131 protein-coding genes, 1 other RNA gene, 1 pseudogene and 1 riboswitch (2 of these 134 cut by a window edge) are annotated in these 114,498 nt (G+C 41.1%); of the genes and pseudogenes, 22 read left to right on the forward strand and 111 right to left on the reverse strand.

Going from position 1 to position 114,498, the window contains the following annotated elements; all coding sequences use genetic code 11:
* On the reverse strand, window positions 1–233 hold the 5' end (the start) of the coding sequence (locus QR42_RS09630; RefSeq protein WP_039179349.1) for a glycosyltransferase family 2 protein. It extends 1,063 nt beyond the left edge of the window; 233 of the gene's 1,296 nt are visible here — the first part of the coding sequence; it begins with the start codon at window positions 231–233; its stop codon lies off the left edge, out of view.
* Between the two features lie 17 nt (window positions 234–250).
* Complete coding sequence (cgeC, locus tag QR42_RS09635) at window positions 251–571, reverse strand: spore maturation protein CgeC (protein WP_039179351.1); 321 nt, start codon at window positions 569–571, stop codon at window positions 251–253.
* Window positions 572–778: 207 nt separating this feature from the next.
* Between cgeC and QR42_RS09640 the strand changes: the two genes are divergently transcribed.
* Together QR42_RS09640 and QR42_RS09645 are read left to right on the forward strand one after the other, a co-directional pair.
* A complete protein-coding gene (locus tag QR42_RS09640; protein ID WP_039179354.1) occupies window positions 779–1,180 on the forward strand; it encodes a hypothetical protein in 402 nt (133 codons plus the stop codon).
* Window positions 1,181–1,195: 15 nt separating this feature from the next.
* On the forward strand, window positions 1,196–2,158 hold the full coding sequence (locus tag QR42_RS09645) for a CgeB family protein (protein ID WP_039179357.1): 963 nt from the start codon (window positions 1,196–1,198) through the stop codon (window positions 2,156–2,158).
* Window positions 2,159–2,187: 29 nt separating this feature from the next.
* On the opposite strand, the gene QR42_RS09650 is transcribed toward QR42_RS09645, so the two are convergent.
* Window positions 2,188–2,910: an acylneuraminate cytidylyltransferase family protein gene (locus tag QR42_RS09650; RefSeq protein WP_039179360.1), complete on the reverse strand. Its 723-nt coding sequence runs from the start codon at window positions 2,908–2,910 to the stop codon at window positions 2,188–2,190.
* A gap of 251 nt (window positions 2,911–3,161) precedes the next feature.
* On the opposite strand from QR42_RS09650, the gene QR42_RS09655 reads away from it, so the two are divergent.
* Window positions 3,162–4,190, forward strand: a complete 1,029-nt coding sequence (locus QR42_RS09655; RefSeq protein ID WP_039179363.1) for an SDR family NAD(P)-dependent oxidoreductase — start codon at window positions 3,162–3,164, stop codon at window positions 4,188–4,190.
* 51 nt (window positions 4,191–4,241) lie between these two features.
* Here the strand turns inward: QR42_RS09655 and msrB are convergent, their stop codons facing one another.
* On the reverse strand, window positions 4,242–4,673 hold the full coding sequence (msrB, locus tag QR42_RS09660; RefSeq protein ID WP_024422719.1) for a peptide-methionine (R)-S-oxide reductase MsrB: 432 nt from the start codon (window positions 4,671–4,673) through the stop codon (window positions 4,242–4,244).
* Window positions 4,673–5,206: a peptide-methionine (S)-S-oxide reductase MsrA gene (msrA, locus tag QR42_RS09665; protein WP_024422720.1), complete on the reverse strand. Its 534-nt coding sequence runs from the start codon at window positions 5,204–5,206 to the stop codon at window positions 4,673–4,675. The genes msrB and msrA overlap by 1 nt, the downstream gene beginning before the upstream one ends.
* A gap of 137 nt (window positions 5,207–5,343) precedes the next feature.
* Between msrA and QR42_RS09670 the strand changes: the two genes are divergently transcribed.
* From QR42_RS09670 to QR42_RS09680, 3 genes are all read left to right on the forward strand, one after another.
* On the forward strand, window positions 5,344–5,775 hold the full coding sequence (locus QR42_RS09670; RefSeq protein ID WP_007500780.1) for a MarR family transcriptional regulator: 432 nt from the start codon (window positions 5,344–5,346) through the stop codon (window positions 5,773–5,775).
* A 54-nt stretch (window positions 5,776–5,829) separates the two neighbouring features.
* Window positions 5,830–6,090 carry a hypothetical protein gene (locus tag QR42_RS09675; protein ID WP_024422721.1) on the forward strand — a complete coding sequence of 87 codons (261 nt, stop codon included), beginning with the start codon at window positions 5,830–5,832 and terminating at the stop codon, window positions 6,088–6,090.
* A 120-nt stretch (window positions 6,091–6,210) separates the two neighbouring features.
* Window positions 6,211–6,876, forward strand: coding sequence for a DUF4397 domain-containing protein (locus QR42_RS09680; RefSeq protein ID WP_039183163.1), 666 nt, complete (start codon window positions 6,211–6,213; stop codon window positions 6,874–6,876).
* 32 nt (window positions 6,877–6,908) lie between these two features.
* On the opposite strand, the gene ypmT is transcribed toward QR42_RS09680, so the two are convergent.
* The 7 genes from ypmT to ilvA all read right to left on the reverse strand — a co-directional run bounded on the left by ypmT (window position 6,909) and on the right by ilvA (window position 11,739).
* Window positions 6,909–7,106, reverse strand: a complete 198-nt coding sequence (gene ypmT, locus QR42_RS09685) for a protein YpmT (RefSeq protein ID WP_024422723.1) — start codon at window positions 7,104–7,106, stop codon at window positions 6,909–6,911.
* A gap of 24 nt (window positions 7,107–7,130) precedes the next feature.
* Entirely contained in the window at window positions 7,131–7,697 is a 567-nt protein-coding gene (locus QR42_RS09690; protein ID WP_024422724.1) for a YpmS family protein, read from the reverse strand.
* Window positions 7,698–7,707: 10 nt separating this feature from the next.
* Complete coding sequence (locus QR42_RS09695) at window positions 7,708–8,469, reverse strand: SGNH/GDSL hydrolase family protein (RefSeq protein ID WP_039183166.1); 762 nt, start codon at window positions 8,467–8,469, stop codon at window positions 7,708–7,710.
* A 69-nt stretch (window positions 8,470–8,538) separates the two neighbouring features.
* Window positions 8,539–9,129: an SCO family protein gene (locus tag QR42_RS09700; RefSeq protein ID WP_039179366.1), complete on the reverse strand. Its 591-nt coding sequence runs from the start codon at window positions 9,127–9,129 to the stop codon at window positions 8,539–8,541.
* A 23-nt stretch (window positions 9,130–9,152) separates the two neighbouring features.
* Window positions 9,153–9,995 carry a DegV family protein gene (locus QR42_RS09705; RefSeq protein WP_039179369.1) on the reverse strand — a complete coding sequence of 281 codons (843 nt, stop codon included), beginning with the start codon at window positions 9,993–9,995 and terminating at the stop codon, window positions 9,153–9,155.
* 187 nt (window positions 9,996–10,182) lie between these two features.
* Window positions 10,183–10,434: a YpmP family protein gene (locus QR42_RS09710; RefSeq protein ID WP_024422728.1), complete on the reverse strand. Its 252-nt coding sequence runs from the start codon at window positions 10,432–10,434 to the stop codon at window positions 10,183–10,185.
* A 36-nt stretch (window positions 10,435–10,470) separates the two neighbouring features.
* Window positions 10,471–11,739, reverse strand: a complete 1,269-nt coding sequence (ilvA, locus tag QR42_RS09715) for a threonine ammonia-lyase IlvA (RefSeq protein ID WP_025093104.1) — start codon at window positions 11,737–11,739, stop codon at window positions 10,471–10,473.
* A gap of 181 nt (window positions 11,740–11,920) precedes the next feature.
* Here ilvA and QR42_RS09720 point away from each other — a divergent pair, with 181 nt between their 5' ends.
* Both QR42_RS09720 and trhA read left to right on the forward strand, forming a co-directional pair.
* Window positions 11,921–12,889, forward strand: coding sequence for a sigma 54-interacting transcriptional regulator (locus tag QR42_RS09720; protein WP_039179371.1), 969 nt, complete (start codon window positions 11,921–11,923; stop codon window positions 12,887–12,889).
* A gap of 14 nt (window positions 12,890–12,903) precedes the next feature.
* Entirely contained in the window at window positions 12,904–13,542 is a 639-nt protein-coding gene (trhA, locus tag QR42_RS09725; RefSeq protein WP_034623514.1) for a PAQR family membrane homeostasis protein TrhA, read from the forward strand.
* A 38-nt stretch (window positions 13,543–13,580) separates the two neighbouring features.
* Here the strand turns inward: trhA and QR42_RS09730 are convergent, their stop codons facing one another.
* The 12 genes from QR42_RS09730 to QR42_RS09785 form a co-directional block, all read right to left on the reverse strand.
* Window positions 13,581–14,204 carry a lysophospholipid acyltransferase family protein gene (locus QR42_RS09730; protein ID WP_039179374.1) on the reverse strand — a complete coding sequence of 208 codons (624 nt, stop codon included), beginning with the start codon at window positions 14,202–14,204 and terminating at the stop codon, window positions 13,581–13,583.
* Between the two features lie 19 nt (window positions 14,205–14,223).
* On the reverse strand, window positions 14,224–14,709 hold the full coding sequence (locus tag QR42_RS09735) for a dihydrofolate reductase (RefSeq protein ID WP_034623511.1): 486 nt from the start codon (window positions 14,707–14,709) through the stop codon (window positions 14,224–14,226).
* Complete coding sequence (locus QR42_RS09740) at window positions 14,706–15,500, reverse strand: thymidylate synthase (RefSeq protein ID WP_024422734.1); 795 nt, start codon at window positions 15,498–15,500, stop codon at window positions 14,706–14,708. The genes QR42_RS09735 and QR42_RS09740 overlap by 4 nt, the downstream gene beginning before the upstream one ends.
* Window positions 15,501–15,603: 103 nt before the next feature.
* Window positions 15,604–16,131, reverse strand: a complete 528-nt coding sequence (locus QR42_RS09745) for a phosphatidylglycerophosphatase A family protein (RefSeq protein ID WP_024422735.1) — start codon at window positions 16,129–16,131, stop codon at window positions 15,604–15,606.
* 18 nt (window positions 16,132–16,149) lie between these two features.
* Window positions 16,150–16,767: a YpjP family protein gene (locus QR42_RS09750; protein ID WP_025093100.1), complete on the reverse strand. Its 618-nt coding sequence runs from the start codon at window positions 16,765–16,767 to the stop codon at window positions 16,150–16,152.
* A 298-nt stretch (window positions 16,768–17,065) separates the two neighbouring features.
* Window positions 17,066–17,854 carry a class I SAM-dependent methyltransferase gene (locus QR42_RS09755; RefSeq protein WP_039179379.1) on the reverse strand — a complete coding sequence of 263 codons (789 nt, stop codon included), beginning with the start codon at window positions 17,852–17,854 and terminating at the stop codon, window positions 17,066–17,068.
* 66 nt (window positions 17,855–17,920) lie between these two features.
* The gene (locus QR42_RS09760) at window positions 17,921–18,355 is read right to left on the reverse strand and encodes a BrxA/BrxB family bacilliredoxin (RefSeq protein WP_039179382.1); all 435 of its coding nucleotides are present in this window, start codon (window positions 18,353–18,355) and stop codon (window positions 17,921–17,923) included.
* 81 nt (window positions 18,356–18,436) lie between these two features.
* Window positions 18,437–20,113 carry a dihydroxy-acid dehydratase gene (ilvD, locus tag QR42_RS09765; protein WP_024422739.1) on the reverse strand — a complete coding sequence of 559 codons (1,677 nt, stop codon included), beginning with the start codon at window positions 20,111–20,113 and terminating at the stop codon, window positions 18,437–18,439.
* Between the two features lie 307 nt (window positions 20,114–20,420).
* Window positions 20,421–21,557: a conserved virulence factor C family protein gene (locus QR42_RS09770; protein ID WP_039179385.1), complete on the reverse strand. Its 1,137-nt coding sequence runs from the start codon at window positions 21,555–21,557 to the stop codon at window positions 20,421–20,423.
* 30 nt (window positions 21,558–21,587) lie between these two features.
* Complete coding sequence (locus QR42_RS09775) at window positions 21,588–22,211, reverse strand: HD domain-containing protein (RefSeq protein WP_039179389.1); 624 nt, start codon at window positions 22,209–22,211, stop codon at window positions 21,588–21,590.
* Window position 22,212: 1 nt separating this feature from the next.
* Complete coding sequence (locus QR42_RS09780) at window positions 22,213–22,695, reverse strand: glutathione peroxidase (RefSeq protein WP_039179391.1); 483 nt, start codon at window positions 22,693–22,695, stop codon at window positions 22,213–22,215.
* Window positions 22,696–22,769: 74 nt separating this feature from the next.
* Window positions 22,770–24,452 carry a formate--tetrahydrofolate ligase gene (locus QR42_RS09785; protein WP_039179394.1) on the reverse strand — a complete coding sequence of 561 codons (1,683 nt, stop codon included), beginning with the start codon at window positions 24,450–24,452 and terminating at the stop codon, window positions 22,770–22,772.
* A gap of 139 nt (window positions 24,453–24,591) precedes the next feature.
* Here QR42_RS09785 and metA point away from each other — a divergent pair, with 139 nt between their 5' ends.
* The gene (gene metA, locus QR42_RS09790) at window positions 24,592–25,500 is read left to right on the forward strand and encodes a homoserine O-acetyltransferase MetA (protein ID WP_039179396.1); all 909 of its coding nucleotides are present in this window, start codon (window positions 24,592–24,594) and stop codon (window positions 25,498–25,500) included.
* A gap of 227 nt (window positions 25,501–25,727) precedes the next feature.
* Entirely contained in the window at window positions 25,728–26,879 is a 1,152-nt protein-coding gene (locus QR42_RS09795; protein WP_024422744.1) for a diglucosyl diacylglycerol synthase, read from the forward strand.
* A 33-nt stretch (window positions 26,880–26,912) separates the two neighbouring features.
* Here the strand turns inward: QR42_RS09795 and QR42_RS09800 are convergent, their stop codons facing one another.
* On the reverse strand, window positions 26,913–27,614 hold the full coding sequence (locus QR42_RS09800; RefSeq protein ID WP_039179399.1) for an AIM24 family protein: 702 nt from the start codon (window positions 27,612–27,614) through the stop codon (window positions 26,913–26,915).
* Window positions 27,615–27,877: 263 nt separating this feature from the next.
* On the opposite strand from QR42_RS09800, the gene cspD reads away from it, so the two are divergent.
* Window positions 27,878–28,078: a cold-shock protein CspD gene (gene cspD / locus QR42_RS09805; RefSeq protein WP_024422747.1), complete on the forward strand. Its 201-nt coding sequence runs from the start codon at window positions 27,878–27,880 to the stop codon at window positions 28,076–28,078.
* A 51-nt stretch (window positions 28,079–28,129) separates the two neighbouring features.
* Here the strand turns inward: cspD and QR42_RS09810 are convergent, their stop codons facing one another.
* The 3 genes from QR42_RS09810 to QR42_RS09820 form a co-directional block, all read right to left on the reverse strand.
* A complete protein-coding gene (locus QR42_RS09810) occupies window positions 28,130–28,312 on the reverse strand; it encodes a hypothetical protein (RefSeq protein WP_039179402.1) in 183 nt (60 codons plus the stop codon).
* Between the two features lie 169 nt (window positions 28,313–28,481).
* Entirely contained in the window at window positions 28,482–28,664 is a 183-nt protein-coding gene (locus QR42_RS09815; RefSeq protein WP_024422748.1) for a zinc-finger domain-containing protein, read from the reverse strand.
* Window position 28,665: 1 nt separating this feature from the next.
* Window positions 28,666–29,337: a ribonuclease H family protein gene (locus tag QR42_RS09820; protein ID WP_039179405.1), complete on the reverse strand. Its 672-nt coding sequence runs from the start codon at window positions 29,335–29,337 to the stop codon at window positions 28,666–28,668.
* 94 nt (window positions 29,338–29,431) lie between these two features.
* On the opposite strand from QR42_RS09820, the gene QR42_RS09825 reads away from it, so the two are divergent.
* Genes QR42_RS09825 through QR42_RS09835 form a run of 3 tightly spaced genes read left to right on the forward strand, consistent with a single transcriptional unit; the run spans window position 29,432 to window position 30,686 of the window.
* A complete protein-coding gene (locus tag QR42_RS09825; protein WP_039179408.1) occupies window positions 29,432–30,121 on the forward strand; it encodes a queuosine precursor transporter in 690 nt (229 codons plus the stop codon).
* Window position 30,122: 1 nt separating this feature from the next.
* The gene (locus QR42_RS09830) at window positions 30,123–30,518 is read left to right on the forward strand and encodes a reverse transcriptase-like protein (protein ID WP_039179411.1); all 396 of its coding nucleotides are present in this window, start codon (window positions 30,123–30,125) and stop codon (window positions 30,516–30,518) included.
* Window positions 30,519–30,560: 42 nt separating this feature from the next.
* Window positions 30,561–30,686, forward strand: a complete 126-nt coding sequence (locus QR42_RS09835) for a hypothetical protein (RefSeq protein ID WP_003215584.1) — start codon at window positions 30,561–30,563, stop codon at window positions 30,684–30,686.
* A gap of 199 nt (window positions 30,687–30,885) precedes the next feature.
* Here QR42_RS09835 and QR42_RS09840 read toward each other — a convergent pair whose 3' ends face one another.
* The 7 genes and pseudogenes from QR42_RS09840 to QR42_RS19270 form a co-directional block, all read right to left on the reverse strand.
* A complete protein-coding gene (locus QR42_RS09840; RefSeq protein ID WP_039179414.1) occupies window positions 30,886–31,773 on the reverse strand; it encodes a 5'-3' exonuclease in 888 nt (295 codons plus the stop codon).
* Window positions 31,774–32,050: 277 nt separating this feature from the next.
* Window positions 32,051–32,314, reverse strand: a complete 264-nt coding sequence (locus QR42_RS09845) for a YpbS family protein (protein ID WP_039179417.1) — start codon at window positions 32,312–32,314, stop codon at window positions 32,051–32,053.
* Between the two features lie 41 nt (window positions 32,315–32,355).
* Entirely contained in the window at window positions 32,356–35,952 is a 3,597-nt protein-coding gene (locus QR42_RS09850) for a dynamin GTPase (protein WP_039179420.1), read from the reverse strand.
* A gap of 133 nt (window positions 35,953–36,085) precedes the next feature.
* The gene (gene fbpC, locus QR42_RS19725; RefSeq protein ID WP_306299200.1) at window positions 36,086–36,193 is read right to left on the reverse strand and encodes a Fur-regulated basic protein FbpC; all 108 of its coding nucleotides are present in this window, start codon (window positions 36,191–36,193) and stop codon (window positions 36,086–36,088) included.
* A gap of 64 nt (window positions 36,194–36,257) precedes the next feature.
* Window positions 36,258–36,767, reverse strand: a complete 510-nt coding sequence (locus QR42_RS09855; protein WP_039179422.1) for an isoprenylcysteine carboxyl methyltransferase family protein — start codon at window positions 36,765–36,767, stop codon at window positions 36,258–36,260.
* Window positions 36,764–37,864 carry a type III polyketide synthase gene (locus tag QR42_RS09860; RefSeq protein ID WP_039179425.1) on the reverse strand — a complete coding sequence of 367 codons (1,101 nt, stop codon included), beginning with the start codon at window positions 37,862–37,864 and terminating at the stop codon, window positions 36,764–36,766. Before QR42_RS09860 ends, QR42_RS09855 begins: the two co-directional genes overlap by 4 nt.
* Window positions 37,865–38,151: 287 nt before the next feature.
* Window positions 38,152–38,480 (reverse strand): annotated as a pseudogene (locus QR42_RS19270) (transposase); the annotation flags it as partial.
* Window positions 38,481–38,909: 429 nt separating this feature from the next.
* Between QR42_RS19270 and QR42_RS09865 the strand changes: the two are divergent.
* The gene (locus QR42_RS09865; RefSeq protein WP_039179428.1) at window positions 38,910–39,761 is read left to right on the forward strand and encodes a polysaccharide deacetylase family protein; all 852 of its coding nucleotides are present in this window, start codon (window positions 38,910–38,912) and stop codon (window positions 39,759–39,761) included.
* Window positions 39,762–39,950: 189 nt separating this feature from the next.
* Here the strand turns inward: QR42_RS09865 and pbuX are convergent, their stop codons facing one another.
* From pbuX to QR42_RS09915, 12 genes are all read right to left on the reverse strand, one after another.
* Entirely contained in the window at window positions 39,951–41,270 is a 1,320-nt protein-coding gene (pbuX, locus tag QR42_RS09870) for a xanthine permease PbuX (RefSeq protein WP_039179431.1), read from the reverse strand.
* Window positions 41,267–41,851 (reverse strand): xanthine phosphoribosyltransferase, encoded by a 585-nt coding sequence (gene xpt, locus QR42_RS09875; protein ID WP_024422759.1) that lies wholly within the window; start codon window positions 41,849–41,851, stop codon window positions 41,267–41,269. The genes pbuX and xpt overlap by 4 nt, the downstream gene beginning before the upstream one ends.
* A 117-nt stretch (window positions 41,852–41,968) precedes the next feature.
* A riboswitch (purine riboswitch) is annotated at window positions 41,969–42,068 on the reverse strand.
* Between the two features lie 136 nt (window positions 42,069–42,204).
* Window positions 42,205–43,710 carry a carboxypeptidase M32 gene (locus QR42_RS09880; RefSeq protein ID WP_039179434.1) on the reverse strand — a complete coding sequence of 502 codons (1,506 nt, stop codon included), beginning with the start codon at window positions 43,708–43,710 and terminating at the stop codon, window positions 42,205–42,207.
* 123 nt (window positions 43,711–43,833) lie between these two features.
* On the reverse strand, window positions 43,834–45,771 hold the full coding sequence (locus tag QR42_RS09885; RefSeq protein WP_039179437.1) for an ATP-dependent DNA helicase: 1,938 nt from the start codon (window positions 45,769–45,771) through the stop codon (window positions 43,834–43,836).
* A 75-nt stretch (window positions 45,772–45,846) separates the two neighbouring features.
* Window positions 45,847–46,044, reverse strand: coding sequence for a hypothetical protein (locus QR42_RS09890; protein WP_039179441.1), 198 nt, complete (start codon window positions 46,042–46,044; stop codon window positions 45,847–45,849).
* 105 nt (window positions 46,045–46,149) lie between these two features.
* Entirely contained in the window at window positions 46,150–47,304 is a 1,155-nt protein-coding gene (locus QR42_RS09895) for a THUMP domain-containing class I SAM-dependent RNA methyltransferase (protein ID WP_039179443.1), read from the reverse strand.
* A 108-nt stretch (window positions 47,305–47,412) separates the two neighbouring features.
* Window positions 47,413–47,799: RNase P RNA component class B (gene rnpB / locus QR42_RS19010), an RNA gene on the reverse strand.
* Window positions 47,800–47,859: 60 nt separating this feature from the next.
* Entirely contained in the window at window positions 47,860–48,165 is a 306-nt protein-coding gene (gpsB, locus tag QR42_RS09900) for a cell division regulator GpsB (protein ID WP_012010336.1), read from the reverse strand.
* Window positions 48,166–48,240: 75 nt separating this feature from the next.
* On the reverse strand, window positions 48,241–48,783 hold the full coding sequence (locus tag QR42_RS09905; RefSeq protein ID WP_039179448.1) for an SLOG family protein: 543 nt from the start codon (window positions 48,781–48,783) through the stop codon (window positions 48,241–48,243).
* Window positions 48,784–48,831: 48 nt separating this feature from the next.
* Complete coding sequence (locus QR42_RS19015; RefSeq protein ID WP_073206049.1) at window positions 48,832–49,071, reverse strand: CotD family spore coat protein; 240 nt, start codon at window positions 49,069–49,071, stop codon at window positions 48,832–48,834.
* 316 nt (window positions 49,072–49,387) lie between these two features.
* Window positions 49,388–50,635, reverse strand: a complete 1,248-nt coding sequence (locus QR42_RS09910; protein WP_039179451.1) for a ribonuclease H-like domain-containing protein — start codon at window positions 50,633–50,635, stop codon at window positions 49,388–49,390.
* Window positions 50,636–50,659: 24 nt separating this feature from the next.
* Window positions 50,660–52,906 (reverse strand): DEAD/DEAH box helicase, encoded by a 2,247-nt coding sequence (locus tag QR42_RS09915; protein ID WP_039179453.1) that lies wholly within the window; start codon window positions 52,904–52,906, stop codon window positions 50,660–50,662.
* A 160-nt stretch (window positions 52,907–53,066) separates the two neighbouring features.
* On the opposite strand from QR42_RS09915, the gene QR42_RS09920 reads away from it, so the two are divergent.
* Window positions 53,067–54,185, forward strand: a complete 1,119-nt coding sequence (locus tag QR42_RS09920) for an NADH-dependent flavin oxidoreductase (RefSeq protein ID WP_235354763.1) — start codon at window positions 53,067–53,069, stop codon at window positions 54,183–54,185.
* A gap of 53 nt (window positions 54,186–54,238) precedes the next feature.
* On the opposite strand, the gene QR42_RS09925 is transcribed toward QR42_RS09920, so the two are convergent.
* The gene (locus tag QR42_RS09925) at window positions 54,239–54,745 is read right to left on the reverse strand and encodes a PTS sugar transporter subunit IIA (RefSeq protein WP_039183169.1); all 507 of its coding nucleotides are present in this window, start codon (window positions 54,743–54,745) and stop codon (window positions 54,239–54,241) included.
* 169 nt (window positions 54,746–54,914) lie between these two features.
* On the opposite strand from QR42_RS09925, the gene QR42_RS09930 reads away from it, so the two are divergent.
* Window positions 54,915–55,334 (forward strand): Hsp20/alpha crystallin family protein, encoded by a 420-nt coding sequence (locus QR42_RS09930; protein ID WP_039179459.1) that lies wholly within the window; start codon window positions 54,915–54,917, stop codon window positions 55,332–55,334.
* A gap of 20 nt (window positions 55,335–55,354) precedes the next feature.
* Here the strand turns inward: QR42_RS09930 and QR42_RS09935 are convergent, their stop codons facing one another.
* The 3 genes from QR42_RS09935 to QR42_RS09945 form a co-directional block, all read right to left on the reverse strand.
* Complete coding sequence (locus tag QR42_RS09935) at window positions 55,355–55,807, reverse strand: YppG family protein (RefSeq protein WP_039179462.1); 453 nt, start codon at window positions 55,805–55,807, stop codon at window positions 55,355–55,357.
* A gap of 108 nt (window positions 55,808–55,915) precedes the next feature.
* A complete protein-coding gene (locus tag QR42_RS09940; RefSeq protein ID WP_235354764.1) occupies window positions 55,916–56,296 on the reverse strand; it encodes a YppE family protein in 381 nt (126 codons plus the stop codon).
* A gap of 49 nt (window positions 56,297–56,345) precedes the next feature.
* Window positions 56,346–56,579, reverse strand: a complete 234-nt coding sequence (locus QR42_RS09945; protein WP_224928722.1) for a DUF5446 family protein — start codon at window positions 56,577–56,579, stop codon at window positions 56,346–56,348.
* A gap of 197 nt (window positions 56,580–56,776) precedes the next feature.
* Here QR42_RS09945 and sspM point away from each other — a divergent pair, with 197 nt between their 5' ends.
* Entirely contained in the window at window positions 56,777–56,881 is a 105-nt protein-coding gene (gene sspM, locus QR42_RS09950; RefSeq protein ID WP_039179471.1) for an acid-soluble spore protein SspM, read from the forward strand.
* Between the two features lie 24 nt (window positions 56,882–56,905).
* Here the strand turns inward: sspM and QR42_RS09955 are convergent, their stop codons facing one another.
* The gene (locus QR42_RS09955) at window positions 56,906–57,862 is read right to left on the reverse strand and encodes a DUF2515 domain-containing protein (protein WP_039179474.1); all 957 of its coding nucleotides are present in this window, start codon (window positions 57,860–57,862) and stop codon (window positions 56,906–56,908) included.
* 46 nt (window positions 57,863–57,908) lie between these two features.
* Between QR42_RS09955 and recU the strand changes: the two genes are divergently transcribed.
* Both recU and QR42_RS09965 read left to right on the forward strand, forming a co-directional pair.
* On the forward strand, window positions 57,909–58,544 hold the full coding sequence (gene recU / locus QR42_RS09960; RefSeq protein ID WP_034280474.1) for a Holliday junction resolvase RecU: 636 nt from the start codon (window positions 57,909–57,911) through the stop codon (window positions 58,542–58,544).
* 19 nt (window positions 58,545–58,563) lie between these two features.
* Window positions 58,564–61,266: a PBP1A family penicillin-binding protein gene (locus QR42_RS09965; RefSeq protein ID WP_039179479.1), complete on the forward strand. Its 2,703-nt coding sequence runs from the start codon at window positions 58,564–58,566 to the stop codon at window positions 61,264–61,266.
* A gap of 36 nt (window positions 61,267–61,302) precedes the next feature.
* On the opposite strand, the gene QR42_RS09970 is transcribed toward QR42_RS09965, so the two are convergent.
* The 17 genes from QR42_RS09970 to QR42_RS10045 all read right to left on the reverse strand — a co-directional run bounded on the left by QR42_RS09970 (window position 61,303) and on the right by QR42_RS10045 (window position 76,255).
* Window positions 61,303–61,812, reverse strand: coding sequence for a YpoC family protein (locus QR42_RS09970; RefSeq protein ID WP_039179482.1), 510 nt, complete (start codon window positions 61,810–61,812; stop codon window positions 61,303–61,305).
* Entirely contained in the window at window positions 61,809–62,471 is a 663-nt protein-coding gene (nth, locus tag QR42_RS09975) for an endonuclease III (protein ID WP_024422776.1), read from the reverse strand. Before nth ends, QR42_RS09970 begins: the two co-directional genes overlap by 4 nt.
* 17 nt (window positions 62,472–62,488) lie before the next feature.
* Window positions 62,489–63,193, reverse strand: a complete 705-nt coding sequence (locus QR42_RS09980; protein ID WP_039179485.1) for a DnaD domain-containing protein — start codon at window positions 63,191–63,193, stop codon at window positions 62,489–62,491.
* Window positions 63,194–63,292: 99 nt separating this feature from the next.
* A complete protein-coding gene (gene asnS, locus QR42_RS09985; RefSeq protein WP_087975939.1) occupies window positions 63,293–64,585 on the reverse strand; it encodes an asparagine--tRNA ligase in 1,293 nt (430 codons plus the stop codon).
* Between the two features lie 115 nt (window positions 64,586–64,700).
* Entirely contained in the window at window positions 64,701–65,186 is a 486-nt protein-coding gene (gene tseB, locus QR42_RS09990; RefSeq protein WP_039179489.1) for a cell wall elongation/penicillin-binding protein regulator TseB, read from the reverse strand.
* 12 nt (window positions 65,187–65,198) lie between these two features.
* The gene (locus QR42_RS19020; RefSeq protein ID WP_064497519.1) at window positions 65,199–65,369 is read right to left on the reverse strand and encodes a YpmA family protein; all 171 of its coding nucleotides are present in this window, start codon (window positions 65,367–65,369) and stop codon (window positions 65,199–65,201) included.
* A 131-nt stretch (window positions 65,370–65,500) separates the two neighbouring features.
* Window positions 65,501–68,293, reverse strand: a complete 2,793-nt coding sequence (dinG, locus tag QR42_RS09995) for an ATP-dependent DNA helicase DinG (protein ID WP_039179494.1) — start codon at window positions 68,291–68,293, stop codon at window positions 65,501–65,503.
* A 114-nt stretch (window positions 68,294–68,407) separates the two neighbouring features.
* Window positions 68,408–68,791 carry an aspartate 1-decarboxylase gene (panD, locus tag QR42_RS10000; protein WP_024422780.1) on the reverse strand — a complete coding sequence of 128 codons (384 nt, stop codon included), beginning with the start codon at window positions 68,789–68,791 and terminating at the stop codon, window positions 68,408–68,410.
* The gene (panC, locus tag QR42_RS10005; RefSeq protein ID WP_039179497.1) at window positions 68,784–69,650 is read right to left on the reverse strand and encodes a pantoate--beta-alanine ligase; all 867 of its coding nucleotides are present in this window, start codon (window positions 69,648–69,650) and stop codon (window positions 68,784–68,786) included. Before panC ends, panD begins: the two co-directional genes overlap by 8 nt.
* Window positions 69,647–70,486: a 3-methyl-2-oxobutanoate hydroxymethyltransferase gene (panB, locus tag QR42_RS10010; protein WP_039179500.1), complete on the reverse strand. Its 840-nt coding sequence runs from the start codon at window positions 70,484–70,486 to the stop codon at window positions 69,647–69,649. The genes panC and panB overlap by 4 nt, the downstream gene beginning before the upstream one ends.
* A 197-nt stretch (window positions 70,487–70,683) precedes the next feature.
* A complete protein-coding gene (locus tag QR42_RS10015) occupies window positions 70,684–71,667 on the reverse strand; it encodes a biotin--[acetyl-CoA-carboxylase] ligase (protein ID WP_039179501.1) in 984 nt (327 codons plus the stop codon).
* The gene (locus QR42_RS10020; protein ID WP_039179504.1) at window positions 71,640–72,842 is read right to left on the reverse strand and encodes a CCA tRNA nucleotidyltransferase; all 1,203 of its coding nucleotides are present in this window, start codon (window positions 72,840–72,842) and stop codon (window positions 71,640–71,642) included. Before QR42_RS10020 ends, QR42_RS10015 begins: the two co-directional genes overlap by 28 nt.
* Complete coding sequence (bshA, locus tag QR42_RS10025; RefSeq protein ID WP_039179506.1) at window positions 72,835–73,980, reverse strand: N-acetyl-alpha-D-glucosaminyl L-malate synthase BshA; 1,146 nt, start codon at window positions 73,978–73,980, stop codon at window positions 72,835–72,837. Before bshA ends, QR42_RS10020 begins: the two co-directional genes overlap by 8 nt.
* Before the next feature lie 2 nt (window positions 73,981–73,982).
* Window positions 73,983–74,687, reverse strand: coding sequence for a bacillithiol biosynthesis deacetylase BshB1 (gene bshB1 / locus QR42_RS10030; RefSeq protein ID WP_039179509.1), 705 nt, complete (start codon window positions 74,685–74,687; stop codon window positions 73,983–73,985).
* Window positions 74,674–75,093, reverse strand: a complete 420-nt coding sequence (gene mgsA / locus QR42_RS10035) for a methylglyoxal synthase (protein ID WP_034280445.1) — start codon at window positions 75,091–75,093, stop codon at window positions 74,674–74,676. Before mgsA ends, bshB1 begins: the two co-directional genes overlap by 14 nt.
* Before the next feature lie 17 nt (window positions 75,094–75,110).
* Window positions 75,111–75,914: a 4-hydroxy-tetrahydrodipicolinate reductase gene (dapB, locus tag QR42_RS10040; RefSeq protein WP_039179514.1), complete on the reverse strand. Its 804-nt coding sequence runs from the start codon at window positions 75,912–75,914 to the stop codon at window positions 75,111–75,113.
* A 5-nt stretch (window positions 75,915–75,919) separates the two neighbouring features.
* Window positions 75,920–76,255, reverse strand: coding sequence for a nucleotide pyrophosphohydrolase (locus QR42_RS10045; protein ID WP_024422788.1), 336 nt, complete (start codon window positions 76,253–76,255; stop codon window positions 75,920–75,922).
* A gap of 137 nt (window positions 76,256–76,392) precedes the next feature.
* Between QR42_RS10045 and QR42_RS10050 the strand changes: the two genes are divergently transcribed.
* Window positions 76,393–77,265, forward strand: coding sequence for a YitT family protein (locus QR42_RS10050; RefSeq protein WP_024422789.1), 873 nt, complete (start codon window positions 76,393–76,395; stop codon window positions 77,263–77,265).
* Window positions 77,266–77,295: 30 nt separating this feature from the next.
* Here the strand turns inward: QR42_RS10050 and ypjB are convergent, their stop codons facing one another.
* From ypjB to QR42_RS10230, 36 genes are all read right to left on the reverse strand, one after another.
* Window positions 77,296–78,099 carry a sporulation protein YpjB gene (gene ypjB / locus QR42_RS10055; RefSeq protein WP_039179517.1) on the reverse strand — a complete coding sequence of 268 codons (804 nt, stop codon included), beginning with the start codon at window positions 78,097–78,099 and terminating at the stop codon, window positions 77,296–77,298.
* A 65-nt stretch (window positions 78,100–78,164) separates the two neighbouring features.
* Window positions 78,165–78,758: a lipoprotein heptaprenylglyceryl N-acetyltransferase LhaT gene (locus QR42_RS10060; protein WP_039179519.1), complete on the reverse strand. Its 594-nt coding sequence runs from the start codon at window positions 78,756–78,758 to the stop codon at window positions 78,165–78,167.
* 100 nt (window positions 78,759–78,858) lie between these two features.
* Window positions 78,859–79,626: a menaquinol-cytochrome c reductase cytochrome b/c subunit gene (locus tag QR42_RS10065; protein ID WP_039179522.1), complete on the reverse strand. Its 768-nt coding sequence runs from the start codon at window positions 79,624–79,626 to the stop codon at window positions 78,859–78,861.
* A 41-nt stretch (window positions 79,627–79,667) separates the two neighbouring features.
* Complete coding sequence (gene qcrB, locus QR42_RS10070; RefSeq protein ID WP_003215804.1) at window positions 79,668–80,342, reverse strand: menaquinol-cytochrome c reductase cytochrome b subunit; 675 nt, start codon at window positions 80,340–80,342, stop codon at window positions 79,668–79,670.
* 2 nt (window positions 80,343–80,344) lie between these two features.
* Window positions 80,345–80,851, reverse strand: coding sequence for a ubiquinol-cytochrome c reductase iron-sulfur subunit (locus QR42_RS10075; protein ID WP_007500911.1), 507 nt, complete (start codon window positions 80,849–80,851; stop codon window positions 80,345–80,347).
* A gap of 144 nt (window positions 80,852–80,995) precedes the next feature.
* Window positions 80,996–81,442: a YpiF family protein gene (locus QR42_RS10080; protein WP_039179524.1), complete on the reverse strand. Its 447-nt coding sequence runs from the start codon at window positions 81,440–81,442 to the stop codon at window positions 80,996–80,998.
* A 61-nt stretch (window positions 81,443–81,503) separates the two neighbouring features.
* Window positions 81,504–82,043 (reverse strand): ReoY family proteolytic degradation factor, encoded by a 540-nt coding sequence (locus tag QR42_RS10085; protein WP_008344562.1) that lies wholly within the window; start codon window positions 82,041–82,043, stop codon window positions 81,504–81,506.
* 75 nt (window positions 82,044–82,118) lie between these two features.
* Window positions 82,119–83,390, reverse strand: a complete 1,272-nt coding sequence (locus QR42_RS10090; protein WP_039179527.1) for a tetratricopeptide repeat protein — start codon at window positions 83,388–83,390, stop codon at window positions 82,119–82,121.
* Between the two features lie 280 nt (window positions 83,391–83,670).
* Window positions 83,671–84,957 carry a 3-phosphoshikimate 1-carboxyvinyltransferase gene (aroA, locus tag QR42_RS10095; protein WP_039179532.1) on the reverse strand — a complete coding sequence of 429 codons (1,287 nt, stop codon included), beginning with the start codon at window positions 84,955–84,957 and terminating at the stop codon, window positions 83,671–83,673.
* A 10-nt stretch (window positions 84,958–84,967) separates the two neighbouring features.
* Entirely contained in the window at window positions 84,968–86,083 is a 1,116-nt protein-coding gene (locus QR42_RS10100) for a prephenate dehydrogenase (RefSeq protein WP_039179536.1), read from the reverse strand.
* Between the two features lie 115 nt (window positions 86,084–86,198).
* Complete coding sequence (hisC, locus tag QR42_RS10105; protein ID WP_039179539.1) at window positions 86,199–87,296, reverse strand: histidinol-phosphate transaminase; 1,098 nt, start codon at window positions 87,294–87,296, stop codon at window positions 86,199–86,201.
* Between the two features lie 11 nt (window positions 87,297–87,307).
* The gene (trpA, locus tag QR42_RS10110) at window positions 87,308–88,111 is read right to left on the reverse strand and encodes a tryptophan synthase subunit alpha (RefSeq protein ID WP_039179541.1); all 804 of its coding nucleotides are present in this window, start codon (window positions 88,109–88,111) and stop codon (window positions 87,308–87,310) included.
* Window positions 88,104–89,306, reverse strand: a complete 1,203-nt coding sequence (gene trpB / locus QR42_RS10115; RefSeq protein WP_039179544.1) for a tryptophan synthase subunit beta — start codon at window positions 89,304–89,306, stop codon at window positions 88,104–88,106. Before trpB ends, trpA begins: the two co-directional genes overlap by 8 nt.
* Window positions 89,287–89,955, reverse strand: a complete 669-nt coding sequence (locus QR42_RS10120) for a phosphoribosylanthranilate isomerase (protein WP_039179545.1) — start codon at window positions 89,953–89,955, stop codon at window positions 89,287–89,289. The genes trpB and QR42_RS10120 overlap by 20 nt, the downstream gene beginning before the upstream one ends.
* Window positions 89,952–90,704 (reverse strand): indole-3-glycerol phosphate synthase TrpC, encoded by a 753-nt coding sequence (gene trpC, locus QR42_RS10125; RefSeq protein ID WP_039179548.1) that lies wholly within the window; start codon window positions 90,702–90,704, stop codon window positions 89,952–89,954. Before trpC ends, QR42_RS10120 begins: the two co-directional genes overlap by 4 nt.
* Window positions 90,697–91,719 carry an anthranilate phosphoribosyltransferase gene (gene trpD, locus QR42_RS10130; protein ID WP_039179552.1) on the reverse strand — a complete coding sequence of 341 codons (1,023 nt, stop codon included), beginning with the start codon at window positions 91,717–91,719 and terminating at the stop codon, window positions 90,697–90,699. Before trpD ends, trpC begins: the two co-directional genes overlap by 8 nt.
* Complete coding sequence (gene trpE / locus QR42_RS10135; protein WP_039179554.1) at window positions 91,691–93,238, reverse strand: anthranilate synthase component I; 1,548 nt, start codon at window positions 93,236–93,238, stop codon at window positions 91,691–91,693. The genes trpD and trpE overlap by 29 nt, the downstream gene beginning before the upstream one ends.
* A 231-nt stretch (window positions 93,239–93,469) precedes the next feature.
* Window positions 93,470–93,853, reverse strand: coding sequence for a chorismate mutase (gene aroH / locus QR42_RS10140; RefSeq protein WP_024422804.1), 384 nt, complete (start codon window positions 93,851–93,853; stop codon window positions 93,470–93,472).
* Complete coding sequence (gene aroB / locus QR42_RS10145) at window positions 93,850–94,941, reverse strand: 3-dehydroquinate synthase (RefSeq protein ID WP_039179557.1); 1,092 nt, start codon at window positions 94,939–94,941, stop codon at window positions 93,850–93,852. The genes aroH and aroB overlap by 4 nt, the downstream gene beginning before the upstream one ends.
* The gene (aroC, locus tag QR42_RS10150) at window positions 94,941–96,113 is read right to left on the reverse strand and encodes a chorismate synthase (protein WP_039179560.1); all 1,173 of its coding nucleotides are present in this window, start codon (window positions 96,111–96,113) and stop codon (window positions 94,941–94,943) included. Before aroC ends, aroB begins: the two co-directional genes overlap by 1 nt.
* Window positions 96,114–96,187: 74 nt before the next feature.
* Window positions 96,188–96,967, reverse strand: coding sequence for a CheR family methyltransferase (locus QR42_RS10155; RefSeq protein ID WP_039179563.1), 780 nt, complete (start codon window positions 96,965–96,967; stop codon window positions 96,188–96,190).
* Window positions 96,968–97,112: 145 nt separating this feature from the next.
* Window positions 97,113–97,559: a nucleoside-diphosphate kinase gene (ndk, locus tag QR42_RS10160; protein ID WP_024422808.1), complete on the reverse strand. Its 447-nt coding sequence runs from the start codon at window positions 97,557–97,559 to the stop codon at window positions 97,113–97,115.
* Window positions 97,560–97,688: 129 nt separating this feature from the next.
* The gene (gene hepT, locus QR42_RS10165) at window positions 97,689–98,651 is read right to left on the reverse strand and encodes a heptaprenyl diphosphate synthase component II (protein WP_039179566.1); all 963 of its coding nucleotides are present in this window, start codon (window positions 98,649–98,651) and stop codon (window positions 97,689–97,691) included.
* Between the two features lie 24 nt (window positions 98,652–98,675).
* Complete coding sequence (locus QR42_RS10170) at window positions 98,676–99,380, reverse strand: demethylmenaquinone methyltransferase (protein ID WP_024422810.1); 705 nt, start codon at window positions 99,378–99,380, stop codon at window positions 98,676–98,678.
* 3 nt (window positions 99,381–99,383) lie between these two features.
* A complete protein-coding gene (locus tag QR42_RS10175; protein ID WP_039179567.1) occupies window positions 99,384–100,151 on the reverse strand; it encodes a heptaprenyl diphosphate synthase component 1 in 768 nt (255 codons plus the stop codon).
* A 115-nt stretch (window positions 100,152–100,266) separates the two neighbouring features.
* On the reverse strand, window positions 100,267–100,497 hold the full coding sequence (mtrB, locus tag QR42_RS10180; RefSeq protein WP_008344541.1) for a trp RNA-binding attenuation protein MtrB: 231 nt from the start codon (window positions 100,495–100,497) through the stop codon (window positions 100,267–100,269).
* Window positions 100,498–100,521: 24 nt separating this feature from the next.
* On the reverse strand, window positions 100,522–101,091 hold the full coding sequence (folE, locus tag QR42_RS10185) for a GTP cyclohydrolase I FolE (RefSeq protein WP_003215789.1): 570 nt from the start codon (window positions 101,089–101,091) through the stop codon (window positions 100,522–100,524).
* A 190-nt stretch (window positions 101,092–101,281) separates the two neighbouring features.
* A complete protein-coding gene (gene hbs, locus QR42_RS10190; protein ID WP_003215863.1) occupies window positions 101,282–101,560 on the reverse strand; it encodes a non-specific DNA-binding protein Hbs in 279 nt (92 codons plus the stop codon).
* A gap of 375 nt (window positions 101,561–101,935) precedes the next feature.
* Entirely contained in the window at window positions 101,936–103,414 is a 1,479-nt protein-coding gene (spoIVA, locus tag QR42_RS10195) for a stage IV sporulation protein A (protein WP_008344534.1), read from the reverse strand.
* Between the two features lie 205 nt (window positions 103,415–103,619).
* Entirely contained in the window at window positions 103,620–104,345 is a 726-nt protein-coding gene (locus QR42_RS10200) for a hypothetical protein (protein WP_039179571.1), read from the reverse strand.
* An 18-nt stretch (window positions 104,346–104,363) separates the two neighbouring features.
* Window positions 104,364–104,567 carry a DUF2768 domain-containing protein gene (locus QR42_RS10205; RefSeq protein ID WP_034280421.1) on the reverse strand — a complete coding sequence of 68 codons (204 nt, stop codon included), beginning with the start codon at window positions 104,565–104,567 and terminating at the stop codon, window positions 104,364–104,366.
* A 265-nt stretch (window positions 104,568–104,832) separates the two neighbouring features.
* On the reverse strand, window positions 104,833–105,870 hold the full coding sequence (locus QR42_RS10210) for an NAD(P)H-dependent glycerol-3-phosphate dehydrogenase (RefSeq protein WP_039179572.1): 1,038 nt from the start codon (window positions 105,868–105,870) through the stop codon (window positions 104,833–104,835).
* Between the two features lie 14 nt (window positions 105,871–105,884).
* The gene (gene der, locus QR42_RS10215) at window positions 105,885–107,195 is read right to left on the reverse strand and encodes a ribosome biogenesis GTPase Der (RefSeq protein ID WP_039179573.1); all 1,311 of its coding nucleotides are present in this window, start codon (window positions 107,193–107,195) and stop codon (window positions 105,885–105,887) included.
* A gap of 159 nt (window positions 107,196–107,354) precedes the next feature.
* Entirely contained in the window at window positions 107,355–107,549 is a 195-nt protein-coding gene (locus QR42_RS10220) for a capping complex subunit for YIEGIA (protein ID WP_008344527.1), read from the reverse strand.
* Window positions 107,550–107,555: 6 nt separating this feature from the next.
* Window positions 107,556–108,440: a YIEGIA family protein gene (locus QR42_RS10225; protein ID WP_039179575.1), complete on the reverse strand. Its 885-nt coding sequence runs from the start codon at window positions 108,438–108,440 to the stop codon at window positions 107,556–107,558.
* Window positions 108,437–109,039, reverse strand: a complete 603-nt coding sequence (locus QR42_RS10230) for a YphA family membrane protein (RefSeq protein ID WP_421727355.1) — start codon at window positions 109,037–109,039, stop codon at window positions 108,437–108,439. Before QR42_RS10230 ends, QR42_RS10225 begins: the two co-directional genes overlap by 4 nt.
* Window positions 109,040–109,159: 120 nt before the next feature.
* On the opposite strand from QR42_RS10230, the gene QR42_RS19025 reads away from it, so the two are divergent.
* A complete protein-coding gene (locus tag QR42_RS19025; RefSeq protein ID WP_075611569.1) occupies window positions 109,160–109,291 on the forward strand; it encodes a YpzI family protein in 132 nt (43 codons plus the stop codon).
* Window positions 109,292–109,508: 217 nt separating this feature from the next.
* On the opposite strand, the gene fni is transcribed toward QR42_RS19025, so the two are convergent.
* The 6 genes from fni to ypeB all read right to left on the reverse strand — a co-directional run.
* Window positions 109,509–110,564 (reverse strand): type 2 isopentenyl-diphosphate Delta-isomerase, encoded by a 1,056-nt coding sequence (fni, locus tag QR42_RS10235; RefSeq protein WP_024428084.1) that lies wholly within the window; start codon window positions 110,562–110,564, stop codon window positions 109,509–109,511.
* Window positions 110,565–110,578: 14 nt separating this feature from the next.
* Entirely contained in the window at window positions 110,579–111,730 is a 1,152-nt protein-coding gene (rpsA, locus tag QR42_RS10240) for a 30S ribosomal protein S1 (protein ID WP_024422818.1), read from the reverse strand.
* Between the two features lie 223 nt (window positions 111,731–111,953).
* The gene (cmk, locus tag QR42_RS10245) at window positions 111,954–112,631 is read right to left on the reverse strand and encodes a (d)CMP kinase (protein ID WP_039179588.1); all 678 of its coding nucleotides are present in this window, start codon (window positions 112,629–112,631) and stop codon (window positions 111,954–111,956) included.
* 71 nt (window positions 112,632–112,702) lie between these two features.
* Entirely contained in the window at window positions 112,703–112,885 is a 183-nt protein-coding gene (locus QR42_RS10250; protein WP_024422820.1) for a DUF5359 family protein, read from the reverse strand.
* A 63-nt stretch (window positions 112,886–112,948) separates the two neighbouring features.
* A complete protein-coding gene (locus tag QR42_RS10255) occupies window positions 112,949–113,596 on the reverse strand; it encodes a flagellar brake protein (RefSeq protein WP_039179594.1) in 648 nt (215 codons plus the stop codon).
* Between the two features lie 102 nt (window positions 113,597–113,698).
* Window positions 113,699–114,498: the 3' portion of a germination protein YpeB gene (gene ypeB / locus QR42_RS10260; RefSeq protein ID WP_039179595.1), read on the reverse strand. Its footprint extends 550 nt past the window's final position; the window shows 800 of its 1,350 coding nt (coding positions 551–1,350); its start codon lies beyond the right edge, outside the window; the stop codon is at window positions 113,699–113,701.

Below are 114,498 nucleotides of genomic sequence, written 5' to 3' on the forward strand. Positions count from 1 at the left end.
GCATATCGTGCGGTTAACAGCCGTTTTGCCGGATGAACCGTGTGCGAATACAGCTGAATGCGCTCATCACTTAAATAGGGCTGGATCTTTTGAATGGTGCCCTGTTCTGAGCCATCATCCATAATCAAAAGCTCCCAATGCGGATACGTTTGTTCTACCATACTCTTTAGCACACGATCAATGAAATCTGGTTTATTGTAGCTTGTTAAAATCACCGATACTTTCATGATCATTATCCTTTTTGATTAGTTTAAAATGCCCCCCAGCTGACAATGTTCACAAAAGGAACACTCACTCTTAGCTGATTTGTCGCGTTTTTAAAGACCGCGACCGTATCAAACAATTGCACGACAACCACGTTTTGAAGTACATCTCCATTGACCAAATGAACACGCGGCACTGGAATGCCAAGCTCAAGCCATGGACGAAGTAATTCTTTGATGTCTGACACATTCTCTTCCTCACTATCTTCTAAAAGGCGAAGAAGAAGTAAAATCAAGATGACTTCAAGCACTCCTTCCGACTCTAGTAATTCTTCGTTCCAACCATCTAATAATTGTTCAAATTCCATTCATAATCCCTCTCTCTTCACATTTAATCTTTACTAGAGTATGAGCGCCACTTCATTTAGCCTCAGCATTTGAAAACATTTTTAAAAATGTGTGAAGTGATTAATTGAAAAAAAGAATCAGGAATCAGCGTTCTGCTTATGCCAAAAAAAATGAACGGCATATACATAGGGGTGAGTTTGAATTGATGAAGAAAGGATGGGGAAAAAATGAGCGAAAAGCGTGCTGAATTAAAAAAAGAACTATTGAAAGTGTTTTTCAAACCAATTACTCATGCATTAACAGCTAATCTCGAAGAAGGAGGAGTTCAAGTGGAAGAGAAATTGAACGATTTATTAAGTGAAGTGGCAGCTGAGGCATCACCTTCAGATTCTGCTACAACACTCGATGTATCTCAGCCAGCAAGATGGATCTTTGCAAGACTCGCACCAGGAACAGTCATTAGTATTGTCACTGACTCAGGAGATTTAATTGGGCCAGTTCAATTTGTATCATTCGATGCTTCAACAGGTGTTGTATTTGTTACACAAGAAAGCTCTGTCACACCTACCGGCTCAGCAACGACTCTTTTAGATGTAGATAAAGTTGAAAGTGTTACATTCACATCTTAATGTGAGAGGGTCATCATGAAGCTTCTTTATATCAGTTCTGGCTACGGCGGAATCTATCACATGTTTGATCAATGGGTAGAAGAAAGCTTCATTGATTCCCCCTTTTCATGTGTAAAGATTGATAGAGAATCTCTACCCACTAACATGCACAAAATCCGGACATTTTCTCCGGATTTTGTTTTGATGATGATCGGTGATCATGTTCCAAAAGATGTACTTCATCAATTCAAACAAGAAAAAATTCCGATTGTTCTTTGGATGACAGAAGATCCTTTTTATACTGATATATCAGCTGCTTGCGCACGTGATGCTCAGCTTATCTTAACGATTGATGAAGGGATTTTGCCATTTTACAAACAATTAGGCGCCGAAAATACACACTACTTTCCCATTCCGACAAATACACGTGTCTTTCAGAAAAATGAATCGCCAGATGAGATGTGCACGTTTGACATTGCACTCATTGGCTACCCTTATCCCAACCGAATCAAAGCCATCGATACACTCTTAAAGCAAAACAAATGGCGTATTCTCGTTGCAGGTAAGGAATGGCACCGTCACTTAAATAAATCACGCAGACATTATCGTGATTTCACCCTTATAACGAATTGGCTGAGTCCTCAGCAAATGGCGGACATCTATCAGCAGACAGTGATTGTCCTGAATCCGCATAGGCCGTCTCAATTTGTATATAACAAAAATAAAGCCATGATTCAAAATATGAGCCTCAATAACAGAGCATTTGACATTGCTGCAACTGGAAGTTTTCAATTGACGGATCTACATCCGCCGCCTGCTTTTTCAAGCTTTGCTTTTTACAAAGATGAGGACGATTTGATCAAACAGGTGGAATACTATGGATCAAATGCAGGTGAAAGAAAGGCAGCCGCACTGAACAACTACGAGCAAGCCGTTCGCTGGAATACATTTGATACGATGCCGCAAAGGCTTTATGAAATCGTAAAAAGCGCCCTATAACTGGGCGCTTTTTCTTATTGAATGCCAGCTTATGCGTGATCTTCCGCATCTCGGCGAGCCAATAAGACGTTCTCGGCCTTTTTCCGGTCCGCCTCCTGTTTCACCACAAGCGACCTCGTGTGATCCATCATATATGCTCCGACAGATCCTTCTAAAAAGGAATGAATGCATTCTTTGGCATAATGAGCATGAAAAGCATATACCGCACCATTTAGCCGGCCATACGTATATGGCTGCTCATGCTTTGGCATGAAAAAGTAATGATTGTCCTTATATAAAGTAGCTTCATTGTTTTCATGCAGTGTCCAAGTTTCATTTGGGTTTTCTAACGCCTCTGTAAAAGATGCGGTGCAATCATATCCTCCCTCCACTAAAAGCTGCAAGCACTTCTCGATATCTGCCGACTGTCTTAGAGGAGACGATGGCTGCAGAAATAGCACAATATCAAAGGTTTTCCCCTCCCGCTCTAAATAAGCAAGCGCATGCTTCACAGCTAACAGCGACGGCGTTTGTTCTGTTACATGTGTACTTGGCAGTTCAATCACATTTGCTCCGTAGTGAGATGAAATGATTTGCGTATTGACATCCTCTGAGGAGACGATGACTTCATCTAACTCAATCATTTGCAAAAGCGGCTGAATGGTCCAATAGATAAGCGGCCGCTCTGCCAATATGCGTATATGTTCATCATGCTGGCCGTCGGTACTTCTAAATGCAGGTATCATGGCTAAAATACGATTTCCCCTATACATGTCTTCTCTTCTCCCCTCGCGCACAGCTCCCTTACCATTTTCTTCTCTGACCGAGCTGATCGCAGTACTGAAGTATTCAGGTCTCTCGTTTTTCTAGTTAATCTCTTATCTCTCCATATTCTATTAAGACGGCAAGCATATGGTTATAATTTGTTCACCTAATTTATACATGAAGTGGTTCTTTTCCTCAAACGAATGCCGCTCTTTCACATATGATGCAAAGTAGAGAAATGAGAGTTGGGGGATTAGATATGTCCAATCAGATAGAAACGACTTTGAAGACCTTTTTTCGTGACAAAACGATATTAGTTACAGGCGGTACAGGATCCATCGGCCGGCAAATCGTGAATAAATTAACAAGCTGCTCTCCAAAAAAGGTAATCGTCTTCAGTAAAGATGATAGCAAACAATACATGATGAAAAATGAGTACGCAGATCATCCAGAGGTCGTATTCGCTTTAGGAGATGTCCGTGATGCAAGCCGCGTGAGACAGCTCGTCAAAGGTGTGGATATCATTTTTCATGCAGCGGCCTTAAAACAAGTACCCACTTGTGAAGATAATCCGTTCGAAGCTGTTCAAACGAATATCATCGGCGGGCAGCACGTCATTGAAGCCGCTCTCGAACATGAAGTGAGTCATGTCGTCAACATTTCAACTGACAAAGCGGTTTCTCCAACAAATGCCATGGGTGCAACAAAATTGATTTCAGAAAAACTATTTTTCCAAGCAAACGAAAGTATTCCGAATCAAAAAACGAGGTTTTGCTCTGTACGCTTTGGCAATGTGCTTGGATCTAGAGGTTCCGTTATTCCGATCATGCTCCAGCAGCTATTAAATGAAAAACCTTTGACCGTGACTGATCCTCATATGACACGTTTTTTTATGTCCATTGAAGAGGCTGTTTCCCTCACACTTCAAGCAGCAATCATGATGAAAGGCGGCGAAACCTTCATTCTCAAGATGGAGTCCTTACAGCTTGCCGATCTCCTAAAAGCGTTTCATGAATATGCCGCTCAAATCAATGCTAAATCTCCGGATATTCTTGTAGTCGGAAAAAGACCTGGCGAAAAGCTTCACGAGGAGCTCACATTTCCGCACGAAGCAGATGCACTGTTTGAACATGAACAATTTTATGCCATTTTACCGAGACCACATTTGCACCCTGCCTTTCAAAAAGTCGACTTAACGAATTACACCTCAAAAGAAGCACCGCTCATTACAAAAGAAAAGCTGTTCCACATCATCGAACAATTACATCATACACATCATAAAAAATAAAAAATCGTCACACGGAAGCAGCTGCTTTCCATGTGACGATTTTTAAATGGATCAATCAAATAGATGTTTCAAATCCCCGTAGCCTTCTTTTTCAAGATCATCCTTTGGGATAAACTTTAAAGCGGCTGAGTTAATACAATACCGAAGACCGTTTGGCCCTGGTCCATCAGGAAAAACATGACCTAGATGAGAATCAGCTGTTTTACTGCGAACCTCTGTCCGCACCATTCCATGACTCGTATCAACCTTCTCTGCTACTTCTTCCTCTTCAAGCGGTTTTGTAAAACTTGGCCATCCGCAGTGGGCATCAAACTTATCTAAAGAAGAAAAAAGCGGCTTTCCTGAAATGATATCCACATAGATACCTTCTTCTTTATGATCCCAAAATTCATTTTGAAATGGCGGCTCTGTGCCATTATTTTGCGTGACTTCGTACTGCATGCGATTTAATTCTTTTATACGCTTTTCTTTTTCATTTGCCATTATTTATCACTCCAATGGGACTCAATAAAACCGGCTCTGCCCGAACCGACATGATATCGTTCGTAGTGCATTTTGTTTTTCTTATAATAATGCTGATGATATTCCTCTGCTGGATAAAAAGGACCTGCGTCTAAAATTTCTGTAACGATTGGCTTTTTGAAAATCCCGCTTTGGCTCAGCTGCTCTTTCGATGCTTCAGCTAGCTTTCGCTGCTCGTCATGATGAACATAAATACCTGTACGGTAAGATTCCCCTCTATCGCCAAATTGCCCGCCATCGTCTGTTGGGTCTATTTGCTGCCAATACAGCTCTAGCAGCTTCTCATATGGGAACACGTCAGGATCAAACGTAATTTGAACCGCTTCTCTATGTCCCGTTGTATTTGTACATACTTCCTCATAGGTCGGATTCACTGTATGTCCGCCAGTATACCCTGATTCAACTTTGATAATGCCCGGCTGTTCATCAAAAGGTTTAACCATACACCAGAAGCAGCCTCCTGCAAATGTGGCTAATTCTTGTTTTTCAGACATATTAGTGCCCCCTTCATTTAAAAAATGGTATCATCATATTATAACATGATAAAAAATAATGAAAATGATACGACTTGTATACCAAAATAAAAGAAAGCATGACGTCGTATCTTTAAAATATAATGGGGGTTTAATGATTGGAACAAAGAAAACAAATGATGTACGAAATGGACACTTTACTGAGAACCGTATTTAAGCAGATCCGTTATGAAATTAACAGCCTGCTCGAAAACGAATTATCTCGGAATGAATTTCTTATTTTAAATCTGCTGCGTGAGCAAGGTGCAAAAAAAGTAACGGAATTCGCTTCCATTCTCGGAGTGTCAGCAAGTCATATTACCGCTGTGACTGACACACTCGTAGAAAAAGGCTGGATCACCCGTATCCGCTCAAAAGAGGACCGCCGCATCATCAAAATCCACTTAACCGATAAGGGTAAGGAAATTACTGAGCATTTTGAGAAAAAGAAAACGGAATACTTTATGGAGCGATTTGAATCATTTGATGACGAAGAACTAAAAACAATGATCAAATTATTTAAAAAGCTGGATAAAAGTCAAAAGGATTAAGCATAGATTTTAGCGTTCAGGACATGCTACGGATAAAAAGAGGTGGAATGAACCATGACAAGCCCTTATCTTTGTCCAAACTGTAAAACAAACAGAACGCGCTTTAATCTCATTGAGCAGCTTTCAGAACCTGTCAAGCTAGATCCAGCAACAGGAGCAGTTGTCGAAAGATACGAAGGAGAACAGTTGTCTCCTTTTCACTTGAGTTATCAAGGTCCTCAAATGAAAGTCCAGTGCGGCGTTTGTGGTTTAATTGAGGATGAAAAAACGTTCATTAAACTAGCTGAATATCATCAATATTCTTCTCCTTCTTAACATGCCGGTCTGACGGAATACGTCAGGCTTTTTTCTATGCTTCTTTTGCCTATACAGATCGCCTTTTTCATGCATACGCTACAAAAAACACCATTGTATGAGAAAGAAGGGATTGATGACATGCAGCAGCTCTTTTATCATGACTTTCCAAATCGGCCATTCGCTGACACCTACGAGCATCTTCAAAGCAGCCCTTCATCAAAAGCCTTTATTCGATTATTTCACGCTGCACCAGATCTAAGTGAGCTCGCTGTTTATGTGAACCGGAAGCAGGTAATGAAACCAATGCCTTACAGCCATTTGACCGCTTATATGGAGTGGGATGAGGGAATGTATGAAATAGAAGTGTTCAAACTGGCTACAAATGAGAGAATTCTTCATTCCCGCATTCGATTTAAGAGCGGCGAGGTCTACACATTATGTATCACAGGTGCCCGTGCAGGCTTTGCACTGCTGACTGAGCAGCAGGACACTTTGATCAAACAAGAAGACCTGTCAGCACTTGCTTTTGTACAGCTGTCTCCGGACCTTCCTTCTATAGATATATATGAACGAGACCAAGGGATCCTATCGAAAGAACTTGATTATGTAAACAGCACCCACATTCATCATTTCTCCCCGAACAAATATCATTTTGAATTGAAAGCCGCGGGCACTCAAAGTGTACTGCTTGATATCCCAAAAGTTCATCTGCAAACAAAGCGTGCATACCTGATTCTGCTTCATGGTTTTGCTAACGGAGATCCTGAACTTATGGCAAAGGTGGTCTTGTCTCGGCAACTATAAAAAAGAGCCTTTCCTAAAATGGAAAAGGCTCCTTACGAGACATCTTCAGCTTTTTCTTGCTTTTGAAAATCAAAAGCAAGAATCATTGTGCCAAGAAATAATGCACAGTAGGCAATATTTAAGTAAAACTGATCGATATTTTCTGCTTTTAAAGCATTGGCAGCTGTTATGCCGAAGTACGCAGCAAATAAAAACGACAGTAAACTAAAATATTGATAGACTCGCTTCATGATAACACTCCTGACTCACACGTTCTATTGCTTTGGATGATAATATGAAAATTCAATTTCATCGTTCTGTAGATCAATTTTGTTCGCTTTCACATACATATCATTCGTCAGCGGCATTTCTGAAAGACGCACTTCAACCGTTTTTTGATCCGGTTTTACATGAACGAACTCTGGCAGCTCATAGAACTGACCCATGTAGCTTAAAACAAAACTAATCGGAATGCTCAATTGTCCAATTGAAAAGTCATCCACTTTCAAAAGCACATCACCATTATCTTCAACAGTTGGCGTAAATGAGACGTTTGCATCAATCGTTGAAGAGAAAGCTTTAATTGCGCCTGTTACTTTCACATCTTGATCGATTGCTACATGAAAGTCTGGCATATCATTTGATCCTTGATTTTTCAAATAATCATTCACAAAGCTGGTGAGTGATTCCTTTGAGCTGGATATATTAAAAGCATATTCGCTTTTCACTTCTTTGGTTGAAGCGGATTGACCGCCTGGCAGCAGCATCAAAATACCGCAGCCAATCACAATCAATAGATTGATTGCAAGTAAAATAAAAAATAAGCTTTTCCATTTTTTCATCTGTTTCACCCTATTCCTTCGGCAGTCCTTCTTTTTTCACTTCGGAGAATAAACGATTTGCCATAAGAGAGTACCCCTTTTGGTTTGGGTGGAAATCATCTTCTGCCAGTAATTTTTCATCAGAACCTTCTTCAAATAAATCTGCTACATTGACCATATCCGCATTGCCGTCTTTTTTGAGTTCCTTTTTGGCAGCGGCATTCCAGTCTTGAACGACTTCATCAATATCTCGCAGCTCAGACAAACTGAATTTAAAAGGATTGTACATGCTGACATACATGATTTTCGCATGAGCATTCTGTTCTCTCAGTTGAGCAAGAATGGTTTTAAAGCGCTCCTCAAAAGGACCCTGCTCTTTTTTAAAAGGAGCAAACGTCAAATTAAGCACATTTTGACGGACAACATGCATGAGATCATTCCCGCCGATTGTAAAGAAAATATAATCAGCGTCTTTCAGTCCGTCCTGCACCTTTTTTTCTTTTAATCTTTTTAACAAATCTACTGTTCTACTGCCTTTAATGGCATAGTTTTTTAATGTGACAGATTGCACGCCGTCCACCGCTTCTATCTTGTCACGGGTCATGCCTGCATAGCCTTTTTTATCTTGATCTCCGATTCCTTCTGTTAAGGAATCTCCAACCGCTGCGATGGTAATATGTTCTTTTACGTTTTGTGTGTCTTCTAGTTTATCCTTTATGCCAGCCTCTTGCGCAGAACATGCAGAAAGAACAAATGCTAGAGACATCACAATCAAAATCAAACGAGCCTTCAAACGATGATGTCCCTCCTTTTTCTGATTAAAAAAGTGTATCATGTTTTCGCCCATTTGAACATCCTTATGCTAGCTTCGGTTCAGCGTTTTGATGTCCTTGATGATGTCATCATAAGGTGTGTTTTGCACGCCATCATAATTTTTCATCACTTTCCCTTCTTGATTAACAAGGAAAAACAGGGACTGATGAATCACTTGGTCTTCATCTTCAGGTTTTTTGACAATGGTCTTAAAGCTCTTCATTGCGAATTTTTCGATTTCTGACTGTGAATATCCCGTGAGAAAATCCCAATTTTTAAAGGACAATGGATAGGCTTTTGCAAATTCTTTTAGCTTTTTCGGTGAATCGACCTCTGGGTCCACACTAAAGGAAATGATATGCGCATCCAATTTTTCTTCTTTTAACCGTTTTTGCAGCTCTGTCATATGAGCGGTCATCGGCGGACAGATCGTTTCACAGCTTGTGAAAATAAAATCTGCTACCCATACTTTCCCCTTCAAATCTTCCAATGACACCTTTTGACCATCTTGGTTTTCAAACTCAAACGGCTCTATTTGATAATTTAACGCATCTTTGATTTGTCCATTTGAACATGAGACTAAAAGAAGCACGCTTATGATCATAAGCGCACCAAGTGAGGCTCCCCTTTTTCTATCCATGATATGTCCATCCCCTTTTTCCATCAATCGGTATAAAAAGTAAAGCCTATTGCGCCCTTTCCGGTATGACACGAAATAATCGGTGTTGTGTAGGCGATGTCAATCAGTACTTCAGGTGTATGATCAAGCAGCGCTTTTTTTAGCTTTTCAGCGAGTTCTAATGCATCTGCATGTGCGATCCCAATGGCTTGAACTGTTTTTCCCTTCACCGCCTGTACATACTGTTTTGTCAGATGACGGACAAGCGCAGAATAGCTTCTCACATTCGCTTCTGGCGTATATACCCCGTCTGTTAAGCTCGCAATTGGTTTGATGTGAAGTAGGGAGCCGATCAGCGCCTTTCCTCTTCCAATTCTGCCGCCTTTGACGAGATTTTCTAATGTATCAATTGTGACATATAGCTTTGTTTGAAGACGGATTTTATCTAATTCTGTGATAATGTCTTCACGGCTTGCACCCTTTTTGGCTAGTTCTGCTGCTTTGATGACTTGAAATCCTAATCCATAGGAAATAAAATTCGAATCAATCACCGTGATATTTCCATCTACCATTTTCGAAGCGCTTTCAGCAGTTTGAACAGTACCACTCATTCCACCAGTTAAATGGATACTGATCACTTCGCTTCCATCTGCCGTCAGCTTTTCATATAATTCGACGAATTGACCGATCGCAGGTTGAGACGTTTTCGGCAGTTCCTCAGCGGCCTCCATTTTTTCAATAAATTCATCTGGCTGTATATTCACTCGGTCAATATAATCAACTCCAGAAATGGAGATATTGAGCGGAATCACGTGAATGGAAAGATCATTGATTTTTTCTTGCGGAAGGTCCACAGTTGAATCTGTTACAATTTTAATTTGTTTCACTATCGTCTCATCCTTGCTGTCTTAGTCTTTACTTATGATATTACCTTATTTCCTGCACACTTGAAAACAACTGACCTAACGTTTTTGAAATTGTCACATTTTCTTCTTGTCACGAAAAAAATCCTTGCCAAACTGAGCAGCAGCCATTTCAAAATGGCTGCTTCCCCCTTTTGACAAAGATTTCTGCTTACGCATTGTGTTTCAATGTAGGCTCCTGATAGATCTGTTCATATGTGCTCCACTTGACGTTACGTTTCACATCCTCTCTGAAAGAGTACACAGCTCTCTTTCCTTTAGATACATAGACTTTTTTCAAGAAAGCTTCAAGTCTAAAGGTGAGCATGAAACGATACGTCTCATCTCCCTTTAGAACAGGGACTTCTGTTACCTTGATCTGAGCTCCATCCATCCGTCTAAAACATATTGTTTTGAGCAGCACAAACGATCAATCCTCTTTTCCAATTATCTGTTAAGCCTAAATAAATAGGTGGAATAAATCTTGATCTTTATTCACTTCAACATAGTGGAATCCTTTTTTATCCATCCGCTCAATCAGCGCTGCATAGTCATCTCTTTCTTTCAATTCGATGCCGACTAGCGCAGGACCTTTGCTTCGGTTATTCTTTTTCGTATATTCAAAGCGTGAGATATCATCATTTGGCCCTAACACTTCATCTAAAAATTCACGAAGCGCTCCTGCTCTTTGCGGAAAATTGACAATAAAGTAATGTTGAAGCCCTTCATAGATCATCGAGCGTTCTTTGATTTCCTGCATTCTGCCGATGTCATTATTTCCTCCACTGACAATACAGACAACATTTTTCCCTTTGATCTCCTCGCGATGAGCATCTAATGCTGCGATCGGCAATGCGCCAGCCGGTTCTGCTACAATCGCACATTGATTATACAGCTCCAAAATCGTTGTACATACTTTCCCTTCTGGTACTAGACTGATTTTATCGACAACAGACTGAAGCGATGTAAACGTCTTTTCGCCAATCCGCTGAACCGCTGCTCCGTCCACAAACTTATCAATCGAATCAAGTGTCACAACCTCGCCCTTCTCATGCGAGGCATGCAGTGAAGCTGCGCCAAGCGGTTCGACTGCAATGATTTCGGTTTCTGGTGAGATATTTTTGATATATGTACCAACACCAGATAACAGACCTCCACCTCCGACACTTGCAAATAAAAAGTGAGGCTCCACTTCGATATCGTTTAATATTTCGACAGCAGTCGTTCCTTGTCCTGCCATCACATCCAAATCATCAAACGGATGGATAAATTCGCGCTTTTCTTCATCTCCGCATTTTACGGCTTCATGATACGAATCATCAAACGTATCTCCGGTTAAAATAATTTCAACATATTCTTTTCCGAACAGCTCCACTTGGGATACTTTTTGCCTTGGCGTCGTAGCAGGCATAAAAATTTTCCCGTGGATGCCTAAATATTTACAAGAATAGGCAACACCCTGTGCGTGATTTCCAGCACTTGCACAGACAATGCCATTTTCTAGTTTATCTTTTGGAAGTTGGCTCATTTTATTAAAAGCGCCTCTTAATTTAAAGGAACGAACTACTTGAAGATCCTCTCTTTTTAAGTAGACATTACATTCATATCGTTCAGAAAGTCGCTCATTTTTTTGAAGTGGTGTATGAATGACTACATCCTTCAAATTTTGATGGGCTTTTAAGATGTCTTTCACTTGAATTAGCGTATTTTCTTTGAGCAACGGTTTCATGTACAAGATCCTTTCTCTTTAACCTTATTTAATTTGTCATTATAACATGAATATTCAAAAAATAAACCAATAGATCACGGATCCATCATAAATTTTATAAACTTTCTCGTTTTCCTGTACATTTGTTTTAATTGGGTGTTACAATTGAACCAATTAGAACCACAAAGAAAGGAACCACCTCATGGCCACACAATCGTTCACGTCTATATATGGAGATCATCAAGACATCAAGCATGCCATTCATCTGGCAAAACAATTTTCGAAAAACGAACAACCAGTCTTAATAACAGGAGGCACCGGCACAGGCAAAACACTATTTGCCCAAGAAATGGCGAACGCATCTATTCCACACGCAGCACTGACACACATGTATTGCCCCATCTTGAATGAAGAAATCTTACAGAAAGCCTTCACAGAAAAAAACAATCAAATTCTTTATTTAGATGAGGTCGCCGCATTAAGTATTCCTATGCAGCACAAGGTCATTCACTTTCTAGAAACCTCACCTGCAACAAAAGTAATCGCTTCTTCGTCTTTATCAATAGAGGCACTCAGGGTTTCTTCTACCTTTTTACCCGAGCTGTTTTATCGTTTGAATGTTCTTCATTTGGCCCTTCCGGCTTTAGCTGAACGAAAAACAGACATTCCTGTGTTAACAAATGCTTTCTTTCAAGAGCTGGACATGGCTCCTGACATTGATCCAAGTGTTTGGGAAGCCTTGCAGCAGTATCCATTTGAAGGAAATGTGCAAGAGCTCAAAAATATCGTTCATTACGCTGCGTCCATACTCGAGGGCCACACGGTATTTTTACATCATTTACCTCCCTTTGTGTTAGCACCTCTTCCCTCAGCCGTGAAAGGTAAAAAGGAAGAACACCAGCTCACACTAATGGAAAAACAAGAGTTTGTTTTCTTGCTGGAAGCCATTAAATCTCTCAATGAAAAAGGAGAAGCGGCCAGCAGACGCATCCTGTCTGAACTAAGCAAGCAAGGAGACATTCCGCTCACCCCTCAGCAGGTGCGAAACCGCTTAGATGATCTTGAGAAAAAAGCATACGTGACGAAAGGAAAAGGCAGGGCCGGAACGAAGATTACACTTGAAGGTCTTTCATTCCTGAAGTCGCTTGATGGTTATATACCGGTTCAATAAAAGGAGGACATCCATTGTTTACTGTAAAAGAAGAAATTGCAAACGCCATTACACATGGCATTGGTGTTATTTTATCCATTCCAGCTATTGTGTTTCTCGTCTTATTCGCTGTTCAATACGGCACCGTCACAGACATTATCAGCTTTTCGATATTTGGTGCATCCATGCTGCTACTCTATTTAAGCTCAACCCTGCTTCATAGCATTCGGCACCAAAAAACAAAAGATATTTTTGAAATCCTCGATCACTCGGCTATTTATGTATTGATTGCTGGTACATATACACCCTTTTTACTTGGACCTCTAAAAGGTGCACTGGGTTATACACTCCTTGCGATTGTATGGGCGCTTGCTGCTGGTGGGATTGTCTTTAAAATCTTTTTCGTCAAACGCTTTATTATCGTATCTACCCTTGTCTATTTATTAATGGGCTGGATGATCATCATTGCCATCAAACCGCTTTATATCCAATTAACAGGTGCAGGATTTGGCCTCTTACTGTTAGGCGGCGTTTTATATTCGGTCGGAACCATCTTTTATATTTGGCGGAAAATCCCCTATCATCATGCGATTTGGCACAGCTTTGTTCTCGGCGGCAGCGCCTCGATGTTCTTCTGTATTTTATTCTATTGTGTGAACGTTCCTGCTGCATGAAAAAAAACCAGCATCCACTATTCGGATGCTGGTTTTTTCTATGCACGCTTTTGTGCGTAATCACTGATCATGACAGGAGCTTTAATATGAATATCAACATTAACAGGACGCAGTCTTTTCACGATCTTCCCAGTTAAAAGACGATCCGTTCCGCTCGTTTCAATCGGTACAAGCGGACAATCGTATTCTTCAGCAAGCGCCTCTGCAATGTGACGATATGCTTCTGAAAGCAAGATACTCTGCCCAGACATGATTCTTTCCTTTGCTTCTTCTAATAAGACCTCATCCGTTTGATTCTGATGAATGACCGCCATTTTTTTGAGCCATTGTTTTATAATCGGATACCGAAAGAGCTTCGGCTTTGCCATAAAAGCAAATGGCTTCTCTAGGTGGCCGATCAATAATGTCGTCGTGACTGGATTCAGCTCTTTTGTGACATAAATAACCGGGCCATCTGGCAGCTTCTTTTGCTGATGAATGGTCATGACTGATCCTGATTGATCAATACATCCCCGGGCAAATCTTTTTGCATACTCATGAATGAGATGCATTCGTTTCGTATAGGAAATGCGTGGATCCGTTAATTCATGATCGTACAAATGCCTCATACTTTTAAAAAAGGATACAACAACATAAATCGTTAAAAACCAATAACGAAACAACCGTACTCCTCCTACTCACTTATCCTTTTTTGTCATAGACGACAAATTCATAATTGTAGGGGTTCTTTTCGTCACGATGGCCTTTTTCGCGTGATACAATCGTCCATTCATCTTCATTGTAATACGGGAAATAGCGGTCTCCTTCAAACGCATGGTGAATGTGCGTGATATAGAGACGATCCGCATATGGCATCATTTCTTCATACAGCTTAGACCCGCCAATGATAAATAGCTCTGTCTCGCTCTCCGCAATTGCCAAAATGTCAGCAATTGAATGAACAACCTCGCATCCTTCTGCTTTAAAAGAAGAACTTGTGGTCAGCACAATGTTTCGGCGGTTAGGCAGCGCTCGTCCAATCGATTCAAAGGTTTTTCTGCCCATGACAATCGTATGACCGCCTGTGACTTTTTTAAAATACGCTAAATCTGCTGGTAAATGCCAAGGCATTTGATTATCTTGACCAATGACTCTGTCATCTCCTGTCGCCACAATCATGGAAATCATACACTGACTTCTCCTTTAATATGCGGATGCGGATCATAGTTCTCAAGCACAAAATCATCAAACGTAAAATCAAAAATGCTTTTTACATCTCTCGTAATACGAAGCGTAGGAAGAGTGCGTTCTTCGCGCTCTAGCTGCATTTTCACCTGTGGAAGATGATTTTGGTAAATATGAGCATCTCCGAGTGTATGAATAAACTCTCCTGGCTCAAGATTTGTGACTTTGGCAATCATCATCGTTAGAAGAGCATATGAAGCGATATTAAATGGCACGCCTAAAAAGATATCTGCCGATCTTTGATATAGCTGGCAGGAAAGCTTCCCGTTTGATACGTAAAATTGAAACAGACAATGACAAGGAGGCAGCGCCATTTGATCAATTTCCCCCGGGTTCCAAGCACTGACGATCAGTCGTCTTGAATTCGGGTTGTGCTCAATATCATGAATCAGCTTTGCGATCTGATCCACTGTCTCGCCGTCTCCGCTCGCCCATGATCTCCACTGCGCCCCGTATACACGGCCCAGCTCTCCATTTTCATCTGCCCATTCGTTCCAAATCCGGACACCATTTTCTTGAAGATATTTGACATTTGTATCACCTTTTAAAAACCAAAGCAACTCATGAATGATTGATTTCAGGTGTAATTTCTTTGTGGTTAAAAGAGGAAACCCTTCCTGTAAATCAAATCTCATCTGGTAACCGAACGTGCTGATTGTACCTGTACCCGTTCTGTCACCTTTTTCATCCCCGTGCTGTAATACATGACGGCATAACTCTTTGTATTGTTTCATTTTTTTCATCCTTTATTTATGTTCTTGTTGTAGTTTACCTTATTTCAGCTTTTCTTGAAACCAAAAAAACATGCCTGCATGATGAGCAGACATGTTTTTCTTTTTATACTTGATTCACTCGTTCCTGCTCTTCATCCTTAATATCTTGGTGTGAGTGAGCAATCCGGCTTGCAGCTGCTGCGGCAAGTGCAGCGACTAGGTCATCAAGGAAAGTATGCACTTCACCTGGACGGCCTTCATCTAATTCACGAATAATACCAAATTTCTCTTTATCTAAATAACCGAAGTTGGTCAAACCGATTGATCCATATACATTGACAATGGAAAGCGGAATAATCTCATCAATTCCATATAGCGGCTCATCTGTTTCAACTAAGTGCTGTAAAGGTTCTGGCAAAAGCTTTTTTTCTGCCAGCTGATCAAGGGCAAGTCCTGTTAAAACTGCATGGACAATTTCTCTTTTATTCAGCACTTTTTCAACATTTTCAATACAGACACTAAGTGGAAGGTTTGGATGATATTTTTCTTGGAGCTTCAGCACAATGTGTGCGATATCTTCAATTTTCACTCCGCGATCGTTTAACATTTGTTTTGTAATCTGCACCATTTCGTTCATTGTATATTTTTTCAATTGGCATGACATCTCCTTCTAGTGGCTCATCCAGCTCGGCGGGGTGTTTTTATCCCAGTAAATATTACCGAGTTCATGATGCGTCTGGAATCCATCTTCTGCTGTATGGTAATGAAAGTTAAACCAATATCCGCTGTGAGGCGGCTGATCTCTTCTGACATGAAAACGGAGCAAATCTTCTCCAGTCTTGCGGTTGTAAATGTGGAAGATTTTTTCGCCATTTCCGCTTGAAGGCTGATCAGTTATCACAACATCTTGAAATTTTTCGTCATCTTTGAAATTTGTTAAATAGTCGGTTAACACTTGTTCAATCTTCGGCTGAATTTCTTCTCTGTACTCGTCCTCAATGACAGGTGTGATTTTACGGCCAAATTTGAGAAAGGATTGATTTTCTGCACTTGACAGCACCTCTTGCTTATATTGCTCAAAGGGGTCTATCTGCTCTTTGCTTTCCTCTTGCGTTCGTTCCCAGCTGCGCAATTCATCTGATGTATCATAAACAGCTGTATAAGGCGTTTTATCAGATGAAGAAAGTTCAGAGGGCTTGTCTGTCATCAAAGCCGACGGAGGAGAGACTAAACCAAAAGTTGCAATCGTAAAGAGCACAACAAGCGTTTTTCTCATCCACATCTTCATGATATCTAATTCCTTCCATAAGTTATCATACTGCTATTCTAGCATATAATGAATTTTCAGTCATTCAATTTGGTCACCGATTTGAGACTTTCTTTTTTATAATAAAACGTTTACAATGGCAGTAAAGGCGACTAAAATTTGGGAGGAATGGGTATGCTTGAAGGGTTTTTTATTACGGCTTCCTTGCTGACATTATTTTATTTTGTCTATATGGAGATTACAGATTAAAAGCCCTGAATAAGGGCTTTTTTAGATGCTTGACAAGGAATTAAAAAGAATTGTCTGCACAGCTGAACCTTTAGCGAGGGCTTTTTTCTTTCTCAATATATCCATAATGAAATTGGGCTGTTTTTCGTTTTAAAACGTGAAATTGATAGGAGTCTGCTTGAAATCGGGTGCTTTTCCAATGATCTTTTAAAACCACTCTTTTTCTCGCTACTCTCAGCGCTTCTTGGACGGCTGTTTCGTGATCAAAGTGGTACTCTGCCGCATGACGGAGCGGAGCGATACTTGCAGATTCTTGAATCGCCTCCTCAAACATCGGGTCAAAATAGACGACATCAATTGATTCATCAGAGAGCTTTTTTAGCTGCTCGATACTGTCTCCACTTACAACAGATATCCGTTTCATCGCTTCATCTGCCTCTCTTACCCCTGTCTCCCATGTGTTTAATCCTTCTCGGACTAACAATGCTGTCATGGGATTCTTTTCGATACCAATGACCCTTCCATTCGGACCTACTCGCAAGCTGGCTGTAATGGCATCTGATCCTAGACCAAGCGTACAATCTAAAAAGGAATCGCCTGGCCGAAGCTGCGTGGCTTCGATTAAAGGATCCTTTTCTCCGCGCATGAGCCGCTTCACCCTGAACATCGCTGAGCTTGGATGGAAGAAGAACTTTTCACCATTTGGCTGATACCATTCGAATCTTTCCTTCCCCACAACAAGGACATCTCCTCGTTTCATCGCAAGCTGCTTGACAGATTGTTTGCGCCTTTCAACATACTCACCATGTAAATCCTCTGCAAGGGCTTTTGCTGTTTCAATTGTTTGTTCATTTGCTCTAAAGCTTGTTGTGATAAGCATGCAGTTCCTCCATCATGATCAAGAAAAAATGCCCTGATTTGTTTACAGGACATTTCAACATGTGTATTAGCAATGTTTTTCGAATGCAGATAAGACGTTGTTCATGATGTCTTCCATTTCATGACCTTCAATTTCGTCACGCGGAATAAAATGAACGAGTTCATTTCCTTTTAAAAGTGCCATAGATGGAGACGATGGCTCTTCCCCTGTGAAGTATTCTCTCATTTTTGCCGTTGCTTCCCTGTCCTGACCAGCAAAAACTGTGACAATTCGATCTGGTGTTTTTTCTGCCTTCATCACAGCTTGTGTAGCAGCTGGGCGTGCTAAGCCGGCAGCGCACCCGCATACAGAATTGACAACGACAAATGTCGTTCCTTCTCTTTCTTGCATCGTTTGTTCTACTTCTTCTTCCGTTGTTAGTTCTTGAAATCCTGCACTTGTCAGCTCTTGACGCATCGGTACAACGAGCTGGCGCATATATTCTTCATATGCCATTGACATAAAAAAGCCCCCTCTATAATCCTTATGTTGTGAATAAAGGATACTATAGAGAGAGCCAATTTTCAAATGTTCGATATCAGATTAAATTTTCATGATGCCGCCTGTATTGGCTGATGTCACAAGTTTTGAATATCTAGCAAGATAACCTGTTTTTACTTTTGGCTCAAAGCCTTTCCAGTTTGCTTTTCTTCTTTCCCATTCTTCCTCTGGAACATCTACGCTTAAAATGCGCTGCTCGATATCGACAACGACATGGTCACCATTTTCAACAAAGGCAAGCGGGCCGCCCTCAGCTGCCTCTGGTGAGACGTGTCCAATAGACAATCCGCGAGAAGCGCCGGAAAAACGTCCGTCTGTAATTAAAGCAACCTTTGGTCCAAGTCCCATGCCGACGATTTGTGAAGTAGGTGCAAGCATTTCAGGCATGCCAGGTCCGCCTTTAGGTCCTTCGTAGCGAATGATGACAACATGTCCTGCTTCTACTTTTCTATTAATGATGCCTTCAAGGGCTTCTTCCTGGGATTCAAATACGATCGCAGGTCCCTCATGGCGTGTGATCCCGTCTTGTACCCCGCCCGTTTTAATGATGGCTCCATCTGGCGCAAGGTTTCCAAATAAAACGGCTAAGCCGCCTTTTTCAGTAAATGGCTTATCAATTGGATAAATGACGTTATAATCTTTCACCTCATGTCCCGCAATGTTCTCGCCAAGCGTTTTTGCAGTGACGGTCATTGTATCTAAATGAAGAGCTCCTTCTTTTTTAGACAATTCATTTAGTGCGGCTGTAACGCCGCCTGCTTCATGTAAATCCTCAATATAAACATCTGAAGCTGGAGCAAGTTTCGATAAATGAGGCACACGTTCTGCTACTTCATTGATACGTTCAAGTGAATATTCAACACCTGCTTCATTCGCAATCGCCAATGTGTGAAGAACAGTATTAGTTGAACCACCAAGAGCCATATCTAATGCAAATGCATTATCAATTGCTTTTTCAGTGACAATATCCCGTGGTTTAATATCTTTTTTGATGAGCTCCATGAGTTGTTTTGCAGACTTCTTCGCAAATTCTCTTCGCTCTGGTGATGTCGCCAAAATTGTTCCATTTCCAGGAAGAGCAATCCCGAGTGCTTCTGCCAAACAGTTCATTGAGTTAGCTGTAAACATACCTGAACAAGATCCGCAGGTTGGACAGCCAAACTGCTCTAATTCATTTAATTCCTCTTCATTGATTTTACCTGACTGGTATGCACCAACGCCTTCAAATACAGAAGAAAGAGAAATTTTTCTGCCGTCACTTGTTCTACCCGCTTCCATCGGTCCGCCGCTCACAAAAACAGTCGGGATATTCACGCGCATCGCTGCCATCATCATTCCTGGTGTGATTTTATCGCAGTTAGGAATACAAACCATTCCATCAAACCAATGAGCAGATACAACGGTTTCTACAGAGTCAGCAATGATTTCACGGCTTGGCAATGAATATCTCATCCCGATATGACCCATGGCAATTCCATCATCGACGCCAATCGTATTGAATTCAAATGGAACGCCGCCAGCTTCACGAATGGCTTCTTTCACAATCTTCCCGAATTCCTGAAGATGGACATGTCCTGGGACAATATCAATATAGGAATTACATACGGCAATAAATGGCTTGCCGAAATCCTCATCCTTTACCCCCGCTGCTCTTAGTAAGCTTCGGTGAGGTGCTCTGTCGATTCCTTGTTTAATCATATTACTGCGTAGTTCTGCCATCTGTTTAAAAAGCCTCCTATACTACAAGTCTTGTTGACTGCATGATTTTGAGTTGATTTTATTTTACAAATTTTCTGTTTATTTAGCCACCTATGAATGACTGATGACTAACATGGCTGCTGAAGCAAGCGCTCAGCAAGGTTCGTGTCATAAAATCTGACCTCCAATATTCTATATTGGTACTACTATATAGAGTTTTTTCGCATATTTCAACAATATTCAAAATAATTTTTCTAAAAAAATTTTTCTGTCTATCTTTTTTAGAAAAACAAGCTGCTTTTCATTGGCAGCTTGTTCATTTTTCTCATCATTCTGATGCATTCTTTCTACTTTCTGTCATTTGCTTCCATACAGAGCCTTTCGCTTCTTCTCCATGCTCAATGCGCTCAATCGCCATTTTGACTTGAAGACTGACTTCAAACTCAGGGTCTTGCTCTGCTTCTTTTAATGCTTCAAGTGCCGTTTCGTCCCCTTCTTCATAAAGGAACATCGCTGCACGCCAGCGGACGAGCTTACTCGGATCCTTTAATGCTGCGATCATGGCTTCTATAGCGCTAGGGTCACCAAGGTCAGAAATACAGTCACCAGCCGTTCTGCGGACTGTCACTGTTTTGTCCTCGAGCCCCTTATATAAAATAGGCAGAATGGCAGGATCCTCAATCATGCCAGCATTCACAACGGCTTGTCTGCGAATAGACGTTTTTGGATCCTCCATTGCTTTCATTAAAACAGGTATATCCTTTTGCTCTGGCTGCATTTGCTCTAAATGGGCAAAACGTTTTTTCCAATCTTCCTCTTGCAGCATGGCTTCTGTTACATCATATGCTTTTCGGTTCACCTGTCTATCTACAGCTTCCTGCCCTTCTTTTACTGCCTCTGTTAATCGGGCTAAACGCTCATCATCATAGGCTGCTTGCAGCTCCTCTGTGACTTCCTGACCGATATCAGCAAATTCCCCAAAACGAACGCCGTGTTCTTTCCACACACGTTCAAACACGACATTGTCTGAGCTGCTTCTAAGCTTTAAAATGGCTGCTTGAAAACGTTCAGGCATGCCAAACCGCTCTTCTCTTTCACCGTCTGACAGTTTGACCTGCATCGGAATCCCATTAAACATTTGGACAAACACTTTCACTTCACCAAATGTGTCATCGCCTGACTGCGATCCTTCCTGAAGGCCTTCTGTTTCTTGTCCAAAGGCTTCTCTGACCTGCTGTAAAATACCCTGCCAGTCAAACTTTGCATTTCGCTCGACTGCTAAGAAATCTGCGACATGATAAACCCCTTTTACACCTTCAATGCTTAAAATACGCTTGATCATTTCTGGGGCTTCGTCTTTTTGATCCTTTTTGTAGTTGTTGCTTTTACCGCCGGCAAGTGCTTCTGTCAAAATAACCTTCATGGTATTCGGACTTGGCGTCGGTTCTATGGCTGTTATTTTCATTGATATATCCTCCTTACACACATAAAGACCCTACTCATCTGTAAGGCCGCATTCTTCTTTCCATTTCTTGATAAATAAACTCATCAATTCATGCCGCTCATCAGCAAGCTGCTTCCCTGCACGAGTGTTCATCAAGTCTTTTAATTTGAGCAGTTTTTCTTCCATATGCTTTAGCACAGAGCCCTGCTGCGTGTCCTTTGTATAATGGGGCTCACCTGTTGCGCCAGCATACGTAAAAACTCTAGCGATACCGCTTGCTCCTATCGCATCCAGCCTATCCGCATCTTGAACAATAGTCCCTTCTAACGTCATCGGCCTAAACTGCTTATGCCGGTGACGAAAAGACATCGTTGTAATGATGTCCATGATGTAGCGGATATCCCTCGTATCCAATTCCCACAAAAGGAGCTGGTGCTCAAGCTGCTCCTTAGTGACTTTCCATTCACTTGACAGCTTTTCATCAATGACATCATGTACAATTGCCGCCATTTCGATGATAAAGAAAGAGCCGCCTTCCTGATGTGCAATACGGACGGCAAGCTGGCGCACACGAGCAACATGAGCCGCATCGTGTCCAGTTGGTTCATCCTTCAGCCTGTCTGAAACAAAGGAGGCAGCTGCCTCCAATTGTTTTCGCTGCATGACTGTCAGCATCTTATTTGTCCAACAGAGCGATGATTGAGCTTTCTAATTCTTTTGGTGGCGTTTTTGGAGAGAAGCGTTCAGTGACTTCTCCGTTTTGGTCAACGATAAATTTTGTGAAATTCCATTTCACTGTTTTTGTCCCAAGCACACCTTTCGCTTCACTTGTTAAATGCTTGAACAGTGGGTGCGCCTCTTCGCCATTAACATCTACTTTCGCAAACATAGGGAAGGTCACTCCATAATTCAAAGAACAGAATTCTTGAATGGCTTCTTCTCCTTCTGGCTCTTGGTTCATAAATTGGTTACACGGAAATCCTAAAATTTCAAGGCCCTTTTCATGATATTGATCATATAGCTCTTGTAATTGTTTAAATTGAGGAGTCAGTCCACATTTGCTTGCTGTGTTTACAATAATGAGCACTTTTCCTTTGTATTCTGCCATCGATTTTTCCTGACCGTTAATGGTCTTGACCTGAATATCATAAATTGACATCTCATAGCCTCCTAGGATTCACTTTTTCCTATCGTAACATGCTTCTTTTAGAAAATCGCTTTTTATGCTCCCGTTTAAAAGAGTCCTGTCACACTGCCGTCTTCTAATAAATCCATTTCGAGAGCCGCAGGTTTTTTAGGTAATCCAGGCATTGTCAAAATGCTTCCGGTTAAGGCCACAATAAATCCTGCTCCTACAGATGGCTTTAACTCGCGAATCGTAATGGTAAAGCCTTTAGGTCTGCCGATTAAAGCTGGATCATCCGAAAGAGAATATTGTGTTTTTGCCATACAAACCGGCAAATGAGCCCAGCCGTTTTCCTCAATGGCAGCCAGCTGCTTTCTTGCTTTGGATGTGAGCGTGACCCCATCTGCCCCGTAAACCACTTTGGCCACTTTAGATAACTTTTCTTCTATGGAATCGTTCTCTTCATACAAATAGGTAAAGTTGTTCTTTTTCTTTTCAATGAGTTCCGCTAGTTCCTCGGCAAGAGCTGTCCCGCCTTCGCCTCCTTCTTCCCATACATTCACGGCTTTAACTGGATGGCCATGTTTGCCGCACCAATCTTCTATCGCTTGAATCTCTTCTTTTGTATCCGTAATAAAACGGTTTACCGCGACGATATATGGAAGACCAAAAGCTTGCACGGTTTCAATATGCTTTTCTAAATTATGTATACCTTCTAAGACGGCGTGTGCATTCTCTTCTTTGAGTTCGGTTTTCTTCATTCCGCCATGCATCTTTAATGCTCTCACTGTCGCCACAATGACAACTGCACCAGGTTTGAAATCACCAGCTCTTGTTTTAATGTGAAGGAACTTTTCTGCTCCAAGATCTGCTCCAAATCCAGCTTCTGTTACGACATAATCAGCTAATTTTGCTGCCATTTTGGTTGCAATTAAACTATTGCATCCATGTGCAATATTGGCAAAAGGACCGCCATGGACAAGTGCTGGGGTTCCTTCAATCGTTTGAACCAGGTTCGGCTTGAGTGCGTCTTTTAAAAGTAACGTCAGGACACCTTCATATCCAAGTGCTCCCACTGTGATTGGCTCGCCTTCTTGATTATAGGCAACAACAATAGAAGAAAGACGGTTTTTTAAGTCAGATAAGTCTTCTGCTAAACAGAGGATCGCCATCATTTCGGAAGCAACTGTAATGTCAAATCCGTCTTCTCTAGGATACCCATTTAACTGACCGCCAAGTCCGACAACGACTTGTCTTAATGCACGATCGTTTAAATCAAGCACCCGCTTCCATACAATGCGGCGCGTGTCGATGCCGAGTTCATTTCCGTGATGGATATGATTATCAATAAATGCAGATAAGGCGTTATGTGCAGATGTAATGGCATGAAAATCTCCTGTGAAATGAAGATTGATTTCTTCCATTGGCAGCACCTGTGAATATCCTCCGCCCGCTGCCCCGCCTTTAATCCCCATTGTAGGACCTAATGATGGCTCACGCATCGCAATGATCGCTTTTTTGCCAATTTTTTCGAAGGCTTGACCAAGGCCGACTGTTACCGTGGATTTCCCCTCACCTGCTGGCGTTGGGTTGATGGAAGTGACAAGAATCACGTGTCCTTCTTTTTGTTCCTTTAAACGGTCAAAAATAGTCAAAGATATTTTCGCTTTTGTGAAACCATAGCATTCTAATTCTTCGTCATGTAGTTGCAGCTTTGCTGCGATGTCTTGAATTGGTCTTAGCTTAGCCTTTTGGGCAATGTCAATATCTGATAAATGCTTTGTGATCATAACAAAACGGCCTCCTTTTTTTACAGAAACAGCATTCTTTTTTGCTCTATTTTTCATTGTAACATAATTGAAACATTGAAATATCGCCAGAAAGTTCCTATAATGAAGTGAAATTAGCTTTGGTTCAGGGGGTGGCGAGTTGCCTATTAACATACCAGTTCATCTGCCGGCAAAACAAATACTAGAGAGCGAAAATATTTTCGTCATGGATGAGACAAGGGCATTCAAGCAAGATATCCGTCCTTTGAATATCGTGATCTTAAATTTAATGCCAAAAAAAATACAAACTGAAACGCAGCTGCTGAGAATGCTCGGAAATTCTCCTTTACAAGTGTACTTTACGTTTTTGATTCCAAGTACACATACACCGAAGAATACGTCGAGAGAGCATCTAGATGAATTTTATACGACCTTTGAATCGATTCGCCATAAAAAATTTGATGGAATGATCATCACTGGCGCACCAATTGAGCACTTACCTTTTGAAGAAGTTTCTTATTGGAAAGAGCTGCAGGACATTTTGGACTGGAGTAAAACCAATGTGACGTCTACCCTTCATATTTGCTGGGGTGCACAGGCAGGTTTATATCACCATTACGGGATTGAAAAAATCAAGCTTCCCGAGAAAAAATTTGGCGTATTTGAGCATATTGTGAAAGAGAAAAAAGAAAGATTAGTCAGAGGTTTTGATGAAGTATACTATGTCCCACATTCTAGGCATACAGATATTAATACAGAACAATTAAAAAACACGCCGAATTTGAAAGTCTTGAGTATGTCTGAAGAAGCAGGTGTTTGTTTAATTGTTTCAGATGATGATAAACAAGTATTTTTAACTGGACATCCTGAGTATGATACAGATACATTGATGCAGGAATATGAAAGAGATTTGTTGAAAGATGATACAGTCCAAAAACCTGTCCACTATTTTATAGAAGATGGTGACACATTAATCCCAGTAAATCGCTGGAAAGCCCATGCAACCTTATTGTTTATGAATTGGCTTAATTATTATGTTTATCAAGAAACACCATACGTTTGGGAATAAAATAGACTGTGGTCTGATGATAAATCGTCAAAATGTGTTAAAATACAAATGGCTCTGTCTTCCATTATCAATTGAATCTGTTTGTTTTTTAAAATTAGTTTAATTCTTTCGTAACGAATGATATGCTCTAACTGTTTATATGTTATCTTTATGTATATGTAGACCTATGAGATTAATAGTTTCGTACGAAGTTTTGTTGTTGTTGATTACATTTGAGGTGAATATTCTTGAATACCAATAAAAAAATATTAATCTTGACCGCAAATTATGGAAATGGACATATGCAGGTAGCAAAAACACTGTATGATGAATGCAAATCCCAAGGATTTGAACATGTTGTAGTTTCTAATTTGTATCAAGAATCGAATCCCATTGTGTCAGAAGTGACTCAATATTTATACTTGAAGAGCTTTTCCATTGGGAAACAATTTTATCGCTTGTTTTATTACGGTGTTGATAAAATTTACAATAAACGCAAATTTAACATTTATTTAAAGATGGGAAATAAGCGTCTCGATGAATTAATTCAGTTACACAATCCAGATATCATCATTATTACATTCCCGATGATTGTTGTACCAGAATATCGAAACAAAACAGGTAAAGTGATTCCGACTTTTAATGTCATGACCGATTTTTGTCTCCATAAGATTTGGGTACATGAAAACATCGACCGATACTATGTTGCAACCGATTATGTGAAACAAAAATTAGTGGAAATCGGCACACATCCAAGCGATGTCAAAGTGACAGGTATTCCTATTAGACCACAGTTTGAAGCCGACGTGCCAAAATCGATGATCTATAAAAAATATGGATTATCATCCGACAAAAAAGTACTTCTTATCATGGCCGGTGCTCACGGTGTACTAAAAAATGTGAAGGAATTATGTGAGGCGCTGCTTCTCGACAGTGAAGTACAAATTGTTGTTGTATGCGGAAAGAACGCCGCACTGAAACAATCGCTTAGCGTTCTTGAGCAGGCACACCCAGATCAATTGAAGGCGCTTGGATATGTGGAACAAATTGATGAATTGTTCAGAGTAACAGATTGTATGATTACAAAACCAGGCGGCATTACTTTAACAGAAGCAACTGCAATCGGTGTCCCAGTCATTCTTTACAAGCCTGTCCCTGGCCAAGAAAAAGAAAATGCTCTTTTCTTTGAGGATTATGGCGCTGCCATTGTCATTAACAGACATGAAGACATTTTAGAATCTGTGACCAACTTGCTTCAGGACGAAGAAAAATTAGAAACAATGAAACAAAACATGAAAAAACTGCACTTAAAACAATCTTCTCAAACCATTTTGGAAGATATCGTCGAGCAGTCAGATCTCATCATGAATAACAAAACATATGCTCGCGCATTATCATAAAAAGGTGTCCGTCAATGACGGACACCTTTTTCTTTACCCTTGATTTCCATTTGTTGTGTATACTTCTTCAAACGGCTGAACGACAACAAAGCCGCTTCCAGTAAACTTCATTTGAATAGACTCTCCGCTTCCCCTGCCAATAAAGGTTTTAAAGGAAACATCTGTCACAAATTCAGTTTTTAAATCACCTGACCACGCAACAGTCGCATTCGGATCTGTATAAACAGAGTCACCCGGCTGAACAATGAGCGTCAGCGGCTCATAATGACTTGTGATTGCTACTAAGCCCGGCCCTTCTAATTTGACATTAAATAATCCGCCTGCAAGCATGCCTGATACCTTTTTCATCAATTTGATATCCCAGCGGACAGATGGTTCAAATGCGAGCAGGTCGTTTCCATTCACAAAAATAGATTCCCCTTGGGCCAAACGGAGAATTGAGATTTTTTTGCCTTGATCTGCCACATATAATTTCCCATCACCTGTCGCCTTCATTAGTGAGGTGCCTTCTCCCGAGAGCATTTTTTTGAACATCTTTGAGACGCCGTGCTCAAAAACACCCTCACGTTCAAATTTGATTTTCCCTCGATAGGAAACCATGGAACCTGTTTTTGCCCAAATGGTGTCAGTCAAATTAATTTCTAGAAGCCTTGATGTTTCAAGTTCAAAGACCCCTTCTCCCTTATCTTCTTGCTGCGTATTCTGAATAAATTCTTCAAGTGTATAACGATTCATGATTGCACCTCTTTCTGTATTTTTTTTATATACGGACAAGCTGCACGTTAGGTTCCGAAAAGGACGTTTTATTTTTCATTGTTATTCACCAAAAAAACAAAAAAATCAAACATTCTGCTCAAAATTTGGCTCGCCTGCTTGACGCGTTACTTTTGATGGTGTATAGTGGAACCATCATTTAACAACTGTAAAGTCGTTAGGTGATGAAAATTTTTTTTAGTATGCCCAAAAGGTGTGCTACAGTACTAGGAGGAAAAAGCAATATGCAAAACGGTAAAGTAAAATGGTTCAATAATGAAAAAGGTTTCGGCTTCATTGAAGTTGAAGGCGGAGACGATGTATTCGTTCACTTCACAGCTATCGAAGGTGACGGCTACAAGTCTTTAGAAGAAGGACAAGAAGTTTCTTTTGAAATCGTTGAAGGTAATCGTGGACCTCAAGCTGCAAACGTAACAAAACTTTAATCAACTAAATCAATGATGAAACGACAAAATAAAGAGAGGCATATGCCTCTCTTATTTGATTTTCAGCTGAATTTCAATGGCTAAAATATTTTGCTTCAGTCGTTGTTCAATTTCAGAAATATCTTTTTCGAGAAAAGGTCTTCCCTTCTTTGCTACATCTACTAGCTGCTCTAGATCGCTGTATACCTCTTGAAATGTTCGATGTAATACCGTTTCGAAATCCTTATTATTCATGCCGGCCTTCCCCTTTTCCTCTATTATCCGTCACTTAGTCAAAAAGTAACTCAACCAAAACTTTCTATAGTTATATCGGCTCATTTTTCAGAATATGTTCTTTTTTAACACATTCTATCCGTTTTTTTTCACGAGCGGATGTTTGAGTAAGGAAAACCGGGGCAGCCGCTTACTTTTTAAGCAGCGTCTGTCCGTATTCTTTTATTTTCTCTCCGACTGTGCATTGCTGAATACAAAAGGAGTGGGCGTATTTTTTGCCATATTCTTTTCGAAAGTGCTTCTTAATCAAGCAATCTGAACAATACGTGTCTTGGAGATCCGTCAATTCTTGTACTGCTGTTTTTTTATCCACATTATTCAGCTCCGTCTGCTTCTAATTTCAATTTACTTTCAATTGGGACGTCTGCAAGTATCTGCCTTGCAAGCTGATCCGCTTCTGCATTTTGTTTACGATCGATGACTTCATATGTTGGCGTAAGCCTCAGCTCCTTTAAAGCCGCTTCAATCCGGTCGAGCCATTTGTTATGTATATCATCATAACAAGGCCATTCTCCTTTTAATTGATTCATGACAACAAGTGAATCGCCTCTAATCGTGACAGAATTTCTGCTTGCCCCAAGGTCTTTCAAAGCTTTTACTGCCTCAAATAAAGCTGCATACTCCGCTTCATTATTGGTGATTCCTTGGAAGGGCTGATTTTTTCTCAAACGATAAGCCTCTTCTCCGAGCTTATAGTAGACGACAACCCCAAGGCCAGAGTCGCCTGTTTCTTTGTGAAAACTTGCATCAAAATAGACCTGAAGCTGATCAGGTTCAAGCTTTAGTTCTTCATTTAGCTTTTCAAGTTCTTTAATAGACCACATCGCCCCTTTTTCATCTTCAAATGATAGGAGTGACTGTGGTTCTTTTTTATCGATATGTTTTGCTAAAAGCAAGGCCTCTTTTAGCTCCATCCAATCTTCTTGGAAAAAAGCAATGGACCCAATCGATTTCACTTTCATTGTATAGTGCGCTCTTAATTTCATTGATCACATCGCCTTCCCGTGCTTTTAAGGTAAACGTTCGTTATGCTATAATCAAAAAGTTACATTTTACAATGAGAAAGGAAGTTCATGTCACTTGTTTAATGAAGGTATTTGGATCTTATTTGCGATCATTAATTTTATCATTGTTCTTCTATTTTATAAAGGATTTGGCAAGATGGGCCTTTTCGTCTGGATTGGCTTTGCGACGGTTGCTGCAAATTTACAAGTGGTCAAAACCGTTGAATTGTTTGGCTTAACGGCAACACTTGGAAACATTTTATATGGCAGTGTGTTCTTTGCAACGGACGTATTGAATGAAAAATATGGACAAAATGAAGCGAGGAAAGCTGTCTGGATTGGCTTTGCCACCCTTTTAACGCTAACCGTTGTCATGCAGGAGGCTTTGCTTTTCCATCCCGCTCCATCCGACATGTCTCAAACATCGCTCGAAACGATATTTGGCTTTATGCCAAGGGTCGCACTTGGCAGTCTTGCTGCTTATATCATCAGTCAAATGTTAGATGTTTATGTATATTCGTTTATTCGCCGGATATTTCCTTCCGATGGTGCGCTTTGGGTGCGCAACGCTGGAAGTACGATGATCAGCCAGCTGCTTGATACACTGATCTTCACAACCATTGCCTTTCTTGGCACCTATCCATTTCATGTATGGATCGAAATCTTCATCACGACTTATGTGATTAAATTTATCGTCGCCGCGATTGGGACACCATATGCGTATGCAGCGAAAAGAATGGTTCCGCTTGATGAAAGGGTGAATTAAATTGCCAGCTGAAATATACATTGATGGTGCTAGCGCAGGAAATCCAGGTCCTTCTGGCATCGGCATTTTCATTAAATATGATGGAAAGGCTGAATCTTTCTCGATTCCTCTCGGATCAATGAGCAATCACGAAGCAGAATTTTCCGCTCTCATTGAAGGGATGAAAATCTGCGTAGAAAAAGGACTGCGTTCCGTTTCATTTCGAACAGATTCACAGGTAGTTGACCGTGCGGCCAATGCAGGATTTGCTAAAAATCCAGCCTTTCAGCCTTTTATAAAAGAGATGATCGAGCTACAACGGCAGTTTGATTTATTTTTCATTAAGTGGATTCCAAGCAAGGAAAATCAAGTAGCTGATCAGCTCGCTAGAAAAGCGATTCACCTTTCTAAAGGATGAATCGCTTTTTTTCGGTTATGCTAATGTATGAGGTGATACTGATTGGATAAAGAGAATAAAGGTCGTGTCACAAATGGGACAACCCCTCAAGGTGATGCGCAAACAAAAGATAAGCAGCCACTATCTCAGCTCGAAAATAGAGCGAAGAAAAGCAATACAAAAAGATGACCTTAGAGATCAGCTTAGCTTATCTCTAACAAAGGGCTAAAATGATTTTTATTTTAGTCCTTTGTCTTCTTTTCAGCGTGATAGAAAACCTTTGCAGCCCTAGGAAGGGCGAGGAGCGGAGCGAATTTGACATTCGTGAGCACCGGAGCGCAGACCTGACAACGAATGCGAGGGTTTGTCTATACGCTGAGAGATCGGCTTAGCTGATCTCTATTTTACTTAATCGATTCACCATCGGTTCAATTCCTTTGATTTGATGGTATCGCAGCATAGCAGCAGCCCGTTCTTGATTGATATTCATCTTCGTCTCATCAATTGGACAGCTCAGCGGGACATCACATTTGATCTCTGCCAATAAACGGGAGAGCTTCAAATCTTCTAATCCTGCTTGCATTTTCTTTTGCTGTGCGGCCGTTAGTTCATGAACATTTTCTAATAATCCATCAATGGTTTGATATGTTTGAATAAATTTTAATGCTGTTTTTTCTCCGATTCCTTTCACACCTGGGTAATTGTCACTTGAATCCCCCATAAGTGCTTTCATATCGATCAGCGCCTTTGGAGAGATGCCCATTTCCTCTTCAAATAAGGCTTTTGTATAATGTTTATAGTTCCCGATCCCTTTTTGCATCAAAGCAACAGTCACTCGTTCATTCAATATCTGCAGCAAATCTCTGTCGCCGGTTAGAACCGTCACACGTGCTTCATTCTGATAGACTGCCGCCAGCGTGCCGATACAATCATCTGCCTCAAAGCCTTTTAAACCAACGTTTACAATTCCTAGTTCTTCTGTCGCTTCTTTTGCTAAATCGAATTGCGGAATGAGCTCGACAGGCGCCTCTCCTCGATTTGCTTTATAATCTTGAAACAATTCATTTCGGTATGTTTGGCTTCCCATATCCCAGCAACACACAATATGAGTTGGCTCAAATGTCTGAACAGCGGTTAATAAATGCTTCAAATAACCATTCACGCCATTCGTCGGGACGCCGTGATCATTTATCATAAAATTGCGATGGACAGCCGTTGCATAGAACGATCTGAACAGAAGCGCCATACCATCAACAAGCAGTACGTGTTTATTCATTCTTATAAACTCCCTTTTTCAAAACAATACTCCTATTCTATCACAGAACATAGAATTCGACATAAAAAAGGCGCCCTCTTCTTTTGGAAAAGAAGTGGCACCTTTGGATTATTTTTGACCGTATTGCATTTTTTTCGATTCTGCTTCTGCGTAGGACGGCATCTCTTTTTGTTTCGGGTTACGCTCATCCTGCTTTTTTGCATGCTGCTTTTTTTCCATCATCATTCCCCTTTCTCGGTTCACTTGTTAAGATGACCAAAAAAGAGAAAGTTACTCTTTACTTCTGTTTTCGTTCGACATACTCCTTAACCATATCAATCGTAACATGCTTACGCAGCGGAACAATACCGCCTCGTGCAAGCTCATTCATCTTCGAAGTAATCGCATTGATATCGTCAGTTGTAAATGGTTCGTTTTGCTCACACTTGAAAACAGCAGTCTCTATTGCCTGCTCTCTTTTCTGCTCAAGCGCAAGAAACGACTTGATATGAGCATTCTGTTTTTGTGAATGTGCGGAAATCTCTTCATGTACGCTCGTCATTTTTTATCAACTGCTTTCTTTTTTATATAGTCTATCATGAATCAAATGGTTTTCAACTGATTCTTCCATTCATTTGTCTGCTTGTATACTTGTTCTATCATCGCCTGCTCTTTCGCATCTGTCGTCAAGCTCATGATAAATGTTTGTTTTTGTTCATTCAGCTGCTTGAGCGCTTCTGTCTCATATCTTTCAGTAAAGGTCTTCACCATCATTTCGTATCTGCTCTGTAATTCTTCTTTTTCTTTATCTGCCCATTTCGTCGTTAACTGGAAAAGAACATCTCGAATCGCTTCAATAAACGCTGCCTTCCCGTTCTGTTCAAAGAAAGCTTTTGCTGATTTTTGCTTCTTTAAGAGCGGCTCAAACGGCGTTAGGTCCGCTTCCACTTCAATTTGTTTCAGCTCTGCATTTTTCTCATCTGGCGGCGACAGCCGGAGAGAAAAGTAAGGATCTTCTGCACACGCAGCCTGTAATCCTTTCTCCCACTCCTCTTTGAAATATTGAGTGATAAACGATTCCATTCGAATATCAAGCGCCTTTATCTCCTGTACAAATTCAAATTCATAATCCTTTAGCGCCTGTTCAAGCGCTTTTTTCAACTCCTGCCTGAATTCCCCTTGAGATATTCCAGGATAAAAGGCTGTCTTTAACAGATCATTTGCATAAAGTGACAAGCGCTGAACAATGTGGTAAAGCTGTTCGTGCAAGTCCTTTTTCACACTTTCTGTCACTAGCTTAGATCGTTTAATATGGCTCATTTGATCAACGATCACTTCATAGGATGTGTCTATCTTTTTCTTTTCTGCTTGCTTTTCATCTTCTGACTGATGCAGAGTCTCATGCAGCTTGTCGACTGTTCTACATAATGTACTCGCTTCAAAATACAGCAGCTCAATCGCATCTTTCGTTAATTCTTCCTCAATAAAATAGTCGAGCTGTGTTCTAAGCTTTGCATACTGATTATAAGGCGACTGATCCTTTCCTTCGATCTCTTCCTTACTGGATACATGATGAAGGTTTGGATGCCGGATGCCTTCTTTTGTGAGCTCATTTTTCACATAGTCAAAGACAGTTTCAAGCTCTGTTTGATCCTTTGCGAGGTCAGCTGCATTGATAATAAAAAACATTTTATCCATGCTAAATGAATCTTTTACAAGCCCGAGTTTACGTAAAAATGACCGGTCTGCTTTTGAGAAAGAATGCTGGTAGTAAGTTAAATAAAGAAGGGCATCAGCATCCTTCATATATTGAAAGGCAATCTCTGTATGACGTTTATTCATACTGCTGGCGCCTGGTGTATCAACAATCGTCAGTCCTTTATCTGTTAAAGGTGTACTTAAATACACCGTCACTTCCTTCACCACACAAGAAACAGCCTCTTCTGCCACATATGGTTTTAGTTCTTGAAGGGTGACATTGAGCGGCGTTTGTTTTTGAATGGAATTACGGAACTTTTCATGAGCGTTTAAAAAATGTTCAACAATGATGCGGTGATCCTGTTCAAGCGCTCTTTTTTTCAGCGTTCGATCGAGTTTCGCTTGAAACGTATCTCCCTTTTCTTCCGTTATAGAAAAACCGAGAATTTGATCGAGCTCTTCTAATATTTCCTGCTCGGTTTTGAACACCACTTTCACACTTTCATGCGGATGGTCTTCTGTCGGCCGCGTCAGCTTATTAATCGTGGCCGTCGTTGGTGTAGGAGATGATGGCAGCACCTTACTCCCAACAAGGGCGTTGGCAAACGAAGATTTCCCCGAACTAAAAGCACCGAATAAGGCGAGTGTAAATTCCTTCGCTTGCAGCCGCTTTGTTCGTTGTTCAAAGGACTTTCTTTGAGACTGCAGCGCATTTAATGGCATTAAAATTTGAGAAAGCTGCTCAAACTGGTCAATCGACTGCGCTGTCGTAATATGCTGTGATTGACGCATTTGATCAAACTCTGTCTGTTGCTGATTTTCTTTCTCGCTTTCTTCCGCATGAGTGGACGTATGATTCTGATTTAGCTCGTCATGCTGCATCCGATGTTTTTTCACATAAAACCAATCATCTGTGATCTGCTCATTTGTTCCGTTTTGCCATATATCCCATATATGCTCAATATCTCTTCTGATATGATCATTTTTTGCCATGCTTTGCTCGAGCGCTAGGAGCTCCTGTGCTGCCTGGGCCCATTTATCTTGCTGCTTTCCCTTTTCATTCATGAGCTGGGTTTTCAGCGTCTCAGTCATTTGTTCAATCAATAGTATTGCTTTCTGTTTGGTCTGTCTTTTCAGTGCTTCACCAGCATCTTTTGCATATTGCAAAACGTATTCATTTGAAAATGTCGCACCATGATGGATGACGTTTTCAAGTAGTGATTCTTCCACAGGTGTTTCAAATGCCATCACTTGATTTAATAGCTCTTCACCAAGCTGATTTTTCTTGACTTCTCTTTTGAGCAGCTCAGCAATATGCCAGTCCACTTCAGCTTTCATTCTTGCTTTGACATCTGCTAAGAAATCGTTCGCCCGCTTTTCTTTTTCCTGCTCGGTTTTATTTTTAGCGAACAGTAGTCCTACCTTAAAGCCAGGAGCTTTCGATTCAATATAGTCACTTGCGAGCTCTCTCATTTTAAATGGGGTTAGGTTTGCATTTTTTAAAATGTTCTCGACTTCAGAAGACACTTCATCTTCTAACTGTTTTGCTCCATTTTCAATAAAGCTCCTTTTCGCTTCAAGCTCCATGACTTCTTTTCTTTTTTCTTGAACCAGTGAATCAAGATCCTCTTCTTGCAGCTCTTCTTTTAATGAGTCAATATGTTCTTTTAAAACATTCTCTATTTTCTGCTCGGTATAGGCGCGAAGAGATGCTTTCGGCAATGTTTGTAATTCTTGCAGTTTCTCGATTAAACGAATCATTTCGTTTCTTGGATGCGACTCATCGGTTACAGATGTAAAGTATAGATGTTCTTCTTCAATGCCCTCTTTAAGAAGCATATCAACCACTTGATTTTTGTAGTCTTCAAACGCTGTCTCATGCTCATCATGTCGATCGACTTGATTTACGATGAAATAAAGATTTGGCACTTTCTCTTTAATGGAGCGAATGAAACGAATGTTTTCTTCCGAATGAACATGGTTGTAGTGCACGACATAAAAAAGAGCATCTGCTTGATGTAGAATAGACGCGGCAGATAAAAAATGGGTATGATCCGTTGAATCAATTCCAGGCGTATCAATCAGTGCCACCTTTTCTTCCAATCCTCTATAGTCCCCGCTAATTTCCACCATTTCAATCTGTTCTCCGTCCTTACAAAAACGCTGAACTGCTTCTTTATCATAAGAACCGCTCATTTTTGCAAAACGGCCATCTGAGGTGTGAAGCTTTACTTCACTCTCCCCTTTCCTCACGACGACCAAGTTTGCACTTGTTGGAATTGGACTCGTTGGCAGGATGTGATCATGAAGCAGATGATTCACAAGTGATGACTTTCCAGCTGAATAGTGACCGGTAAATGCGATATATACTTCTTCTTCTGCTTCCTTTTTGATAATCGATGCAAGTTTGGCTGCGCGTTCATGATCATCCCTTTTGAGAAGGCTTTGATATAAAGCACCTGTAGTTTGAACGAGCGAATCTCGAATAGACAAGTCTTCCATGACGATAAACCCCTTTGTTTTTAGAAAAGTCAGTTATGTATGTGATACCATTTTACACAAAATCAAGAGATTTTTCTTCTGATCTGAGGAAATAAAAAAAATCTGCTGCCCGATCAGTCGCAATTGACTGCGATCAGGAAGCAGATTTTTTAGAAACACCTTTTAATACGAAGCCAATTAATAGGCTGTATACACAGACCGTACCGAGTAAGAAAACCATTGTCATGTGATCACCGTCCATCCTTCGTGATTGAGAATGCTTATCATTAATGAAAGTGTATCACAATTGATAATGATTTTCAATATTAATTTAACAAATACTGCTTGAGCGCTTTCTCTTCTGTTTGAATTCTCACAGCCATCATCCATGCATTTAAACATGTGAACAAAATGGCGGTAAAATAGGCATTAAATAAAAGCGGGATCAGCATAAGCTCAATCGCCACCACGACATAGTTAGGATGCTTTAACCAGCGATAAGGTCCTTTTTTCACCATCATCGCATTTGGTACAACTAAAATCTTTGTATTCCAATACGTTCCAAGAGAGCATAATGCCCAATATCGAATAACCTGTGTAGCCAGCAGGAAAACGAGCAGCACAAGAAAATAGCGCGACGGCGGCCTGTTTAACCCCCATACCTCAACCATGAGTGAGAGAAAAAAGCCCGCATGCATAGCGACCATATAAGGATAATGACTTGCACCAAATTCAATGGCACCGACCGCTTTCACTTTCTTTTCATTTCTTTTAGCCACAAGCATTTCAATAAGACGCTGACACACGAAGAAACCAATGACGAACCAAATAATCATGATAAGACCTCCTCCCATTTCATGAGCAGCAGCTCTGATGAAAATCCCGGACCAAGCGCTCCGCAAAGACCCATATCTCCCGCTTCAGCGGATTGATGTTCAAGATAATGCTTGATCACATACAAAACTGTGGCAGAGGACATATTTCCGTGTTGTCTGAGCACTTCTTTTGATGAAAAGAGCTGATCTTCTTGTAAGGATAGACTTTTAATATAGGCATCAATCACTTTTTTTCCACCAGGATGGGCAAGAAAAACTGATAGGTCTTCTGCCGAATACCCTTGCTGTTCTAAAAATTGATCGACTTGCTCTTTTAACCAGCCGGAAATAATGGAAGGAATGTCACGGGAGAAAATAACCCGAAAGCCGTCACTTGTAAATTCCCAGCCCATCACATCCTCAGATTCTTTCATTGTGACGGATTGTGTACCAATCACTTTAGGAACTGTTTTTAAATGGGTATATTCAGATACGCCTTTTTCTCCAGTTAACAAAAGCGCTGCTGTCCCGTCTCCAAACAAAGATGTACCGATTAAATTGCTTTTTGATTGATCTTGCGGCTGAAAGGTTAAACTGCACATTTCACAGGCGACAACCAGCACCTTTGCTTCTGGAAATGCTCTTATGTATTCGTAAGCCCGAGACAACCCCGCCGCTCCGCCCCCGCACCCTAAGCCCCAGATCGGCACTCGTTTCGTATAAGGCGAAAAAGGAAGAGCATTCATCAGTTTTGCATCAAGGCTTGGTGTCGAAAGTCCGGTGCTTGAAATAAAAAACAATGCATCGATCTCTTCAAACGGAATCGGTTTTTTCAGGAATGCCTTCTCATGAAGACAGTGTATGACCGCTTCTTTTGCATGAGCCAATGCTTTTTCCAAATAGAGGTTGTTTTTCTCCTCAAAAGAGTGGTGCGTCTGATACCATTCAATTGGCTGCACAAACTGTCTGCTCTCGATTTCTCCATTTTGAAAAGCTCTGAGCAGCCGGTCGATATCTTTAAACGATCGTTTAAATTGGGATCTAGCAAAATCAGCCGCCTTTTTCTGATTCACATGATGTTGTGGCAGACTCGTTCCAACAGAAAGAATGTACGCCATCGGCTTCACCTCTTTTTTCGATTAATATCCCCTATCGAAAAAAGGATATACATGCCAAAACGTCACAATTCAGTCAAAATATTTTCCTCCGTCTAACTTTTTGTCTTGACGACAATTGATAAATATTGGATAATATAGGTGAAAACATGATGTAGTTTTCCTCCTTCACAGGTTCGTTCTAAGCCAAGCGAACCTGCTTTTTTTATGCAAAAAAACACTTCTAAAAGAGAAGTGTTCAGACCGTAGTAATTATAAAGGGTTTACGCTCGACTTAGTGTTTTCCATGTCTAGTTAGCTAATTTTTTAAGATTCATGGCAGCGAGAGTAAGCATCGCTTGCATTGAAATTTTTTTAGTACACGAAGTTTCGTCCAACGCATACTATGCTTTTATTTTGCATACGCAAAGACGCGTTCTTTATTTCTCTCCGCTTTGCATAGTTGCTTTTATTTATTTCAGTGAGTCTTAGGTAGTTTGCTTCATCTAGTCTTGCCAAATATGCGATGAATTTGTTTGGTATGATTTTGTCTTTGTATACAGTTATCTAGAAAAGAACAAGTTTTACAAACCTCTGAACTGGACACATATTGTTTAAATCCTTCTCTAGTCGTTGTACGAATTTGCCGATATCTTCTTTATTTTGTAGTGGTACGAGCTTTTCTCTATTGTTTTTTGAGATTAATCGCCTCTGTCTCCACTTTCCACATAAGCACCCTTTTTTCAATGAAATCCTCATTATACAACACTTTCATAAGGAATCTCCCTTTCGCTTCGAATTAATGGTCACATCTGCTGCTATCTTAGCGTATAAATATTAACGTTTCGATCATTATTCAGAATGATTTTATTTAAACATGAATGGATCACCTTTTTTGCTGATCAACACAAAGTAACAACCGTAAATTTCTAATTCATTTGAATTTTCTATATAAAAAGGATTTTTTCCACTATATACATAATCAATATGTGTACCAAGAAAAACAGTGAAAAAAGAAAGAATCTACAACATGGTTCGGCTCAAAATTTAATTGACTGGAGTGATTGTAATGAAAAAGGTTTCCAAAAAAAAGACACCCTACAACATGATACTTCTCTCAAAGGTAATTGGTTTAGTGCTTCTTACACTGTTTCTCTTTTTTATCTGGGATATGTCTAAACCCCATTTGCAGGCGACAAATGGGCAAGCAAAAAATGTTGCCAGCAGTGATTTTCGTGACACAGGTCTGAAAGCAAAAGATCAGTCTACAAGAACATTGGATACACATTTTAAGACCAATCCAAACCAACAGGCAACGAATAAAACGGTCTTTTTAACATTTGATGATGGTCCTTCTGCTACATCAAATCAGCTGTTAAATGTATTAAAAGCACATCACGTGAAGGCGACGTTCTTCATGCTTGGACCGCAAATTCAAGCACACCAATCAACTGTGAAAAGACTTTATCAAGAAGGACATCAATTAGGTCTTCATGGCATGACGCATGATATAAACCTCTTTTATCAGAACAGCGAGTCTCCCGCAAATGAAATGAGAGAAGCTCAGCGTATTCTTGCCTCTGTTACAGGCGTCTACAGCCGTCTTGTAAGAACCCCCTTTGGCAGTGTTCCAAATTTAACATATCATCAAAAAGTACGTTTAAACCAAAATGGCTTTATTTACTGGGACTGGACGATTGATAGCCTTGACTGGAGATATAAAAACTCACAATATGTTCCAGAGGTATTGAATCAATTGCAAATGTTTGAGAAAAATAAACCATGGGAACCAAAAGTTATATTAATGCATGATCAACCCTCTACCACAAACTATTTAGATAGCCTGATTATACAGCTAAAAGCAAGGGGCTATACATTTGCAGTCATTAACGAAACAATGCCGCCGGTACAACATGAATAGTGCTAATCACAAAAAGCCCGTATCCAAAAGATGCGGGCTTTCAGCTTGTAGACAAACCCTCACACGCTCCTTCCTAGGATCCTAGGACTTCAAAGGTTTTTTATCAAGCTAAAAAGAAGACAAAGAGCTAAAATAAAAGGTCATTTTAGCTCTTTGTCCATCATCTGAACCCCTCTCCAAGAGAGGGGTTTACATAACAGATTGCTTAGGTTCTTCTACCAGGTCATGCCCGGCTTCTTTTTTAAAAGGAATCATGTGATAAATAATATGAAGCAAAATAGCGGTAAAGCTTCCGGCCACAATGCCGTTACTTGTTAATAATTTCATCGAATCTGGCAGATGCTCAAACATTTGCGGTACGACAGTAACTCCTAAGCCGATTCCCACGGAGCAAGCGACGATCAGCAAGTTCTCCTGCTTTGCAAAGTCCACGCGCGAGAGCATTTTAATACCGTATGCAATGACCATGCCAAACATGGCAACCATTGCACCGCCAAGAACTGATTTTGGAATAATCGTCGTAAAGGCAGCGATTTTAGGAAAAAGACCAAATAACATGAGCAATGCCCCTGTGACGACAATGACTTGGTTTTTCTTGACGCCTGTTAACTGGATCAATCCAACATTTTGCGAGTAGGCTGTATACGGAAAAGCATTAAAGATTCCGCCTAATAACACAGCAATCCCCTCTGCCCGATAGCCTTTAGCCAAATCCTTCTCTTTTAATGACCGGTTTGTTAAATCACCTAATGCGAAATAAACGCCTGTTGATTCAACTAATGACACAATCGCAACTAACGTCATGGTCATGATCGGTGCAAATTCAAAGGTCGGCATCCCAAAATAAAATGGCTCAATCATACGGAAAACCTGAGCGTTTGCCACCTCAGCTGTTTCCACTTTCCCCATAAACGCAGCAACTGCTGTCCCAAGAAGAATACCGATTAAAATGGCGATCGCCTTCATAAATCCTTTCGTGAATCGATAGAGCAGTACAATGATAAACAGTACAAGGAAAGCGAGTCCTAGATTTTCAAAAGAACCATAGTCCGCACTTCCTTCTCCTCCTGCCATATTGTTCATCGCTACAGGAATGAGGGTGATACCAATAATGGTGACGACAGAACCAGTGACAACAGGCGGGAAAAATTTCACAAGCTTCCCAAAGAAAAAAGAAAGAAGAATGACAATACACCCAGAAGCGATAATACTGCCATAGATAGACGAAATTCCATACTTAGAGCCAATCGCAATCATTGGAGAAACCGCCGTAAATGTACAGCCTAATACAACAGGTAAACCGATTCCAAAGAAGCGGTTTTTCCATACTTGAAGCAATGTAGCAGCCCCGCACATGAAAATATCCGCAGAGATGAGGTAAGTCAGCTGTGCAGGCGTGAGCCCAAGCGCATCTCCAACAATGAGCGGTACAAGAACAGCACCTGCATACATTGCCAGTACATGCTGAATGCCCAGCGAGAGCGTTTTGACTTTTTTAGCGGCATTCATGATTGTACCTCCCGTACAAACGTGACTTTCCCTTCCTCAAGTGATTCAATACGTGCGAGGGACTCGACGCGGTAGCCCATTTGCACAAGCGCATTTCTTCCAGGCTGGAATGATTTTTCAATGACAATGCCAAATCCGGCTACTTTCGCCTTTGCCTGCTTTGCAATCGCTGCAAGTCCTTTCGCAGCTTCACCATTTGCTAAAAAATCATCAATGATTAACACACAATCGTTTTCACTCAGATGCGTATTTGAGACAGCAATCGTGCTTTCTACTTTTTTCGTAAAAGAGTACACACTGGCTGTTAACAGGTTATCCGTTAATGTGAGTGATTGACGTTTTCTTGCAAACACAACAGGGACTTGAAGAGCAAGCCCAGCCATCACAGCAGGTGCGATGCCTGAAGATTCGATTGTGATGATTTTTGTAATGCCATCATGCTTAAATAATCTAGCAAACTCTTGCCCAATCTCATGCATTAACACAGGATCAATTTGATGATTTAAAAAAGCATCTACCTTTAACACTTGATTTGACAGAACGATTCCTTCGTTCTCAATTTTTTGACGTAACAATTCCATCATTTTTCCCCCTAGCATATTGGCAAACATTCTATTTTTTGCATAAAAAAAGCATTGCTGCCCATGAGGAGCAAGCAATGCGAAAACGATCCACGGATCTTCAGCTCAGACAAGAGCTGTTTCATTTTGCTCACTCATAGTCGGACCGTATCGGTGTCCGGTAGAAACTTGCGTGCCATCATCACGCGATTATATGAGTGTTATAGTGTTCAAATTATAACAAGATTTCAGACGCTTGGAAAGCACTTTTCCAGAAAAATACCGAACTTAAATAATAGATCAGAACAAAATGTTCGTTTTTAGAATATTCAAGCATCAAAAAAGCACCCTTCTCATGAAAGGGTGCCCTTCTTTTATGATAAATACAGTTTCGTATATTTATCCGTTAAGTAGTCGATTAAATATTGAACATTTAATTCTTCGCCTGTTGCATCTTGAATGATTTCAGATGGCTTTTTCCGTTTTCCATGCTGATGAACATGTTCCGTCAGCCATTCTTTTATCGGTGCAAAAGACCCATTTTGAATTAGCTCATCAAAATTTGGTAAGTCTTTAATCATTTGTTGTTTTAATTGCGCCGCATACATATAACCAAGGGCATATGAAGGGAAATAGCCAAAACTTCCATCAGACCAGTGAACATCCTGCAAGATACCGAGTGCATCATTAGGAGGCGTAATGCCAAGATACGCTTGATATTTTTCATTCCAAAGTGCAGGTAGATCTTCAACTGCTACTTCTTCATTGAAAATCGCTTTCTCAATTTCATAGCGGATGATAATGTGAAGCGGATACGTCAGTTCATCGGCTTCAATTCGAATGTAAGTCGGCTTCGATTCATTCACTGCATGCACAAAGTCTTCTAAAGAAACATCTTTAAATTGCTCAGGAGATGCTTCTTGCAGCTTTTGATAATACGTTTTCCAGAAATCTTCGTGTCTGCCGATAAAGTTCTCAAAGAAAAGAGACTGTGATTCATGGATACCCATTGAAGTGCCATCACATAAAAGCGTTCCGCTCAGTGCTTCATCAATGTTTTGCTCATAAATCGCATGACCACATTCATGAATCGTGCCAAAGATCGCCATTCGAAAATCATGCTCATCATAACGGGTCGTCACACGCACGTCACCTCTGCTTAATGTCACTGCAAATGGATGGACGGTTGTATCAAGGCGGCCTGCGTCAAAGTCATATCCCAATTCTTTTAAGAAAAAGAGGCTCAATTCCTTTTGTTTATCAATCGGAAAGCTTTTCGATAAAAATGAAGTATCCGGCTTATTTGGTGAAGCTTCGATTTTTTTCACAAGAGGAACAATAGCGTCACGAAGTGCACCAAATTTTTGATCAAGCTGTTCAACCGTCATATCTGGCTCATAGTTATTGAGCAGCACATCATAAGGCGTTTTTTTCACGCCCCAATATTGGATGAAACGCTTGTTAAAGTCAATAAGCTGTTTTAAGTATGGTGCAAAGAGTGAAAAGTCTGATTTCTCCCTTGCTTCTACCCAAACATGCTCTGCTTTTGATTGCAAAATCGAGTATTCTTTAAATTCTTCTTTCGGAATTTTGCTGTTTTCATCATACTCTTTTTGTGATAATTCGAGCGCCTTTTGTGTATCTTTTGACAGCTCATTTCGATGTTTGTTTAATTCGTGAAGAAGATCTCTCATTTCGTCAGAAGTCTTCATATTAAAAATGTCACTTGATAATTGACCGATCGTTTCCGCTCTAAAATCCGCACTTTTTTTAGGCGCTTGTGTTCTAGAGTCCCAATAAAGTAAATGGAGCGCCTCTGTATAATGGGCGATTTTCCCTAGTAATTGATAAAACGCTTTCTCAGTTGCTTCAAGACTCATGCGTTTGTTCCCCCAATCAATAATATGTATGTACGTTTCAAGGCTACTTCAATGAATGTTCTTTTGTCAATGAAAAAGGAGGATACACAGCGGTATCCTCCTCATTTACAAGTTTTCAGCTAATTAAGATGTGATGATGGGCTTTACCGGCAGGACGGATTCAATTTTACTTTGAAGCGCCGTATCTTCCTTACGATCAAAATATATATGAATGCTTCCTACGTCTTGGCTTGTCCGGATCAGTCTTCCGATCCCTTGGCGTAAGCGAAGCAGCATATACGGAAGGTCAACTTCAGCATGTGCATCCTTTGCTTCATTTCTTTTCGCTTCAAATACCGGATCATGCGGCGGATAAGGAAGTCCCCAGATGATCACATTCGTTAATGATTCACCTGGAATATCAAGCCCTTCCCACAGATGAACAGAGCATAACACAGACGTCTCATCAGCTTGGAACTTTTGAACAATTGTGCTGATTTCCTCGTCTCCCTCAAAATATACGTCAAACGGCAGTGATTCATTTGCTGCTTCAAGCTGTTTTCTAAAGAAATGGAGTTCATCAAATGAAGGGAAGAGAATCAGAGATCGTCCTCCATTTTCTTTCAGCTGAGTGATCACTTGCTGTGCTTTTGCCTCTTGCTCAGCGATCTGCTGAATTCCATGGAAATAAATCTTCATTTGTTCATCGTAATCATACGGCGAAGCGACACTCATTGATAAGTAATCTTTGATCCCAAGACTTTCAGCTAAATAATCAAAGGATTGATTCTCAGACAATGTAGCGGAAGAGAAAATATATGGTCTTTTTTGCGAGAAAACTTTTTCGCCAAGTACCTCTGCAACCGTCTTCGGCATCACAACAAATGTTGTATCTAATTCCTGTTTTTCCAGCCAGCTAATGGCATTTTTTTGATAAAGCGATAGAGAATACGCCATTTGTTCAATGTATTCTTCCACAACAGATAATTCGTATTGATCGATCGTATACATTTCAGATTCAAACACGAGCGCTTCTCCGATTTTTTCAAGCAAGTCACACAATTCGCTTGCAGAACGCTTCACCTCATCGACACGCCCAATTTCAAGCCGGTGCGAGCCTTTGACTTCTTTGGCATGTGTTTTTAAGAGATAAAAGAACTCATCGTTTGTTGCAAGTGCATCTTCAACAAGCTCTGCAAATTCTTCGCGTATGTCGTTTTGCAAAAGACGCTCCAAAAATGTTTCAAGCGTTGATTGCTTCACTCGGTACGTTAACGCTTTTTGTGCGGCAAACTCGAGAAGATGTCCTTCATCAAATACGACGGAGCTATGCTCAGGAAGCAGCGGAAGCTGTCCCTCACGTTTTCGGGATTCCTTCGTCCACACATGCTCCATGTAAAAATCATGTGAACAGATGATGAGATCTGTCGCTTTCCGGTAATGATCTCTTGATAAATTCAGACCGCAGCGATGACGCATATCGCACGTCAGGCAGTCCTGAAACGAGTCATAGCCAATTCGTGACCATTCATCATTTGATAACTCTGGATACTCTTTTCGATCGCCATACGGATAAAAGGTTTGCATACCGTGTGATTCATGAACAAATGAAGGCAGTGATTCATAAATATCGAGCCACTTTTCATCATCTTCACGCTGCATCGTTTTCTCTAGCTTCTTTAAGCATAAATATTGATCATGCGATTTACTTAATCTCGCATCTATTTGAATATCAAGGTGATTGGCAATTTTATAGATATCACCTTCTTGTTTAACGAGCTGTTCAATTAACGTTTCGTCTGCACATGCAATAATCGCAGGCTTCCCTGTATACCTTGCATATGTGACGGCAAATAATAGATAGACGATGGTTTTGCCTGTGCCTACCCCAGCTTCGGCAAACATCACACTTTTTTCTTTAAAGGCTCTTTCTAGCTGAAAAGCCATGAATATTTGTTCATCTCGAAGATCAAAGCCCTTTTCTGGCAAAATGTCATAAAACACATCACCAATCCAGTTGCCCAGTTCTTCGTAAAAATTGTGTTCTTTTGATAATGAAAAAGGCAAACGAGATGCTGTCACCTGCTTCAACCCCCAACTTTTGAATCATTCAGACATTCAATAGTACCATTTACGCTGGGGAAAAACAATCTTTTTTTATGAGCGCAGGCGATGTTGATAGCTTTCCTTCATTAAAAATGCATGCTCAGAACGTTCTATGTATGCCTGAGCCTGTGCCAAATCTTCGATGGCTGCCGTAAGCTGAGCAGATTGTCCACCTTCATGCCCTTCTATTTCTTGAGCAGTCGAAGCGAGTGCTTTTTGGATTAACTGAATTTGATCATAATGAATCATGACGACACCTCTTTTTTTAAAATCAAGTTCAGTTTATTCCGTCTCGCTTAGAGTTATACCTTTTCAGCACAAAAAAGCCGCACCTTCTTTCGGTGCGGCCATTTATTACGATTCAGTTGTTTGTTTTCTAGGCGGGCGTTTTCCCCAATATTGATAATAGTCTGTTTTGATAAAACCGTTAAACAGCTTTCTCTTTTTCGTCGCTTTTCTTCCGAAGCATTCTTCGAATTTTTCGTGTGACGTTAAGATGTATATGGACCAGGTATCTAGGTTCTTAAATGCTTCACCCATTCCTTGATACATTTTTTCAACTGCTGGTTTATCACTCAGTCGTTCACCGTAAGGAGGATTTCCGACAATCACACCATACTCTTCTTTTGTTTGAAAGTCTTTTACTTGCATTTGTTTAAACTCAATCAGTTCACTTAGTCCTGCTTCTTCTGCATTCATTTTTGCAATGTCTACCATACGATGGTCGATATCACTTGCAATAATGCGGAGCGGCTGGTCATAGTTTGCTTTTTCTTCTACTTCTACACGCGCTTTGTTCCATACGTCTTCGCCGATCCATTCCCATGATTCAGACGCAAAATCCCGGTTGAATCCCGGGGCAATGTTTTGTCCTATCATCGCTGCTTCAATGGCGATTGTTCCTGATCCGCAGAAAGGATCAACAAACGGACGGTCAGGTGTCCAGTTCGTTAATAGGACGAGCGCAGCTGCAAGCGTTTCTTTAATAGGTGCTCCGCCTTGATCCATGCGGTATCCACGTTTATGAAGACCTACACCAGATGTATCAAGAGTAAGCACAGCTTTATCTTTTAAAAGAGCAATCTCGATTTTATATTCAGGTCCCGTCTCTTCAAGCCATTCAGACTGAATATTGTAGGAGGATTTCAGCTTTTGGGCGATGGCTTTTTTGACGATGCGCTGGCAGTCCGGCACACTGGCAAGCTGAGATTTCACAGATTTCCCGATGACAGGAAACGTACTGTTTTTTGGTAAAAAAGCGGCCCAGTCAATCGCTTTCGTCCGTTCAAAAAGCTCATCAAATGTTTTTGCCGAAAATTCAGCAACTTGTACCTTGATCCGGTCTGCTGTACGCAGCCAAAGGTTTGCACGGCAAATCGCAAGAGCATCCCCCTTGAAAATCACTTTTCCATTGTCGACTGTGCACTCATAGCCAAGGTCTCTTACTTCTTTTGCAACAATTGCTTCAATCCCCATTGGAGCTGTTGCGATGAGTGTATAGGTTTTCATTAATTTATCACCTGTTTTCTCGTCCTTTTATGTATTCAAGATAAAAGCTCTCCATATGTTGAAATAGGAGAGCTTTGTTTCATCATGTTTATTATAACGGATATAACGTTCTGTAAGCCATGTTTTGTTCCATCGTACTGCAAACGGCAAATGCCTCGTACTCAGGTGGTAATCATCTATCTACAGAATTCTCTGTCCTTCTCTCCGTTTGGTTCCTTTGAGAAAGTTCCCCTACCAAGTTTGGGTTTCTCGCTCGAGGGGTTTACCGCGTTCCACTCTCACCATTTCTAGTGAGACTTCGTCACTGTGGCACTTTCAAGGATACTTTGCCATATCCTAAAGAGGACGTAGGCATTTTTCCTGCCGTCAGCCTTTCCCAGGCTGCCCTGGCTTATTTTTTCGCCAGGCACGAACACTACGGGCATCTCAGCACCGTGCGAGCATGGACTTTCCTCTGCAATGCCCTAAATAGCATTACAGCGATTACCCGAACGTTAATCAATAAGCGTTATTATAAACGACAATGACATCTGACACAAGCTTTTTCAGCAAGACTCAATCATAAAGTTTGCTGCCAAAAACGTGTTTCTCAAGGTTCGATAGTCTTTTTAAAATATCAAAGTTTGTTGTATTAGACTGTGCAGGCTGTCTTTTCCCTTGTTCAACAGCTTCTTCAAGCTGTTTTGACAAGTGGAGGTTTTCTTGTTGAAGTTTTTCGATTTCTTGGTTGAATGTCTCATAGTCTTTAATGACCATATCTAAAAATTTATCGACTTCTTCTTGTTTGTACCCTCTGACACCTGTTTTAAATTCTTTTTCTAAAATTTCTTTCGCAGAAAGCTTTACTTTATCAGCAAGCATCTTTTTCACCTCATATCGTGAATTCATAGTATATTTTTTCAGAAATACGTGACGTTGTCAAATTTTCTCTTGCTTTTAATCAAAAAACGGATCTTCCGCCTCAACCTGCGCTCTTAGATCATCCATTGTGATGTACATAATGGGGTAATCGGTATAGGCTTCTGCTTCTCTAATCATATACTTCGGCGATCCCTCATGCTCGGGATCATATAAGACGAGAAGTCCATCTGTTTTTTCAATAAAAAAGCGGTTCTTTTGTTTAAATTGTGCCGGACTTTCATACGGTCTATGCGTGACACTTTCTACAAAATCGGCCTGTGCAAGAATTCCTTCATACAATTCTTTGTTTTGCTCATTCCAGCGCTCTTCCTGTTCATAAAATGGCGTAATGACTGCAAGTTTTAACGCTGGATATTCCTCCTGAAGCTCAAACACCACTTCGGCTGTCCAGATTTCTGCCCCAAGCTGTCCTGATATGAGCACCCATTCCAGACCTTCTTCGATAAGGGCTGTCAGCCTTTTTTGAAGCTCCGCTTTTATGTATTGAAGTGCAGGCTCTTCCTGCTTGAATATCCCAAGCTCAAACGGCTTGTACCCTGTGACAGCAATAATCTTCATTTCTTCACCTGCTTTTAAAAAATGGGACTTATAAAAGTCCCATTCACTTTATCTGTTACAGCAAGGTCCACCGCAGTTAAAGTGTTGATGTGTTGTCGGGTCCACCTGAGAAAACGTATGCGGGAAGTAGTGAACATGTTTGAAATTATGGTGGTGAACATTTGTCACATGCTGCGGGTGGATATGCGGCACAATTGTTGTTGACTCGCTGTGTGTACAGCAATGATTCGTCGGATGAACAATTGGCTGTGTAACATTCGGATGGCAATGATGATGATGATGGTACATGTAGCATTCCCCTCTCCTTTATTTTCTTACATTAACAATGTATGAATCAAGAGGTGTACATGTACTAATGCATTAACCTATTTTAAAAGTTGGCAAGAAAAATATCTTTATAGTTCGAAAACACAAAAGCGACCAAAATGACCACAAGAAAAAACAAGTAGAAAAGACCCTTATACATGCTATACGCTCCTCATTCAATATCTAACGTTATTTTACAGGATTCGCGGCCTTTCTACAATAAAAGTGCTAAACATTTTTTATTTTCGGCCGAGAGCCGAACGTTGTCATTTTTTGCGCTTTCCCGGGTAATAATATTTCATTGCCCAGCTTTTCTCAATAGCCGTTTTTTTCGTTTCTCAAGCTCTTCCGTGTCTCGCTCGCTTAACGACGAGAAAGATAATAAAGATTCGGTGATGGAAAGAGCTGACCTTGCATCTTTTTGGCGATGCTCTTTACACTTCGCAAGCTCTATACCTGCTTTTAATGCTAAATGGACATCACTTGATTCAAATAATGTTTCCCAAATTCGAACTGCTTCATCCCACTCGTTTAGCCGTTTATATTGTAAGGAGAGATCATAAGCCGCCTGATTGGCATGTTCAAAATCAGCACCTGTTAATTCCCGCAAATGCTTCGTAGCTTCCTGTACATCTCGATGCGCAAGATGCCACCTAGCCAGCGCGTATTTCTCATCGTGCTCCTTTACCGCATCCATAGATAGGATTTTTTTGGATAGATGGATGTAGAGGCTGATTAACGAAAGGACGTCTAATTCATTATGAGTCAAAATCCCTTCGATGAGCTTCGGATTTTGTTCCTTTAAAAAATGAAAATAGATCATCGGTGCCAAAAAACCTGGTGTGTCGCCTTCCCGGTGAACGTGCAGCTCTTCTTTTTCAACCACAGACAGCGCCATTCGTTCATATTTATGCTTCCACAATCGTCTTGAACCATGCAGAAGATCAAAGTGGCCAAACTCTGGAAGCGCAGGGATTTGATCTCGCAGCAAAGTATGTCTCGTTTTCACTTGCGGCCAATCGAATGATTTTCCATTATATGTAACAAGCGATTCTACGTTCACTTCATCGAGAAAGCTTTTATAAAGAGCCGCTTCATTTCCCGGATTTGTGAGCAGGTGCTGTTTCACCACTACTTTGTCAGCAAAAACCCGCGCATGTCCAAGCAAGAAAATCATATTTCCCGTCCCGCCAGATAATCCTGTTGTTTCTGTATCAAAGAAAAACAGTTCATGCGGTTTGTAACCTTTAGCAGATAGTGAATGCTGGATGCCGCTTTTGTTCCAAGCCTCGATGATCTTTGGCAGTTCCGCAAACGAATAGAGTCCATGCTTGTCATCTAATGAATAGGTGACTTCTCGAATGAGACAAAAGGAATCCTCAAAGTGATATGGAGCTGCACCCAGTTGCTCCCATTCCTTTAAAAATGGGATGTTATCAGCCGTCACAGGTTGGGGCTTTCCTTCCACTGCTTTTTGCCGTTTTTCGTTTGGCTGGTTGTGCGATAAGTGCTTCTTCATTCTATTTAATTTCCCTTTTAATGACATGAGTAGCTCTCTTCCTCCTTCCCCTTAAAATCCAGACATCAATTCAACAATGCTGCTTTTTCCGCTCACCTCTTTCATTTCCATGCCAATGCAGGATGGACAGCCGTTCTCACAGCGGCAACGCTCTATCAGCTGAATGGCTGCACCGGCTATTTCATCGAAACGAGCTTGGACCTCTTTGCTTAAGCCGATTCCGCCAGGGTAGTGGTCATATAAAAAGACTGTCGGTTTACCGGTATGTGCCGCTTTAATTTGTGAAACAACATGAATATCTGAGCGGTCACACATCACAAAGGCTGGTACAATGTGCTGAAGAACATTTGCGATGCCAAGCAGCAGCTGTTCAAGTGTTTTCTCTTCAAATCTCCGCTCTGCTTCATGTAATTCAAACCAGGCCGCACTCGTATGAATTTCTTCTTCAGGCAAGTGAATTGGACCAGAGCCGATATTTTCACCAGTGCTGAGCCGAATTTTTTTAAAAATTGTCGGCATTGCGTTGACAGTGACATCACCGTAGTGAACAGATACCGCTTCTTTCTCTGTTGTCTGATCGATTTCAAGCACCTTGAGCTGAACAGCTAAATTAGCATCTGTATAGTATTCTACATCCACTTGTTTCACATAAGCCTTCAGATGCTCGTAATCTAGCTTTTCTACTTGATACTGAACCCCTTCATGTAAATAAATCGCTTCATCATGCAGCAGTGTCATCGCACTGAATCGATCCATCTCTCCAATAATTCGGACATTCGCTACATCTGATTGATCCACAATCACTACATTTTCCTGGCTTGCAGACCTCAGGCTGATGCCATGCGCTGGGAACGATTGATCTGACCAATAATACCGGTTCCCGCTAAAATGAAGAACTCCTTCTTCGTGTAAGTATTGCAAAATATCTTCTACTTCCATGTCGCCAAACTGTTCATCCGTCCGAAATGGCAGCTCGTAGGAAGCACATTTTAGATGATCCACTAAAATAATGAGATTTTCAGGATTGATTCTGGCTGCTTCAGGCGGTCTATTAAAGAAATATTCAGGGTGTCTGACAATATATTGATCAAGGGGTGAGGAGCTTGCCACCATGATAATAAGCGCCTCCTCATGACGCCTTCCAGCACGTCCTGCCTGCTGCCATGTACTCGCTACACTGCCAGGATACCCCGTCATAATGCATACCTTTAACTGACCTATATCTACCCCTAATTCTAGGGCGTTCGTGCTGACGACACCTAAAATGTCTCCTTCTCTTAACCCTTTTTCAATCACGCGCCGCTCTTTTGGCAAATACCCTCCACGATACCCGCGAATCGATTTTGGACCGATTTCCTTTTTCACAAGCTCTTGAATGTGACTTAAAATCACTTCTACTCGTACTCTGCTTCTAGCAAAAACGATCGTTTGAATTTTTTCTTTTAAAAATGTTTTAGCCAATTGGTTGACGACAGTGGCAGCGCTTTGTCTAATATTTAATGGTTTATTCACCACTGGCGGGTTATAAAACACAAAATTCTTTTTACCGCTAGGCGCTCCGTTTCGTTCAATAAGATGCACCTTGCTCCCTGTGAGCTGCTGCGCCAGCTCTTTTGGATTCGCAATCGTTGCTGAAGTGCAAATAAACACCGGATCACTTCCGTAAAATGCACAAATTCGCTTTAGCCTGCGAATCACATTAGCCACATGACTGCCAAACACACCTCGATATGTATGAAGCTCATCAATGACAATATACTTCAAATTCTCAAACAAGCTGACCCATTTCGTATGATGAGGCAAAATGGCTGAATGCAGCATATCTGGGTTTGTGATGACAATATGTCCTGCTTGTCTCACTCGCTGCCGAATGGCTGGTGAGGTGTCCCCGTCATATGTTTCACTATGAATCGGAACATCCATCTCGTGGATGATCTCGTTAAGTTCACTCTTTTGATCCTGCGCGAGCGCTTTTGTTGGGAATAAATAAAGAGAGCGGTTTGTCTGGTCTTCTGCAATCGACTGAAGAACAGGCAGATTGTAGCAAAGCGTTTTACCTGAAGCTGTTGGTGTAACCGTTACTACATGTTCACCATCCATTACTCGTTCAAAGGCTTCTTTTTGATGAATATACAGTTCTTTCACGCCTCGTTTTTCAAGCGCCTTTTTTAGCCTGTCGTCCACTCTTTCAGGAACGGGAGAGGTCTGTGCAGGCTTTGCTTCAATTTCATGCCAATGCTCTACCTGTTCGTCTTTCTTTAATTCTTCTATCAGTTCGTTCATTGTTTTCTTTTTCATATTGCGTCCACCTCTCATTCTAGTGTACCGAATATTTGTTTGCATGACTAGGCGGCAATTTTTTGATGCTGGAGTTATGAGCAAATACTTTGAACTGTTGTAACAGTATCCATTACACTTCTATAGTGAAATGATTTTATCAAGGAAGAAGATGATCAGAGTGAAAAACGAATTTAAGCCTTTATTTGAACCATTTACGTTTCCTGGAGGTGCCTCTATTGATGGTAGGTTAGTGGTTGCTCCAATGACACACTTTGGTTCTCATGACGATGGCACCATTTCAAAAGACGAAATTGATTTCATTACAGCTAGATCAAGTGAAATGGGTATGGTGATTACAGCATGTGCGAACGTGACTCCAGATGGGAAGGCATTTGAAGGACAGCCTTCTATCGCAAGAGATGAAGATATCCCTGGTCTGAAAAAACTGGCTTCAGCAATCCAGGCAAAAGGAACAAAAGCCATTATCCAAATCCATCACGGCGGCTCTCAGGCTCTCCCTCATTTAGTTCCAAACGGTGATGTGGTTGCGCCAAGTGATGTGTTCAAAGATGGAAAACAAATTGCACGCGCTTTAAAAGAAGAGGAAATTACTCATATTATCGACTCCTTTAAAGAAGCGGCAAGACGAGCGATTCAAGCAGGGTTTGACGGCGTGGAAATTCACGGAGCAAACGGTTATTTATTACAGCAATTTTACTCACCACATAGCAATCAACGTACAGACCAATGGGGAGGAAATGAAGAAAAACGTCTAGCTTTCCCTATTGCTGTTGTAGATGCAGTCAAAGAGGCCATCAAAGAACATGCGGCTAAACCGTTTATCTTTGGATACCGGTTATCTCCTGAAGAACCTGAAACACCTGGTTTAACAATGACAGAGACGTTTACATTAGTGGATGTTCTCAAAACAAAAAACCTCGATTATTTGCATATCTCTTTAATGGAGATTGGCTCTAAAGCAAGACGAGGCGCAGATTCTAATAAAACACGTATGGAACTGCTAAAAGAACGCTGCGGCGATACTCTTCCGCTTATTGGAGTAGGCAGCGTCATTACAGCTGAAGATGCTCTCCATGCTTACAATCAAGGGATTCCTCTGATTGCTGTCGCTCGAGAGCTGATCGTCGACCCAGATTGGGCTAAAAAGATTAAAGAAGGCAGAGAACAAGAGATTGAAACCGTCATTAAACGCAGCCAAAAAGACAAGTATCTCATTCCAGAAGGATTGTGGTCTGTCATGGAAGCGAGTCAAGGCTGGGTTCCAATGGAGGATTAATATCCTCAATAAAAAAACTACCCTATTAACGGGTAGTTTTTTCTATTCATGAATTATTTCATTTTCACTGTAAAGAGCTTGGACATCTGCTTTTCTACAGAGCCTTTTGGTTCTTTATCAAGTCGTTCGACCAGGTCACCATTCATAATCACAATCGGTGTCACTGTACTTGATGCTTTCTCTTCAATCAGTTCTAAATCACACGTAATGAGAGGGTCACCGATTTTCACTTTATCCCCTTCTTTAATGTGCGCTTCAAATCCTTCACCATTTAACCCAACTGTTTCTAGTCCGATATGAATCAGAAGCTCAAGCCCCGAGAGTGTTCGAATGCCAATTGCATGTTTTGTATGGAAGAGCTGAATGATTTCACCCTCTACTGGTGACACAATCGTCCCACTTTTTGGTTTTACTGCTACGCCGTCTCCCATCATCTTTTGAGAAAAAACGGGATCTGGTACATCAGTCATATCCATTAACTCTCCATCAACCGGAGAATAAATGACTTCTTCCTTTACATCATCTTGGTTTTTTCCGAAACCGAATAATTTTTTCAGCAATGTCAATTTGCTCCCTTCAAGCTTTGCTTCCTAAATCTATTTAGTGTATGAAACTTTACGCCTATACACCTTGCTTCATTCAACACTATTTAATCATAATTTTTTCCTCTCATCAATTGATAACCGCCTGAGCCCTTTCTGCATAGGCTGTAGATGAGAGGTGATTCGAATGAAACAAGATAACGAAAACAAACATGAATTGCTGGCAAATGAAGATATGCTATATGAAGCGATTGAACAATTTTTTGCATCCTCCCCGTTTCACGAGATATTAAATAGTGCGGAGGCACTCATGACCACATCGCAATCACTTGCATCAATTACGACTGATGTGACAGAGGATGAACAGAATGTGTATATCGAGATTCAATTTCCAGACCATTTTGTCGAAGGTGACATTGCGTTAGAAGTAAAAGCTCAATATTTACACTTATCAGTGCAGGAAAAAATCAAAACGGATACGACTTCCTCGTATTCAAGCTTTACAAAAACCATTTTAATGCCGGCAAAAATAGATGAAACGAAAATGAAAAGTGTGTGGAAAGATCAATCGCTTCGTGTATCTGCGCCAAAGCAAACAACCCAATAGATCGATCTATTGGGTTTTAACTATGCTTTAAAAATGCTTGTAAATCCTTTCGCCAATGAGCCTACTTGATTCATTGTACTCATCATTTGGCCAGCTGTATCAAACATTTTGTTAAAATCGTATTGCCCATTCGTCTTTTTGAATTGCGACAGCACACTTTTAAACTGAGAAGGCTGCTGTTTTTGCGGTCTTGGCAAAGGATATGGGTTCATAGGCTGCTGCATAGGCATCATGCCTGGCGGCTGCATTTGGGGTGGATTCATCGCTTCAGGCGGCTGCATAGGCGGCACATTTTCTTGGTATCCATAAGGCGGCTGATAAACAGTAGATGGTGCCTGGTTCATTCCACCTTGATATGGCGGCATGAAATAGTCTGGAGGCTGCGGAGGCTGCTGCTGCATCTCTGAATACGGAAAAGGCCTTTGCTTGAATTGATTGAATTCATAAGGCTGCTGGTTTGAATAAGGGAACATCTATCTCGCTCCTCTCGCTCTCAACACATATTGATGTCACTCATATATTATGATCAAAAGCAGAAGATGTGCCTAAAGAAGTCATAAGAAAAACGCAGCATTATGTCTTTAGCTGCGCTGTTTGATTTCTTCTATTAAAAGGTTCAGTGTGTAAACCACTGACTCAACTAAATTTTTTACACGGGGTGCGTGCTGTTTGCCAAAATAAGATTGCAGGACAACCTCTTTACCATTTTCTTTTACGGCTTCAAGCTGTTCTTGGTGTAAATATCTAGGTTTGACCTGTTGAACAAAGGAGATAGCTGCGGTGAGCCACTCTTCCATTTTCTGATCAAATGTATTAACAGCCGGCTGAATATCCGTATAAAAATCATACGATGGGTACTCCTCTTCAGCCTTTCCCTTTTGGTACTGCTCATACGCTTTTTCGATCCATATTCTCAAGTTTTGTGTATGTTCAAGTAATGTTTGATTATCCAAAGTGTTCACCTCTATGAACCATCCTATCAAACGTTTACCTATTGCTCAAATAGAAAAGCTATCCGGCGTGATATGCCGGTCTTGCCGCCAGTTTATACTCGGCTGCATGAAGCTTCACTTCACAGTCCTTTACTTCTGATTCAAGCCGGTCAATGATTTGTTCTTGCTCTTCTATTGCTGCACGTTTTGTCTGATTCACAGCAAGAGACAGCTCTGCTTCCACCGCATCAATTTTTCGCTCGATTTCCTCTAACAACTGCATAATGGATTCTTTTGATACAAATTCGCTCATCATCAGATTCCTCCTTTATCGTCTCTCGTTACATTCTCTTTTCTTTCTCACCCTCCTTCACACATGACAAAACTAGAAGCAAATCGCCAATCTAAGTGTAGATAAGCGCTATTTCTTCCTTTTCGACAGATGCTTGTCCTTCTTTGTATGATTGCGTCCGATTGTGTAAATTCTAAGGACAAAAGGAGGTAGATTTCATGAAAAAGAAGCCAGCACCAAAAGAGCAAAATCCAAAAGGGAAAGAAAACAGTACAGATCAGCTTGATAAAAAGCTCGGCGGTCCTAATCGTCCATCTACGTAAAAAAAAGCAGGCAACCCCTGCTTTTTATTTATGCAAAAAATAGTGCTCTAATGAGAAAAGAAAACGAAGCTGTCTTTTTTTATGAAAATACCAGTCCGTCAGCTCAATCTGCTTTGGCAACGGCTCTGCCTCAAATAAAGATGGACTCAATTTCTTTTGAAACCAATCTTCCCTTTGATCGTCTAATGAATGTGTCATCACGGGATAAACCGTCCGAAGAAAAGGTGTTGACCTTCTAGCGATCCCTAAAAACGGCTCAAAATCAAACCGAGACCCAGTATGCGGAACGGTATGCAAAAAATGATAAAAATCCGAAAACAAATCGGCTCGAAATAATAGTTTCGCTAGTTTTTTACCTAATGTAATGCGTTCCTTTACATTGGAAAACTTCCGTATGGTTAAGCCGTACAAATGCCCGTCCACCGTTGGAAAAACAACGGTTTGGAAATGTCCCCACTCGCTGAAAAGATATTGAATCGAGTGAAAAACATTCTTTTTCAGAAGAGGATTTTGTATAATAGGAGATTGTATAGTATATTGTTCATTTATGATGAGTGCATAAAGCAGACGCTCTGTGTCACGCTTTAGCCAAAAATGTTCCCACTCAGCGCTCATAAAACGAGACACGGAGAAATAAGGCAGCAGATGAAACAAAGGTTGACTGCATCTCTTAGACCATTCATACAAAAGAAGCTGAGGATAAGCATCCGAAAAGATCAGCCAATTCGCTCTTTCATATGCTGTGAAAAAAAGGTGCCCCTGCTGATCCGTTAAACCTGGATGGAAGAGTTCGCCCTTTAAATCTGTCATGGACCACCCTGCATTTCTTGAGACAAAGGAAGCGAGCAGCGACCATTTCATCTCTGGATGCCGGTCATAAAACCGCTTGTAAGCATTTGTCCTCGTCAGGTTGTCTTTATTTTTTGCTTTCGTTTCACGCAAAATTTGCTGAGTGATGATGTGCTCTTCTTGGGACAACATGGTGATCTCTCCAATACAAAATGCATTAAAAGGAGGCTGAAACTTGATGATTCGGTATCCAAACGGAAAATCGTATCAGCCCATTCAACAAATTGGGACAAAAAAAAGAATCAGCGGCGAATCCTCTTATAGTAACCGCGGGATGACGCTTGAGGCTGATTTAAATGAAACGAACCAATATTATTTGGTCAACGGGATCGCAGTCATTCATAAAAAGCCTACCCCAGTTCAAATTGTGAATGTGGATTATCCAAAAAGAAGTGCTGCTGTCATTAAAGAAGCCTATTTTAAACAATCCTCCACAACAGACTATAACGGGGTGTACAAAGGCCGCTATATCGATTTTGAAGCAAAGGAAACCAAAAGCACTACCTCGTTTCCGCTCAAAAATTTCCACGACCATCAAATTGAGCATATGAAACAGGTTGAAAAGCAAGGCGGCATTTGTTTCGTTATTATATCCGCTTTTGGCTCCGTTTATTATTTGCCCGCTTCAGATCTCTTTTTCTTCTGGGAGCGGCAGAAGAAAAACGGCCGTAAATCCATTAGCAAAGACGAATTAATGGAAGCTGGCCACATAATGACACTTGGATATTCGCCAAGAATTGATTATATTAAAGTAGTGGAGACACTTCATTTTTCGGATGAAAGCAAGCAGCAATTACGTTCGAAAAAGGTTTAACACGAAAGGTTGAGATGTGATGTCTGATCAATTTACAAGTCGCGAGCAGCGACGTAAAGCAAGTCAAGAAAACAATAAGAAGCAAAAGAACAAAAAAGGCAAAAAGAAAGCAGGTCTATTTAAAAAAATATTTTTATCTTTACTCGTGATCGGTCTACTTTGTTTAGTTGCCGGAATCACAACTTTTGCCGTTTTTGCATCAAGCGCTCCTTCTATTGATGATAGTAAGCTTAAAACACCATACTCTTCAAAACTTTATGATAAAGACAAGAAAGTGTTTGCAGAAGTTGGTGCAGAAAAAAGAACGTATGTCTCGATAAAAGATATACCCGATGTGGTAAAAGACGCATTTATTGCGACTGAAGATGCACGTTTTTATAAGCACCACGGGATTGACCCAATCCGTATTGGCGGTGCCCTTGTCGCAAACGTTGAGGACGGCTTTGGCGCTGAAGGCGGAAGTACAATTACACAGCAGGTTGTGAAAAACTCCCTCCTGAGCAATCAAAAGACGTTAAAACGGAAAGTACAGGAAGTATGGCTCTCGATTCAGCTTGAGCAAAAATACTCTAAAGATGAAATTTTAGAAATGTATTTAAACCGTATTTTCTTCTCTCCTTATGCTTATGGTGTTGGGAAAGCAGCTGAACAATTTTTCGGAGTCACAGATTTAAATAAACTAACCGTTGCACAGGCTGCCACTCTTGCAGGTATGCCGCAGAGTCCTTCTGCCTATAACCCAGTGAAACACCCAGAGGCAGCGGAAAAACGCCGTAATATCGTTTTAAGCCTTATGAAAAAACAAGGCTATATTTCTGAAAAAGATTATGATGTTGCAAAAGCAACCCCTGTCAACAAGACAGTTGTTTCAGCTAGTAAATATAAGAGCCAAAACTCTAGTAAGTACTCTGCCTACATTGAAGAAGTGATGGAAGAAGTACAGAAAAAAGCCAAAGTGGATGCATCAACTGATGGATTAAAAATCTATACATCACTTGATCGAAAAGCACAGGATCACCTAGATGATATCATCAATGGAGATTCAGTTGGATTTACGAAAGGTATGCAGGCGGGCGTTACCCTGCTTGATACGAAAAATGGTGAAATACGCGCCATTGGCGGTGGACGTGATGTACCAGCCGGCGGCTTTAACTATGCGACAGATGCAAAACGCCAGCCAGGGTCCACAATTAAACCGATCTTAGATTACGGCCCAGTCATTGAAAACAAAAAATGGTCAACATATCAGCAAATCGATGATGCACCATATACGTACTCAGATGGGACACCAATTAACAACTTTGATAGAAGACATTTAGGGAAAATGTCGATGAGAAGTGCTTTGGCACAATCACGTAACATCCCTGCACTCAAAGCATTCCAAGAAGCTGGTTCAGCGAATGCCGCGCAATTTGCGAATAATTTAGGCATGGACTTACCTTCTGATATTCCAGAATCTTATTCAATTGGTGGATTTGAAGATGGTGTGTCTTCATTAAAAATGGCTGGAGCATTTAGTGCATTCGGTAATAACGGATACTATAACGAACCGCACGCTGTCACATCTGTTGAATTTAATGACGGGACAAAGCTTGACCTTACGCCGGACTCGAAAGCAGCGATGAGTGATTACACAGCATTTATGATCACAGACATGCTGAAAACTGCTGTTCAATCTGGAACTGGTACACTTGCACAAGTACCGAACGTTCAAGTAGCTGGTAAAACCGGTACAACGAACTTCAGACAAGATGATATTAATAAATACAATATCCCTTCTGGCGGTGCGAAAGATTCTTGGTTTGTCGGTTATACGCCGCAATATACAGCAGCCGTATGGACTGGAATCGGTAATTCAAAAGATGCAGACGGTAAAATGTGGCTGACTGAATACGAGCAGCGTGTTGCCAAAATCGTCTTCCAGCGATTAATTTCTCAAATTGATGATGGAAGCGGCTCATTTGAAAAACCAGACAGTGTCGTCGAAGCTACGGTTGAAAAAGGTTCAGATCCAGCAAAATTAGCCGGACCGAATACACCAAGTGACAAGAAGACAACAGAATACTTTGTTAAAGGAACAGTTCCAACCAAAGTGTCTGACACATATGAGAAAAAAGAAGCCGATAAGCCTTCTGACTTAAAAGCGGTGTATGATGAAGAGAAAAAATCCATTACACTGACTTGGGGCTATTCTGACGACGCTGATGCTACATTTAATGTCAAGCAAGCGGTTGATAATGGCGGCTATAAAGAGATTCAAAACAGCTCTGCTAAAGAAGCGGTCATCTCTGATGTGAAGCCTGGCTCCACATATAAATTCCAAGTGACAGCCACTGTAGAGGATGTCACAAGTAAAGCGGCTTCTACCTTCCTCACCATTAAGGATGACGCTGATGAAGAAGAAAAAGCGGATGATGAGAATAAAGAAGAAGAAGAACCGCAGCAGCCTGACGACGAGCAGACAGACCAAACAGACGATAACAAAAATCAGCCCCCTGGCACTGATGAGCAAAAGCCTGATGACAAAAAAGATCAAGATAAGGATAAAGACCAAGGCGGAAATACCGAAAACGGAAATAATGGTTCTTCAGATGATGGCTCAGACAGTACAAATGGGAACAGCAACTCACAAACTGATCATAAAGATAAAAAGAAAGATGATGCGAAAGCCAACTCTCAAAGTTCCAATTCGCCATCAAATTCTCGTAAAGAAGATGAATAATGAAAAAGCACTTGCCATAGGAGGCAAGTGCTTTTTTTAACGCTGCTGTCTGATTTTCTTAAGTGCTTCATATTTTCCATACTGCTTTTTTAATTCCGAGTATAGCTCGTCCAATTGAATAAAGCAGTGATATTGAGTAGGTTTTAACAAAATGAACTCTAAACGTTCCGTCCAATTAATCGGAGCAACAGGAAATGTCTCTTGCTTGATAAGTTCCCATTCAAACGTTTGGACACTCTCCCCTTTGATCCAGTAAAACATCGCAATCATACTGATGATTCCTTGCAGCATATCATCTTCTTCACAGCGGGATTTCCTTGTTTGGAAACGAGGAAGCATTTTTTCTTTTAATTCGTTCCACAGTTCGAACATGACAGGAACAAATTCTTCTGTTTCCTGCCATGGAAGCTCGTCTGTTAAAGGTTCCGAAGATAGATCATATGCGAGCGGGTTGGCTCTCAGTATATCTACTCGATCACCTTTAATCTCTACCTTTTTCTCTTTTAGCTTTTCGACATATGAGGTGAAAACAGCTGCCCCGCTCATGCCAGCTTCACCAGTCCTTTTTTCAGCCTCTTCTGCCCTTCCCTGCACATATCAAGAAGCGGACACGATTCGCACTGCGGCCGCTGCGCCTTACAATGATATCTCCCAAAAAAGATCAGGCGGTGATGCGTCACAGACCAATCTTCTTTTGGCACCTTTTTCATCAAGGTTTGCTCTACTTCAAGCACAGAATCCTTCCAGCGGCAGATGCCTAGACGCTTGCTGACTCGTTCTACATGTGTATCTACTGCTATTGCCGGTACCCCAAAAGCGACTGAAACGACGACATTTGCTGTTTTCCGGCCAACCCCAGGAAGCTTGACAAGCTCATCCCGGTCCTTTGGTACTTCACCGCCATATTCTTCAATCAGCATTTTGCTCAACTTTTGAATGTTTTTAGCCTTATTTCGATAAAGACCAATCGAGCGAATATCTTGCTGCAGTTCTTCAAGCGGTACACTTAAATAGTCTTCTGGTGTTTTATATTTTTGAAATAACGTTTTGGTGACTTTGTTTACAAGCACGTCTGTACACTGAGCGGAGAGCGCAACAGCAATCACAAGCTCAAATGGATTGGCATGAACAAGCTCACACTCCGCCTCTGGAAACATATCTCCTATAATATCTAAACACTCATTGATTTGTTTTTTTGATAACATGCCTTCTCCTTTATTGGTTATTGTTCCAGCCAATTATAAAAAGGAACTTGTCGTTTATAAGTACCCGCCTCTTCTTTTGAAGGTGGCGTTTTCTGCTGAGAACGGAAATGCTGGCTATGCTCTTTTGCTTCTTCCGCTGTTTTCAGCCCTTTCTTTTTCCACTCAAATAAAATTCGATCAATATAACGGAAATTTAATTTCCCTGATAAAACGGCTTCTCTTAGCGCTAGCCGAATCATCTCAGCATCATGATGGTCTTGATCCATCCAGATCGAAAGTGTTTCTCCTTCAAGAGGTGACAGCGGTCTGCCGAATTCATCTTCAAATAAAGCATATAAAGATTTTTCTGCCTGCACATGTTGTTTTTGAACTTCTTTCGCCTGTTTTGTTTCTAAAAAGTCATACAGCACGCCCCATAAAGGTTCTACTGAGTAACGGTCATGCTGAATACCAGACCTGTCTTCAAATGGCTGAATTGAGATAAATCCTTTTTGAATCAGATGCTGCACCATATACGCGCACTCTTCCGCTGATATGGTCATTCCATGAGAAAGCTCTTCAAATGTTTGAAAGAAAACACCTTGTTCTTCATTCATTTTAATCTTGAGCATGACCATCATCTGTGATTCATTCAGTCCTAACTGCTCATAATGAGCAATCAGCAAATTAGGCAAACATGTCGCCCCCATTTGCTGCATATTAATAAATTGCTGCCTATTCATCGGATACACCTCTTCATTTTAAGTATATCACGTTTTATTTCACGTGCCTCCCTAAAAAGACGTTTGAAAAAGCCTCCATTTGTTGGAGGCTTTCACGTCTTAAGGGTATAAACGGTTTAATAATCTTGGGAAAGGAATGGTTTCACGCACATGAGGCGCTCCACTAATCCAAGCAACTGTACGTTCAAGTCCAAGACCAAAACCTGAATGCGGTACAGAACCGTATTGTCTTAATTCTGTATACCATTTGTAAGTTTCCTGATCAAGCCCATGTTCTTTCAATCTTGCTTCAAGAAGCTCTAAATCATGAACACGCTCAGAACCACCAATAATCTCTCCGTAGCCTTCTGGTGCAATCAAGTCTGCACAAAGGACAACATCTTCACGATCCGGTGCTGGCTGCATATAGAACGGTTTTAATGATGTTGGGTAATGAGTGATAAACACTGGTTTATCATAGCTTTCGGCGATCGCTGTTTCGTGAGGCGCTCCGAAATCATCTCCCCATTCGATATCATCAAAGCCTTTTTCCTGCAAGAATTTAATCGCTTCATCGTAAGTGATGCGCGGGAATGGTGCTTTGATGTTTTCTAATTTCGCTGTATCACGACCTAGTGTATGCAGCTCCACTTTACAGTTTTCAAGTACACTTTGAACAACATGAGACACATAATTTTCTTGATACTCAAGGTTTTCATTGAATTCGACAAAAGCCATCTCAGGCTCGATCATCCAAAACTCAATTAAATGACGTTTTGTTTTAGATTTTTCTGCTCTAAATGTTGGACCAAATGAGAATACTTTTCCGAGTGCCATTGCTGCAGCTTCCATGTAAAGCTGACCACTTTGAGAAAGGTAAGCATCTTCATCAAAATATTTCGTAGCAAACAGTTCCGTTGTGCCCTCAGGTGCACTTCCAGTTAAAATTGGCGGATCTACTTTCACGAAACCCTCTTGATGGAAATATTCATATGTAGCACGAATAATTTCGTTACGGATTTTCATAATGGCATGCTGTTTTTTTGAACGAAGCCATAAATGACGGTGATCCATTAAGAATTCTGTTCCATGCTCTTTCGGTGTAATTGGGTAATCTGTCGCTTCATGAATCACTTCAATGGATTTCACTTGTAATTCAAAACCTAGTGGTGAACGCTCATCTTTTGTCACTTGACCTGTCACATAGACAGATGTTTCTTGTGTGACTGATTTCGCAAGCTTAAAGACTTCCTCTTCCACTTCTGCTTTTACTACGACTCCTTGAATAAAGCCTGTCCCGTCACGCAACTGCAAAAATGCAATTTTTCCGCTTGAACGTTTATTGGCAATCCATGCGCCGATGGTTACTTCTTGATCGACGTGTTTGAACACTTGATTAATTGTTGTTTTCAACATAATTCCCTCCAAAGCCAGAAAGAAACTCACCTATTTGTCAGGTGTGAATCTTTTTTCATACATTTTATTATAACCGTTCTAAATCAGCATGGTCAACGCAAGACAGGAGAAACTACGGTGTTAAATTTTTTTCCACACGTCCTGTCGAAAAGTCGACATAGCTGAAGCTATATTGATTGTTCTCATTTAAGTACGTCACTTCCCAAAGGAGTACGTCACCTTCTCTCGCTAATTTGACTTCTTTTAGCTTAGAGACCGTGTTCTCCTTTTGAACGGCTTGTACTGCTTGATTCGAGGTAATGCCTTCTTTTGCTTTTTTTGCGATCACTTTTTCTTTTTTGCTGGCAGGAACCCAAACGTAGGTCGTTTCATTCTGTTTGTTTTTCCCTTCAACAATAAATTGCTTTTCTTTCCCGACAAAGGTTTCCACTTGCTCCACTTGTACGATGTTTGCTTGTTCTTTTGCTCGTTCGATCGCGGCTTCATGCCCTTGTTCTCTTTGTCCCATGGCAATTTGATAAATCCACGTAAAGCTGATGATGCCAATGAGCAGAACGAGAGCCACTACAGATGAAATAATCCAGACTATTTTTTTCATGTCAAGCTTCCCCTATGTGCGATATATCGTGAATACCGCTTGATTTTGATCTTCTTGATCTAATGCTAATCCAAACATGAGATCTTCTCTTTTAAGCGTTCTGTTCAATACATCAACGATTTTGTATAGGTCTTCTGAATGCTTAATTTGAACAGTTGAAAGTACCTCTATTTTACTTTCCACTTCTAATTCCTCCTCGGTACGTAAATATTGTTAGTCATACTTTTCTGCACGGGAACCGATACTATTTTTACAACGGAACACAAAAACCGTTACGATAAATTAACTCCAAACCCACACCAGCTAAAGGCCGCTTATGACAGCGGCTTTTCGTTGTTAAGGTTTTCTATATACGCCTCGAGTGACTCTTTTGACATCTCGTGAACTGGCGCATGAGGGAGTGATTCTAAAAATAGTTTTCCATATGAAGCGGTTTTCACTCGGCGGTCTAAAATCAGCAATGTGCCAATGTCTTTTTCAGAGCGCAGCAAGCGTCCAGCTCCTTGCTTAAAGGTTAACACAGCTTCTGGTAAAGCGACGGCTTTAAATGGATTCTTCCCTTGTTTTTTAGCTGCATCACATTTTGCTTCAATGAGCGGAGAATCAGGCGGCCGGAACGGAAGACGTGCCATGATGACTGTAGTCAGCTCTGAGCCTGGAAAATCAACACCTTCCCAAAAGCTACCCGTACCAAGTAAAATAGCTTGTTTTGCTAATTTGAACATTTTCGTTAATTTTACGGGGCTTCCGCCTGTCAGACCTTGAGCAAAAAGGGCGGACTGCATCCCTTCTGTTTTTAGCTCTTCATAGACTGCTTTTAACATCTCATGTGAATTAAACAAAACCAATATTTTTGCATGCTGCTGCTTTTCCATAATCTTAATATATTGCGCAGCTTGCTTTACATAATCTCGTTCATCACGATTTGTAATCGGCGGCATGTCTGCCGGAACAATGACCTTGAGCTGTTTTTCAAGTTCGAAAGGTGAATCAATTTGCACAAGATGAGGGTAAAAATCTTGCAGGCCAAACCGTTCCAAGCAATAATCAAAGCGGTGATTGATCGTAAGCGTCCCTGATGTAAGGACGACACTCTTTTTGTTCATAAAGAAACGATCAGCCAAAAGCTCCCCAGTATCTAACGGCTGTGCATGCATAAAGACAGCGTTTTTGGCGCCCTTTGCATCAATTTCAATCCAAACCGTTTCATCGTTTTTCGGTTCAAAGATAAACCGGTAAAGCGTACTGCAAAAAGTATGCATAAACGACATGACTTGGTCGTATTCCTCTGCTTCAAAGGCAAAGTGTTCTATCAGCTGTTCACTTTTTTGAAGAAGCTCGTTTTTTTGCTGCTCATACAGCTTCTCACAAGCAATTAACAAGGAACAAAGTTTACTTGCCGTTTCTTTAATCCGTTTCCACTGAGCATGCTTTGAATGATGACGTACTCTATGAATGAGACGATTGATGTCGGCTTTTGGTTTTGTCCTTTTCACAAATGAATGAACGGTGCTAAAGAAAGCATCACTTTCCATTTGAAGCTGATTCAGATACTCATCCATTTCAATAAATGTGTCCGTCTGTAACCCTGCATGATGAAATCTCTTTTTCAGTTTCTTTAACAGTCCGCCTTGCAAGGAGCCAAGCTGCGTTAATTTCGCATGAAGCTGGATATAAGACGCACTATCCCCTAGTGTTTCATTGGCTGTTTTCTCAAATTGATGGGCTTCGTCTATCACATATACGTCAGCATGCTGAAAGATAGACGATGCCTCCGTTTGTGATAAAAGCAGACGATGATTCGTTAAAATTAAATCAGCTGTTTTTGCTCTTTTTTTGGCGCGCTCATAAAAGCAATACTCTTTAAAACGGCGCTTTTTTGATGTAAACGGCATATGTACACAGGAAATGCGGTCTTTTATATTGGCGGCTCCTGACGGTAAATTCAGTTCAGATAAATCACCTGTTTCCGTTACAAGGAGCCACATTAAAATTTGCGCCTTCGTTAAGACCACATCATAGTTATCATCTTCCTCATGAAGCACATGCTCAAACTTATCTAAACAAATATAATGCGCGCGGCCTTTAAAGACACAGGCAGCAGGCTCAAACGGGAGCAGTTGATTCAACATCGGCACATCGCGCTGAAACATTTGCTGCTGCAACAGGATGGAATAAGTACTAATAATGACAGGTTTTCCTGATTTCCTCGCTTCTAGAGCGGCTGGGATGAGGTAAGCGAGCGTTTTCCCAATACCTGGTGCCGCTTCAATTAATGCATAGGCTCGTTCATGAAACACGTCTCTCACTTTATTCATCATCGTAAGCTGGCCTTCTCTTACTTCATAGCCTTCTACCGTTTGCGGCAGCTTCTTTTTAATTTCCTCAAACAGCTGTTCATCATCTTCACCTACTGAATGTGTCGCCCTACTGATAGGATTGGGGACATCTTTTACAGAAAAAGAGCCGACTTCCACCAAAGAATCTTCCAGGCTGGCATGACTCGTTTCAAGCTGCTTAATTAAGAGTCCTATATCACTTAGGAGATAAGGGGATAATCTGCGCAGCTGCTTCAGCACATTTTGCGGTGTATGTTTTAATTGATGTAATAAAGTTAAAAATAACATGGCAGTAACTTCCGCATCACTATCCGCCCTATGCGGGTGGTCATGTGGAAGCATGAGCTCTTCACTTAATTCAGTGAGCTTATAACCTTCAAGCTCAGGATAAAGAATTCTAGAAATCTCAACTGTATCAATTGCTAGCACATCCAGCTCATTTTTCCCGCATGCTTTTAGTTCATCATTTAAAAAATTCAAATCAAAATGAACATTGTGCGCAACAAAATAAGCACCCTGTATGAGATCATACACCTCTTGGGCAATGTCCTCAAAAAACACCGCATCGTCAACCATGTGCTGCTGAATGCCTGTCAGCTGTTCAATAAATCCAGGGATTGCTTTTCCCGGGTTCACATATTTTGAATACCGTTCGACAATTTGTCCATTTTCAATGACCACCGCAGCTATTTGAATGATTTTATCACCTTTTTTAGGTGAATTCCCGGTGGTTTCAATATCAACGACAACAAACCTTTGATCGGTCATAAAATGGACACCTCAATTCCTCGTTTCACCCTGAAGTGAAACACGCTCTGGACAAAATAGATGAAACAGAACAGCTTCTCTTCCTGAAACTGTTCTGTTTCTACGGAACTTGCGTTATAAAATCGTTCTAGCAGGCTCTTGCCCAATCATTTGTTCAATTTGATTTTGTTTATTTAACACGACCACTTTTGGTGTATGTGTCTTTGCTTCTTCTTCTGACAGCATCCCATAAGCGATAATAATGACTTCATCCCCTGGCTGAACCAATCTCGCCGCCGCCCCATTTAGACAAATGACACCGCTCTTTCTTTCGCCAGGAATAATATATGTTTCAAGTCTCGCGCCATTATGATTATTGACAATTTGTACTTTCTCATTTGCCATCATACCTGCCGCATCAAGTAAATCTTCGTCAATTGTAATACTTCCTACATAATGTAAGTTTGCTTCTGTTACCGTCGCTTTATGAAGCTTAGATGTCATAAAGGTTCTATACATGTTTTTCACCGCTTTCAGGAACATGGAAAATCACATTATCAATCAGTCTTGCCCGTGAAAATTTCACCGCAATCGCCATAATGACTTGACCTGCTAACTGTTCAAGCGGCTCAAGTTCTGGATATGAGTAGATCTCAATATAATCAATTTCCCCGCTCGTCTGAACAAGTTCCTCTTCAATCAGCTGATACACACGGCTGACATCACGTTCACCTTTTTCAACAGCTGACCGTCCTTTTGTTAATGCGCGGTATAAAGCAGGTGCTTCTTGTCTTTCTTTTTCTGACAAGTACACATTCCTTGAGCTTTTCGCTAAACCGTCTTCTTCTCTGACTGTTGGTACAGATACAAGGTGAAGATCAAAGAAGAAATCCTTGATCATCGCATCGATCACAGCGACTTGCTGTGCATCCTTTAGACCAAAGTAGACATTTGTTGGTGACACAAGATGAAACAGCTTTGTAAGCACAGTGACAACGCCGTCAAAATGTCCTGGACGTTTTTTTCCGCATAAGACATCCGTCCGCTTTTGAACCGTCATCGTAATAGATGGTTCATTTTGGTACATTTCCTTCACATCAGGTGTAAATAAAATGTCCACTCCTGCTGCTTCTGCAAGACGCTGGTCTCTTTCTATATCCCTTGGATAGGATTCAAAGTCTTCATTTGGTCCAAATTGCAAAGGATTGACAAAAATACTCATTACGACAATGTCATTTTGTCCTCTTGCTTCCCTCGCAAGCGTCAGATGTCCTTCATGAAGAAAGCCCATCGTTGGAACAAAACCGATGGAATGCTGCTTATCTTGATGCTGCTTGATTAATTCTTTTAGCTCGTGAATATGGGTGACAACGTTCATTTTTTGATTCCCCCATATAAGCCATCAAGGACTTCTTCTTTGATATGAAACGTGTGCATGTCCTCTGGAAATGTGCGTGCTTTTACTTCTTTTGTATATTGAATGAGCGCTTCTTCTAAAACAGTATCAATTTGCGCGTATTGTTTCACAAACTTAGGTGTTCTAGACACCCCGTATCCTACCACATCATGGTAAACAAGAACTTGTCCGTCTGCCTCAGCTCCTGCACCAATTCCGATCACAGGAATCTTCAGCATGCCGGTAATTCGTTTTGTCAGTTCGCCAGGTACGCATTCCAGCACAAGTGCGATTGCACCAGCTTCCTCACATTTCAAGCTGTCTTCAATCAATTTTTGAGCACTTTCGTGGTCTTTTCCTTGCACCTTATACCCGCCAAGTACACCAACAGATTGAGGTGTGAGGCCTAAATGACTGACGACAGGAATGCCGCCTCTTGTTAGAGCTTGAATGGATTCAAATACTCCATCTCCGCCTTCTAGCTTTAAGGCATCGGCACCGCTTTCTTGCATGATGCGTGCTGCATTTTTCATTGTTTCTTCTAACGAATAATGGTAAGACATAAATGGCATATCAGTCACAACAAATGTGTCTTTTGCGCCTCTTTTCACTGCTTTGGTGTGATGGATCATATCATCCATCGTGACTTGAACTGTGGAATCTAGTCCAAGTACAACCATCCCAAGTGAATCACCAACTAAGATCATGTCGACTTCCGCTTTTTCCGCTTGCTTTGCAGCTGGATAGTCGTATGCAGTCAGCATCACAATAGGTTCATTTTGTTCTTTCATTTTGAAAAAATCTAGCTTTGTCTTCATTTGTTCCTCCTCATTCTGGAGAGGAAATGGCTTGCCTCACATCACATGCTTTGATTTTTCATGTGCGGCGAATCATCCCTCTGTCCAAGTCCCTTAGGATCAAGGCAGAAATTTATCAAATTTTTCTTCCTAACAGGTACAGTTCTTTGCAGATACTGCCCACACGAAGTATATCAAAAATGCGCCGGGTGTTCCACTCAAGTTGACTTGATCTCAATGTCTGCCGAGTAGATTTTTTGGATACCGTCCTCCGTTTCAAGCAATAAAACACCTTCTTCATTGATTCCAAGCGCCTTCCCCGTATATTGCCCATTAACGGTGCGGGCAACAATATGTTGACCGATCGTCATCGCAAACGATTCCCATAATTGTTTAATCGGCGCAAATCCTTGCTGCATATATTCATCATATCTTTTTTCAAAGGTGGACATGATCTGTTGTATGAGTGCAGCCCGATCCACTTTTTCATTCAGTTCCATTTGCAGACTTGTAGCGACATCCTTTAGTTCATCCGGGAAGTCATCAGCTGTTTGGTTCACATTAATGCCCGGTCCAATAATGACCGCATGAACCTGGTCGGCTTCTGCTTTTAATTCAGTCAAAATGCCAACGACCTTTTTCCCATTCAACAAAATATCGTTTGGCCATTTTATAGATGGAGCGAGTCCTGTTTGCTGCGCAATCGCTTCTGCGATGGCTACAGATGCCAAAAGCGTCATTTGCGGCGCTTTATAGAGCGGGATCTCAGGCCGGAGAATGAGACTCATCCAAATGCCTGTCCCATTTGGTGAATGCCACGTTCTTTGAAGGCGTCCTTTTCCGTCTGTCTGGTGATCGCTGACAACGATCGTGCCGTGGGGCGCACCTTCATTTACAAGATCATGGGCAATCAGCTGAGTTGAAGCGACTTCTTTCTGAAAGTAAATATGCCTGCCGAAACTCTCTGTTTCAAGACCAAACAGAATTTCGTCCTCACTAATTTTGTCCGGTTTACGAAGCAGACGGTATCCTTTTCTTCTGACCGCTTCTACCTCATACCCCTCTTTTCGCAAATCCTCCATATGCTTCCATACAGCCGTTCGGGAGCAGCCAAGCTCATCACAAATTTGCTGACTTGAAACAAAATCCTGGCTGGATGCTGTAAATAGTTCAATTAATCGTTTTCTAATTGCGGATCGCATGCTTTAAGCCACTCCTCTATGGCTTCTTTTCGGTTTTCTAAACGGTTTTGCAAAACAGCTTTTTTCACAAAATGAAGCTCTTCTGCAATCCATTTCCCAGACGTCTTTTGCCGAAAGGCCATTAAATCTTTTCCTGAAACAGCGAGGTCTTGGAGCTTTTTAATCGGCAGTGCATCATAAGAACGCTTCGCTGCCTCCAGCTCATCAAAGAAAATGCGGCGTTCATGTTTTAGCTGCGTGATCTTCAAACTAGATAAGAGCACGTGTTCACCAGCTTCAAACATGTTTTCCGCATCCCAGTCACAATCAACGTATTTACTAATAGCTATTGCGTCTTTCAAAAGCTTCGTTGACAGCTTCCATTCTTTTAAGAAGACAACAGCCTCCGCTTCATCTAGGCCAAGCAAATGGATACAAGCCCCCCATACCTCTTCTAGTCCATCCAGCAAGTAATATGGAAAGGATTGAAAGGATTCGTGGAGACGATCCTCTTTGAGACCTGGTAATTCTTCATATAACTTAGTTGAGATGAGCACTTGAATGGCCTGCTCACAATGACGGCCTTTTAAAAGCTTCTCCATTTCAATCTTTTTGCGCTCAACCGATATGTTGGCAAGCAGATGTTTATCTTTTTTCATTGCTTCAGCCGTCTCATCTGCCAGCTCAAAGCCAAGCTGGCTTAAAAAACGGACAGCTCTCATCATACGAAGCGCATCTTCTTGAAAGCGGCACGCAGGATCTCCGACGGTTTGAATTCGTTTCCGCTTAATATCCTGTTTACCACCTACATGATCAATGATTTCCCCGTTTATATCCATAGCCATCGCATTAATCGTTAAATCTCTTCTTAAAAGATCTTCCTTAAGCGACTTGATAAACGCCACTTCTTTCGGTCTGCGAAAATCTTCATATTCTGATTCCGTTCGAAATGTCGTGACCTCATAGCTGACACCCTCATGTAACACAATGACAGTGCCATGCTCCTTACCGACATCTACTGTTTTTTCAAATAAGGACTCAACCTTATCAGGTGTTGCATCTGTCGCAATATCGATATCGCCGATTTCTCGTCCTAATAGAACATCTCTCACCGCTCCGCCGACAAAGTAAGCCTGATGCCCATGTTCGTGCAGTGTATGTAATATAGGGATCGCATGTGTGAATGGTTCATTCATCTTCAACATCACCTTCGATCAATTCTAGGTAAAGCTTTTCATATTCACTCACAATCTTTTCAGAGGAGAAATGAGCCTGAACACTAGACTGAGCTGCCGCTGACACTTTTTCATGAAGCGCTTCGTCTTTTAGCAGAGACACTGCGTGCTTTGCTGCTCCGTCTATATCGCCGAGCGGGACAAGAAACCCTGTTTCTCCATGTGTAATGACCTCTGGAATACCTCCGACATCCGTTCCGATACAAGGGACACCGCACGCCATTGCTTCAAGAAGCACAAGCCCAAAGCTCTCCTTCTCTGAAAGAAGCAGCTTCAAATCACTTATTGAATAAAGCTCCTCAACCTTCTCTTGCTTGCCTAAAAACAACACGCGGTCTGTCAGTCCCAGTTTTTTCACAAGTTCGCATACGACCGATTTTTCAGGACCATCACCAATGAGTAGCAGCTTTGCCTGCACCTGTTCAGAAATCTTTTGAAACACATGAATCACATCATGCACCCGTTTCACTTTTCGAAAGTTTGATACATGGATGATAACCTTTTCGTTCGGTAAAAGACCATAATGTGTCTTTAGCAAATCGTGATCTTCACGCAAATACACCCGTTCATCAACAAAATTATGAATCGTATCAATCTTTTTATCTGGTTTGATGAGATCGTACGTCTGCGCAGCTAATGAATGCGACACCGCCGTCACACGATCCGATGATTCGATGGCGAACCGAATGACTTCCTTTAATGATGGATCATAGCCTAAAACCGTAATATCCGTTCCGTGAAGCGTCGTAACGACTTTCACAGAGTGTCCAGTCATTTGTTTGGCTAGAAACGCACAGACAGCGTGCGGGACTGCATAATGCGCATGAATAATATCAAGCTTTTCTCGTTTTGCGACTTCTGCCAATTTACTTGCCAGCGCAAGGTCATAAGGTGGATATTGAAAAACAGCATATTGATTCACATCCACCTCATGAAAATAAATATTCGGATATACTTTATTAAGCCTAAACGGAATGCTAGAGGTAATGAAATGAACATCGTGCCCTTTTTCAGCTAAACGTTTTCCAAGCTCCGTGGCTATAATGCCCGATCCGCCGACACTTGGATAACATGTAATTCCGACCTTCAGTTTTTTCATAATTACCCCCCAAGTAAGTCATCGTCCATCAAAAGTGGTTTCTTTGTGATAAACCCTTCTGCATAAGCTTTGTTGACTTCTCTTCCATACATAGACTCTCTCATTTTGACAAAATCAATATAACCGTTCACAAGAGGTGTTTCTACTGAATTTGCCGATTTAACAAATTGACTTTTATACGCATGCAAACTATCAATTTTTTGGTGCATTTCCTCAGAAATATCGATCACAAAATCTGGACGATGGTGCCCATTAATCATGTAATAATACATTTGGCTTATTTTATGCGCTGGCTGCTTGTATGAATCTTCAAATTTATGTATGCCTGCAGAAAAAGCGGCCTCTTCTACAAGTGAGCCCGCATGGCCATGATCTGGATGCCGATCTTGGTGGTACGGAGCGAAAATCAGTTTCGGTTTGTAAGTTCGAATCACGCCCGCAATTTCCTTCATCGCTTCGTCATTTAGATACAGCCCTCTATCTGGCAGTGTAAGCTGGATTCTCGCTCTGACACCTAAAATAGCGGCGGCGGCTTTTGCTTCTTCTTTGCGGCTCTCTACCGATCCATTTGAAGATAATTCGGCCTGGGTCAAGTCGCAAATTCCGACGCGCGCCCCTTTTTTCACGTATTTTGCAATCGTTCCGCCCATTCCGATCTCTACATCATCGCTATGGGCACCGAATGCAAGGATATCAAGTCGTTTCATTTGTTCCTCCGTTTTTTGCTACATCTCGAAAATCAAACGTACCTTTATTTAAATTCCTGACTAAAATTTCAGCGGTTCCCATATTGGTGGCTAATGGAATGGTATACACATCGCAAAGCCGGATGAGTGCAGATACATCCGGTTCATGCGGCTGCGCAGTTAGTGGGTCTCTAAAAAAGAGCACAAGATCCATTGCATTATCAGCAATTAAAGCACCGATCTGCTGATCTCCCCCAAGTGGTCCTGACTGGAAACGATGAATGGGAAGCCCCGTCGCTTCTTTCACTCTCAAACCTGTTGTCCCTGTTGCGTAAAGTGTATGATCTGCCAAAATATCACGGTACGCGGTGGCAAACTGTATCATGTCACTTTTTTTCTTATCGTGAGCGATTAAAGCAATGTTCATCAGGAATCCACTCCTTATTAGTCGATGATATTTTCTAAACCATAGACGAGCTGATCAATGTGCATGACTTGTTCCACTGAAAGCTTCACGCCTGACATAAAGGATGCACGGTTATAAGAATCATGACGAATGGTGAGCGTCTGTCCGTCCATTCCAAACAGCACTTCTTGATGTGCAATCATACCAGGAAGTCTCACGCTGTGAAGACGGATACCATCATAATCTGCCCCTCGTGCCCCTTCGATCAATTCTTTCTCTTCTGGATGTCCCTGCTTTTTGCTTTCTCTTACTTCTGCAATCATTTCAGCCGTTTTTAAGCCCGTACCGCTTGGGGCATCTAGTTTTTTATCATGGTGTAGCTCAATGATTTCAACGTCAGGAAAATAATTCGCGGCCATTTTGGCAAATTTCATCATTAAGACTGCACCGACAGCAAAGTTTGGCGCAATAATACAGCCTATGCCCTTTTCTTCTGTTAATTGCTGAAGCTCTTTTAGGTCATCTTCTGAAAATCCAGTTGTGCCTACGACTGGACGCACGCCATGTTCAAGTGCTTTTTTTGTATGTACTTTCCCGATTTCTGGTGTCGTCAGATCAATTAATACATCTGGTGCTGTTTCTGAAAGACACACATCAATATCCGTATAAATTGGCGCATGAGAGGTCGTATGAATCACATCAGATAATTTTTTTCCTTCATGCACGTGATCAAGTGCGGCCACCAGCTGAAAATGGCCTGTTTCTTCCGCCAGCTTCACAGCTTCTATCCCCATTCTTCCTCTTGCTCCAGCGATTACTACTTTGATGGTTTCGTTCGTCATCGTCTCTACTTCCCTTCTTTTTTCGTCCAGCGGTCTTTATCTCTTGTGTTGAATTTATGCATCACACGGTCATGTGCTTCTTCTAGTGAAATATCAAGTGAATTAGCAAGGCATGTTAACACAAACAATACATCGCCTATCTCTTCTTCCATGCTTTTTTCTGTTTCCGTTGTTTTTTTCGGCTTTTCTCCATAGTAATGGTTAACCTCTCTTGCCAGCTCTCCCAATTCTTCTGTCAGACGGGCCATCATGGCAAGCGGGCTGAAATAGCCTTCTTTAAATTGTCCTATGTAATCATCTACTTCTTGCTGCACGTGACGCAGCGTTTTTTCTTTCGTCATGAAGCTCATCCTCCTATCCATCTCTTACATGTTAGCGAAATCATAAATATTTGACAAATGTTTAAGACTCAGTTTGCTTGTTTCTCTCCCATACCATATAATATTATCGCTGTCTAAGCAAAAAAAGGAGTGATCTCTTGCTAAAAGAAATTCGTCTTAAAAATATCGTATTTATTTTAATAGGATCTGCGATTTTTTCTTTCGGTCTTGTTCATTTTAATATGCAGAACAATTTGGCGGAAGGCGGATTTACAGGTATTACACTGCTTTTATATTTTCTATTTCACATTGACCCATCTATTTCAAACCTTGTCTTAAACATTCCGATCTTTTTTATTGGCTGGAAAATGCTCGGCAGAACGATGTTTACTTATACAATTGTAGGCACAGTCAGTCTTTCTGTCTTTCTTGCCATCTTCCAGCGCTTTCAAATACATATGCCTCTCCAGCACGATTTAGCCTTAGCCGCCCTCTTTGCAGGTGTGTTTATCGGAACAGGCCTCGGGATCATCTTTAAATTCGGCGGTACAACAGGCGGTGTGGACATCATTGCAAGACTGATCAACAAGCATTATCAGGTGGCCATGGGACGAACAATGTTCATCTTCGACGCATGCGTCATTACCATCTCTCTTACCTACTTAAATTATAAAGAAGCGATGTATACACTTGTCGCAGTATTTGTTGCTGCGAAGGTCATTGACTTCATGCAAGAAGGCGCTTACGCTGCCAAAGGCGCCATGATTATCTCTGAAAAAGATGACATCATTCAAAAGAAAATTACAGATGAAATGGAGCGCGGTGTCACCATCTTAAAAGGGGTCGGTTCCTATACAAAGCAGGAGCGCAACGTCCTTTATTGCGTCGTTCCGAAAAACGAGCTTGTCCACCTCAAAAGCGTCGTAACCTCAGTCGATCCTCATGCGTTCGTATCAGTCAGTGACGTGCATGATGTACTCGGTGAAGGCTTTACATTAGATGAACACAAAAAGCCGCTCAATCCACATTAAAAAAGAAGCACCAGTTTTGGGCTTCTTTTTTTATGATTTAGGATAATCAGCCTGACGTTTTTGCTTCTTTTCTTTTTCAGCACGATATTTCCGAAATCCAACATACGTTAACGTTAGTAAAATGATACTCCCGGTTGTTAAGATGACCCATAAAAGGGATGGATCAGCTTCATCTTCATCGACGTGAGCAAACACAGTCGATAAATCCTCTTCCAGCTTCGTGAGACGTTCAAGCTTTGTCCCACTTGATGCTTTTAAAAATTCACCTTGCTCAATCACTTCCATGTGCTGCTTAATCGTCTGGAGCTTTTCAGGCGAAATATCAATGGTTAAGCTCGGATAGATCATATCGTATAAAGAAACCAGCTCATTCCAAGTTTCATAAAATGTCGTCGATTCTGGATCTTTCACTTCTTTTTTCAAAGTAGGAAAAGACCCCATAATGGGCTTCTCGAGCGAACCCCAAAGAGGCTCAGAATCCGACTGGATCGCATCAAGCAGCATTCTAAATTGAGAAGCATAACGAAGCTTTTCGCGCTCATTCAATTCTTCCTGCGGCAGCCCTTTTATCATATCTTGATAGCCAAGTGTAATTTGCCGAATCTGCGTATTCGTCAAAGTTCCACGCCAATTCTCAGCTTTAAATGTCTTTTCAACATACAATGCGACTTGTAATGCCTCATCATATTTAGCTTGTCTCGTTAATTGAAAGATGGAATCTGATAGTTCCGTTAATTCTTGCAGCGTGTTAGCAGCTGTTTCCTCACCTTTGGCAACAGCCGGATGTAATACGAGAAAAAATAATAGAATCATCGCGATTGGCTTTCGTTTCATGCAAGTCCCTCCTAGCCCTTCTCCTTACAGCGTATGAAGAAAAGGACAAGGTTAGACCAACATTGTTAAGGGAGTTCCAGCTTGACCGATTTTTTCGATAGAACGAGATAATACGAAACAAGAAGAACCGCGATACTTAACCAAAACGTCGCATAGCCGATCTCGTTTGAATAGGCAGACAGCATAGAATAACGCGGCATCATACCAAATACATAATCAATCACATCGTTATGTAAAATCCAAATTCCCGCTACCACGAGATGACGCATTTGAAAACGATAATACGGCGCAAACAATACAGCCTGAACCGCCATCGCAAAGTGAGACCCAATCAGCATGTAGCCTTCCCACGGAAAATCATCAACAGATAAAAGCACAAAGATATTCATTCCTACCGCCCATAGCCCATATTTAATCAAGGTCACAAGAGCAAGTGCTTCAAAATAAGGAGCATTTCGTTTCATCAAAAACGCAAGTAATACAAATAAAAAGAAAAAGCTGGCCGTTGGACTGTCTGGCACAAAAGCTAAAAAGACAGCCGGCGTCTCTACGAGCTGCGGAATATACCAATAGTATCCGTACACAGTGCCAAGGAAATTGATCATAAGCACCAGCACAAGCAGGTAGCGCGTCGCTAGCAAATATTGAATCCATCTCATATGTCTCTTCACTCACGATCTGTTAAAATCAGGAAAAAGCTGACATCGCCAGCTTTTTCTCTTTTGAGTATATCCTTGTACTTGCATTTAAACAACTGAATTATTTTGATTTGACCTCAGATAAATATTTAGAGAGCTTCTCGAGTTCTTCATCACTGCCTTTAAAGACACCCTTAGGCATGTTGCCTTTTCCTTCTACAGCGATTTTAGCGATCTCCTCAGGCGAAAGACCATTGTCAACAAGTGACGGTCCGGCTGCTCCGCCCTGCATGTTATCCCCGTGACAGGAGATACATGTCTGCTCTTGATAAATTTTATACTCTTCAGCTGAAGTATCAATCTCTGCTTCTTTCTTAATCTCACCTTGTTTTGCCGCTGCTTCCCAATCATGGGTTGCAACAGACTCCCACGTTAAATATGTTGCTGCGCCGACTGCAAGGATCATCATCCCGACTGCAATTGGTCTTCTATACGGTCTGCGTTCTGGACCTGAATCAAGAAATGGTGCGAGCAAAAGTGCACCAAACGCGATTCCAGGCATAATCATCGCGCCAACGACAGTGAAGCTACCTGCAGCAAATTCATATTTTAATAACTGGTACAAAAATAGGAAATACCAGTCTGGCAGCGGAATATAGCCAGTATCTGTCGGATCGGCCATCCGCTCAAGCGGAGGCGCATGAACAACAGTTAGGACAAGAAATCCAATTAAAAAAACGGCACCTACAAGCCATTCCTTTAAAAGAAAGTTCGGCCAAAAGGCTTCTGTTTTTCCCGGATATTCGGAATAGTCTTTAGGTATGTTAGGTTTTCTTTCTGCCGGTATTCTGGAATCTCCGACAAACTTCATCCCTTTTCCCCTATGCAAAGTCATCCCCTCCTCATTGAACATTCATCAAACGCAACATTTTATAGCGGTCCAGAAATTCCTTGCTTACGAATCATAATAAAGTGGGCAGCCATCAGCCCAAATAATGCCGCTGGCAAGAAAAAGACGTGGATAGCGAAGAATCTCGTCAGCGTTTGTGCCCCTACAATGTCAGGATGACCTGCAAGCAGCGTTTTGATCTCTTTACCAATGAAAGGTGTTGCTTCTGCTATTTGAAGACCAACCTTCGTCGCAAACAGCGCCTTCATATCCCATGGTAAAAGATAACCTGTAAAACCAAGTCCAAGCATCACAAAGAAAATGAGCACACCAACAATCCAGTTCAGCTCTCTAGGCTTTTTATACGCCCCTTGGAAAAAGACCCTTAGCGTATGTAAAAACATCATCACAATGACTAAACTCGCACCCCAGTGGTGCATCCCTCTGACAATCTGGCCAAATGCCACTTCATTTTGCAAATAATAGACAGATTCCCAGGCATTTTTAATATCCGGCACGTAATACATCGTTAAAAACATGCCCGACAGGACTTGAATGACTGTCACAAAAAACGTTAAACCGCCAAAACAATACACAAAAGCGGAGAAATGATGTGCTGGATTGACGTGCTCTGGCACCTCGTGATCCGCAATATCTCTCCATATCGGTGTAATGTCTAGCCGCTCATCTACCCAATCGTAAATCTTGTTAAGCATCGTTACCCTTCCCCTTTCGGCACAGCTTTTCCAAGATAGAGGTATCCGTCCTTCACTTGCTGCTTATAATGGTCAAGCGGTGCAAGCGGTGGAGTTCCGGGTACGTTTGTACCATCCTTGTCGTACAGCCCATAATGGCACGGGCAGAAAAATTTGTTTGGATTTTTCGGATCACTGTTCCAGTTCACTGTACATCCTAAATGTTTACAGATTGGCGATAAAGCGACAATTTCATCCCCTTCTTTGTACACCCATGCTGACCTAGATTCCTTTGACTCATACCATGCATCTACTTGATCAATTTTAAAGTCAAAGCGCTTCGGTTCCTTTGTCAGTTCATCTACACTGACAACTTGAACCATATCCTGATCCTCTGTTCCTTTTAGCACAGGGTCAAGCGCAAAGCGAACCATAGGCATGAGCATTCCAGCGGCCATAAATCCCCCCACGCCGGTCAACGTGTAATTCAAAAATTGACGCCTGGACACTCCATGTCTCTTCTCGCTCATTTTTTTCTCCCCCCCTCAGGTCGTCAGCTACTTTATAACTGAATTAGAAAAAATTTCATAAAACTAGGACACCCTCATAATATATCAATCTATTCACAAGGTCAACATCCTAAAAAGCTATGTACAATGCAAATGTAAGGGTTTTTATGAAGGGTTCCATTTTTGTAACAAAAAGTTCAAAATTTGTTCTACACTGTCTTGAATGACTTTTTGCTTTAATTCAACCTTCAAATGCTCCAGCGGAACCGGCTTGAGCAAAAATAGCGATTCGCTGATCTCAGCATGCTCTTTCCACTGGTGATCAGATGTGATCAGTGCGACATGCTGAAAATGATCTTTGAGCGACTGCTTCATTGTGAGTATGTCTTCTTGTTTCCGGTCACTCACTTCTAAATATGTATGTGGTGGAAAAAGAAAAACCCGCCCTTTTAATTGTCTTTCAAGTTCCTCTGCTACAAGAATAGTAAACTCTCCTAAAGACACGGTTTGTTTCATTTGATCTGCGTTAATCCCAACTAATGGAATGATAGCGGTATCAATGTAAGCTTTAGATTGCAAAAAGCGATCCACGTCCTCTGCTTGAAACTTCATCAATTTCCCCTCTTTCATGACATAAGCCCTGCCTGTATAGGGCAAGGCTTATTCGTTCAGTTTATGACAATAGGCTTAATTCTTTTGCCAGCTTATTAAATGTTTCTTGATCATGACGGTCGAGTGCTTCATCTATCTCTTTCATGAGCCGTTCTTTTTGGAAAGTTGCGATTGAGTGCTCAAGCACTTTCTCAGCAAGATCCTTATCTTTTTCATTCTCATAAAGATCCTTTGGAATATGGGGATTTGTTTCAAGAACAGCTGCATATTCCGGCGAACGATAAGCAGAACGGAAATTCAATTGAATAAACAAATCCTGCTGTTTATTCAAACGAATATCATGAAATGACTTTTCAGCATCTGTCGTCATGATGTTTTCTTTATAAAATCTAAAGGGAACTTCATCCACACAGTGTGTTGACATGATGATTCCCCTTGGGCAAAATTCTGCTTGCTCTACAAAATGAACCTTTTCCATCAAAGAGTCGTGACTCATTAAATAATTTAATATCCAAACACACTCTCTTCGCTTTAGCTGATAATGGTTTAAGAACCACCGGATAAATTCCTTCTTTTCATTGACAGAAACAGGGGTCTGCATGTTATTCCCTCCTCTATCGTAAATTAAATTGCTATACATGAATTATTCAACAAACCAGTTCTTCATTCCTGCAAACTATAAGGAAATTTCGTCTTCAATTCTTAAAATCGTTTCTTCAATTTCTTCATTCGTGCCATCTTTCTCTAGAACTTTGCGTAATAACGGCAGTGCTTCTTTTTGTCTGCCCTCTTCTAAAAGGAACGAAGCGTATTCATATAAAAAGTCACGTTCCTCATCAAAATCAGGCAGGGCAAGCTTGAAATACTCGGCAGCTTCTTTGTATTCTTCTCGCCCGACAGAAGCAGATGCAGCATACCAATTCCATTTTGGATCATCTTCCCCAAAGCTTTTAACCTCTTTAATAACATCTAGAATTTCATCAAACAGCTCTTCATTTAAATAGATCGCCAGCAATGTTTGAACTGCTTCAATATAACCCGGATCGAGAGCAAGTGCTTCTTGAAGCAGTTTTTTCGCATCTTCTGAATCCCCATTTTTCAAATCAATCTTGGCACCATATAAATATAATTCTTTGTTATACTCATCAACTTTAATACCCTCTTTTACTACCTCTAAAGCCTCGTGATATAGTCCTTCTTCCTCATAACTTTTCGCTAAAGGCATATAAAGTGACGAATAGGATGGATCAATATCTTTCAGTTCTGTAAGCTGCTGAATGGCTGTTTTTGTTCTGCCAGCCCTCATCGCTGTAAATCCGTAGCCAAAAAGAGTGTTCGGGTCTGCTTGATCTTTTACTGCCTTTTCGTACCATTCAAGTGCATCCTCAAATTCTCCAGCTGTACTGAGTGATTCAGCAAGCCGCTGATACACATTGACCCCGCCAACCTCATGCTGTTGATCTGCCACTTTGTAGAAAAAATCAGCCGCTTTCTTTGAAAGACCTTGAGAAAAATACAACTCACCTAATGCAAAATCGATGATAGCTTCATTCGGAAGTAGTTCTTTCGCTTTTAAAAGCTTTTGTTCACTGACTTCAAATAGTCCTTGCATCTGATACAAATCTGCCATTAACAATAAACTCTCTGGGTACGCATCATCATCTTCAGGAATCGTTTCTAATACTGCAATCGCCTTCTCTTCTTCATCAGAGTCAATCAGCAGCTCTGCATAAAAACACGTTAAACCTGTTTCCTCTGGATATAAATCATGTAAATCACTGATGAGATTCCGTGCTTTATCGATATCTCCCCAATCATAATATAATTGAGCCGCTTGCGCCTTTTCTTCATCATGCAAATGCTTCTCTGCTTGAGCAAGTGTTTGGAGTCCTTTTTCAGTCTCACCCGCCTCAACTAATTTTATGGCTTCTTGTAATGAACTATTCAAATCAAACCGTTCCTTTCTGTTTCCAAAAACCTAAACTATTGTTACTTCATATCATAATCGACAGGTGCACATCCAGCAAATATGTTGCTCTTTTAAAATGAACCCATTTTTGTGTTTTAAAGACTGTTTTTCATTTCATCCTATACGAAACTGATGATTTGTAAACTACAGACACTATTTTTATCGGACAAAATGTTTTTTTTCAAGGTTTCACCTTGAGACAAGCTATGCTATATTTCTGACAAATATGCAGAAGGAAAGAAAAAGCCTGAGGACATCCTCAGACTGTTTTCGTTAAATATTCAATGTGTTCAAAGAAATTCGGGTATGAGACACGAACAGCTTCTGTATCTTCAATCTCAATTGCTTGCTTTGTCACACATGCGGCAATTCCCAGCATCATACCGATACGGTGATCTCCGTAGCTTGAGACGACTGCGCCGCCTTGAAGCGTAGTTTTACCATGAATCTTCATACCATCATCTGTTGCTTCAATATCAGCACCGAGTTTTTTAAGTTCTGATACGACTGTATCAATTCGATTGGTTTCTTTTACTTTTAACTCAGCAGCATCTTTAATGATTGTTGTTCCTTCTGCTTGGGTCGCAAGAAGCGCAATTATCGGAATTTCATCGATGAGTCTTGAAATCATGTCACCAGAAATTTCAATACCTTTTAATGATGAAGTAGAAATGGTTAAATCACCGTACGGTTCTCCGCCTTTGGCATCTACTTCATTGATCTCAAGATTTGCCCCCATAAGTTTCAGTACATCAATAATACCTGTTCTTGTTTTGTTTAGCCCGACATTTTTTAAGACAATCTGGCTATTAGGAACGATTGATCCAGCTACAAGGAAAAATGCAGCTGAAGAGATGTCCCCAGGAACAAATATATCTGTTGCTGTTAATGTTTGGCCGCCTTCAATGGAAACACTTTGTTCATCTTCATCTAGTTTTACACCAAACATTGAGAGCATTCTTTCTGTATGATCTCTTGATTTATGTGGCTCAATTAATGTCGTTGTGCCCTCTGCTTGCAGCCCAGCTAAAAGGACAGCCGACTTAATTTGTGCACTTGCCACTGGAGACTCATAAGTTATACCTTTTAAATGACCGCCACGAATAGACAGGGGTGTATACTCGCCATTTGCTCTGCCGTCTATTTTGGCTCCTAGTTGTTTAAGCGGACCCGTCACACGTTTCATTGGTCTTTTGGCAATACTCTCATCACCGATTAATGTACTGTGAAACTCACAACCAGCTAATATCCCCATCATTAATCGAATGGTTGTACCAGAATTGCCAACATCGAGAATGTCAGACGGCTCTTTGAGCTCTTTCAATCCCTTACCATGAATGACAACATCTGTCCCTTTTTGTTCAATTTCAACGCCCATCTTTCTAAAGCAATCAATCGTACTTAAACAATCAGCTCCAGGAAGAAAGTTTTTCACTACTGTGGTCCCATCAGCAATTGCACCAAACATCACTGATCTATGTGAAATAGATTTATCACCTGGGATATGAATTTCTCCATTCATAGGAGCATTTTTATGAATTTTCATGTTTGTCACCTCAGTCAGCATAAAATGTATCGTAATTGGCTCTATTTTTTATACAGATTTCTGCACGCTTCCGGTCGTCATCTGTTTGAAAACTAATGCGTAAAATCCCATTAATGTCTTCCCGCGTCTCAATAATACGGATATTTGTAATACTAATGTTTTCACTTGCAAGATGCCCTGTAATCTCCGAAATGACCCCAGGGTGATCCGGAACATCGACATACAGATCATAAAAAGCAGGAATGGCTCCTTTTTTCCTTAGAGGAAGTCCATCGCGATATTCCTTTGCATCTTGAAAATAAGAGAACAATCCTTCAGCATCTTCTTGCTGTACGAAGGTCTCAATGCGATTAATCTCTTTTTTCCATTCATGAAAACGGTCTAAAATCTTGTGTTTATTGTGCAGCAGGATATCCCGCCACATTGCAGGATTACTTGAAGCAATTCGTGTGATATCACGAAAGCCTCCAGCAGCAAACCGTTTAACAAGTGGGAATTGTTCTTCAAAATGATGCGCTTGATGCACAAGACTGGCTGCAACAATATGAGGAAAATGGCTAATGACACTTGTCACAGCATCATGTTCTTCTGGTGTCATCTCGATGAAATGAGCATTTGTCCCCTTTAACAAGTCCATCAACCGATCAACAGCTTGACGGTTTGTTTCCTTTGCAGGCGTTAAAATGTAGAACGCATTTTCAAATAAAAAGTCTTTTGCTGCAATAACACCTGACTTATGAGAGCCTGCCATTGGATGGCCACCAATAAATTGGTAATGCTCAGGCAGCGCTTTTTCAGCAAAATGGACGACCTTTTGCTTTGTGCTGCCGACATCAGTGATTGTGAGCTCTCTTTCAATTCCAGAGTCTGCAATATCACTAAGCATCTTTACTGTTTGCTGGACAGGTGTTGCCAAAATAATGGTCGAAGATTCTTCTAAACCCGCTAGAAACGAATCAGCTGTTGCATCAATAATTCCCAGCTTTGTTGCAGCAACCATTTGCTCTTTGGAAACATCAAATCCTACAATTTTTTTATGAGGATACTCTTTTTTAATCGAGAGTGCAATGGACCCACCGATTAAACCGAGTCCAGCGATTAATATTGTTTCGTTTGCATCGTTCATATTCATCACCTGATTTTTCGCGAAAATTAAACAACCTATTTCAACAGCTTATATGTATAGGAGGTTGGTACAATGAAAGCCATATCCTGCATTAGGATATGACTTTATGGTTATGCTACGCACGAATGCCTTGCAGTAAATCGGCAAGTGTACTTAGAATTTCTTCATTTTGCTCTTTTGTTCCGACGGTAATACGTAAAGAAGTCGGAAAACCAAGTGCTTTACCGGAACGAACAATGTAACCTTTTTTCAATAATGCATTGAACAATTCATCTGCATCTCGTTTAAAATCAATCAGCACAAAGTTTGTTTGAGATGGATAGATATATAGTCCAAAACGTTCAGCGAAATCTTGGTATTGCTTGAGACCTGCTTCATTTTTCTGTCTGCATGATTGAATGAAGTCTTGGTCTTTTATCGCTGCACGCGCAGCTGCCTGAGCGATACGGCTAGTATTAAACGGCTCTCTCGCTGGTTCAATGGCAGTAATCAGCTCTTCTGATGCAATCCCGTAGCCTACTCGAAGTGCTGCAAGTCCATACGCTTTAGAAAACGTTCGAAGTACAATGACATTTTGATAGGATTGTAATAAAGATAAACTGTCTGGAAAATCTTCTGCACGAACGTATTCAACATACGCTTCATCTAGTACAACAAGCACGTGAGCCGGCACTTCGTCTAAAAACGCCACAAGCTCAGATTCTGACAAATGATTTCCCGTCGGGTTATTTGGATTACATACCCAGACAACCTTCGTGTTTTCATCGATCGCATCCAGCATGCCCTTCAGATCGTGAGCTCCTCCGTCTAATAGAGGCACTTCTCGAATTTCAGCATGTTCAATCACTGCATTGTGACGGTATTGCGGAAAAGATGGAGATGGGATGACGGTATTTGTATGTTGATCAAGGAATGCTCTCGCAATAATTTGCACAAGTTCATCTGAGCCATTCCCGAAAATTAATTGTTTTTCACTTACTTGAAGAAATTCAGCCAGCTCCGTTCTTAAACTTGCGCTGTATCCATCTGGATAAATCGCTAAATGTTCGAGCTCGGCCTGTATCGCCTCTCTTGCATGTACGGAACATCCAAAAGGGTTTTCATTTGAAGCCAATTTCACAATTTTGTCTAATTGATATTCTTTTTTGACCTCTTCAATTGGTTTCCCAGGTTGATACGGTTTAAGCTGTTTTAATTGATCTTTGATTTGCAAAATGTTTCACCTCATTTGAATGAATAGAGGGGACTAAATGTTTTTGCATATGTTTCAAATTCTCTTAAAGCCTCTTGACGTGTATCACTTTCTAGCAATTGTTCTTGAAGCTCTTCAATTTTTTTCACAAGTGCACTGCCGACAACGACGCCGTCACTCAGTTTATTCATTGAGTCTACCTGCTCTCTTGTTGAGATGCCAAAACCGACCGCAACCAGTATGTGACTCAGCTGTTTCACTTGTTGAATAAAATCTGTAATTGACGCGTCAAAGGATTGTCTGACACCTGTTACACCAAGAGATGAAACACAATACACAAAACCTTCTGCCTGCTCTACAATGTTTACTAATCGTTCCTTGCTTGTTGGTGCAACGAGTGAAATATATGAAATGTCATGTGTTTGACAGTTCTTTTGCAGCTCGCTGCTCTCTTCAAACGGCAAGTCGGGTGTTAGGAGTCCCGAAATATGATTTTTGCGCAGTAAAGCGAAAAAGTATTCTGTGTCTAATTGTAACACAGGATTATAATACGTAAATAGAATTACAGGAATTTTTACACCGTTTTTTTTCATCTTCCCTGCTAATTCTATCGCTTTTACGATATTCATGCCATGATTTAGAGCTCTTTTGGAGGCTCTTTGAATGACAGGACCGTCCGCTAGTGGATCGGAATAAGGAACACCGAGTTCAATCGCATGTGCACCGGCTGCTTGAAGGGAGATAGCTAAATCAATCGTGATATCTTCTGACGGATCTCCTGCTGTGATAAATGGGATGAATAATTTTTCGCCTTGCTCTAATTGAAATCTAATCATTTTGTTTTCCCTCACTTTCAAGCACGTTCATTAATGTATGCACATCCTTATCGCCTCTTCCTGACAGGCAGACAAGGACGATTTCATCTTCATTCATCGTCTTGCTTACCTCAAACGCCTTAGCTAGCGCATGTGCAGATTCAATTGCTGGAAGTATTCCTTCTTTTTCAGTCAGCAGTTTTAGGGCATCTAGTGCTTCTTCATCTGTCGCACTCACATATTGAACCCGTCCGCTCGCATGTAAATAAGCGTGCTCTGGTCCAATTCCTGGATAATCTAAACCAGCGGAAATCGAATATGGTTCAATAATCTGGCCAAATTCGTCTTGGATTAAATAGGTCAAAGATCCGTGGATCACACCTTTGGTTCCTTTCGTGATGGTTGCAGCATGGAGCGGCGTATCGATTCCTTTTCCAGCTGCCTCTACACCAATGATATCTACCTCTTCATCTAAAAATGCCCGGTACATTCCAATGGCATTACTTCCGCCGCCGACACAGGCAATCACTTTATGTGGAAGCCTTCCTTCTTTTTCAAGCAGCTGCTCTTTTGCTTCATCACCAATCATGCGCTGGAACTCGCTGACGATTTGAGGATACGGATGAGGGCCTACAACGGAGCCGATCATATAAAAATGATCACTGCAGTGCTGAACCCAATAGCGAATGGCTTCGTTTGTTGCATCTTTTAATGTACCATTTCCGCTTGTGACAGGTATGACTTCAGCGCCAAGCAGTTTCATTCGGAAGACATTGAGTGATTGTCTTTCCACATCTTCTTTTCCCATAAAGACCGTGCAGGATAACCCGAACTTTGCGGCCACCGTTGCAGCAGCTACTCCGTGCTGACCTGCGCCAGTTTCCGCGATGATGTTTGATTTCCCCATTTTTTTTGCAAGCAGAGCCTGCCCAAGCGCATTGTTAATTTTATGAGCACCTGTGTGGTTTAAATCTTCTCTTTTTAAATAGATCTTTGCGCCGCCGAGGTATGCTGATATTTGGTCAGCATATGTAAGCGCAGTTGGTCTGCCTGAATAGTTTTGAAGTAGTGATACATATTCTGCTTGAAAAGCAGGATCTTCTTTTAATTCACGAAATGCCTGTTCAATTTCTGCAAGTGGCTGCATGAGCGTTTCCGGCACAAATTTCCCTCCGAATTCTCCGTATCTGCCAATCTCATTTGGATATGCGTACATCATTTAACATCCTTTCTTCAAGCGCTTCGATCTTAGCGCTGCTTTTCTTTCCATTATCTTCTATTCCGCTTGAAAGATCGATCGCTTCTGGGCCATAGGCGAGCAGATCTGCTATCGTTTCTGGTGTGATGCCGCCTGCAATTATGCAAGTTTTCTCCAGACGTTTTGCATGTTTAACGTATAGAGGCACTGCCTCCCAAGCAAAAGCTGTTCCAGAGCCGCCTCTCATCCCTTTTACTTTCGCATCAATAAGGAAGCCATCAACAACAGGCGCAAATGCCGTCATCTTTTCAAGCGTTCTTGTTACATCAGGCTCGTGATGGAACACTTTCCAAACGACAGCCCCTGTTTGTTGTTTGATTTCTTTTACGTCATCCTGCGTTTCATCTCCATGAAGCTGTACGATATCTAAAGGTATCTGTTTTGTGATCTCGCGCACTCTTTGAATCTTTTCATTTACAAATACACCGGCAATCTTTTTCTCACACTTTGTTTGGGTGAGCCATTGTTTCACTTGATCTGGTTGGACTTGTCTTTTACTTGGAGCAAAAATAAATCCGATGGCATCTGCGTGAGATTGCGCAATACATTCCACATCTTCTTGTGATACTGCCCCGCAATATTTTACATAAGGCTTCATCCTGTTCATTCTCCAAACAATGTCTGAACGGCTTTTTCTTGTGATTGTTCTCTCATTAATGATTCTCCTACAAGGACTGCACCCGCTCCATGATTCTTCACAAAGGTTAGATCATCAAATGTTTGAATCCCGCTCTCACTCACTAGTAAGACCTCTTTTGGAACGAGGGGAGCAATCTCTTTTGTTTGTTCAACTGTTGTTGTAAATGTATTTAAATTCCGGTTGTTCACTCCAATGATTTCAGGAGTGAACAACTTTAAAATATTTTCCAGTGTATCTGCTGCATGTACTTCGACAAGGACATCAAGTCCATTCTCTTTCGCTTCAGCATAGAGCTCGTGCAGCTTTTGCGGCTCAAGTACTTCTCCAATTAATAAAATGGCATCTGCTCCTATACGTCTTGACTCTTCTACCTGTATGGAGTCAATGATGAAATCTTTTCTTAAAATTGGACGATCTACGTGTTTTTTAATGAGGGATAAGTATTCGTTTTTTCCTTGAAAGAATGGTTCATCCGTTAAAACAGATAAGCAATCAGCGTTGGATTTTTCGTAAGCTTTTGCTGTTTGTAAAGGATCAAAATTTGGTTGAATGATTCCTTTGGAAGGAGACGCCTTTTTCACCTCAGCAATTAGACCAATTGAGCGATGAGGATTCATGAGTGCTTCTTTAAATGATCGTCTTTCAAAGTGTTCATCTACTGGTAACTGCAATGTTTGGACATGTTCTTTTTTGCGGGCAATGATTTGATTAAGCATAGATCTCTTCCTCTCTCGTTTTTTGTTTTAAACGAGCCAATTGTTCTTTGGCTGCGCCGTTTTTAATCGTTTCAATCGCTTTTAATGTTCCTGCCATGAGGTTTTCTGACTTCCCTGCGACATATAAAGCCGCTCCAGCATTCAGGGCTGTAATATGAAGCGGCGCCCCTACTGTTTGATGATTCAATATATTCTGAATCAATTTGGCGCTCTCTTCCGGTGATTGGACCTGAATATCTGATAAATATCCTTTTTGCAGCCCAAAGTCTTCTGGATTGAGTGTATATTCTGTCATGACATCTTTTTTGAGTTCAATCACATATGAATTTGCTGTAATCGTTAATTCATCCAGTCCATCTTCTCCGCAAACAAACAGCACATGTTCTGGCTCTAATGGCGCAAGGGCTTTTGCCATTAATTTTGCCTTTTCCTTTGAGTAGACGCCGATGATTTGCTTTTTGGCTTGCATTGGGTGGCAAAGCGGTCCTAACAGATTAAATACCGTCCGGAAGCCGAGCTGCTTGCGGACTGTGGCTACTTGTTTCATAGATGAATGATACAATGGTGCAAATAAAAAGCCCATGTTTTTCTCTTGTATTTGTCTTCTTGTTTCTTCCGGTGTGGATTGAATGTGAATCCCAAGACACTCTAGTACATCGGCACTCCCGCTTTTAGAAGAAACTGATCGATTTCCATGTTTGGCGATTTTGGCTCCAGCAGCGGAAGCGACAATCGCAGCGGCAGTTGATATATTAAAGGTGGAGAGGCCATCGCCTCCTGTGCCGCAAGTATCAACAACATCAAGCGATCGTTCCATTGGTGCTGCATTTTGCCGCATGGCTTTCACAAAACCCGTCATTTCTTCAGCGGTTTCTCCTCTATGCGCTAAAATCGAGAGACTTGCAGCGACTTCAGCATCTGTTAAAACGCCGCTCATCATATCATGCATGAGTTTATTTGCTTCATTTTCTGATAGAAAGCCTCCATTAACAAGAGCTGATAGTCGGTGATTCATCCTGCACACTCTCCTTTTCTGAGAAAATATGTTCCGCAAGCTGAATGGCTTTCAGAAGTGCTCCTGCCTTGTTACAAGTCTCTTCCCATTCGTTTTCTGGGACAGAATCAGCCACAATGCCGGCGCCTGCTTGTATAGAAGCGGTCTGATTTTTTACGCTCATCGTACGAATGGTAATACAGGAGTCGATATTACCGTCGAATCCAATATAAGCAATACAGCCGCCATACGTTTCCCTTGGCTCAGGCTCCATTTCATTTAATAATTGCATCGCTCTTATTTTCGGGGCACCTGTTAATGTGCCTGCTGGGAAAGCGGACATGAGCGCATCGACTGGATGTGTATCCCGCTTTAGCTTTCCTGTCACAATGGAGATAATGTGCATGACATGTGAAAAATTCACTACTTTTGTAAAGGTCGGTACGGACACACTGCCGTATTCTGCCACACGGCCTACATCATTTCTGGCAAGATCCACTAACATGTAATGCTCCGCTTTTTCCTTTTCATCTTCAAGCAGCTCTTTTGCTAGCTCAGCATCCTCTTCTCTTGTTCTTCCTCTTTTTCTTGTGCCTGCAATAGGATGGATTTCTAGATGCCTGTTTTTGGCATGGATTAATCGTTCTGGCGAGCTGCCGACTAAATCACGATCTTTTAATTTCATAAAATACATATATGGAGATGGATTCACAATCCGAAGCACACGGTATAACTCAAATGAACTCACTGATACAGGGATATCAAATCGCTGCGAGAGGACGCCTTGGAAAATGTCACCCGCTCGAATGTATTCTTTGATTTTTTCTACGTCCTTTAAAAATTGCGCTTTTTCATAGGTTGACGTCACATGTTCAAAGGATGGCGGCTCGTTCATATTCCCTGTTAAAATCAGTTCTTTCATATCAGTCTTTGAATGGAGCTTGTGAATCATCTGTTCAAGCTGTTTTTGATTTTCTTTGTAAGCGCGTATTTTTTCGTCTTCTGCTTCATGTCCGGTTAGCTGGGTGTACTGGATAAAATGAACATGATTCGTTTCATGATCAAAGGCGATCATCGTTTGGCAGACAAATAATGTGCAATTTTCTGCCAGCGATGCGTTTCGATGAGGCCTGACAGAAGGTTCAATGTTTGGAATCAGATCGTAGCTTAAGTACCCAACAGCCCCACCTGTAAATGGGATATCAATATCTGGCGCTTTGATTTGATATTGCTCTTTCATCCAATCCAGCAGTTCTTTCAGCTCTTGCTTTTGCATGACTTCCTGCCCCGCAGCGTCACGTGCAATGTATTTGTTTTGGTCATCATGTAAGGTTAAAAACGGATGTAATCCAATGAAGGAATATCTCGACCAGCTGGAAGACTCATCTTTGCTTTCTAGCAAATACACAATATCTTGTTTGAGTTTTTCAACAATTTGAATCGGTGAGAGCGTATCGACTGTAATGGTTTCAACAATTGGGATCGTTTTGTAGGACTCACTGTCCTTTAAAAATTGGGTCAGGTTTGATTGGGAATTCATAAGCACACTCCTTAAATGGGATTAAGGAGAATGAGGGGACATATAGAGGGTTTGTATGAGTATACGAAATAAGCCTAAAAGAGGGTTTCTCTTTTAGGCAGTATGATTAAATAGAAGTATCGTATCTCTGCTCAACTCTACTCATCTCAACTACCCTAGTCTCATTCTCATCTTCTCTAAGCTTGCAATGCCGTTTACACCTGTGTGTAAACTTCGGCTGTTCATATCGTATTATAATTCCTTGTTTTTTGTCAACTGTAAATCAGGGCGAAGCGTCACAGCTTCTTCCAAGTACACATGCTGTATGTCTTCCTGCTTTGTATCTGTCTGGACAGTCATTAAGACACGAATACATTGCTTTAAACCGCCATCAATGTCTAGTTCCTGCATGCAAGTAACCGGTACATATGTCCATCCTTCAAATTGACGAAGTGCTTTTGCCGGAAAAACGGAGTGAATATCTTGTGTAGCTGAAATCAAGATCTGCACGACACGTTCTGGATCTACTTGGTTTCTTGAAATAATCGCTTCTAACAGCTGTTTCGTTTTGTTTAACACTTCAGTTTCTGTATCTTCTATCACAGTTGTAGCCCCACGTATCCCGCGAAACATCATAGACATCCCTCCTCCCGTTTCCATTCTTCGAGCCAGTAGTGCAGCTCATCTTTTGTGAAAGACTGTAAGGTGACGTCTCCAATCTGTTTTAATAAAACAAATTGAACACTGCCGCCTCTTGCTTTTTTATCACCAATCATCCGGTCAACAAATGTTTTCGTTGAAATATCTGGTGTGACTTGTACAGGGAATCCAAGCTCTTGCATCCACTCTTTTAGTTCCAAACGATTAAGGCTGAGCCCCAGCTGCTTTTCGCTCACATACAGCGCAAACTGCATGCCGATTGCAATGGCATCTCCGTGCGTGATGGCGCCGTATCCGTATTCTGCTTCGATGGCATGCCCCAGTGTATGGCCTAAATTCAAAAATGCACGCACGCCTTGTTCTTTTTCATCTTCTTGAACAATTGACGCTTTGACTTGAATACCTTGATACAGCATATGTGCCAGCTCGCTTTTTGATAAATCCGACAAAGAACGAATGGACATTAGTTCTGATAAAAAGTCTTCACTAGAAATCAATGCATGTTTGATGACTTCTGCAAAGCCTGATCTTCGTTCAATTTGAGATAGAGTCTCAAGCATACTAGTATCATAGATCACAGCTTTCGGCTGATGAAACGCACCGATTAAATTTTTACCGAGCGGATGGTTGATCCCTGTTTTCCCACCAACTGCACTATCATGTGCCAGCAGCGTCGTCGGCACTTGGATAAAGTCAATGCCTCTCATATAAGTGGCAGCAGCAAATCCAGCCAAATCTCCAATCACACCGCCTCCCAGCGCAATAATGCAGGCGGATCGATCAAGCTGAAATTGAATGGCTTTCGTATGAATATGCTCAAATTCGGCAAAGGATTTTGACTGCTCTCCGCTTGGCACAACCACTTTGTTCACAGGCCACTTCTGTTGAAGTAAGCGAACCATTTCATCACCATAAATGGCATCAACAACTGTATCTGTGACGATTAAGAGCTTCGTATAGGAATGCCCAGTGGAAGTTATCAAGTCGACGATATTGCGTTTAATCCCATCACCGATAAATACAGGATAAGTGGCTGAAGACGTCTTAACTTCCAGTGTTTTCATTAAAATTCCCTCTGAAGCTGGCGCATTTTTTCAACATTTTCTTTAATGCGGTCAATTTGGTCAAGGCCAAACTGCTCCACAACCGCATTGGCAATTTCCCATGCCACGACTGCTTCTGCAACAACACTTGCAGCAGGAACAGCGCAGCTGTCAGAGCGTTCAATACTTGCAGAGAAAGGTTCTTTTGTTTCAATGTCAACGCTTTGAAGCGGCTTATAAAGCGTTGGGATTGGTTTCATAACCCCTCTTACGACAATTGGCATACCAGTTGACATTCCGCCTTCAAGGCCACCTAGGCGGTTTGTTTTTCTCGTATAGCCCTTTTCTTCATCCCAGATGATTTCATCATGGACCTCACTGCCATTTTTAGAGGCTGCCTCGAAGCCAATACCGAATTCAACCCCTTTAAAAGCGTTGATACTAAGTACAGCGCCTGCAAGCTTGCTGTCCAATTTACGGTCGTAATGAACATAGCTGCCAACCCCAACCGGCATCCCTTCAACGATGACTTCAACAATTCCGCCAATTGAATCGCCGTTTTTCTTCGCTTCATCAATTGCATCCATCATTTGCTGACCTGCTTCACTGTCATAGCAGCGAACAGGTGATTCTTCTGTTACCTTTTGCAAATCTTCAATAGACTCATATGCTGTATGAGCTGCTTTCACTCCGCCAATTTCAAGAACGTGGCCAGCTACTTTAATCCCTAGATGCGCCAAGATTTGTTTGGCAACTGCGCCTGCTGCTACGCGAACAGTTGTCTCGCGCGCTGACGAGCGCTCTAATACGTTTCTCATATCACGGTGTCCGTATTTAATCGCACCATTTAAATCCGCATGTCCTGGTCTTGGACGAGAGATTTGACGCTTCATTTCACTTTCTTCTTCTTCTGTGATCGGCTCTGCTCCCATCACCTTTGTCCAGTGCTTCCAGTCGTTATTTTCAACAACAAGAGCGATTGGCGAACCTAATGTTCTCCCGTGGCGAACGCCACTTAACACTTTTGCCTGGTCTTTTTCGATCTGCATTCTTCTTCCTCGGCCATGACCTTTTTGTCTTCTAGCCAATTCATAATTGATGTCATCCTGCTCTATGTAAAGTCCTGCTGGAACTCCTTCAATAATTGTGGTCAATTGTGGACCATGTGATTCACCTGCTGTTAAGTACCTCATTGACTTAATCTCCCTTCATCGCATTAACGCTTTTAAGTAAAAATATAATAACACACTTGCTACTAAAAAGTCAGCTACATACCCTTCTTTTGATAAAAGAAAGTATCAGCAGATGTCAGTCCAAACTTTTCCGGGTGAAAAATTTGCTCTGTAGAACCAACAAATAATACGCCATTTTGTTTTAAACTACTGCTCATTTTCAAGTAAATTTCTTCTTTCGCCTCTTCAGTAAAATAAATCAGTACATTTCGGCAAACGATAAGGTCAAGCTGTTTTTCATATGGATCAGCTAAAAGGTTGTGCTTCTTAAATTGAATATGCTTTCGAACCTCATTTTTCACAGTGTAAAATGAAGAATCTTCTTTTGTGAAATATTTTTGCTTGATATGATCTGGTACCTCTTGCAGAGAGCGTTCATGATATCTGCCTTTTTGAGCTGACTGCAGAACCTTATCATCAATGTCAGTTGCAATAATTTGAAAGTCTTTCACTAGAGGATGACTTGACAGCAGCATAGAGAGTGTATATGGCTCTTCTCCTGTCGAACATGCTGCGCTCCAAATCTTTAAGGTGCCGCCATTTTTCGAAAGCAGCGGCAGGATTTTTTGATCAAGTACTTCCCAGCGCTGATAGTTTCGGTAAAATTCTGACACATTAATCGTCATGCGGTCCATCGTCTCATCTAATAGTGCTCTGTCCTTTTCAAGCGCGGCCGCGAATGCTTCGAAATCTTTAAATCCTTTTTTATCATAAAGTGATGTTAATCTTCGTTTCATTTGTGCTTCTTTATATAAATTCAGATCAACCCCGGTTAGTTTTTTCCATTTTCCAACAAATACTTGATATGGATCCATCAATGTCCTCTCCTGTCTCATCTATCTTTGTCCTAGTATAGCTGTTTTTATCGAAAATTTGTATCTTCTCATACGAAATTTCGTGTAGAAAGTTCAATATAAAAAAAGCCAAAGTGCTCATTGAATGAACACCTTGGCTTGAACCTTAATAAATCCAGCTTGAGATGGTTTGATCCCAGCTTGTGAGTTCTTCTTGTTTGAAGAATAAGTTAATTTCTCTTTCAGCACTTTCTGGTGAGTCTGACCCATGAATAATGTTTTTCCCAACAGTCAATCCATAGTCTCCTCTTATTGTGCCTGGAAGCGCTTCCTTCGGATTTGTTTTGCCGATAATTTGTCTTGTTACGTCTACCACCTGTTCGCCTTGCCATACCATTGCAAATACAGGTCCTGACGTAATAAAGTCAACCAATTCCCCGAAAAATGGTTTTTCTTTATGCTCTCCGTAATGTGTTTCTGCTACTTCCTTTGGTATACTCATTAGTTTTGCACCAACAAGCTGAAGCCCCTTTTTTTCGAATCTTGACACAATGTCACCGATTAATTGTCTTTCTACACCATCAGGTTTGACCATAAGAAATGTTTTGTCCATATACGTTTTCCACCCCGTCGTTATGTATGTATAGGCTTACATTGTTACAAAGTGATCGTATCATTTTTTTTTATAATAATCAATTTTTGACAAAAAATTTCACAAAAAAACCAATCAACATAACGTTGATTAGAATTTTCGTTTCCCAATATATTTTGCAATGGAGGCGAGTGACGTTCTCGCTCGTCCTCGAGGAAGCTTGTCGAGCTGTTCAAAAGCTTTTTTCAAATACATTTCACTCACTCGAATCGAGCGGTCGATCGCATCTGTTTGTTTGAGGCTTTCAATGACAGGCTTCAGCTGCTTCTCCGTCGTTTCACTATTGATCAGCTTCAATTGACCTTCTAGTGTCGGATTTTTCAGTGCATATAAAACTGGGAGTGTGACATTCCCTTGTAAAAGGTCTCCTCCAACAGGCTTGCCCAGTTCTTGTTCTGTTGATGTGAAATCAAGGACATCATCAATGATCTGATAAGACATGCCGACATAGTATCCAAACCAATAAAGGGCTTTATGTGTTTTTTCATCTGTACCTGCTGCAATAGCGCCTAATTGACAGCTGCCCGCAATAAGCAAGGCTGTTTTTCGTTTGATTCTTCTTAAATATGTACGCAGGTTCTGTTCCATATTGTATTTATCTTTCACTTGCTCTATTTCACCAAGGCAGAGCTCAACGACCATTTTTGACAAAATTTCATGTGCCATTGGGTGATTGATTTTTGTCATGTATTCAAGCGATCTCGCAAACATATAATCCCCTGTGTACATGGCAATTCTGTTATCCCATTTTGCCTTTATCGTTGGTTTACCTCTTCTCAGCTCTGCATCATCAATCACATCATCGTGAACGAGTGATGCCATATGAATCAGCTCGAGAGCAACGGCAACATATTTTATTTTATTAATGTCATAGTCACCAAACATGCCTGAAAGGAGAACAAAAACGGGGCGGATTCGTTTTCCGCCCGCTTGCAGCAAATGAAGACCTGCTTCACTTAATAATGCATAATCAGAGCGAACTGTTTGTTCAAGCTCTTTTTCAATTATATCGATATCATGATTTAAAAAAGAGATCATTGCTTTTAGTTTCATTATCTTCACCCAAATATCGTTTATTCAAAGCTTCTTTCCGATATGTGTTGCTGCTACACCGCCTGTAAATGGATGATACGAGACATCAGACAACCCGGCCTCTTCAAACAGAGCCGCCAGCTCTTTCATTCCAGGGAATGTTTTGGCTGATTCTTGAAGCCATGAATACTCCTGATAGCTTTTGGCAAACAGTTTACCAAAGAGCGGCATAATGTATTTGAAATAGATGTAGTAGCCCTGCTTAAAGCCGATCATCTCAGGCTGTGATGTCTCAAGACAGACAACCATTCCGCCGGGCTTCACTACTCTTGTCATTTCCTTTAGCACCGTTAAATAATCAGGAACGTTTCTAAGTCCAAAACCGATGGTGACATAATCAAATGAGTTGTCCTCAAAAGGGAGCTCCATCGCATTGCCGTGAAGCAATTCAATCTGTTTGTAGCCCCCAGTTTTCACCTTCGTTTCTCCAACACTCAGCATGTTTTTACTGAAATCAAGGCCTTTGACCTCGCCTTTTTCTCCAACAGCATCTGCAAGCGCAATTGTCCAATCGGCTGTCCCGCAGCATACATCTAATGCTTTAGAGCCTTTTTGCACATTCATGAGCTTCATTGTTTTATCACGCCATTTTTTATGCTGTTTAAAGCTGATGACAGAGTTCATTTGATCATAGTTTTTGTAAATTTTTTCAAATACACCGTGTACTCGCTGTTCTTTTGATTGCTGCATGACTTACCCTTCTTCCACTTTCTGATGGTACGCAGGCTCATTTTTCATATGATCCAAGCGATTTAATAGCTCTTTTTGAACGACCGGAGATGAAACAAGATGCTCCTTGATCGGCCGTTTGGCCTTTTCATAGCCTTCATTCTCAAAATTGTCAAAGCACGAATAGGCGTCCCTATAACGATCGTTCAAAAAAAGTTTTAAATGTTTGTCATTTTCTGCTTGTTTCATGAAACGTTTATAAACAAGAAAACGACTTGCAATCTCATTCCAATGCGTTAATTGAAAATGCTCAGAAATCCTTTGGAAAAGCGCAGATTCAACTGTAGCTACACTTTTGTAAAAGTGCGCTGCATCTTGAATGGACCGGTCATACAGTCTAATTTTATGTTCATTGATCTCTTTGATCGCCGTAGCGAGCGTGCGGATCATATAAATGTCTTTCATGTCAGAGAGAAGAGAATAGTAGAGACCGCTGAAATAGTCTCCTGCCAGGATGGTCAGCTGACGATTTTTAAATTCGTCTTGCTTGATGGCTGCAGCAGTTGTGACTTCGTCATGGGTATCAAGGGCAATTTGCACAAGCATCGCCGTTAAAATATAATTTTCTTTTTTCTCTGCATCAATTTGAGCTTCATCAAACATTGCATGAAAAAGAAGGAGCTTATCTTCATCGATGAGTGGCGCGCGTAAATGCTTCGCCAAATAAGGATGAGAAAGCTTTTTATTTAATTTTATATTTAGATTAGATAAAATTCCGTAGATGTCTTGCAAAGATATCACCCTTGTCCCAAAAATTACAGTTTCATATGTAGACCTGCACATTGTATAGAGATTTATTATACCATATCAGCTCTCACTTTTATGCTATCAAGTGCATACAAGTTCTTTATTTCTTTGCTTCGCTTTGAATTTCACCGAAGCTTGTTTGAATGACAGCATCGCCTCTTACTTTGATCGCTGACGTATGCTCAGTAAATTGTGCAATGATCACTTCACCTTTATCGAGCTTCTCGGAATGGTGAAATCTTGTATCAGAGCCTCTTGTTAGGCCGATGACGTTTACACCATTATCAATGGCTTTAATCACCACAAAATCAGATGCTTTATTTTCACTCATTTTGTTCACCGTCCATCTATTGAATTAGTCGTTTTTAATAAAGGAAAGCACTTCTGCTCTTGCGGCTGCATCATTTGCAAATGTGCCGCGTACTGCTGAGGTCACTGTTTTAGCGCCTGGCTTTTTCACTCCGCGCATCGTCATACACATATGCTCTGCTTCAACGACAATCATCACGCCATGCGGATTAAGTGTTTCCACCATACTATCTGCAATGGTTGATGTAATGCGTTCCTGAAGCTGCGGGCGTTTTGCCACGGCTTCGACTGCTCTTGCCAGCTTGCTAAGTCCCGTTACTTTTCCGCCGCGCGGAATATAAGCAACATGGGCTTTCCCGTAGAAAGGTACGAGGTGGTGTTCACACATTGAATGGAAAGCAATATCTTTTACAAGGACGAGTTCTTCGTGGTCTTCGCCAAAAATGGTTTTAAAATGTTCTTTTGGATCTTCATTTAAACCTGAAAACACTTCTTCATACATTTTTGCGACTCGTTTTGGGGTATCGAGAAGTCCTTCACGATCTGGATCTTCTCCAATTGCTTTTAATATATCGCGTACAGCGTGTTCGATTAATTCTTTATTTATTTCACTCATGTATTATATCCTCCAAAGGCGATTACATTTCATTCAGATTCTAGCACACTTCAGATCCTAAAAGCAAAGGAGAGCGTTCTAAACGAACCTTTTGATTCAAAAGGAAAAGCCCCTTATGAAAGGGGCTTTTCTAGACCAGTGTGAAACTGTATATGTATAACTCCTTCAACAGGATCATTACACATAACGATTATTTACCTGCCACCGCGTCTTTAAGTGCTTTACCTGGTTTGAAAGCAGGTACTTTGCTTGCAGGGATTTCGATCTCTGCACCAGTTTGTGGGTTACGTCCTTTACGAGCTGAACGCTCACGTACTTCAAAGTTACCAAAACCAATTAGTTGGATTTTGTCACCATTTTTAAGTGCATCTAAAATTGTATCAAAAACAGAATCAACTGCTTTTGTCGCGTCTTTTTTAGATAACTCGCTTGCTTCAGCAACCGCGTTAATAAGTTCTGTCTTGTTCATGCCTTTCACCTCCTCCCAAAAATATGCATTCAATAGATTGTTATCATTTCTTCACAATTCATCTTCTTTCTATACCCTTTTTTAGAAAAAAAGAGCGTCCTAGAAAGCGTTATACATGGCTTTTCATTAGAAAACATCTCTTTGAAGGAATGTTTGTCCAACAAAGTGAAGATTTTCTGTAAGTAGATTAACACATATGAAATACCATATCAAGCATTTTAAAGGGAAGAATCCTTATTCGTCAAGGATTAAGGGCACTTTTGCGAACGAATATTCCTAATTTCAACCTGAATCTGACTAATCTTTATACAATTGTCTTTTTATGACTCATTCAATACACAAAAAAAGACCCCTATCAATGAGAGGTCTCACTTGCTATAAAATAATCGCAATCAAACCGCCTGATCCTTCGTTGATGATTCTTTCAAGTGTTTCCTTCAGCTTATATCTTGCGTTTTCCGGCATGAGAGACAGCTTTGCTTGAATGCCTTCTCTGACAAGGGAGCTGAGGGAGCGGCCAAATATATCTGAATTCCAGATCGAAAGCGGATCATCTTCAAAGTCTTGCATTAAGTAGCGGACGAGCTCTTCACTTTGTTTTTCTGTTCCGATAATCGGTGCAAATTCGCTCTCTACATCTACTTTGATCATGTGAATAGATGGCGCTACCGCTTTTAATCTCACGCCGAATCTTGATCCCTGCCTAATAATTTCTGGCTCATCTAAACTCATATCTGACAACGCTGGCGCTGCAATCCCATAACCAGTCTGCTTCACCATTTTTAATGCGTCTGATACTTGATCATATTCTGTCTTAGCATGAGCAAAATCTTGCATGAGCTCTAGTAGATGGTCTTTCCCTCTAATCTCTACACCAACGACTTCTTTTAAAATATGATCATATAAATCATCTGGCGCATACAGGTCAATCTCCGCAATCCCCTGACCCATTTCAATTCCTGCTAAACCCGCTCTTTCGATAAAATCAAATTCACTGAATTGACCAACGACACGGTCGACATCTCTTAATCTTTTAATATCCTTTACGGTTTCCTTCACTGAATCCTGATAGCTCTCTCTCAGCCAGTGATCTTCTTTCAGCACCATCACCCAGCTTGGCAGGTTCACATTCACCTCTAGAACTGGGAATTCATATAATGCTTCACGAAGTACACTGAGTACGTCTTGCTCTCTCATACTTTCTACGCTCATGGCGAGTACTGGAATATCATACTTTTGGCTAAGTTCCTGCCGGAGCGCTTCTGTTTCAGGATGATATGGCCTCACTGAGTTGATGACCATAATAAATGGCTTTCCAACCTCTTTGAGTTCATCAATCACACGTTCTTCAGATTCAATATAATCATGTCTAGGGATTTCTCCAATGGACCCATCTGTTGTAATCACTACACCTATTGTTGAATGCTCTTGAATGACCTTGCGTGTACCAATTTCCGCTGCTTCATGAAACGGGATTGGCTCTTCATACCACGGCGTATTGATCATTCTTGGGCCATTTTCATCTTCATACCCGCGCGCACCAGGGACAGTGTATCCCACACAATCGACAAGCCTGATGTTGACATCAAGACCGTCACTCACGTGAATAGATGCTGCTTGATTCGGTACAAATTTTGGCTCTGTGGTCATAATGGTTTTTCCTGCTGCGCTTTGCGGCAATTCATCCTGTGCTCTTGCACGATCTGCCTCATTATTGATATTCGGGAGCACCACGAGCTCCATAAACTTTTTAATAAACGTAGATTTCCCTGTACGAACAGCGCCAACGACTCCTAAATATATATCGCCTCCTGTTCGTTCAGCGATATCCTTGAAAATATCGACTTTTTCCAAGTGATCCCCTCCCGGACTTGCTATCCTCGTTTTCAAATTAAATACTCTATTCTTCAATCAAACTGTGCTTGAAAGGTGTCTGGACAATATATGTGTATGACGTTGTCCTATTTGAATATGACACCTTTTTGTTTTGAGAGTATGTTTAGCCATAAAAAAAACCTTTCTCCTCATTTATATGCAGAGGAAAAAGGTTCATTCTTGTTTATGACGTCTTTTTTTCTAAAAAGGCAGGCTCACCTTTTTTGTTGATGGTATATGGGACAGAAAACGCGGGTACAAACGGGGTTTCCTGCCAATATACATCTTGAATGTTTTCACCTGGTTTCAGCTTTTGCTTCGTATTCTTCAAAATATGAGCAAAATCACTGCGGTAGTCCACATAGATGTCACCGTTTGATGAAATCAGTAATGGGAGGGAATTCCCTGTCACAGGACTCATGACCGCAGGCGGCGATTTTAATCCTAATTTTTTTTCATTTAACGTATATAAATTGGCTGATACGACTTTTCCGTATGGCGGATATGTATGTTCATCTTGATACATCTTGATCCTAAGACGTAATTCATTGATGGTCTGCGTCATTTTGACATCAAGCAGTTTCACAGTTGGTTTTTTTTCGACGTCTGTGAGGACATAAATATATTCGCCCCCGCCTTCATAAGATGTAGACGGTACATCGTGTAAATATCTTGGTGACAAGCGCTTAAAGTCGATGACATATTTCTGATAAACCGGCGTGTCTGCTTCTTTCGTTTCTATAGGCAGAAGACCATTTGTTGCTTTTTGAAATTCCTCAATCGCTGTCTGGACACTTTGCAGCTGCTCTTCGTATGGCACCCGGTTTTCAGCTTTGCGATTCTCTGGATACAGACATCCTGTTAATAACATAAGTGCTAACAGCGTGACACTGACTTTTGCTCTGATCATCACATTCTTCCTTTTTCTTTATTCATTGACCGGTCCGCTAAAGACAACTAAAAACACAATGATACCTGATATCAGCATCAAGCTGTATGCGACGGTTGAGGCCGTTATTTTAAGAAATTTGCTTTTCAGCTTAAACCTGCTGAAATAAATGGTTACTACGGCTAAAAACATGAGCCCCATTGAACCAAGCGCAAACCACATCTTGATTAAAGCAAAACTCATCGTGCCTGTCCCCCTTCAAAACGAACGAATTGTAAGCGTTTATATTTCATTCTAAACCAAAAATAAGGTAAATATCAATCATTTTTCCAATCATTCAGAAAAAGCACATAAAAAAACTGAAGCAAAGAGGGGGACTCTGCTTCAGTCATTAGATCGACTATTTTCCTCATTCTGTAGAGGCAAAGCTCTATTCAAACTTCATTGCTATGTTATGCAAGTCTTCCCCTTCTTGCATCCTCTACATGCCTAAGTTCAGTCTTTCCATTTATTTTGTTTGGTTTTCAAACATGTTCACAAGGTCTTCCATCTCATGTGTTTTCACACGTGCCATTAAAGATTCTACAGCATCGTCAACCTTTTTCCCTTCAAACAGGACGCCGTAAAGAGCCTCTGTAATCGGCATGCTGACCTTGTATTCTTTGGAGAGCTGATAAGCGCCTTTTGTTGTGCGGACGCCTTCGACAACCATCCCCATTTTTTCAAGCACTTCTTCGAGCTTATATCCTTTACCGAGTAAATTCCCGCAGCGCCAGTTACGTGAATGAACACTTGTACATGTCACAATCAAATCGCCAACGCCTGTTAATCCAGCAAAGGTAAGGGGATTCCCTCCCATTTTTGTTCCTAGACGTGCGATTTCAGCGAGCCCTCTAGTGATAAGCGCCGCTTTTGCATTGTCCCCATATCCAAGTCCGTCTGTGATCCCAGCCGCAAGAGCAATGATATTTTTCAAGGCGCCGCCAATTTCCACCCCAATCACATCAGGGTTTGTGTACACTCTAAAATGATTGTTCATGAATAAATCTTGAACAAATTGAGCTGCTTCAATATTTTCTGACGAGACAGTGACAGTTGTCGGATGACGCAGACCTACTTCTTCTGCATGACTTGGCCCTGATAGGACAACGACAGCTTCTCTTTTCTCAGATGGGACTTCTTGTTCAATCATTTGAGAAATTCTAAGAAGTGTATCTGGTTCGATTCCCTTACTCACATGGACAAACGGCACCTTCGATGAAATCAGCTCATTTGCCTGCTTCAATACCTCACGAATGGCCTTTGTCGGCACAGCGACAATAATCGCCTCTGTTCCCTCTAAAGCCTGCTTCAAATCGGTTGTCGCCTGAATAGACGCTGGCAGTTCGACATTTGGCAAGTAATCATGATTTTCATGTTTCTCATTGATTTGATCAATGAGCTCTTGTCTATGTCCCCACATGTGTACATCATGATGATTATCAGCTAATACAAGCGCAAGAGCTGTTCCCCAGCTGCCTGCTCCAAGTACGGAAATTTTCTTCATCCTGCTCACCCTTTTTATTTTCTCGCTCTCGCAAATATTTTAATCGGTGTTCCTTCAAAACCAAATGCATCTCGAATGCGGTTTTCTAGAAAACGCTCATAAGAAAAGTGCATAAGCTCTGGATCGTTTACAAACACAACGAAGGACGGAGGCTTAATGGCCACCTGTGTTGCATAGTAAATTTTGAGGCGCTGTCCGTTATGGGTCGGCGTTGGATTCATCGCCACCGCATCCATGATGATATCATTTAAAATATTGGTTTGAACGCGCATTGCATGGTTTTCGCTCGCTGTGATAATCGACGGCATTAATGTATGAATTCTCTTTTTCGTAAGAGCAGACATAAACAAGACAGGTGCATAATCAAGGAATTGAAAATGCTCACGGATGTTTTGCTCAAACTCCTTCATCGTACGCTCATCTTTTTCAACAGCATCCCATTTGTTCACAATGATGACAACCGCTTTACCAGCTTCGTGTGCATAGCCAGCAATTCGTTTATCCTGCTCAATAATGCCTTCCTCGCCGTCAAGTACAACAGCGACAACATCAGAGCGATCAATGGCTTTTAATGCACGAAGCACACTGTATTTCTCTGTTGTTTCATATACTTTCCCTTTTTTCCTCATACCTGCTGTATCAACAATGACAAAGTCACGCTGATTGTACGTAAACATCGTATCGACAGCATCTCTTGTTGTACCAGCGATGTTGCTGACAATGACGCGGTCTTCTCCAAGCATGGCATTCACTAATGAGGATTTCCCTACATTCGGGCGGCCAATTAAGCAGAACTGGACAACTTCTTCAGCATATTGCGTATCCGGTAAATTCTTAAAATGTTCTGCGACTGCATCAAGCAGATCACCAAGACCTAATCCATGTGTTCCAGAAATCGGAAACGGCTCGCCAAATCCGAGTGCATAAAAGTCATACACGTCGCTTCTCATTTCAGGGTTGTCCAGTTTATTGACAGCAAGTACAACTGGCTTTTTCGTGCGATATAAAATTTTTGCGACTTCTTCATCCGCAGATGTCACGCCATCTCGGCCATTTACCATAAAGATAATGATATCTGCTTCATCCATTGCGATTTCTGCCTGATGGCGAATTTGCGCCAAGAATGGCTCATCTCCAATATCAATTCCACCAGTATCTATTAAATTAAAGTCATAATTTAACCATTCAGCAGAGCTATAGATTCGATCTCTTGTTACACCAGGTGTGTCTTCTACAATCGATATTCTTTCGCCTGCGATTCGATTAAAAATTGTAGATTTTCCAACGTTGGGCCTTCCAACAATGGCTACGACAGGTTTACCCATAGTACCCTTCCTTTCAATCCAGCCGCGATTCAATATGTTCATCATCATGTTTCAACCGGGATTTATAATTTTCATTCAGTTTTATGAAATAAACCCTTCAAACATGAAGGGTTCAACTTATATATTATATCAATTTTTAATCAGACCACAATGAATAACTTAAAAATGTTTGACAATCAAGTAAAGATCTTCTCCAATGCCGTGTGCAATTCCATCTAAAATGGCCTCTAAATTCATGGCATACATGTCGAGTTCTTCTTTATTTTCACAGAAAAAAACGGCTGTTCCGCCAATGACCCGCTCTTTATTTGTTGTCGCCACAGCCAATATAAATTGTTCAATGGTGTTCGCCATGCCCTATTACCTCACTTTCTTTTTAATGAAATCTGTCGGCATTCGAATGGCATTTTCTAAAATAGGCACCTCTTCTAATACACGGACAGCCAAATCTTCACGATACCATTGCGGTAAAATGAATACGCCAAGTGTGCCGTTATTCAGATCACGTTTTGCGAGCGGACAGAGCGATGGTTCCCCAGAATCGCGATACACGCCAAGTACGTTCGATAAATCAAATAAAATGGCTTGCCGCTGTCCAAGGTTGGCAATCGTTGTAGCAGAGTTGAAATTTTTCGGCGTCAAAATAAAGCCCATCCCATGCTCTAAAATGAGCTTTTGCTTTTCAGGCAACCCGATATTCATAATGTATATATCATTCACATAAAGCCCTGCCCCATCAAAGCGAAGTTCCCCTTTTTGAATATTGACGATATCCTTTAATTGACTGCCTGACATTAATAGCTTTGCCATGAAAAAACAAAGAATACCGACCACTGTTCCAACAACAAGCGAGAAGAAAATACAGGCTGTCGTTGTAATGAGAGCAGTGAGAATCGCAATATAATTTCGACTTTCAAAGGCAATGGCAATGCCTTCTATATATGTACTGCCTCGTGAGACAAGCTCGTACGAATCCATTTGGGTTAACGTATTTCTTTCCATATTTCTGACATCTCGAAATTGCGTGGCTGCCAAAGTGAGAAAGGTAATCGCCGTAAATTCCTCCTGAATCAGTGCAGGCATAATGATCGCACCTAATCCTGACGCAATAAAACCAAGCGCAATGTGAATCACTTGTCCATGAATATACGTAGGGTATTGCCGGTAATCGGTTCTTAACATGTAAAGTCTGGCCGCCATCCCAAAGATGACACCAATAATCACAGGAAACGTATAGTCTGTCATGTTGATTTTGCAGCCCCTTTTACTGATTTTCTTGATGAACGGGCGTTGAAGAGCTTTTCAAGCTGATCGACACCTAATAGGAAGACCGCTCCTTGCACAACGAAGGAAAGAAAAGAGAGATCCCCTATGACAATTGATGATGTGAGGCGGTGAATCGTCAGCGCATAAAGGGCTTCGCCGAGACATACTGACATCATCCATAGGGTGATTCTTTCCGTTAACGGCTGTCCATATGTCATACACATTAAGATCAGCAAGGCAAATACGACCCAATCCACCTTTATTATCGTGAACCAAACAGGGTCATATAATGCAAACATCATAAAAAAGGCATACGCGCTCACCATTGAGCCCAATTGCATGATCCTCATGAATCGATAACCAGGCCTGAATATGACGAAAGCGGCACATGCATATAAAAGAGTCATCAAGAATCCCGCATTCATGCTCATATCTAAAACGGATATCATGAAATGACTGGATATAATATGGACAAGTACACAGATACCTAGCACGCTGCGCCACAAACTTTTTTCCATGATAAATGTCACCATAATCCAAACGAACCATATAGACCAATAATAGTACAAAGCCTCCAACGCCTCATCACCTCAATTACATTATGGGAAAATCCCCAATTTTTAAACATGCGGATCGTTACCCGCTTTGCATGAAATAAACAAGAGGTGACACCCTAATAACCTGAGGAGGGATGCATGATGGGAAAAGATAGACAGGAAAAGCGTTTAAAGGCGTCAAAAAGAGTGGAATCTGACCGTGATCAATCCATTCATCATAAGGGTGCAACAACATTAGAAGGTCCAGAAAGCGCTCGAAAAAGAAATCAATAAAAAAAAGGCATGTGATCATCACATGCCTTAGATTTGTTGACAAAGGGCTAAAATGATGTTTATTTTAGCCCTTTGTCTTCTTTTCAGCGTGATAGAAAACCTTTGCAGCCCTAGGAAGGACGAGTACCGGAGCGGAGCGAATTGTACATTCGTGAGCACCGGCACGCAGGACTGACACCGAATGCGAGGGTTTGTCTACGCGCTGAGGCATGTGATATCACATGCCTCTCTTACTATAGTACGTTGTGTCAACGCCTCTTTCTTTAAGCCAATGACTTGTTTCCCCTGAGATCACAACTTGAGCCTGTCTCAGTTCTTCAATCGTCTTCACGCCAAGCACTGTCATCATCATCTTGATATCTTCTTGAAGTTCCATGATATCTGCGATGAGGCCGCTTTCTCCTCCACTGGTCAATGATTTTAAGAAAAATCCAGCTAGACCAGCAGCAGATGCGCCAAGAGCCATTGATTTGGTTACATCAAGAGCATCTTGAATACCTCCGGAGGCTAAAATCGTTTGATTCGGAAAGGCTGTATGTACTTCAGCAAGACTCGCTGCAGTTGGAATTCCCCATTGATCAAAATAACGAAGTGCTTTTTGGCGGCGGAGATTTTCAATCTTAGAAAAGTTCGTTCCACCAAATCCGCCTACATCTACGGCTGCAACCCCAGCATGGAATAACTTTCCTGCCGTCTCCTTACTCATGCCAAATCCGACTTCTTTTACAACAACAGGCACACCAACAGATTCAACGATAGCTGCAATCCGCTCAAGCGCCCCCCTGAAATCGCGATCGCCTTCAGGCATGACAATCTCTTGGATGACATTCAGATGAATTTGGAGCATATTTGCCTCGAGCATGTTGACTGCTTCTTGAGCTTGCTTCATTGTCGCTTCACTGCCTAAATTCGCAAATACAATTCCATCCGGATTGACTTTACGAACGACTTCATATGTTCGTCTTTCTTCTTTATCTTTCAGTGCAGCCATTTGTGATCCAACTGCTACTGGGATATTGGTCTCCTTCGCTGCGATCGATAAAGAGCGGTTGATCTCATAGGTGGATTCTCCGCCTCCGCCAGTCATTGCATTGATAAAAATTGGCGAACCGAAAGTCAGTCCGCCAATTGTCGTATGTGTATCAATTTGTGATGTCGCAAGATCTGGTAAACTGGCGTGAACGAAGGAAACATCATCTAAACCTGTTGCTGCATGCTGGCCAGTGGACAGCGCATGCTCAATATGCTGCTTCTTTCTTTCTGCTCGCGTCAATTTTGATCACCAAATTATTTTAGTTTATTGAGTTTATCGCCGATCAGGTCACCAAGCTGGAATCCGCTTGTGTTTTCTTCTTTCGCCTGATATTGACGATAATCCTCTTCGATTTGTTTTTCAGGATTTTCCTCTAAATCACGGATGCTTAGTGAAATACGCTCTTCGTCTTCATTCACATCAAGCACTTTCACTTTCACAGTCTGCCCTTCTTCAAGGACTTCTTGCGGCGTGCCGATATGTTTATGAGAGATTTGGGAAATATGCACAAGCCCTTCTACACCTGGCAGAATTTCAACAAATGCACCAAAGCTCACAAGACGTTGAACGGTTCCTTCAAGCACATCACCTTGTTTTACCTTTTCACCAATTTGGCTCCAAGGTCCTGGTAATGTTTCTTTAATAGATAGTGAGATACGTTCGTTATCACGATCAACAGCAAGTACTTTGACCTTGACTTCCTGTCCTTCTTCTACTACGTCAGATGGCTTTTCGACATGCGCATGGGATAGTTGAGAAATGTGAACTAATCCATCAATGCCGCCAATGTCAACAAATGCACCAAAATCAGTAAGCCTCTGCACTTTACCATCAATCACACTGCCTACTTCAAGCTTTTGCAGGAAGTCTTGCTTTTTGTCTAATTGCTCTTGCTCAACGACTGCACGGTGCGAGAGAATCACGCGATTTTTTTCGCGGTCAAGTTCTACCACGACAAGTGAGAGTGTTTTCCCTTTGTAATCTGTGAAGTCTTCTACATAGTGTGCTTCTACAAGAGATGCAGGAATAAATCCGCGCACACCAATGTCAACGACAAGACCACCTTTTACAACGTCTTTTACTTCAGCTTCAAATACTTCTTTTGTTTCAAACTTTTTCTCTAGGTCTTCCCAAGCGCGGTCTGCATCAACAGCACGTTTAGATAAAATCAAAGCATCGTCTTCGACCTTTGTTACTTTAAGCTCTAACTCGTCGCCATCTTTCACGACATCTGATGCTTTTTCAACGTGAAGACTTGATAATTCACTGATTGGGATGATACCAGGTTGTTTCACATTGACGATATCTACATTGACATGCTTGTCCTCAACTTTAGAAACAATCCCTTTCACTACATCTCCAACCTCTGGTACCTGAACATCGATTTGATTCATTTCCTCTGTCATTTCGATAACCTCCTTGGTCCAAACCTACACAGCTTAGTTAAAACGACTGGGCGAATATGTGTCTTAAGCATGATGAATGCCAGCCGAATATGTATTATAGAAACATTCAAATCAATATAATTGCTTGAATGATCAATAAAAATAGTATTAGTATAAACTTCTAATAAAAGACCTTGTTTGTCAAGAGATAAACCTCTAACTTATTAAAGTTTTCTAAAATTTCTTACTGTTTCTCTACACGGTCTGCTGCATCTAAAATTTTCCCTGCCACCTCTTGAATAGAAAGGGAGGTTGTGTCAATTTCAATGGCGTCGTCCGCTTTCTTTAAAGGTGAAACTTCGCGCTCAGAATCAAGCTTGTCACGTCTTGCAATCTCTTCAATCAGCTGATCGTAATTGACATCGTAGCCTTTTTTCTGATTCTCTTCAAAGCGGCGTTTTGCTCTTTCTTCTACTGATGCAAGCAAGAAAATTTTCACTTCGGCATCCGGAAGTACGTGAGTGCCTATGTCTCTTCCATCCATAACGACACCGCCTCGTTTGCCAAGCTCTTGCTGCCTGCGGACCATTTCTTCCCGAACAGCTCTGTGCTTTGCAACAACCGATACTTGGTTGCTTACGCGGTCTGTGCGAATATCCTCTGTGACATCCGTATTGTTTAGATGGACTTTTTGACCCTCGCCTGTTGTTACAAGTTCAATGACTGTTTTTTTCAGTAATGAATCAAGTGCCTGTTCGTCTTCAAGGTCTACACCTTGATTAAGTGCCGCAAGTGTAATTGCGCGGTACATGGCACCTGTATCAATATAAATATATGATTTTTTGGCTGCGACAATTTTTGCCACAGTGCTTTTGCCTGCTGCTGCAGGACCATCAATTGCAATAGATAATTTCTTTTTCATAATACCTCTCCTTGATTGAATCTCCCTTATGAATTGTAACACGATCACCGCTCAAACGGGGGAATTTTCTATCAATCCTTCTGCTTAAACGTCTCAATCCATTCTTCAATACTCATGTTATTCACACCCTCATACTGCACGACTTTTGACAAAAAAAGTTCTCCTTTCGTCAAATGAAGTGTGATCTGAACAGTTAGCAATAAAACAAGCTGAATGAGCACCACTTTCAATAACCATCTTTCCATTGTCTTCATACAAAAAGCCTCCACGCTAGATTCTTTCCTCTCTAGTATGGAAGCTTTTTACACCCTTTATTCTTATGCTTTTTTCACACGTGTTAAAAGCTGCTGCTGGAAGCAGTATTTCATAATGTGCTGCTGGTGGTCATTTGTGATCTCTGAAAACTCCATGATCGCTCTTGTTTTGCCAGACTGTTCATCTTGATATACTCGATTCATCTCTGCAACCGCTTTAATTTTCACAGGCTCTTTTAAGGGAAGTTCAAACTCTGTGGCCACTTCTCCATAATCTTTCAATGACACGCCCTCAGGAACAGCAATCGCCACGCCGCCAGCACTTATATTCACAATAAACGTGTCAAAGGGCTCTTCGTCCGTTTGCATGATGGTGGCTTTGATCATCGTATCCACTCTCAAATATTCTCTTCGCTGAAGCCGGATCATTTTTTCTTTTGGCGGAATGGAAATAACAATCATCGGAATATCTTCTTTTCTTTTTCCAATGACTTCGCTTGTACATTTGTATGGAATTTGATTTTCGTCAAAAAAGAAGACGGTGATTTCTGTTTGCTGGTTTAAGTAGATGGTGCGGCCCGTTTCTTTATCTGCTGGATAATTAATGCAAATATTATCGTTATTATTTTCCAAAACCTTCGATTTTGCTGTTTTCACTTCTTTGTTCTCATTGACATATTCAATTGTGATTGCATCCCCTATTTGTAACATTCCTCATCACTCTTTTCATCTGTGAAATCGTATCCTCTCCTATATTAAACCATGTCTAAAACAAAAGGAAAAGACTTATTAGCCTTTTCCTCGCTTCCTTTTCTATAGGTCTTTATATATAGGTTCTGCGTTTTTCAGTTTATCTACCCGTTCTTCTTTTCCAGTATCTGCATTAATGAACATGCGGTACGTATCGTTTTTTATCGTTCCGAGGAACTCATAGCACAGAACTTCCTCTGACATATCATTTTGCACAATCGCCAAATGAGTATCTTCGATCTTTACATGCTGATTCAATGTTTTCTGTGCTTCTTTTTGAGAGATTTTCGGTGCTTTGATGTCTCGAGTTTTATGATTCGTTAAGTAGTCCTTCGCTGAAAACCCAACAACCTCGCCATCATCCAATGCGACTTTCATGCGTATACTATCTGGATAAAGCAATACATTTTTTTGAAGAGGCACATAGGTAAATACACCGATATTATCAAATTGTGCACTTTCATCTAAATGGAACGATTCTGTGTCAAATCCGTGCTTCTTTAAAAAGCTGAGTGCTTTTTCTGATGCAGCATTCAAACTGATTTTTTGTTTTTTCACGTCACGATTCTGAAGAAGATAGACTGGGTGCCCTCCTTTTTCAGTTAAGTCTAAGTAAAAGTTAGCATGGCTGTCTGGATCAGACATCGATAAGCTGTACACGTCGCGATTGGTTTTGCTGCCGCTTTTTCTCACTTTAAAATGTTGATTATGGTCAGGTGTGAATTGCTGTGCAATGCGGATCGCTTCTTTTTTTGAAATCTTATCGCCTTTTAAATGATTGTAGCCTTGTGTTTCTTTTTCTGTCGACACATTTGTAGGTCCAAGATCGACATCTGCAAACGCATCTGCATTTCTCTCAACTG

It is taken from the genome of Bacillus sp. WP8, assembly GCF_000800825.1.
GTDB classification, from domain to species: Bacteria; Bacillota; Bacilli; order Bacillales; family Bacillaceae; genus Bacillus; species Bacillus safensis.

Bases quoted from the DNA above. Each gene is read 5' to 3' on its own strand.
- cgeC (WP_039179351.1), bottom strand. From the start codon at position 571: ATGGAATTTGAACAATTATTAGATGGTTGGAACGAAGAATTACTAGAG.
- QR42_RS09640 (WP_039179354.1), top strand. From the start codon at position 779: ATGAGCGAAAAGCGTGCTGAATTAAAAAAAGAACTATTGAAAGTGTTT.
- QR42_RS09645 (WP_039179357.1), top strand. From the start codon at position 1,196: ATGAAGCTTCTTTATATCAGTTCTGGCTACGGCGGAATCTATCACATG.
- QR42_RS09650 (WP_039179360.1), bottom strand. From the start codon at position 2,910: ATGTATAGGGGAAATCGTATTTTAGCCATGATACCTGCATTTAGAAGT.
- QR42_RS09655 (WP_039179363.1), top strand. From the start codon at position 3,162: ATGTCCAATCAGATAGAAACGACTTTGAAGACCTTTTTTCGTGACAAA.
- msrB (WP_024422719.1), bottom strand. From the start codon at position 4,673: ATGGCAAATGAAAAAGAAAAGCGTATAAAAGAATTAAATCGCATGCAG.
- msrA (WP_024422720.1), bottom strand. From the start codon at position 5,206: ATGTCTGAAAAACAAGAATTAGCCACATTTGCAGGAGGCTGCTTCTGG.
- QR42_RS09675 (WP_024422721.1), top strand. From the start codon at position 5,830: ATGACAAGCCCTTATCTTTGTCCAAACTGTAAAACAAACAGAACGCGC.
- QR42_RS09680 (WP_039183163.1), top strand. From the start codon at position 6,211: ATGCAGCAGCTCTTTTATCATGACTTTCCAAATCGGCCATTCGCTGAC.
- ypmT (WP_024422723.1), bottom strand. From the start codon at position 7,106: ATGAAGCGAGTCTATCAATATTTTAGTTTACTGTCGTTTTTATTTGCT.
- QR42_RS09690 (WP_024422724.1), bottom strand. From the start codon at position 7,697: ATGAAAAAATGGAAAAGCTTATTTTTTATTTTACTTGCAATCAATCTA.
- QR42_RS09700 (WP_039179366.1), bottom strand. From the start codon at position 9,129: ATGGATAGAAAAAGGGGAGCCTCACTTGGTGCGCTTATGATCATAAGC.
- ilvA (WP_025093104.1), bottom strand. From the start codon at position 11,739: ATGAAACCGTTGCTCAAAGAAAATACGCTAATTCAAGTGAAAGACATC.
- QR42_RS09720 (WP_039179371.1), top strand. From the start codon at position 11,921: ATGGCCACACAATCGTTCACGTCTATATATGGAGATCATCAAGACATC.
- QR42_RS09735 (WP_034623511.1), bottom strand. From the start codon at position 14,709: ATGATTTCCATGATTGTGGCGACAGGAGATGACAGAGTCATTGGTCAA.
- QR42_RS09740 (WP_024422734.1), bottom strand. From the start codon at position 15,500: ATGAAACAATACAAAGAGTTATGCCGTCATGTATTACAGCACGGGGAT.
- QR42_RS09750 (WP_025093100.1), bottom strand. From the start codon at position 16,767: ATGAAGATGTGGATGAGAAAAACGCTTGTTGTGCTCTTTACGATTGCA.
- QR42_RS09755 (WP_039179379.1), bottom strand. From the start codon at position 17,854: ATGCTTATCACAACAAGCTTTAGAGCAAATGAACAAACAATTGAAACA.
- QR42_RS09760 (WP_039179382.1), bottom strand. From the start codon at position 18,355: ATGTCAATGGCATATGAAGAATATATGCGCCAGCTCGTTGTACCGATG.
- ilvD (WP_024422739.1), bottom strand. From the start codon at position 20,113: ATGGCAGAACTACGCAGTAATATGATTAAACAAGGAATCGACAGAGCA.
- QR42_RS09770 (WP_039179385.1), bottom strand. From the start codon at position 21,557: ATGAAAATAACAGCCATAGAACCGACGCCAAGTCCGAATACCATGAAG.
- QR42_RS09775 (WP_039179389.1), bottom strand. From the start codon at position 22,211: ATGCTGACAGTCATGCAGCGAAAACAATTGGAGGCAGCTGCCTCCTTT.
- QR42_RS09780 (WP_039179391.1), bottom strand. From the start codon at position 22,695: ATGTCAATTTATGATATTCAGGTCAAGACCATTAACGGTCAGGAAAAA.
- QR42_RS09785 (WP_039179394.1), bottom strand. From the start codon at position 24,452: ATGATCACAAAGCATTTATCAGATATTGACATTGCCCAAAAGGCTAAG.
- QR42_RS09800 (WP_039179399.1), bottom strand. From the start codon at position 27,614: ATGAATCGTTATACACTTGAAGAATTTATTCAGAATACGCAGCAAGAA.
- cspD (WP_024422747.1), top strand. From the start codon at position 27,878: ATGCAAAACGGTAAAGTAAAATGGTTCAATAATGAAAAAGGTTTCGGC.
- QR42_RS09810 (WP_039179402.1), bottom strand. From the start codon at position 28,312: ATGAATAATAAGGATTTCGAAACGGTATTACATCGAACATTTCAAGAG.
- QR42_RS09820 (WP_039179405.1), bottom strand. From the start codon at position 29,337: ATGAAATTAAGAGCGCACTATACAATGAAAGTGAAATCGATTGGGTCC.
- QR42_RS09840 (WP_039179414.1), bottom strand. From the start codon at position 31,773: ATGAATAAACACGTACTGCTTGTTGATGGTATGGCGCTTCTGTTCAGA.
- QR42_RS09845 (WP_039179417.1), bottom strand. From the start codon at position 32,314: ATGACGAGCGTACATGAAGAGATTTCCGCACATTCACAAAAACAGAAT.
- QR42_RS09850 (WP_039179420.1), bottom strand. From the start codon at position 35,952: ATGGAAGACTTGTCTATTCGAGATTCGCTCGTTCAAACTACAGGTGCT.
- fbpC (WP_306299200.1), bottom strand. From the start codon at position 36,193: ATGGACGGTGATCACATGACAATGGTTTTCTTACTCGGTACGGTCTGT.
- QR42_RS09855 (WP_039179422.1), bottom strand. From the start codon at position 36,767: ATGATTATTTGGTTCGTCATTGGTTTCTTCGTGTGTCAGCGTCTTATT.
- QR42_RS09860 (WP_039179425.1), bottom strand. From the start codon at position 37,864: ATGGCGTACATTCTTTCTGTTGGAACGAGTCTGCCACAACATCATGTG.
- QR42_RS09865 (WP_039179428.1), top strand. From the start codon at position 38,910: ATGAAAAAGGTTTCCAAAAAAAAGACACCCTACAACATGATACTTCTC.
- pbuX (WP_039179431.1), bottom strand. From the start codon at position 41,270: ATGAATGCCGCTAAAAAAGTCAAAACGCTCTCGCTGGGCATTCAGCAT.
- xpt (WP_024422759.1), bottom strand. From the start codon at position 41,851: ATGGAATTGTTACGTCAAAAAATTGAGAACGAAGGAATCGTTCTGTCA.
- QR42_RS09880 (WP_039179434.1), bottom strand. From the start codon at position 43,710: ATGAGTCTTGAAGCAACTGAGAAAGCGTTTTATCAATTACTAGGGAAA.
- QR42_RS09890 (WP_039179441.1), bottom strand. From the start codon at position 46,044: ATGATTCATTATGATCAAATTCAGTTAATCCAAAAAGCACTCGCTTCG.
- QR42_RS09895 (WP_039179443.1), bottom strand. From the start codon at position 47,304: ATGAAAACCTATACACTCATCGCAACAGCTCCAATGGGGATTGAAGCA.
- gpsB (WP_012010336.1), bottom strand. From the start codon at position 48,165: ATGCTTGCTGATAAAGTAAAGCTTTCTGCGAAAGAAATTTTAGAAAAA.
- QR42_RS09905 (WP_039179448.1), bottom strand. From the start codon at position 48,783: ATGAAGATTATTGCTGTCACAGGGTACAAGCCGTTTGAGCTTGGGATA.
- QR42_RS19015 (WP_073206049.1), bottom strand. From the start codon at position 49,071: ATGTACCATCATCATCATCATTGCCATCCGAATGTTACACAGCCAATT.
- QR42_RS09910 (WP_039179451.1), bottom strand. From the start codon at position 50,635: ATGTCATTAAAAGGGAAATTAAATAGAATGAAGAAGCACTTATCGCAC.
- QR42_RS09915 (WP_039179453.1), bottom strand. From the start codon at position 52,906: ATGAAAAAGAAAACAATGAACGAACTGATAGAAGAATTAAAGAAAGAC.
- QR42_RS09930 (WP_039179459.1), top strand. From the start codon at position 54,915: ATGAAACAAGATAACGAAAACAAACATGAATTGCTGGCAAATGAAGAT.
- QR42_RS09935 (WP_039179462.1), bottom strand. From the start codon at position 55,807: ATGTTCCCTTATTCAAACCAGCAGCCTTATGAATTCAATCAATTCAAG.
- QR42_RS09945 (WP_224928722.1), bottom strand. From the start codon at position 56,579: ATGAGCGAATTTGTATCAAAAGAATCCATTATGCAGTTGTTAGAGGAA.
- sspM (WP_039179471.1), top strand. From the start codon at position 56,777: ATGAAAAAGAAGCCAGCACCAAAAGAGCAAAATCCAAAAGGGAAAGAA.
- QR42_RS09955 (WP_039179474.1), bottom strand. From the start codon at position 57,862: ATGTTGTCCCAAGAAGAGCACATCATCACTCAGCAAATTTTGCGTGAA.
- recU (WP_034280474.1), top strand. From the start codon at position 57,909: ATGATTCGGTATCCAAACGGAAAATCGTATCAGCCCATTCAACAAATT.
- QR42_RS09965 (WP_039179479.1), top strand. From the start codon at position 58,564: ATGTCTGATCAATTTACAAGTCGCGAGCAGCGACGTAAAGCAAGTCAA.
- QR42_RS09970 (WP_039179482.1), bottom strand. From the start codon at position 61,812: ATGAGCGGGGCAGCTGTTTTCACCTCATATGTCGAAAAGCTAAAAGAG.
- nth (WP_024422776.1), bottom strand. From the start codon at position 62,471: ATGTTATCAAAAAAACAAATCAATGAGTGTTTAGATATTATAGGAGAT.
- QR42_RS09980 (WP_039179485.1), bottom strand. From the start codon at position 63,193: ATGAATAGGCAGCAATTTATTAATATGCAGCAAATGGGGGCGACATGT.
- tseB (WP_039179489.1), bottom strand. From the start codon at position 65,186: ATGAAAAAAATAGTCTGGATTATTTCATCTGTAGTGGCTCTCGTTCTG.
- dinG (WP_039179494.1), bottom strand. From the start codon at position 68,293: ATGACCGATCAAAGGTTTGTTGTCGTTGATATTGAAACCACCGGGAAT.
- panD (WP_024422780.1), bottom strand. From the start codon at position 68,791: ATGTATAGAACCTTTATGACATCTAAGCTTCATAAAGCGACGGTAACA.
- panC (WP_039179497.1), bottom strand. From the start codon at position 69,650: ATGAACGTTGTCACCCATATTCACGAGCTAAAAGAATTAATCAAGCAG.
- panB (WP_039179500.1), bottom strand. From the start codon at position 70,486: ATGAAGACAAAGCTAGATTTTTTCAAAATGAAAGAACAAAATGAACCT.
- QR42_RS10015 (WP_039179501.1), bottom strand. From the start codon at position 71,667: ATGCGATCCGCAATTAGAAAACGATTAATTGAACTATTTACAGCATCC.
- QR42_RS10020 (WP_039179504.1), bottom strand. From the start codon at position 72,842: ATGAATGAACCATTCACACATGCGATCCCTATATTACATACACTGCAC.
- bshA (WP_039179506.1), bottom strand. From the start codon at position 73,980: ATGAAAAAACTGAAGGTCGGAATTACATGTTATCCAAGTGTCGGCGGA.
- bshB1 (WP_039179509.1), bottom strand. From the start codon at position 74,687: ATGAAACGACTTGATATCCTTGCATTCGGTGCCCATAGCGATGATGTA.
- mgsA (WP_034280445.1), bottom strand. From the start codon at position 75,093: ATGAACATTGCTTTAATCGCTCACGATAAGAAAAAAAGTGACATGATA.
- dapB (WP_039179514.1), bottom strand. From the start codon at position 75,914: ATGACGAACGAAACCATCAAAGTAGTAATCGCTGGAGCAAGAGGAAGA.
- QR42_RS10045 (WP_024422788.1), bottom strand. From the start codon at position 76,255: ATGACGAAAGAAAAAACGCTGCGTCACGTGCAGCAAGAAGTAGATGAT.
- ypjB (WP_039179517.1), bottom strand. From the start codon at position 78,099: ATGAAACGAAAGCCAATCGCGATGATTCTATTATTTTTTCTCGTATTA.
- QR42_RS10060 (WP_039179519.1), bottom strand. From the start codon at position 78,758: ATGAGATGGATTCAATATTTGCTAGCGACGCGCTACCTGCTTGTGCTG.
- qcrB (WP_003215804.1), bottom strand. From the start codon at position 80,342: ATGCTTAACAAGATTTACGATTGGGTAGATGAGCGGCTAGACATTACA.
- QR42_RS10075 (WP_007500911.1), bottom strand. From the start codon at position 80,851: ATGAGCGAGAAGAGACATGGAGTGTCCAGGCGTCAATTTTTGAATTAC.
- QR42_RS10080 (WP_039179524.1), bottom strand. From the start codon at position 81,442: ATGAAGTTTCAAGCAGAGGACGTGGATCGCTTTTTGCAATCTAAAGCT.
- QR42_RS10085 (WP_008344562.1), bottom strand. From the start codon at position 82,043: ATGCAGACCCCTGTTTCTGTCAATGAAAAGAAGGAATTTATCCGGTGG.
- aroA (WP_039179532.1), bottom strand. From the start codon at position 84,957: ATGAAAATTCATAAAAATGCTCCTATGAATGGAGAAATTCATATCCCA.
- QR42_RS10100 (WP_039179536.1), bottom strand. From the start codon at position 86,083: ATGAACGATGCAAACGAAACAATATTAATCGCTGGACTCGGTTTAATC.
- trpA (WP_039179541.1), bottom strand. From the start codon at position 88,111: ATGATTAGATTTCAATTAGAGCAAGGCGAAAAATTATTCATCCCATTT.
- trpB (WP_039179544.1), bottom strand. From the start codon at position 89,306: ATGTACGCATATCCAAATGAGATTGGCAGATACGGAGAATTCGGAGGG.
- QR42_RS10120 (WP_039179545.1), bottom strand. From the start codon at position 89,955: ATGAACAGGATGAAGCCTTATGTAAAATATTGCGGGGCAGTATCACAA.
- trpC (WP_039179548.1), bottom strand. From the start codon at position 90,704: ATGCTTAATCAAATCATTGCCCGCAAAAAAGAACATGTCCAAACATTG.
- trpD (WP_039179552.1), bottom strand. From the start codon at position 91,719: ATGAATCACCGACTATCAGCTCTTGTTAATGGAGGCTTTCTATCAGAA.
- trpE (WP_039179554.1), bottom strand. From the start codon at position 93,238: ATGAATTCCCAATCAAACCTGACCCAATTTTTAAAGGACAGTGAGTCC.
- aroH (WP_024422804.1), bottom strand. From the start codon at position 93,853: ATGATGTTTCGCGGGATACGTGGGGCTACAACTGTGATAGAAGATACA.
- aroB (WP_039179557.1), bottom strand. From the start codon at position 94,941: ATGAAAACACTGGAAGTTAAGACGTCTTCAGCCACTTATCCTGTATTT.
- aroC (WP_039179560.1), bottom strand. From the start codon at position 96,113: ATGAGGTACTTAACAGCAGGTGAATCACATGGTCCACAATTGACCACA.
- QR42_RS10155 (WP_039179563.1), bottom strand. From the start codon at position 96,967: ATGGATCCATATCAAGTATTTGTTGGAAAATGGAAAAAACTAACCGGG.
- ndk (WP_024422808.1), bottom strand. From the start codon at position 97,559: ATGGACAAAACATTTCTTATGGTCAAACCTGATGGTGTAGAAAGACAA.
- hepT (WP_039179566.1), bottom strand. From the start codon at position 98,651: ATGAAACTAAAAGCAATGATCTCTTTTTTAAATCATGATATCGATATA.
- QR42_RS10170 (WP_024422810.1), bottom strand. From the start codon at position 99,380: ATGCAGCAATCAAAAGAACAGCGAGTACACGGTGTATTTGAAAAAATT.
- mtrB (WP_008344541.1), bottom strand. From the start codon at position 100,497: ATGAGTGAAAATAAAGCATCTGATTTTGTGGTGATTAAAGCCATTGAT.
- folE (WP_003215789.1), bottom strand. From the start codon at position 101,091: ATGAGTGAAATAAATAAAGAATTAATCGAACACGCTGTACGCGATATA.
- hbs (WP_003215863.1), bottom strand. From the start codon at position 101,560: ATGAACAAGACAGAACTTATTAACGCGGTTGCTGAAGCAAGCGAGTTA.
- QR42_RS10200 (WP_039179571.1), bottom strand. From the start codon at position 104,345: ATGATCAGAGCAAAAGTCAGTGTCACGCTGTTAGCACTTATGTTATTA.
- QR42_RS10205 (WP_034280421.1), bottom strand. From the start codon at position 104,567: ATGAGTTTTGCTTTAATCAAGATGTGGTTTGCGCTTGGTTCAATGGGG.
- QR42_RS10210 (WP_039179572.1), bottom strand. From the start codon at position 105,870: ATGAAGAAAATTTCCGTACTTGGAGCAGGCAGCTGGGGAACAGCTCTT.
- der (WP_039179573.1), bottom strand. From the start codon at position 107,195: ATGGGTAAACCTGTCGTAGCCATTGTTGGAAGGCCCAACGTTGGAAAA.
- QR42_RS10220 (WP_008344527.1), bottom strand. From the start codon at position 107,549: ATGGCGAACACCATTGAACAATTTATATTGGCTGTGGCGACAACAAAT.
- QR42_RS10225 (WP_039179575.1), bottom strand. From the start codon at position 108,440: ATGACAGACTATACGTTTCCTGTGATTATTGGTGTCATCTTTGGGATG.
- QR42_RS19025 (WP_075611569.1), top strand. From the start codon at position 109,160: ATGGGAAAAGATAGACAGGAAAAGCGTTTAAAGGCGTCAAAAAGAGTG.
- rpsA (WP_024422818.1), bottom strand. From the start codon at position 111,730: ATGACAGAGGAAATGAATCAAATCGATGTTCAGGTACCAGAGGTTGGA.
- cmk (WP_039179588.1), bottom strand. From the start codon at position 112,631: ATGAAAAAGAAATTATCTATTGCAATTGATGGTCCTGCAGCAGCAGGC.
- QR42_RS10250 (WP_024422820.1), bottom strand. From the start codon at position 112,885: ATGAAGACAATGGAAAGATGGTTATTGAAAGTGGTGCTCATTCAGCTT.
- QR42_RS10255 (WP_039179594.1), bottom strand. From the start codon at position 113,596: ATGTTACAAATAGGGGATGCAATCACAATTGAATATGTCAATGAGAAC.